This window comes from Bacillus sp. ATD (assembly GCF_050585765.1).
Classification (GTDB): domain Bacteria; phylum Bacillota; class Bacilli; order Bacillales; family Bacillaceae; genus Bacillus; species Bacillus stercoris.
Window position 1 is genome coordinate 172,190 of sequence record NZ_JBOBQH010000005.1, and the last position, 95,332, is coordinate 267,521.

Consider the following 95,332-nt stretch of genomic DNA (forward strand, 5'->3'; position numbering starts at 1 on the left):
CCCATACGGTCGGATTGCGGCGTGACACGAAATGTTTCTTGATAAAAACGCGTTTTTGATTCTTCTGTGAAAAAGGCGAATTGCTTTCCTTCCAGCACCCGAATGACGGGATTCTTCTTCAGCGGCAGAAATCTGCCGCGGCTGACCGACCACTTCGGTGCTGCAAATCCCTGTTTTTCAAGCTGCGGACTTAAACGGGAAAGGATGGTTTGCGAAAGAGCTGACATCTCTCCAATAGACAGTTCATCTTCTTTTTGAAGCGCTCTGCCATGAAGTCCGCCGATGCCTGCTCTGACGTATGTGCTTTTACTTTCCATAACGGCAGGCACATTGATGCCGCCGGCTGCGGCTACATAAGCACGGCTGCCGAGCTTGCAGGGGCCAAAGCTGACCGTGCTGTTTTCCTTGACGAGCACAGGCTTCCATAAAGGCGCTTCCTCGTCATTAATACGCAGCGTGAAATCCGCCCCTGTCACCGCAATCAGCGTCGTTTTTGCAAAATGAAACGACGGACCCGGCCCCATCATTGTTATTTCGAGACCTGCTTCATTTTCGCCGTTTCCGATCAGCAAATTGGCAATGCGCAGCGAAACCGTGTCCATGGCGCCGCTGGCCAGAACGCCGTATTTTTGGTAACCCGTTCTGCCTATATCCTGAACCGTTGTGAGCAGTCCGGGCTTTAATACTTTCATGCTCAATTGGACTCCTCCTTATAGGCGTGATAGTCTTCTTCTGAGATGCGAACGAATTTCACAGTATCTCCCGCCCGCAGCAATGTCGGCGGATTTTCCTGCGGCCGGAAAAGCGACAGCGGCGTTTTTCCGATCAGCTGCCAGCCGCCCGGCGTTGAAATCGGATAAACACCTGTCTGCAATCCCGCAATACCGACCGAACCTGCGGGAATCGACGGTCTTGGCGATGATTTTCGCGGAGCTGCAATGCGTTTTGACATCCCGCCTAGAAAAGGAAAACCAGGCGCGAATCCGAGCATATACACCACATATTCACCGCTTGTATGAATGTCGATCACTTCCTCCGGTGACAGCTGATTGATCTTCGCCACCTCTTCTAAATCAGGGCCGAATTCACCGCCATAGCAGACGGGAATTTCTACAATACGGCGGTTGACCTCATAGTCTTCAGCTATTTCTACCAGCCGCTCTTCGACATCGCGCTTGACCTTCTCAAAAGGTGAGCTTATACCCCGAGGCAAATGCTTGTACACTTCATACATATCATAAAATACGGTTAGACTTGTAAAAGCCGGGATACATTCAATGAATCCCGGAAATGGCTGTTCTTCTATATAAGCGGCCGCGGCATGGACAATGCCGTTGACCTGTTCGTTGATTTCTTCTCCGAATCGGATCATCATTGCAGAATCACCGAGCTGTTCGATTTGATATCGTACAGTCATCTTTCTCACCTCTTTTAATTCTCGTTCATCAGGATGACGAGAGGTTACAGCACCGCAAGCGACTCGTCTCGAATATCTGTGATGAGCATATGCCCCGGCGCATGTGTGATGACCATTTCAGGTTTTACATTCATAGCCACGGCTTGCGGTGTCACTCCGCATGCCCAAAAAACAGGAACCTCGCCTTCACGAATGGAAACGGCATCTCCGAAATCCGGTTTGTCCAGATTGCGAATGCCGATTGCTCCCGGATTGCCGATATGGATCGGCCCTCCGTGCACAGCCGGAAAACGCGAGGTCACTTGCGCGGCACGTACAGCCAGCCGTTCAGGAACCGGTCTCATGCTGACAACCATCCGTCCGTGAAACGCCCCCGCCGGAACACAATCGATATTCGTTTGATACATCGGGACATTTGTCCCCTCATCAATATGCCGGACCGCTATCCCATTGTTGATCAGTGCCTGTTCAAAGGAGAAGCTGCATCCGATCAGAAAGCCGACAAAATCGTCCTCCCAGTATGGCGTAATATCAGATACTTCTTCCGTTAAGATACCGTGCCTGTAAATACGGTATTTCGGAAAGTCCGTTCTGATATCAGCATCCGGCGCAGCCAGAGACGGCACAGGCGAACCCGTTTCAGTCACATCGAGCACAGGGCAGGGCTTTTGATTTCGCTGGCAAAACAGCAGGAAATCAAAAGCAAGGTCTTTCTTCAAAACCACAAGATTCGCTTGGGCATATCCGCCGGACATGCCTGCGGTCGGCCCGTTTATTTTTCCCTCTCGTATCAGGGCACGTACATCTTTTGGCGCCATTTTGTTTAATTGCTCCACTTATATCAGCTCCACAATTGAGGAAGTTGTGTACATAACGTGTAGATTCCCATAACTGCCATTACAATCACTACAAGCGCGCCTGTGCTTGTCAGCCATAGCGGGTGCTTATAATCACCAACAATGTTTTTCTTGTAGGCGGCAACAAGCAGTGTTCCGAGTGCAATCGGCAAAATCAAGCCGTTCAGCGATCCGACAAGGACGAGGATCTTCGCAGGCTGTCCGATTGTGACAAAAGCTAACGTAGAAATCACAATAAATCCGATAATAATGCCGCGTGAATTCTTTTCAATTTTTGGAGAAAAGGTTTTGAAAAACGAAACAGATGTATAAGCTGCTCCAATCACAGATGTAATGGCCGCAGACCACATAATCAATCCGAAAATTTTATAACCGACATTTCCAGCAGCAAGCTTGAAGACTGAAGCCGCAGGGTTGCTTTCATCGATATGCAGGCCTTTTGAAACAACGCCAAGCACCGCAAGGAAAAGAGCGATCCGCATGACAGAGGTAATTAAAATGCCGACAACCGAGCTTTTTGTTACTTGGGGAATGGATTCCTTCCCTTTAATGCCCGCATCCAGCAAACGGTGTCCCCCGGCAAATGTGATATATCCGCCGACAGTTCCGCCCACCAGTGTAACAATAGCAAAAATACTGATGTGTTCAGGGGCAAACGTGTTCGCCACCGCATGTCCGACTGGCGGTGCAGACGTGATTGCGACATACAGCGTTAGGATGATCATGGCAAAGCCCGCGATTTGCGTAAAACGGTCCATCGCTTTTCCCGCTTCTTTAATGACAAAAATCAAAATGGCGATAACAGCGCTGATCAATGCGCCTGTTTCCGGTTTAATGCCGAACAGCACCTGAAGCCCCAGCCCGGCACCTCCGATATTCCCAATATTAAAGGCAAGCCCGCCAAGCACGACGAGAATGGCGATGAAATACCCCAGTCCCGGAAGCACCATATTCGCAATTTCCTGACCGCGTTTTCCAGAAACTGCGATGATGCGCCATACATTGGTTTGGGCAAAAATATCTAAAATAATAGAGATTAAGATGACAAAACCGAAGCTTGCCGCGAGTGTGTTTGTGAAAGTTGCAGTTTGGGTGAGGAAGCCCGGTCCGATTGCTGAGGTTGCCATTAAAAAGGCGGCGCCCATCAGCAATGACCAGCTGCCCGCTTTTTTTCCTGCTGTTTTTTTCTCCTGCTCCATCTATTGTTCCTCCTTTATGTGGACTTCTGTTCTGAAATAGCTGTCACTTCAATTCCTGCCGCCTTAAGCTCTTTTCTGATTTTTCGGGCAAATGTCAGCGCATGGGCTCCATCTCCATGAATGCAGACTGTATCTGCTTTTAATGACACATCATGTCCTTGCTGAGATTTGACCGCCCCTTCTTTCACCATTTTGATGACCTGGGTGACGGCGGCATCATCACTTTCAATGAGTGCGTCCGGCTGGGAGCGCGGTGTCAGCGTGCCGTCCGATTGGTATGTTCTGTCGGCGAACACTTCATTTGCGGTCTGAAGTCCGATCCGTTCTCCCGCTTTTACAAGCTCGCTCTCAGCAAGACCGAAAAGAATCAGGCCGGGATCAACCTTATAGACAGCTTTCGCGATCGCATCCGACAGTTTTTGATCGACTGCCGCCATATTGTATAAAGCGCCATGCGGCTTGACGTGCTGCATGTGAAGTCCCTCTGCTTTTAGAAAGCCAGAGAGCGCGCCAATTTGATAAATGACAAGATCATACGCTTCCTCAGGTGAAATCGCCATATTGCGGCGCCCAAAACCGAGTAAATCCGGCAAGCCCGGATGCGCGCCGATTTTCACGCCTCTTTCTGCTGCAAGTGCGACGGTTTTTCGCATCACACTAGGATCTCCAGCATGAAATCCGCATGCGATATTCGCTGATGTCACATACTCTAAAATATCTTGGTCAAGGCCTATCTTGTAGGCTCCGAAGCTTTCTCCTAAATCACAGTTTAAATCAATTTGAAACACAGAATCCCTCCTGCCAAAGCAAACGATATGCTTTATGTATTTATTGTCCCGAAATCCGGAACGACTATTCCGAATTTTTGAACTTTATTTCATTATAAGTCAAGCATATTAGTTTGTGAAATACTTTTGTCAGAAAACCTACCATGGTCCCAGAAGAAAACCTGCCAAACAAAAAGAGAGTCCATCTTAGGACTCTCTTTTTTATAGTACCCAATGGCGAATCGCCTTAGCGACACCATCCTCAATATTTGTATCCGTGATCCAATCAGCCGTTTCTTTCACGATGTCTTGCGCATTACCCATTGCGACGCCCAGACCCGCTTCTTTAATCATCGCGATGTCATTGAGGCTGTCGCCCATCGCCATCACATTCTCCATCGCAAAGCCGAGTTTTTCCGTAACCTTGGCAAGGGCTGCCGCTTTGTTGATGCCGAGCGCGTTAACTTCAATGTTTGTCGGACTTGAATTTGTGATTTCGAGCTCTTTGTTTTTTCTTAGCTCCTCCAGCACTTCGTTTCGGATGTCGTCATCCTCGATGTCAAAGCCGAATTTGAGCCATTCATGATCCGTAATGTTTTCCGGAAACTCGCCTCTCCATACTTTGTTCACGGTAGAAGCCCAGAAATTGGTGTTGTGTTTATTCCGCAAATCCCACATCATTTGAATATGGTCTGTATGGAGCAGCTTCCGTTCCACCAAATTAAAATTCGAGTCCCAGATTTCGCTGCCGTTTGCCGTGATTAGAAAGGATGACAGCTTCAGCGACTCCGCCAGCTCCCGGCACGTCATCAGCGTCCGGCCCGTGCTGATTACCACATACACACCTTTATCCTCCGCTTCACGAATGGCTTTGCGGTTTTCATCCGAGATCAGCTGCTCGTCGTTCAGCAATGTTCCATCCATATCAATTGCGATCAGCTTGATATCTACATCTTCTCTTTGAACAGACATATATGTACCTCTCTTTATCTTTTTGTTGTGCTTCTCTCTATTCTAATACATTATACCCAGCGGGACAAAAAAGCGATTTCCCATGTTTGAGGTGAACTGATAAGAGGAAAACAAACGGTGAGGTGATCAAACATGAAAGAAAGAAAACAGCAAAACAAACCAAATGAAAATCCCGAGCACAACGACTTAACCGATCCAATTCCTAATGAAGAGCTGAAGGAAAATATGAATGATGAAAAACACAAACGCCAGCAAAGAGATGACTCTCAAAGCGAACGGGATTACGACACAAAATAGAACCCCTCACAAAATGTTGTGAAGGGTTTTTTTCATTTTTCAATATAGATGCCGATTTCAGCTTCAGCAACAGGCTGCTCTCCTACTGACGCCTTGGCATGTCCGAACACAAATCCCCGCCGATTTCGCGTGACTTCAAACGTAAGATCAAGCCGGTCACCAGGCACAGCCGCTCCCAGCTTTTCCGCTTTCTTCACCGAAGACAATAACCCCAAGCTGTTCTCATCTGTAATCCCTGTAAAAGCAGCGGTTTGCGCTAGCGCTTCAATCACAAGTGAAAACGGCATTTCTGTTTGCGTCCCAGTAATAAACCAGTCGTTCTCACTAACCAGCTTATAAGCTGCAGCATGTTTTCCGGGCTCACTTTCTGTCACGCCATCAATAAATAAAAAAGGATAGCGGTGAGGCAAAGATAATGGGTTCATTGTATATCTCCTTTTTTTGACCATTATATATCAGCCTAAAGCGTAACGATAGGATATAATGGAAAAAACACAAAAGGAGGCCGTTATGTCCCCAAAACCGCTTGTCATTCTTGTCCACGAAATATACGGTGTAAACAGCCATATGAAAAAGATGGCCCGGCTGATCAATATGGCTGGATATGATGTGCTGACGCCCAACTTGCTCGGCCAGGATGAAATCTACACACTGCTAGAGGAAAAAACAGCATACGAACAATTTACACAACATGAACGGCTGAAAACGGGAGAAACCATCATCCAGAATGTGATCAGGCAAAACGCCGGACGGCACATCTTTGTGATTGGATTCAGCGTAGGGGCTACCATCGCATGGAAATGCAGCAGTATGCCCGAGGTAAGCGGAGCTGTTTGTTATTACGGTTCCCGGATACGTGATTCTCTTCATCACGTGCCAGCCTGCCCGGTCATATTGTTTTTCCCTTCTTATGAGCCATCGTTTGACGTAGCACTTCTGATCAAAAAACTTCGGGAGAAACAGCATGCCCATCTGAAGATTTATCAATTTGATGCGCTTCACGGCTTCGCCAATCCTGATTCTGTTTATTTCGACAGGGCCCTTTTCTTCAAAACGCTTTCCATCATAAAAAACGGGGCGGAAAAACGTCTCCGCCCTGCTTCATCATCATTTTTTTAAACGTGCACGGCGCTTTTTTATCAGTGCCGTCATTCTTTTTGCCTTGCTTTTATTTTGCCTGTCTCATCTCACCGAATGGATAAAAGACGAGAGATTCAGTACCGATGATATCTTCCTCAGAAGGCATGCCCATTCCATTTCTGCTATCAAGTGAATTGAGACGGTTATCTCCCATTACAAAATATTTACCGGAAGGAACCTCAACTTCGAAGTCGCCCGTTAAGGTTCCACCCGACTCTTCGACCTCTTGTTTCTGTTCCTTTAAGTACGGTTCTTCCACCTTTTTATCATTTATGTATAGCTGATCATTCTTCATTTTGATGCTGTCACCAGGCAAACCGATTAAACGTTTGACAAAAGAGCGGCCGCTCATTTTGTCATGAATGACTATGATGTCGCCTCTATGAAACCCGCCAGTCCATTTGACTGCTTTGTCAACCAGAATTCTTTCTGAATCTTTAAGCGTTGGGGCCATCGATGAACCTTCAACGAGAAAGGGCTTGTAAAACACCAATCTGATCGTAAAAATGAGAGCTGCAATCATAACGATACTGAGTACAACGATCCATTTCATTTTTATTTTTTTCTTTAACGTGATTGTTTTTGCATTCAACTTCCTTCACCCAGTGCTTTCCTAAGAATTCCAAATTATTATACAGCATTTGGATCAGCTTGGTTAGACTTTTGTGGAAATTTTCGTAAGCAAATGGACAGGCCGGGGCAGCCAACTTCCCCGGCCTGTTTCATGAGAGCTTTCTTAAACGCGCACAGATTTCATTAGTGACCTCAGCCGTTGTGCTTTGCCCCCCAATGTCGCGTGTTTTGATGCCGTCGGCAGTTACTTGCTCCATTACATCCAGAATTTTCGCCCCCAGTTCTTCCTCCTCGAAGTGGTCAAGCATCAGCTTCGCTGTCCAAATCTGGCCGATTGGATTGGCAAGGCCCTGTCCGGCAATGTCAGGAGCCGAGCCGTGAACCGGTTCAAACATGGATGGATATTTGCCGGATGGATTGATGTTCGCAGAAGGCGCAATGCCGATGCTTCCCATCAGGCTCGAGCTGATGTCGGTTAAAATATCACCGAACAAGTTACTCGCCACAATAACATCAAACGTTTCCGGACGCGTCACAAAAAAAGCGGCCAGCGCATCAATATGCTGGGATGACGTTTCGATACCCCTATACTCAGCGGCCGTCTGCTGAAAGACTTCATCCCAAAACGGCATCGCGTGATAAATGCCGTTAGACTTTGTCGCACTTGTCACATGGCCGCGCCGTTTTTTCGCCAATTCGAAGGCAAAGCGCATGACACGTTCTGTCGCTTTTCTTGTAAACACGGCATTCTGGATGGCGATTTCATCATCGCCTTTATGAATGCGCCCGCCGACTTCACTGTATTCACCCTCACTGTTCTCGCGAATCACCACGAGGTCAAAATCATTTGGATGCAAAAGCGGCGACGTAATGCCCGCCATTTGTTTGGCTGGCCTCATATTAACGGAAAGCTCAAGCTCCCTCCGTATTTTCAGCAGCAGCCCCCATAACGAAATATGATCGGGAACCAGCTTCGGATTTCCGACGGCTCCCAAGAAAACGGCTTCAAATTGAGTAAGCGTATGTATTCCATCTTCGGGCATCATTTTGCCGTGCTCCAAGTAATAATCACAGCTCCATGGAAAAGCCGTGAATGAGAATGACAAACCCCCGTGCACCTCAGCCGCTGTATGAAGCACTTTTTCAGCAGCCGCTACAACCTCTTTTCCTACTCCGTCTCCCGGTATTGCCGCAATCTCGAATTGTTTCATCGTCATTCTCCTCCCCCTGTTATCGTAAGCGTTTTCTATTATACTAGATAGCGAGATTGTAAAAAAAGCCCGTGACATTGTGTCACGGGTGGTGGTTGGTTATTGATTGAGTTTCTTTAAAACAATGGCGTGCAGCGGTTCATGGGACTGAATGCCGCACACCTCTTGAAGTACGCCGCTGTATCCTTTTTCTTCGATCAGCGCCTGCAGTTCAACCGCTTCAGGGTCACCGGTAAAATCGAAGCGCAGGGCTGCGGCAATTCCTTCCGCCAGTGCGTTCGGCTCTTTTATTTTCTTTGCCGGGCCTACGAGTCTATCATTCTCTCCCAATTTTCTGAGAGGCGATCTCGCTACGCGGGTCACATCGTCCGAAATGAAAGGATTTTCAAAGCGCCCGATGATTTTTTTGATATATTGTTCGTGTTCAGTTTGCTTAAAGCCATACGATTTAACGAGATAGTCACCAGTTTCAAGCAGCGCCGAATGAACGACACGGCGGATTTCCGGATGATCGATTGCTTCTTTGACTGTTTTCAATCCGCGCTGATAGCCGACATACGCTGTCACCGCATGTCCGGTATTAACCGTAAACAGCTTCCGTTCAATGTACGGCGTTAAATCATCAACAAACAGCGCGCCGTTTATGACTGGTGTATTCCCTTTAAAGCCTGATTCATCAATGACCCATTCGAAAAATGGTTCAACCGATACTTTCAGCGGGTCTTCATGATGCTGAATCGGCACGATCCGGTCAACGGCAGAATTCGGGAAACCTACCGTTTCACTGACGGATTCCTGCTCTGCTTCCGTTAAATGGCTGTATATCTCTTTCTTTAAGAAGCTGCTTCCGCCAATCATATTTTCGCACGCAATGATATTCAGTGTGTTGGCAGCGTTTCTCTGTCTTAAACCTTCTGCGATAGATGGAGCAATCAGCTTCAGCACATTCGGGCCGACAGCTGTTGTGATGAGTGAAGCCTCATTAATCAGCCGGTACAGCTCCTCCGGCTGGCTGCCGCTGTTAATCGCGCTGACCGGGCCAATGACCTCTGATGAACGTCCTTCTTCTGCCAGTTCGACTGTGTATTCTTTTTTTTCATTGAGGAGGCTGACCATCGTGTCGTTTACATCCGCAAACACCACATCATAGCCAGAGTGGTGAAGCAGCGCGCCGATAAACCCTCTCCCGATATTCCCCGCACCGAAATGTAAGGCGATCATGTCAGTTCACCTCGTTGAAAATGGCGATCAAATCTTCTTCACTTTTAGCGGAGATCAGGCGTTCAATGTTTTCTTCTTCTGAGCAGATAATGGCGATGTTAGACAAAATATCTAAATGCTCATTATTTTTACCCGCAATGCCGAATACCACTTTTGCCGTGTTGCCTTCTCCGTACTCAACACCGTCTGGAATTTGTATGATTGAGATTCCAGAGTGAAGCACCTCGCTTTTCGCTTCTTCTGTGCCGTGTGGAATGGCAATGAAATTCCCCATAAACGTAGAAGACGTTTCTTCACGTTCAAACATTTTGTTAATGTAATCCTCTGTCACATAGCCGTTGTCAATCAGCGTCTGGCCTGCCAATTTGATGGCCTCTTCTTTTGATGATACCGTTTGATTGAGTTTAATATTTTCCTTTGCGAGTACTTGCATGAGTATCACTCTCTTTCTATAAGATTACTTTTTCAGCTTTTCAATCAGCTCATCGTATTTCGGGCTGTTTAAGAAGTTATCCACTGATATGTGTGTCGCGTTCGGCAGCTTTGCTTTCGCGCGGTCTGTTAAATCTTTGTGGGTGATGACAATATCCGCATCGCTTGGCAGATTGTTAATGGCCGTGTTGGTCACACTGATGTCAAGCTCTGCTTTTTTCACTTTGTTTCTTAAGATGGATGCCCCCATGGCACTTGATCCCATTCCCGCATCACACGCAAAGATAATTTTGTTTACGCTTTCAGGAGACAGCTCAGACGCTTCCTCCGCTTTGGTTTGTTCCGCCTCTAAAGCAGCGGCTGCTTGGCTTTTCTTCCCCTTCATGGACTGCATTTTTTCTGTTGCGGCAGCCAGGTCTTCTTCACTTGCTTTTGAGGATTTCAGGATCACTGCTGATACGATGAACGATACAGCTGCAGCGACCAATACACCCGCCAATACGCCGAAATAGCCTCCTCTTGGCGTCATCGCCATCAATGCAATAATGCTTCCCGGTGACGCCGCTGCAACAAGTCCGGCATTAAAGATCGTGAACGTTAAAAGTCCGCTTGCTCCGCCGGCAATGGCTGCGAGAATCAGGGCCGGTTTCATCAAAATGTACGGGAAATAAATCTCGTGAATCCCGCCGAAGAAATGGATGATCGCCGCACCGGGAGCCGTTGATTTTGAAGATCCCTTGCCGAAGAACATGTACGCCAGCAAAATGCCGAGCCCCGGTCCAGGGTTTGCTTCCACTAAAAACAAAATGGACTTTCCTGTCTGAGATGCTTGCTCGATTCCAATCGGGCTTAAGATTCCATGGTTAATGGCGTTGTTGAGGAACAACACTTTCGCCGGTTCTACAAAAACACTGGCTACCGGCAGTAAATTCGCGTGTACAATGACTTCCACACCAGCCGCCAGCAATTTGTTTAGTGTCAGGACAACCGGGCCGATGGCGTAAAACGCGAGAATCGTTAAAGCCGCGCCGACAATCCCTGCTGTAAAGTTGTTGATCAGCATTTCAAAGCCTTGTCTGACTTTATCCTTGAACAATTTATCAGTTTGTTTAATGAGGTATCCGCCAAGCGGCCCCATAATCATTGCGCCTAGAAACATTGGAATATCTGACCCGACAATCACCCCGATTGCCGCTGTCGCCCCGACGACTCCGCCGCGGTGGTCGTAAATCATTTTTCCGCCTGTATACGCTATCAAAAGCGGCAGTAAATACGTGATCATCGGGCTGACAAGCGTATTCAGCTGTTCATTTGGAAACCATCCTGCCGGAATAAACAACGCGGTAATGATGCCCCACGCGATAAACGCGCCGATGTTCGGCATGATCATTCCGCTCAAATAACTCCCAAAGCGCTGCACTTTCACTTTCATGCCGCCTTGCTGCTGTTCTTGCTGCTGCATATATAAACCCTCCCTGTTTTGTTTGTCGCTATAAGATACAAAGATATGTTTAGAGAATGATGCCTTCCCTTTGACTCTATGTTAAAACGCTTACAGCCCCTATACAATTGAAAGTAAAGAGGACTTTGGCACATGACTGTGACAATTTTTTAAAAATAAAAAGGCTCCTGATATCAGGAGCCTTTTCTCTTTCCTCTATAAATAATGTTGCCGTTTTGAATCACGTACTTTGCAATCATCCGCTCACTCACAATAAAAACGGGATACGCGCATACAAGCGCAAATACAGCCATCGGCACGTGCTGTACAGCTGGCAGCACTGATCCTGCCGCATTGCGGAGGAGCATCAAAAGATAAATAAGCAGCACGATAGCCGCTAATGATACCAGCATAATCGGAGCTGAAACTTTATATTCATAAAGCCGTTCCCGGCAGTGGCCGCAGCGAAATTGACAAGGCACATTTGATGATCTGACCATATCGCCTGTCAAAGGTTTGCCGCAGTTCGGGCATGGTGTTTCTTTCATAGGGTATTCCTCACTTTCTATTCCATCTGTCTATTATACCAGAGTCCCTTCTGTTACGTTTTGTTGCTGTTCAACACATTTTCACATTTTTTATCATCCACTTACTTGTCTCCGTCTCTAAAATCCTCTACGCTTAAATAGATCTTAATGAAGAGGGTGTATGAATGCTTCCGATTAATAGACAGCAACACATACTAAAGTGGCTGAAAGAAGAAGGCTCGCTTAGAATTTCTGACATCAGCGCAAGGTTCGGCGTTTCGGAAATGACGGTATATAGAGATGTCAATCAGCTGGTTCAGTCAAATCAAGTCATCAAAACAGCCGGCGGTATCACGCTTCCCGTCCGAACACCTCAAACAGATCATATGTGCAGCTATTGCTTGAAGCCCGTCAATCAAGCTTATTCGGTTCAGCTGATTACGGTAAACCAAGACATTGAACAGCTATGCTGCGCACATTGTGCATTTTTGCGTTACGCCGATAAAACGGAAGAGGTTTCACACTTGATTTGCAGAGATTTTCTGTTACACACAACCGTCAGTGCCGGTTCGGCTTATTTTGTCGTAAATGCTGAATTAAACCTGCACTGCTGCCAGCCGCAGGCCATTCCGTTTGCGACGCTCGATCATGCCGAACGATTTCAAAAAGGATTCGGCGGCGCCGTCCGCACTTTCGACCAAGCGCTGGAAGACATGCTCAAAGACAGAAAGAAACGCTGCACCTGCACCAAGAAATAACACAACACATACAGCGGAAGGTGGTGTCTGAGTGATGAAGCGAAACAGATGGTGGATCATCCTGCTGCTTTTTCTTGTTTTCCTGCCGAAAACAAGCTTTGCTCACGCCTATATTGTCAAATCCTCACCTGGGGAAAACAGCGAATTAAAAACCGCGCCTGCACAGGTGGAGATTGAATTTAATGAACCTGTTGAAGAAGGGTTTCATTACATTAAAGTCTATAATTCAAACGGCGACCGGGTGGATATGGACAAGACGGAAATCAAAAAAGACAACAATCACATCATGACAGCGAAGCTAAAAAAGAATCTGCCTCATGATGTGTACAGAGCGGAATGGAATGCCGTATCCGCGGACGGGCATCCGGTTTCCGGCGTCATTCCGTTCAGTATCGGGAAAGCGGATGGCGGATTCAGCAGCCAAAAAGCATCCGTTTCAGCGCTGAATCCGGGAACAGCCGCAGATCGCGCGATTCTGTATACAGCCTTATCTCTGTTTATCGGAACGGTTTTCTTCCATCTTTTCTGGTATAAAGGGAAACCAGAACAGCTCGTGAAACGGACGAGACGTATCCTGATCGTCTCGATCGCAGCACTGGGTCTGGCGCTTTTGCTTCAGCTTCCGATTCAAACAAAAGCGAATGCAGGCGGTGGCTGGGGCAGCGCATTCCAGCCGGGCTACATCAGAGAAACACTGTTTGAGACAGCAGGCGGCTCTATTTGGATTATACAGGCCGGACTGTTCGTGCTGCTCGCACTGTCTGTAATCCCTGCTATACGGAAAAACCGCTTTTCATCTTTTGGCTATTGGACTGCGCCGCTTATTTTCTTTTTCGGTCTCCTGCTTGCCAAGGCGTTTACAGGGCATGCGGCTGTCGTTGAAGAAAAAACAGTGGGCATTTTGATGGATTTCCTTCATTTATCTTCCGCTTCCATCTGGGTCGGCGGAATTGCGGCACTCGTTTTGCTGCTCTCAAAAGAATGGAGGCAGCCTGACAAAACGCTCGCATGGGAAACGGTAAGCCGGTTCTCCCCATGGGCACTCACTGCAGTCGGCGTCATTTTGTTTTCAGGCTTGCTCAATGGATTTTTCATCATTCGTTCAATGGATTCACTGTTCCATACAGCGTATGGCCAAGCACTTTTAGTGAAAAGCGGGCTGTTTGTTTTCATGCTGGGTTTAGGCGCGATTCATTTTCTTCTCACCAGAAAGCAGCGCCGCACAGGAATCAGCCGAACGTTGAAAGCGGAGTGGGCAATCGGCATTGCTGTATTGATCACAGCTGCCGTGTTCACAAGCCTGCCAAGCCCGCCTGAGCCGCAGCCGGAACCGTTCTACCAAACCAAAGCGATTGAGAACGGACAAAGCGTTTCACTCAGCATCAGCCCAAACCAGCCAGGGAAAAATGTTTTTGAGCTGCGAGTCACCGACCATAACGGAGATCCGGTGAAAAACATCCAGCAAATCACGTTAACCATTTATAAAACAGGGCTGTCAGGCAGCGAAAACAAAAGCACGTTTCAATTAAAAGAGAAAACAAAAGGCGTCTTCCAGGATGAAAACCTGTCCATTAATGAGAAGGGAAACTGGAAGATCAAAGTCCACGGACTGACCGGTGACTTTAACGAAATCAATATCATGTTTACAAAGACCAATTAAAGGAGTGTTTACGTTGTTGAAAAAAATCGCATTGACACTATGTCCGGCTATTGTCGGCTCTCTCTTATTCTTTACGGCTCCTGCCAGCGCGCACGTTTCTGTAAAACCGGCTGAATCCGCTGCCGGCTCTTGGGAAACATATACAATGAAGGTTCCTTCCGAGAAAAATCTGCCGACAACGAAGGTTGTCCTCAAAATGCCGAAGGATGTTGAATTCCAGCAGTACGAGCCAATTCCAGGCTGGAAGGTTTCCACCCAAAAACATGATGACAAATCAGTGTCCGTGACGTGGGAAGCGACTGGCGGCGGCATTCAGGAAGGTCAGTTCCAGCAGTTTACCTTTGTTGCCAAAAACCCTGACAAAGCGGAGGAAGCCGCTTGGGACGCATATCAATATTATAAGGACGGCAGCATTGTTGAATGGACAGGTGACGAGAATGCCGATACACCTCACTCCATTACAAAGATCACTTCTGCAAAACAAGTGACAGATGAGCACGGCGCCACGAAAACAGAAGATGATTCTGAAAACGCAGGTTCTTCAGCTCTAGACATTACAGCGATTGTGCTGTCCGCGGCTGCCATTATTTTATCTGTAGCAGCGCTTGTTAAGAAAAAACGCGCCTAATAAAAAAAGCGATCCAGATGTCATGTCTGGGTCGCTTTTTATGTTTAACCGCGGCCTGCCTGGAAGGAAGGATATTTTGTCATTCCGCCGTCTGCAAACAGCGTAATGCCTGTGACATAGCTGGCTTCCTTCGAAGCAAGCCACACTGCTACTGCTGCGACTTCCTCCGGTTCGCCGATATATCCCATCGGAATCATGCTTTCTACATCCGCTTTCTGTTTAGGGTCAGCGAATTTTTCAGCATTGATTGGCGTGTTGATCGCACCTGGCCCGATATTGTTGACGCGAATGCCTTTCGGCGCGTACTCCAAAGCCAGCGTTTCAGACATCAGCTTAATTCCGCCTTTACTAGCTGCATAGTGGACAAATAACGGCCACGGAATCATCTCATGCACACTGGACATGTTGATGACATTTCCCTTGATATCGTTTTCCACGAAGTACTTAATCGCTTCACGGCTTCCTAAAAAGGCACCCGTTAAGTTCGTGCCGATGACTTTTTCCCAATCCTTAAGCGGCATTTCGTGAGACGGCACAGGATTTTCAAGACCGGCATTATTAATCATAATATCGAGTGTGCCGAACTCTTTAATTGCCGTTTGCACGATATTTTTTACATCTTCCTCTTTCGTGACATCTCCTTGGACGACAACAGCTTCACCGCCCGCCTTGATGACCTCTTCTTTTACCTCGTTTGGATCCTGTTTATTACTATAATAGTTGATAACCACTTTTGCCTGCTCCTTGCCGAAGCGGATGGCCATTGCCTTTCCTAGCCCTGATGCAGCTCCTGTAATGGCAACGACTTTTCCTTTTAAATCCGGATACATATACATCTTCCTCCATTTGTTATGAATTTGATTTCGCGATTCCCAAGAAGACGGCGGCCGCAATAATCAGGATAATCCCGATTGCAATTGCTATTAGCTGACGTTTCGTTTTCTTTTCACGCAGGATGAAAATACCCCCGAGCGTAGAAATGACAATTCCCATTTGTGAAAGGGAGAAGCTCGTTGCAACGCCAACTCGCGGCTGAGAAATAAACAAAAACATATTTCCGCCTGCCCAGATTAAGCCTGGGAGAATATTTCTGATTGCATACTTGTTAAAGGGTTTGTGTCTATAGGTTAAAACTAACCCCCCGACCACCATGCCAATTGCCTGCGGCAGCAGCGCGGACCAGCCGGACACATTGAACAATCTAGCCACGACTACATAAACCAAATAACCAAGAGTCGAGACGAGGAGAATCAAAATGCCCTTTTTCAAATTGCTTGGCTCGCCTTCTTTTTTATCATTCTTATCTTCCAAGGACGTGAGAATGATTCCCACAATGATAAAGATCAAAGCGAGAACGCCAAGCGTAATCGCAATCGGTGTTGACCATTCGCGGAACACGATCACACCGAACAGCGAGGTGGAAACGAGCTGCATTCCTGTGGAAATCGGCATTGTTTTAGATACGCCCATCAATTGAATGCTTTTCAGCTGGTTGGCCTGTCCAAGTGACCAAAATAAGCCGGATACGATTCCAACAATAAAGATGCGAAGTGACAGAACGGGCTGAACAAAAAAGTAAATAACGATAGAAACAATGAGCGCCCCGATCGTCGTTCCCAGTGTCTGACTGTACGGCCCGCCGCCTAATTTCACATTGAAGAGAACAATGCTCCCCCAAAACAAAGCTGGGAGAAGAGCCAATAATAAATCCATTGTTGGGGAACCTTCTTTCAAAATGTATTTGCTGTTATTTTGGCTGGAATTGTTGTGATTATTCGCCGGAACACAAAAAGAGCTGCCGGAAAATCCGGCAGCTCTCAGGAGCTTGCATTCTTTTACAAACCGATGGACAAATATTTTGTTTCAAGGTACGGCTCGATGCCTTCTGAACCGCCTTCACGGCCGATGCCGCTTTCTTTCATTCCGCCGAATGGCGCTTGAACCGCTGATGGTCCGCCGTCATTCCAGCCGATAATGCCATACTCTAGATTCTCGGAAATATAGATGCCGCGGCGGTAGTTTTCTGTGAAGAAGTAAGCAGCTAAGCCGTACGGTGTATCGTTGGCAAGCTGAATCGCTTCATCAATATCAGAAAACGTGACGATCGGGGCGACTGGGCCGAATGTTTCCTCATGCATGATATTCATGGACGTATCAACATCGGTAAGCACTGTCGGATTCACAAAGTAGCAACCTTTGTCATCGTTTCGGTCATATGTGCCCCCAGCAATCACTTTCGCGCCTTTTTCAACCGCATCATCAATTTGGCTGACGATTTTTTCAAAGCCTCTTTTGTTGATGATCGGGCCGACATTGACGCCTTCCTCAAGTCCATTTCCGACTTTCAGCTTAGACACTTGCTCGCTCAGTTTCGCAGCAAATTCATCTTTGATGGATTCATGAACGATCAGGCGGTTGGCACATACGCATGTTTGCCCGGCGTTCCGGTATTTGGACGCCATCGCCTGTTCAACGGCAAGGTCAATGTCCGCATCTTCATCTACGATCAGCGGGGCGTGTCCGCCGAGTTCCATTGAAACGTGTTTCACAGTGTCCGCGCTGTTTTTCATGAGGATTTTCCCTACTGGTGTTGATCCTGTGAACGTGATTTTGCGGATTTTCGGACTGCTTGTGAACACATTTCCGATTTCTTCTCCATCGCCGATCACAACCTGAAGAACATCCTTCGGAATGCCCGCTTCATATGCGAGGCGCGCCAGTTCATAGGCAGACAGCGGTGTGTCCGGCGCCGGCTTGATGATAAATGTACAGCCCGCAGCAAGAGCAGGCGCCGCTTTGCGTGTAATCATCGCATTCGGAAAATTCCAAGGCGTGATAGCAGCAACGGGACCGACGGGCTGGCGTGTGACCACAATTCGTTTACCCGTTGTCGGAGCGGGGACCGTTCTTCCGTACACACGCTTCGCTTCCTCTGCGAACCATTCGATATAGCCTGCGCCGTATAGTACCTCTCCGACTGCTTCCTGATAGGGTTTTCCGTTTTCCTTTGTAATTAAATCTGCAAGTTCTTCTTTATGTTCAACAATAAGCTCATACCATTTTTTCAAAAGAGACGCTCTTTCGTTCGCTGATGTTTTAGACCACGTTTTAAACGCTTGATGTGAACGTTCAATGGCTTCTTCTACTTCTTTGGCTGATTGCTGAGGGATCGTTTTGATCTCCTCGCCCGTAGCCGGGTTGTAGACCGTTAATTGATTAGGCATATTGAACATTCCTTTCTTTTCATGATTACTTAAAATGATAGCAGACCCAGCCGTTTTCTTTCCAATGATTAAGCTCGCAGGCCCGCCTCCAGGATGCTTAGCCCTTCATTTAAAAGGCTGTCTGAGATGACAAGCGGTGTCAAAAAGCGGATGATATTACCGTTAATTCCCGCTGTCAGCAAAAGTAATCCATTTTGATTCGCATAGGCAGCAATCGCTGCTGTTTTTGCTTTATCAGGCTCACGCGTGTCAGGATCCTTGACGATTTCGATTGCCGCCATCGCCCCGAGTCTGCGGATGTCACCGATAAACGGGAATTCTTGTTTCCACTCATACGCCTTGCCTTCAATGGTTTTGCCAATTTCTTCAGATCGCTCATTCAGCCCTTCTTCTTCAATAATATCCAAGACAGCCAAAGCCGCCGCGCAGCCGAGCGGGCTGCCGGCATACGTGCCCCCTAGCTCGCCTGGCGCTGCCGCATCTAGCATTTCCGCACGGCCAATCACACCGCTTAATGGCAGGCCTGCCGCAAGCGATTTAGACACCGTGATCAGGTCAGGCACTACATCAAAATGCTCAATCGCAAAATAAGTGCCAGTTCTGGAAAAGCCCGTTTGAATTTCATCAGCAACAAAAACAATGCCGTGTTCTTTACAGAATGAAGCAACATGCTGCACAAAGCGTTTTGAAGGAATAATAAATCCGCCTTCTCCCTGCACCGGCTCCATCACGACACACGCTACCGTTTCAGGCGCAACGGAAGCGATAAAGAAATCATTGAACGCTTGGATTATCATGTCGTCATAGCTTTCATCATTCATGCCGGCCGGCTTCTGATAATAGTAAGGGAATGGCGCTTGATAAACCTCTGACGCAAAAGGCCCGAAACCGAATTTATAAGGTTTTACCTTGCTTGTCATGCTCATCGTCATATTCGTACGCCCGTGAAACCCGCGGGTAAACGAGACAACCGCTTGACGTTTTGTATACTTTCTGGCGATTTTCACAGCGTTTTCGACCGCTTCCGCCCCTGAGTTAAGAAAAATCGCTTTTTTCTCGTGGCCGCCCGGTGCAATGCCGCACAGTTTTTCGGCTAATTCGATATAAGACGGATACATCATGACATTGAAGCCTGGATGAATCAGCTCCTCCGCCTGCCTCTTCACAGCCTCAACCACCTTCGGATGAGAATGACCGACGTTTAACGTTCCGATGGCGCCTGCAAAATCAATAAATCTCCGGCCGTCCAGATCATACAGCTCAGCTCCTTCTCCTTTGACCGCCAGACTGCGGTTTCCGTTGCTCACACCTTTTGACACAAATTGATCCCGTTTTTGCTGCCATTGTGCAGTTGTGATGCTTGCTGTTGTTTGACTCATGTGAATATCCCCCTGTCGGTATTTTCTTATCATTCTGACTTCTCTTTGGTATGATGAAAAGTACCAATTATAACTTTTGGATGGTATCAGAAGGAGAATCTGCAAATGGATATCACGATTACACTCGATCGTTCAGAACAAGCTGATTATATCTATCAGCAAATTTATCAAAAGCTGAAAAAAGAAATCCTCAGCCACAATTTGCTGCCACACTCGAAGGTTCCCTCCAAGCGGGAGCTGGCTGTAAATCTGAAGGTCAGCGTAAATTCAGTGAATTCAGCCTATCAGCAGCTGCTGGCTGAGGGGTATTTGTACGCCATTGAGCGAAAGGGTTTTTTCGTGGAGGAGTTAGACATGTTTTCCGCCGAGGAGCATACTCCATATGCACTGCCCGATGACCTGAAAGAGATTCACATTGATCAGAGCGATTGGATTTCGTTTTCACACATGAGCTCCGATACAGACCATTTTCCGATCAAAAGCTGGTTTCGCTGCGAGCAAAAAGCGGCCTCCCGCTCATACCGCACGCTCGGCGAGATGTCGCATCCGCAAGGGATATATGAAGTAAGAGCGGCCATTACCAGGCTCATTTCTCTGACGCGGGGTGTAAAATGCAGGCCGGAACAAATAATCATAGGGGCAGGCACACAGGTGCTCATGCAGCTGTTGACTGAGCTTTTGCCCAAGGAAGCCGTGTATGCGATGGAGGAGCCTGGCTACAGGCGCATGTACCAGCTTTTGAGGAATGCAGGAAAACAAGTAAAAACGATCATGCTGGATGAAAAAGGCATGTCGATTGCTGAAATCACCAGACAGCAGCCTGATGTGCTGGTGACGACCCCGTCGCATCAGTTTCCGTCCGGAACGATTATGCCTGTATCCAGAAGAATTCAGCTGCTGAACTGGGCAGCTGGGAAGCCGCGTCGATACATCATTGAGGACGATTATGATAGTGAATTTACATATGATGTAGACAGTATACCGGCACTGCAAAGCTTAGATCGTTTTCAAAATGTCATCTATATGGGAACGTTTTCGAAGTCCCTTCTCCCCGGCTTGAGGATCAGCTATATGGTGTTGCCGCCTGAGCTGTTGAGGACATACAAACAGCGGGGCTATGATCTGCAGACTTGCTCGTCACTGACGCAGCTCACCCTGCAGGAATTTATCGAGTCTGGTGAATACCAGAAGCATATAAAAAAAATGAAGCAGCATTATAAAGAAAAGAGAGAACGCCTGATCACCGCTTTAGAAGCAGGGTTTAGCGGAGCAGTTACCGTTAAAGGAGCAAATGCGGGGCTGCACTTTGTTACCGAATTTGATACCAGCCGCACCGAACAAGACATCCTCTCACATGCCGCCGGCCTGCAGCTTGAAATATTCGGAATGAGCCGGTTTAACTTGAAGAAAAACCAGCGGCAAACAGGCAGGCCATCACTCATTATCGGCTTTGCCCGGCTGAAGGAAGAGGATATTCAGGAGGGTGTGCAGCGGCTTTTCAAAGCTGTTTACGGACATAAAAAAATCCCCGTTACAGGGGATTGATTCACCAGCGGTCCTGGTCTACATTCAGCACGGCTTCAAGCAGGCCCGGAAATGCCTTTTCAAGGTCTTCAGCGCGAAGCGAGTAATACCGGCGCTTTCCTTCTATCCGAACTTGCGCGATGCCTGATTCTCTCAAAACTTTAAAGTGATGCGACAAAGTCGATTTAGCAACCTGCACATCCGCACAGGTGCTGCACGTTTTTTCTTTCGCTTCAGCTAATTGCTTGACCAGCTCTAAACGAAGCGGATCGCTAAGTGCATGAAGAACCTTTGTCAGCTGCAATGTTTCTGTTTCTGGATGGTTTGGAATGTTCATGACACAAATGTATCACACAACAATTAGAATGACAATTTTACTAATTAAGGGTTTTTCCTTTACCTCATGTAGAATACATGGTACAGTTAGTTCGATGAAATTCGAACAATAAATTCAGCATAACGATGGAGGAGATTAGAATGATCGTATTACAAGCTTACATGAAAGTAAAACCAGAAAAACGCGAGGAATTTTTGAGCGAGGCGCAATCGCTTGTTCAGCATTCAAGAGCTGAGGAAGGCAACGCGCAGTACGACCTATTTGAAAAAGTAGGCGAAGAAAATACATTTGTCATGCTTGAACAATGGAAAGGTGAAGCAGCGATGAAATCCCACAATGAAACTGCACACTTCCAAGGGTTTGTCGCAAAAGCAAAAGAACTGCTGAGCGCTCCTCTTGATGTTGTCCGCACAGAGCTTAGCGAGTAAAGAAAGGGTGTCTCATATGAATGAAGTGATTAAATCATTAACAGACCACCGCTCAATTCGCAGCTACACAGATGAACCTGTAGCTCAAGAGCAATTGGACCAAATCATTGAAGCGGTGCAAGCAGCCCCTTCTTCTATCAACGGGCAGCAAGTGACTGTGATCACAGTGCAGGATAAAGAGCGCAAAAAGAAAATCTCTGAGCTGGCAGGCGGCCAGCCATGGATCGATCAAGCCCCTGTTTTCCTGCTGTTCTGCGCAGATTTCAACCGGGCCAAAATCGCGCTTGAAGATCTGCATGATTTCAAAATGGAAATCACAAATGGATTGGAATCTGTTCTTGTCGGCGCAGTAGACGCTGGTATTGCCCTCGGCACAGCGACAGCAGCCGCTGAGTCACTCGGACTTGGCACAGTTCCGATCGGCGCGGTCCGCGGAAACCCTCAAGAGCTGATCGAACTGCTTGAGCTTCCGAAATACGTGTTCCCTTTATCAGGACTTGTCATTGGGCATCCTGCTGATCGTTCCGCGAAAAAACCGCGCCTTCCGCAGGCAGCAGTCAATCATCAGGAAACTTATTTGAACCAGGATGAGCTGACGTCTCACATTCAGGCATACGACGAACAGATGTCTGAATACATGAATAAACGGACAAACGGAAAAGAAACAAGAAACTGGTCACAGAGCATCGCTTCCTACTATGAACGCCTGTACTATCCGCATATCCGTGAAATGCTTGAAAAACAAGGATTTAAGGTTGAAAAATAAGCCTTCACCCGGCCTGTCGGATTTTCCGGCAGGCCTTTCATTTACCCGGTTAAAATCCATTGACTTCTAATTTGTTTATTTGGTAAAATTTTTTCATTGTTACTCATTGGTTTTCTGTGAACCAATGGGTTTTCTAATGCTCAAGAAAGAAGGAAGCCATGAGATGCTTGATAAAAAAACAGATATCTTGTTAGCCGCGCGAAAGCTTTTTTCGGAAAAGGATTTTACGTCGGTTTCCATGCAGGCGATCGCAGAAGAATGTAAGATGTCAAAAGCTTCGATATATAAGCTGTTTCAATCTAAAGAAGACCTGCTTTTGGAGCTGCTGTCATTTAACCAGAAGCAAATGGTGGCCGCGGCCTCAAGACTTCAGGAAAATACCGCACTTACACCGGAGGAGCGTTTGACGCAAAAGGTCAAAATGGAACTGGAGGGCTTCAGGCGGAATCAGCAGTTTTTCAATATGCTGACCTACGGAAATCCCAAGCTGCATAATGACCGAGTCAAACAACATATCCATCAGACCAGATCGACGATTATCTGCTGGCACCGTGATTCGCTGATCCAGGCGTATGGAGAAACCATTCTCCCGTTTGTGTGGGATTTGGTCATCATTCTTCACGGCATGATGCGTGAGTTTTTAATGCTGATCAAAATTGAGGAAAAACCGCTTGAGCTTGACCCGATCGCAGCGTTTATCATCAGCACCCTCAATCAGATTGTAAAAAACAGGGAAACCCATCAGTCTCTTCTTCCGCCCGAAGCCATCGAGCTTTATATTCATTCGGCATCCTCCTACAAGCCAAAGGATAAGTCAGTCCTATTATCGGAAAGCCTGAAGGAATTACATAAAGGCATCTCTTCCCTGCCTGCCGCAGACTATGACGTAGATGAACTGACATCCGCAGCCGCCATGCTGGAGGAAGAAGCGAAGAAGGAAGAACCCCGCGCTTTTTTACTCAAATCACTGATTGGCTATCTGGAACAAACCGGTGTTTTAACACAGCCCGTTTCCATGTTAAAAACACTGTTAATTACTTAGAGAAAAGAAGGGATATGTATTGGACACAAGTATTGAACCGAAACCTTTTAACCGTTCTGTCATTGTCGGCATTTTGTTAGCCGGAGCGTTTGTGGCGATTTTGAATCAGACATTGTTGATTACCGCCCTCCCCCATATCATGAGGGATTTCAATGTCGATGCCAACCAAGCACAGTGGCTGACCACGTCATTTATGTTAACCAACGGGATCTTAATTCCGATCACTGCGTTTTTAATTGAGAAATTCACAAGCCGGGCGCTGCTCATCACAGCAATGAGCATTTTCACTGCCGGAACGATTGTCGGGGCATTCGCGCCGAACTTCCCGGTTCTGCTGACGGCTCGTATCATTCAAGCGGCCGGAGCCGGCATTATGATGCCGCTCATGCAGACTGTATTCCTGACAATCTTTCCGATTGAAAAGCGCGGCCAGGCTATGGGTATGGTTGGATTGGTCATCTCATTCGCGCCAGCGATCGGACCGACTCTTTCGGGATGGGCTGTCGAAGCTTTCTCTTGGAGATCATTGTTTTATATTATTCTTCCGTTTGCTGTGATTGATTTGATTCTTGCCAGCATCCTGATGAAAAACGTGACGACTTTAAGAAAAACACAGATTGATATTTTATCAGTCATCCTTTCAACATTTGGGTTCGGCGGCCTTCTGTACGGCTTCTCAAGCGTCGGCTCTTACGGCTGGACCAGTTCAACCGTCTTGATTTCACTGCTGGTGGGTTTCATCGCGCTGCTCTTGTTTATCACAAGACAAATGAAGCTTGAAAAACCGATGCTGGAATTCCGCGTCTTCTCGTTTGGCGTCTTCAGCTTAACAACACTGCTGGGAACCCTTGTCTTTGCATTATTGATCGGTACGGAAACCATCCTGCCGCTTTATACACAAAACGTCAGAAACGTCACAGCTTTTGATACAGGGCTTATGCTTCTGCCGGGAGCCGTTGTGATGGGCTTCATGTCGCCGATTATCGGCAGAGTTTTTGACCGTGTCGGCGGAAGAGGGCTGGCGATTGCCGGTTTCTGCATCATCTTCCTGACATCACTGCCGTTTATGCAGCTGACTGATCATACGTCACTCGCTTGGATTGTCGTTTTATACACCGTTCGTCTCTTAGGCACCGCCATGATCATGATGCCGGTGACAACAGCCGGCATCAATGCGCTGCCGCGCCACCTGATTCCGCACGGAACGGCGATGAACAACACGATTCGACAAGTCGGCGGCTCGATCGGAACCGCGCTATTGGTTTCCGTGATGAGCAACCAGGCGGCACATGCAGGCACGACAAATGTAAAGCACGCCGCCCTGCACGGCATGAACGCCGCTTTTATTGTGGCTGCCGTCATAGCACTTGTCGGCTTCCTTCTCTCATTCACACTAAAGAAACCTCAGCGCCCTGCCGAACAGCAGCCGGCACGCTGATCAACAAAAAAAGAGCCCCGCTGATTTAGCGGAGGCTCTTTTTGGTTTTACTTTTCTAAACCGTCTTTCACTTCTTTAATCATTTGCGCCATAGACTCAAGACCGCCTCCTGATAAGTACCAAGTAGCAGAATCAAGGTAGACGACATGATCATTTTTCACTGCGTTTACGTTTTTCACATAATCGTTTTCAACGACTTGTTTTGTAGATGATGTTTCTCCGATCGCTGTACCGCGGTCAATGACAAACAGGTAATCAGGGTTTGTTTTTGAAATGTACTCGTATGAAACGCTTTGTCCGTGAGTAGACGCTTTGATGTTTTTATCAGCCGGTGTCACGCCGAACACGTCATGGATCAGGCCGTATCTTGATTTAGGGCCGAATGCGCTGATCTTCCCGTCGTTCGCCATAATCACTAGACCGTTTTTGTTAAGCTTTTCAGCCGTTTTCTTTACATCTGCGATTGAATCATCGATTTTTGCGAGTTCATCTTTCACTTCGTCTTCTTTATCGAAAATCTTACCGATTGTTTCCGCGTCTGATTTAAATGATTCCATATACTTCGCTGTGTCTACGCCAAGGTAAATCGTCGGCGCAATTTCAGAGAATTCTTTGTAAGACTCAGATTGTCTTCCTGAGATAATGATCAAGTCAGGATCTAAATCTGCCACTTTCTCGAAGTCTGGCTCTTTTAAGCTTCCGACGTCAGCATATTTGTCATCCTTGAATTTGGACAGATATTTAGGAAGGGCTTGTTTCGGCAGGCCCGCTACTTTATCATCAAGTCCTAGTTTATCTAATGTATCTAAGCTTCCAAAGTCAAATACGACAACTTTTTTAGGGTTCTTCGGTACTTTTGTGCCGTTTTTGTCCAGCTGGTGTTTCACCGTGATTTGTTCTTTCTTTGAATCAGAACCTTTGCTGTTTGTGCTTTGGTTTCCGCATGCAGAAATGACAACTGCCGTCACCAAAGCGATGAATAGTAATGCGAACTTTTTCATGCTCTTCACCTCTTCTATATATTAAGAAAAATAGACACCTATTCTTTGATGATCAATCGTCTGAATCGGGATGGTCATATCGTAGATTTCCTCAAGCACAGAGGTTTCTATTATTTCTTCAGGCGGCCCCTCTTTTACGATGCGGCCGTTTTTCAAAGCTACGATATAGTCCGAATAGACAGAAGCAAAATTGATATCGTGAATGACGATGACGATCGTTTTTCCAAGCTCCTTTACCAGCCGTTTCAGCAGTTTCATAATTTCAACTGAATGTTTCATATCCAGATTGTTCAGCGGCTCATCCAGAAAGATATAATCGGTGTCCTGGGCAATGACCATGGCGATAAATGCCCTTTGACATTGTCCGCCGCTTAACTGATCGAGGTATTTGTCCTGAATGTCTTCCAGCTTCATATAGCTGAGCGCCTGGTTGATATGAACCCAGTCTTCCTCAGTCAGCCGGCCCTGTGAGTACGGAAACCTGCCAAAACTGACGAGGTCTTTGATCGTGAGCCTAATATTGATTTGGTTCGCCTGCTTCAAAATGCTCATTTTCTTTGCAAGCTCTTTGCTGTCGCATGATCCAATCTCTTGTCCGTCTATGTAAATCTCGCCGGAATCTTTTTTGATCAGGCGGCTCATGATAGACAGCAGCGTACTTTTGCCGGCGCCGTTAGGACCGATAAACGAGGTGATTTTGCCCTTTTGAATCGTGACTGACGTCTCTTCAAGGACAACTTTCCCGCCATATTGTTTGCTTACATTTTTGACCTCTACCATGATTTATTCTCCTTTAACAGCAAGTAGATAAAATAAATCCCGCCGGCAAAATTAATAATGACGCTCAGCGTCGTTGAGAAGGTAAACACTTTCTCAACCACAAACTGCCCGCCGACCAGCGCAATGATGCTGATGAAAACGGAGCCTGCGATTAAGTATGAATGCTTATAGGTTTTCAGAAATTCTCTCGCCAGGTTGACGACAAGAAGGCCTAAAAACATAATCGGCCCGACTAGCGCTGTTGACACAGAAACCAAAATCGCAACCACGATCAGCATCTGCTTCACCACTTTGTCGTAGTCAATGCCCAAATTTACGGCGTGCTCGCGTCCGAGCGACAGCACATCGAAAAACTTTGTAAAACGCCATACATACGCGCCAGTCAGCAGGAAGATGATGAACGCGAGCCATAACAAATCTGTATTGATGTTGTTAAAGCTGGCAAACATCTTGTCCTGCACCACTTGGAACTCATTTGGATCAATCAGCATCTGCATAAAGGAAGACAGGCTGCTGAACAGCGTGCCAAACACGATACCGATAAGCAGAAGGAAAAAGATATTTCTCCCCTCACCCTTGAACATGATCTGATACAAAACAAGAGAAAACAGTATCATCAGAAGAACAGAGATGATAAAGTTGATGTTTTTATTCATAATGACCATATTCGCAGAACCGAACAGAAAGATAATGCCGGTCTGAATCAGCATGTAGAGAGAATCAAGGCCCAAGATGCCCGGCGTCAGGATGCGGTTGTTCGTAATCGTTTGAAAGATCATGGTCGAAAACGCAATCGCTCCCCCCGTCAGCACAATGGCGGCGACCTTTTTGATTCGTCTCGGCAGGGTGTAATCCCAATTGCCTAAGTCATAAAACAGAAACAAGCCAATACATACAATGGCTAAACCAACGAGCAACGCCATTTTCATCTGGTTACGCATAGGCTTTTCTCCTTAACAGCATAAACAGGAAAATGCCGCTGCCGATGATTCCGACCATCAGGCCAATCGAGATTTCATAAGGGAAGATAATAACTCTGCCCAATATATCGCAAAACAGCACAAAAACCGCTCCCAATAGCGCAGTATGCGGCAGGCTGCTCTTCAGATTGTCTCCTCTGTAAATCGATACAATATTCGGGATGATTAAACCGAGAAACGGCAGCATACCGACAGTCAAAATGACAAGAGACGTGATCAGGGACACGATAATGAGCCCGATGTTCACTACCCGCTTGTATTTTAGGCCGAGATTGACAGAAAAGCTTTCTCCCATACCGGCCAATGTGAATTTATCCGCATACACATAGGCAATGATAACGAGCGGAATACTCAGATAAAGAAGCTCGTATCTCCCTTTCACGACTAAGGAGAAGTCTCCCTGAAGCCATGATGACACGTTCTGGATCAAGTCATATTTATAAGCGATAAAAGTCGCGATTGAACTGACGATATTCCCGAGCATTAAACCGACAAGCGGAATAAAGATGGTGTCGTTAAACTTGATTCTTTCAAGGATTTTCATAAACAGGAAGTTGCCTGCTAGGGCAAAGACAAACGCGACCAGCATTTTGATTAAAGGACTGGCGGATGTAAACAGCAGCAAGGAAATTAAAATGCCGAGCCGAGCCCAATCCATCGTGCCCGCCGTCGTCGGTGACACGAATTTGTTTCTGCTGATCTGCTGCATAATCAAACCGCAGATGCTCATGCTTAAGCCCGCGATGAAAATGCTGATTAATCGCGGCAAACGGCTTGCAAACAGCGTTGACGCCTCTTGTTTGCTTAAATCGAAGAGATCAAGCGGCGACAGATCTTCTACGCCGATAAATACAGATGTGACGGCTAATATGATAAGTAGAATAAATAAATAACGTAGCTTCATGCTGCCTCCTTACATCCTTACAGCAAAAAGAACGTATCTCCTACTCCGCAAGGACTCAAAACAATATGGCCATATAGTAATTGATTATCATTATCATTTACATATTACCATTTTTCTAGTGTTAGTCAATATTCTTTAAAAATATTAACCTGGTCATTTATCAATTTTACTAATCATTTTCCATCCCAAAACGTTAGGCTGTTTACCATATTTATCTTTTGAACGCCTGTTTACGGTCAGCAAACCTGACATCATTCCTCGTGGAAAATACAAATGTTCATTCTGGAGAGAAATTATCCCTTGATTTACAGGACTGAAAGAGAGATAATAAATACTAAATTTGTGTGAAAATTTTAAACATTAGGAGATGTAAACATGAAGGTCGTTAAATTCGGAGGCAGCTCACTTGCTTCAGGCGCCCAGCTTGACAAGGTGTTTCACATCGTTACCTCAGACCCGGCACGGAAAGCTGTAGTCGTTTCAGCTCCGGGAAAACGCTATGCCGAGGATACGAAAGTGACTGATCTCTTAATCGCATGTGCGGAACAATATTTGGCATCAGGCAGTGCACCTGAACTGGCGGAAGCGGTTGTGGAACGGTACGCTCTCATCGCCAATGAGCTTCAGCTGGGGCAAAGCATTATCGATAAAATCAGAGATGATTTGTTTACGCTTTTAGAAGGAGACAAAAGCAATCCCGAGCAATATCTTGACGCAGTTAAGGCCAGCGGGGAGGATAACAACGCCAAGCTGATCGCCGCTTATTTCCGTTATAAAGGCGTCAAAGCGGAATATGTTAACCCGAAGGATGCCGGCCTTTTTGTGACAAATGAACCCGGCAACGCGCAAGTTCTTCCTGAATCCTATCAAAACCTCTATCGTCTTCGGGAACGTGACGGACTCATTATTTTTCCCGGTTTTTTCGGATTCAGCAAGGATGGCGATGTGATCACATTCTCACGGAGCGGTTCTGATATTACCGGTTCAATTCTTGCCAACGGACTTCAAGCTGATTTGTACGAAAACTTTACAGACGTGGACGCTGTGTATTCTGTCAATCCGTCCTTCGTTGAAAATCCAAAGGAAATCAGTGAGCTGACATACAGAGAGATGCGGGAGCTGTCTTACGCCGGTTTTTCAGTGTTTCATGATGAAGCGCTCATTCCGGCATTTAGAGCGGGGATTCCTGTTCAGATCAAAAATACGAACAACCCCTCAGCCGGAGGCACCCGTGTCGTCAGCAAGCGGGATAACACGAACGGGCCTGTCGTCGGCATTGCCAGCGATACCGGTTTTTGCAGCATTTATATCAGCAAGTATTTAATGAACAGAGAAATCGGATTTGGCCGCAAAGCCCTTCAAATCCTGGAGGAGCACGGATTGACGTATGAGCATGTTCCATCGGGAATTGATGACATGACCATCATCTTGCGGGAGGGTCAAATGGATGCCGCCACTGAACGCAGCGTGATCAAACGGATCGAAGAGGATTTGCATGCCGACGAAGTCATTGTCGAGCATCATCTCGCACTGATTATGGTTGTAGGAGAAGCGATGCGCCACAATGTCGGTACAACAGCAAGAGCCGCCAAAGCTTTATCAGAGGCAAAGGTGAATATCGAAATGATCAATCAGGGATCATCTGAAGTGAGCATGATGTTTGGCGTAAAAGAAGCAGAAGAAAGAAAAGCCGTTCAAGCTTTATACCAGGAATTTTTCGCGGGCGTGCTGATCTCTTAATCGTACATAAATAGCGGGCCGCAGCGCCCGCTATTTTTCATATAGCCGAATTGTTCATTTTTTTCTCTTGTCCACTATTATCCCTGCCAAACAGATCGGCTCAGCATATCTTATAGTATCCTTCATAGGGAGGTGAAACCTTATGTCAGGATACTCTACTGGCGGCGGTTACGGCATCAGTTCTTTCGCTTTAATCGTTGTATTGTTCATTCTTTTAATTATCGTAGGGACTGCATTTGTTGGCGGCTACTAAGCTGCTGACCGTCTCTGCGGGGGCGCCGCAAGACTATGTCTTGCGGTGTTTTTTTGAAAAGAAAAACCCCTTCTCACCAAAGAGAAGGGGCTGGTTCTTACGTCATTCCTCTTTCCGTCACATGAAAGTCGAGTGCTTCCGCATGAGCAGAAACGCCAGCCGCTGTAAAAATCGCGGCTGCGGCTAAACAAATAACAAACAACTTAGATTTCAATTTCATACAAACCTTCACTCCTTTGTATTTGTTTTCTTGCCTCTTCAACTTGTAGAAAGTAGGAAGCAGACAGTTTAAACCACTTCTGTTCATAGTAATATTTTGCTACTTCTAGGGCTAAATCCTCTATATCAGCGTACATATTTTTATTTTTTAGGTATTGAAAACATCGTTCGATTCCTTCTTCACTGGGCTGATCCTGATATAGGGATTGCAAAAACTCGAATTTTACGGCATAGTCTGCATCGTCTGTTTCTTTAGCATATTCATAGCCCCGCTTGTGATATTCCGAAGCTTTATCATGTTTTCCCTGTTTATAATAAATCAGGGTGATTAAAAAATAGGCTTGCGGCAAAGAATTGATGATTCTGCTGCTTTCAAACGTGGAGACCGCTTTTTCAAAGTACTCAATGGCAGGGTCAAGAATATCTTGATTGTAATAGCATAATCCGAGATTGTAGTATGCTCTTCCGACCAGCTGGGCTTTTTGTTCCGCTTGGGCCATATTGAGCGCCAATTTGAAATGGCGTGCGGCTTGTTCGAAATTTCTTTCATCCATCAGGTTAACCCCGAACACGAAATGGCATTGAATGATTCTCACATTATAGGTTTCCTGCTCCACGTAAATTTCATAGGCGTTTTTGATATTAATCAATGAAAAATACGTTTGCTTCATATAATAATAAGCTTCCGCGATTTTAAAATAGAATTCAGCCCGTTCAATATGGTCTGCGACAAAGGAAAGCTTTTTCTCCGCCTGTTTATAGTATGTAATGGCAGAAATAAATTCCCGCTTATCAAACTCATACATCCCGCGGAAAAAATTCACGTAATAGTCGAGCAGCCCTTTAAGATCTGCCTGATTGCTGTCAATGTTTCGTGATAATTCAGACAGGCTTGGCTGGTCTTCGATATTTAATTTTTCTAACGGCTCAAGATAATCCAGCATAAGCTGGTGCCGGAATTCCATTAGTGAATAATAAAGCAGCAAGTTGGAATCATGCTGCATGTGTTTCAGTTCCTGCTGGATTTCAGCTTTTAACACTTCGGCATCCGGCACGCTGAATGTCCGGATATATTTGTACCACTCGTTAATTTTTTGACCGACCGCTGAAGAAGGAATTACCCCGCTCTTCATTCCTTCACCCTCTCCCATCAAAAACTGTTTATGTCATATTTTATCATGTTTATAGACTGTCCTAACCCGAAAAACACGCAATCTTTGTTTTCGGGAGCACGCAATAAACCGAAGCGGTGTGCAAAAAAGGCGGCTCATCTGATGATGCTGCCGCCCTGTATGCTATTGCTGCTTTGCCGTTAAGGGAAGGCGGATGATAAATTTTGTGCCTTTCCCTTCTTCACTCTTGATCTCTACTGTGCCCCGATGCATTTCAACGAGCTGCTTGACGATCGAGAGACCGAGTCCGTATTCACCGTATGCCGTGTTCGTTCTTGAAATATCTGCTTTATAGAACCGCTCCCAAATATGCTCAATATCCTCTTTTGAAATGCCGATCCCCGTATCTTCAATTTCAATAATCGTCTCTTTATAACCTTCTATTCCGCGCAGCCAAATGTCACCGTTTTGCGTAAATTGGATGCTGTTTTTCGTAATGTTGACGAGTATTTGAATGAGCCTGTCGTAATCGGCATGAACGATCACGTGATCCTCTACCTGAATCATCAGCCTGTTTTGTTTTTCTTCCGCCTGCTGCTCCAAGTGCTCTTTTACGATTTCAAACACCTCGATCAGCGGAACATCAAGCATGTTCAAGGTAATTTGCTGGGACCTGATTTTTTCATAATCCAGATTTTCTTTTACGAGCCGCAGCATGCGCTTCGTTTCCTCACTGATCAGCGAGAAGCACTTATCCTTCTTATCCTCAGGAATCGTATGGCTGTTCAGCCCTTCAACCAAACCGTTGATAGTCGTTAGCGGAGTTTTTAATTCATGTGACACGTCAGCGATAAACTGCCTTCTCCGCTTCTCAAGGCGATCGATTTCATCCCTCGACTGCTTTAACTTTTTCGCCATAATATTAAAGTCGGACGCCAGTACGCCGATTTCATCCCTGTAGCTGTTTTCCAAGTGGATGTCATAATCGCCGGAAGCCACTTTATCTGTCGCTTCTCTCAGCTTTTGAATCCGTTTGACATGGAATTTGGATAGGAGCCAGCTCACAAGAATCGTAATGACGAGCGTGCTGATTACAGCGTAAAACATATAGAGGTTGACCTGATTGACCATCTGTTCAACACCGCTGATTGGAGAAATCAGCAGAACGGCGCCTTTAAACTCGTTCTGAACAAATATAGGCTGCGCCACAAGAGACACTTCATCATCAAAACGGCCATCGGCCCTGATCATGACAGTCTGCCCTTTTTTCAGCTTGTTCCATTCTGATTTCTTCAGCTGTTCCCTTGGCTGATGATGAAAGCCTTCAGGAAGAAAATAAGGCTGCTGCTTTTCATTGAAGATGATAAACTGAGTCTTTCTTGTGCTTAAAATGTCCTGATAAGGATAGAGCCTGCGCATGTCCACCTGGCCGGCTTGGAATTCATTTGCGATCTGCACCGCATATGACGTCAATTCCTCTACTTTGTTTTGATAGGCAAAATCTTTCACAAAGTGAGAAAATAGCGAAATGATAATGACAAACGCTAAAATCAAAATGCTGATATGGCTCAGAAGCAGCTGGTATAAATATTTAATCTTCATCAAATTTATACCCTACTCCCCACACGGTATATAGGAAAGGCTTGTCCTCGCTGGCAAGCTTTTTCCGCAGCCGTTTGATATGAACGTCAACCGTCCGCTCATCTCCATAAAATTGATAGCCCCATACCTGCTCAAGCAGCTGTTCTCTGGAGAACACCTGACGCGGATTTTGGACAAGGTAGTAAAGCAGATCGAATTCCTTCGGCGTGAGATTTTCTACAGGCTCTCCGTTCAAAAAGACTTCTCTCGTCTTCTTATTAATTGTAAAGCATTCTGATTCGATCATATCTTCATCAACAACCGCTTTGCCTGTCGCCTTGTATCTTCTGATGACGGCTTTGATGCGGGCAACCAATGTCAGCGGGCTGAACGGCTTCGTGACATAATCATCCGCCCCCATCTCAAAACCGATGACCTGATCTGATTCAGTGTCTTTGGCAGTCAGCATGATAATCGGCACCGTGCTTGTCTCTCTTATTTTTCTGCAAATGGTCACGCCGTCCATAGATGGAAGCATGATATCCAAAATGATCAGATCCCAATTTTCTTCCGTAAAACGCTGGTATCCCTCTAATCCGTCATGAACGAATTCCGCTTCAAAACCTTCCTTAAAAAAGAACATCTCCGTCATCGTACAGACACTAACATTATCTTCTATCATTAATATTTTCATTATATCCTCCGGTTGTTTTGATGCTTTTTTCTATAATAGCACCATTTTAAACAGAAGGTTTTGCGTTTCGCAATTGTTAGTTTTTATTTCATCAACTAGAAATAGATTGTTCATATTTTTTTCATACCTTTGGACTACTATTAATTTATCAACAAGCAAGCCCGCCCCAGAGGCGGCCTTATCAATAACAATACCTATACGGAGGAACATAAATGAACTTTATCAAACGGGCCTTTTGGAATATGAAGGCTAAAAAGGGAAAAACGTTATTGCAATTATTTGTGTTTACAGTCATATGTGTCTTTGTTCTATCAGGGCTCACCATCCAGTCGGCAGCACAAAAATCAAGCGAACTGGCCAGACAGGAGCTAGGCGGAAGCGTGACACTACAGGTTGACCGCCAAAAGCAAATGGAAAAACAGCAGGACAGCGGTGAAAAACGCAGCTTCGAATCAACACCGATTAAAGTGTCTGATGCAAATAAGCTTGCAGCACTCGATCATGTGAAAAGCTACAATTACATCACATCAGCTTCAGCCAACGCGGGGAACTTTGATGCGATTGAGAGCTCAAGCTCCAGTTCAAGCGATTCCAGCTTAAGCAGTTCAAACTCAAATGCTAAAAACAGCCAAGGCGGCGGACAAGGCGGACCGCAAATGGTGCAAGCCGATCTTTCGATTGAAGGTGTCATCAGCACAGCATTAGTTGATGATTTCTCTGACGGGGATTCAAAAATCACTGACGGACGCGCGATTACAAAATCAGATGTCGGCAAAAAAGTAACAGTAATCAATGAAACATTAGCGGAAGAAAATGATTTAAGCGTTGGCGATTCGATCACAATTGAATCAGCATCAGATGAGGATACAACAGTAAAGCTGAAGATCGTCGGTATTTATAAAACAACATCTTCAGGCGATGACCAAGCCCAAAATTTCTCTTTCTTAAATCCTTATAACAAGCTTTATACACCTTACACAGCAACAGCGGCGCTGAAAGGCGACGACTATCAAAATACGATTGACTCAGCCGTTTACTATATGGACGATGCGAAAAATATGGATGCTTTCGTAAAAGCAGCGAAGAAAACATCCATTGACTTCGATACGTACACACTGAATACAAACGATCAGTTGTACCAGCAAATGGTCGGCCCGATTGAAAATGTAGCTTCTTTCTCTAAAAACGTGGTGTATCTTGTATCAGTGGCAGGGGCTGTCATTCTTGGCCTGATTGTCATGATGTCGATCAGGGAGCGCAAATACGAAATGGGCGTGTTAATGGCCATCGGTGAAAAACGGTGGAAATTGATTGGACAGTTCTTGACTGAGATTCTGATCGTGGCCGTTATCGCGATCGGCCTTGCATCGGTGACTGGAAATCTCGTCGCAAATCAGCTTGGAAATCAGCTTTTATCCCAGCAGATCAGTTCATCAACCGATTCAACGCAAACTGCAAGCGGGCAAAACGGACAAATGCCTGGCGGCGGTGGCGGCATGGGCGGCGGAATGTTCGGCCACAGTTCATCGAACGCGGACGTTATCGATTCACTGAACGTCGCGGTTTCTATGAACGACATGCTTGTTCTTGGCGGGATCGGCATCCTTATCGCAATCATTGCAACATTGCTGCCGTCCATTTCAGTACTGCGGCTTCATCCGAAAACGATACTGACAAAACAGGAATAGAAAGAGGCGGAACCTATGAGCTTATTAGAATTTCAACAAGTCGGCTACTGGTATAAAGACAAAAGCCAGCCGTTGTTTCAGGATATTAACATCAGCTTTCAAAAAGGAAAATTCTACACCATTGTTGGCACATCAGGGACAGGGAAAACCACTTTCCTGTCTCTGGCAGGCGGACTTGACGCACCAAAAGAAGGAAACATCCTTTACGACGGAAAAGCGGTTTCTAAAATCGGCTTAACCAATTTCAGAAATCAATATGTATCAATTGTTTTTCAGGCGTACAACCTGCTTCCGTATATGACGGCTTTGCAGAACGTCACAACCGCTATGGAAATCACAGGATCTAAAGAAAAGAACAAAGAATCGTATGCGCTTGACATGCTGCAGAAGGTCGGCATCAACGAAAAACAAGCCCGGCAAAAAGTGCTCACACTGAGCGGCGGACAGCAGCAGCGGGTATCAATTACAAGAGCTTTCTGCTGTGACACGGATCTTATCGTAGCCGATGAACCGACTGGAAACCTTGATGAGGACACCTCAAAAGAAATTGTACGTCTCTTTCAGGATCTGGCGCACAAGGAAGATAAATGCGTCATCATGGTGACGCACGATGAGCAAATTGCAAAAGTATCAGATATTAATATCAGACTTTCAAGAGGAAGCTTTACTGTGAAGGAAAACATCGCAGTTGTATAACAAAACGCGCCTCTGCCAGTGCAGACAGGGGCGCACCCTATATCCCCCTTTTATATAGAAGTGAACATAAAAAGAGCGGCGGCTGCATCCCCCCGCTCTTTTTATCATTTTTTCGCTCCTGCCTCTTTTGACTTCTCTCTTCGCTTCTTTTTCCAAACAGCCAGAATAAACAGAAAGAGCGGAAACAATAATTGAAAAGGCAAATGAATATACAGCGGCACCACTTTCAGGCCTTCGTTCAAGTGCTCCGAAAAGTTAGTCGCAATCGTAATAGAGAGGATTAAGATGCCCAATCCCATCGGATAAGCTAATTGGGAGGGATTCTTTTCCTTAAAGAGCGTAGATGTCCCCACCACAGTGGCATATAAGTAGAGACTGACTTTAAAGAAGCCGCCAATGATCAGCGCCAGCATAAAAAAGACATCAAGCCGATCTAAAAATTCTTCGACCTTGATTGTCTGGATCGTGCTTAAAAGCGGAAACTGGGATCTGAGTGTAAGATCAACATCAAGCACGCTGATATTAATCGCCACGGTGAGCGCCACAACCAATCCGCTAATAGCCATGGCGATCATCCCCATTTTTTTCACATTTTTTCTGTCATTCAGGTTAGGGAAAATCATCACAAATAAAACAACTTCACCAAACGGAACGTACATGGTCTGTGTGAAAACAGAGTGAAGGACAGGAGAAATGCCGTTTGCCAAAACCGGCTTTAAATTGTGCGGGTCTATAGTGCCTGAGACAATAATTAGCACGAGGCCGATCGCGCCCAGTAAATACATGGCCCCGAAAAGAAGTTCGGCCGCGCGTGCGAGCACTTCAATTCCTTTTCTTACGGCATATATGCTTACGACCATTAATAAAGCATTTACAATAATGATAGGTGTATCATGATAAGCAAACGTCAGCAGCATTTCTCCAAAGTCACGCAGAACCCTTGCGGCAATATAGGCAAAGTACAAGATATAGAGAAATGAAAACAGCCAGCTCAGCTTGGTTCCGAGCATATCATCCATATATTCTTTCGGCGAAGATTCCGGATAGCATTGATAAATGCCTTGATACAAATAGAAAAGAAACAGTCCGGCCGCACAGCCTAATAGAACTGCTATCCAAGCATCCCTGCCCGCCATCGATCCGGGTGTAATCAATAAGGAGCTGCCCAGTTCAAAAATGATAATCATGACAAACAGCTGCCTTATGCTTATTCTGGCTTTTTCCATCTGTCACTTCCCCTTTCTACAGACCTAATCATCTTTAAACTGGTGTTTGATCGGGTTGTTTCGCAATCCCGTTCTTCTGATATACGTCTCGGCCTTCACGTCGATGGGCAGGTCCGGTAAATACTCTTTGTCCCATGTGTCCTTCATTTTCGCCCACTGCTCCGGATACTTTCTATATATCGTGTCACCAAAACCGATAAAATCTATTTGATTCTTCTTGATCTTTTTCACAGTATGGCTGATTTCCTTTTCCAGCTCTTTGTTGAGCGCTTTTTCAATAGCGGGCAGCACCTTGGGGTCAGACAAGTGGAAAGGGTATTTGACAGCATCTATAATTCCTTCAACCGACACTTTCACATGGATGTACGGACGTCCGTTCCGTATCTCCGGTACCAGCTTCGTATCCTGATGGGTAACCTGCAAGCTGACCGCATCCTTCGTCTTGTCCCAGTCAGCATTAATAAACGTATGCTGGATCTTATTCATCAGCCAGACTGCCCCCACGCTTTCGTCATCTTCAAGCCAATACTTTAAATACCCAGCCTTATCAAAAATCGCCAAACCATCTGCCTGAAGAATGGCTTTCGGGTCAGTCGCCTGCGTGTTTTCCATACTGACTCCTTTTTTATCGTCACCAATCATCATATATCCCGGAATAACCGGTGCCCTAGTGTTGGCGGCAAGTGTTTTTAAAACGTCCTGAATATTGGTTTTGACCACTCGTCCGTATTCCGCCTCGGTGAAATCCAGGGTTTTATTGACTTTATTTGATGGAATTTTATCAATTGGCGTTAAGATTTTCACAATGTTTTCAGCTTTTGTTTTATGAGCAACGACAAATGTTGCCGTTGTCCTGAATTCTGTGTCACGGTCAAGATTATCTAATACAAAATCCAAACCTTCTTCTTTTGCCAGCTTTTCACTGATCACGACTAGATTGGTATGGGCAAAATAAAGCCGCCGTGATACCTTTATGGAGGCTTTCCTGAGTGCTTCCGTCATATTGTTACCTTCAATCGAATAGACAGATACAGGCGGCCTGTCTCCAGCACCGCCTCCCTGAAGGCCGCCGGCAACATTTCCTGGATTGATAATTTGAAGATGCAGCACGTAGTTGCCGTCGTTTGTCCGATCGATGCCAATTGCCGAGATAATCGCAAGATCCGTCAGCTCCCGCTTATCCCAGCAGCCGGGCAGCACAATGACGCTCAAAAGCATGAGAACGGCTAATAGACATTTACGTACCATTCTGATCCCCTTCTTCCAAATCTTTGTTCACCATTCCTCGTGAACCGGCCGGCTCTGGGCGTTGATCTTGCCCCTGCCGCACCTTATCTTTCTTACTGACCGATTCCGGCCTCTTTTCATCGGCCCACCACGGAACCCGGAAAAGCGCGTCCTTTACGCCTTGTGAAGAAAAGGGTGCAAGCGGCGACATATATGGAACGCCAAATGAACGAAGACTGCATAAGTGCACAAACATCATAATGATCCCTAAAATCAGCCCGTAAAAACCCATAACAGCTGAGGCAATAATAAACATAAACCGAATAAGCCGGGCTGAAATCGCCATTGCAAACGCCGGTGTTGCGAAGCTCGCAATCGCGGTGAGTGCCACGATAATCACCATTGCCGGAGAGACGATACCAGCCTGTACGGCAGCCTGGCCGATTACGAGCGCGCCTACGATTGACACTGCCGAGCCGACAACCCGGGGCAGCCTGACTCCCGCTTCCCTCAGAATCTCAAAAGCAACCTCCATCGTCAGCGCCTCCACAACAGCCGGAAACGGGACAATTTCCCGCTGGGCCGCAATGACCACTAACAGCTGAGTCGGTATCATTTCTTGATGAAACGTCGTGGCTGCCACGTATACGGCCGGAGCCACAAGCGAAATGAAAAAGACTAAAACACGAAGAATTCTTATGCTTGTCGCAATGTCAAAACGCGAATAATAATCCTCAACAGACTGAAAAAACTGGACAAATAAGGCCGGGGCTATAAGCACAAACGGTGTTCCGTCCACAATAATCGCGAATCTTCCTTCTAACAGATTACCCGCTACAACATCAGGGCGTTCTGTATGATACATAGTCGGAAACGTCGTAAAGGTTTCATCTTCAATCAGCTGCTCAATATATCCAGATTCCAAAATACTGTCAATATCTATTTTTTCCAGGCGCTGCTTCACTTCCTTCAGCACCTTTTCATCACATATTCCTTGAATGTACATGAGAGCGATATCCGTATTCGTAACAGAACCTTTTTTCATTTTTTCAACCCATAAATTCGGATTTTTAATGTATCGCCGGATCATGGAAATATTGGTTTGCAGAGACTCTGTAAACCCTTGGCGCGGGCCGCGGAATGACACCTGGGTGCTCGGCTCTTGGATGGAGCGCTGCTCTCCCCCTTGAGTGCTGCAAATCAGCGCTTCGGCATAGCCATCGGCAAAAACGAGCGCATTGCCGAGCATTAACTCGGAAAAAAGCTTATCCCAGCTCTTTTCCGCTTTCACCCCGCCCAGTGGGAGCGTTTTTTCAAGAATTTGCTGGATCGCATGAGTATTCTGGATAGACTCATCCTGTACCAATGGATCGATTAACGACTCATGGATCGTGTTATTATCGACCAGCCCAGCAATATAAATAACAGCTAGATGGACACGATCCTGCTCCCCGATTTTAATCTCGCGAATGATAACGTCAGAACTACTTCCGACTTCCTTTTTCGTTTCCGCTATGTTCTTTGCCAAACTAGGAGAAATGAGAACTGGCCTTTCTTTTTCTTGCTGCCGTTCCTGATTCTTTTCTTCTGTATTCCGCTTGTCTTTTGAACCGGTATTGTTCTTTCGCTTAGAAAATAAAGGCATACACAAATACCTTTCCTTGTCGTTTTCTCATATTCTTCCTATTAGAATTAAGATTATGCATAGGTTTAGATGCCGTATAACTTCTCCGCCAACGATAGACACTAAAAGCGGAGGATGATGAAGCATGAAGATATTGGGCGTGACAGGAGTCATATTAATTTGTTTATTAACTATTTCTGTATTGATGGACATGCTTCAAGGGTTCAGTTTAACAAAAGCGATTTATAACAATATGTCCAGCTTTAAGATGACAACGTTTGCGGAATGGGTTGTACTTTTATTTTTTGTGTTAGTCCTTGTGAGGGAAATGTACGTGATCTATAAATCGAAAAAAAAGAACCCCTAGAGGGGGCGCTTTTTTCAGGCGATAATATTGCCGTCTAGTGTATCACTGCTGTGTTTGTTGATGGTCCCTTTATAAATGCGGTTGCCAATGATTTTGGAATTGGTTGAGGTGTTTGTTTGAATAGCTGTCGCAGTGCCTGCGGAGAGGTTATTGATGGTGTTTCCAGAAATGATAGAGCCTGCTGATCCATTGACATAAATCACAATCGGATTCCCGGCTGTTCTGTTGACTGAAATGGTATTATCAAAAATCTCATGCACACCGGTGCTGATATAGATGGTGACCAAAAGCGGAGATCTGTCGAGGTGGTTGCCGATAATTGAGGTTTTTGCACTTGTGGAGCAGTAAATCGGGTAATTTTTAAACTCTTTAAATGTATTGTTTTTGATGATAGCGCCAGCATTATTTGTGACGGAAACAGCATATGATTCCGGGACCGCTTCAAACGTGTCAGGATGCAGTGTATTTCCTTCAATCACCGCATTCCCTTGAGCGATCCAAATGCCCCGGCTGAATTTTCTCAGGAGATTATCTTTAATGATCACGTCGCCTCCGGAGATGTTCACTCCGTCAATGACTTGAATGAGACAGTTATTCAGAAACGCGATGTCATCTGACAGCACTGCGCGAAGACCGATGCTGCGCCTTGTTTCAGACAGTCCGTTTTGAATGTGGTTACCGTCTACCTTTACGTCAGAAGACTGATAAACCAATATCCCTGTGTTTTCAAAGTTGCTGATTTTGTTGTCCGTCACAAGAACGCTCTTTCCCCTGACATCAATTGCAGTTGAAAATCCAGTAATCAGATTGCCAGAGATCACCGCATCACTGGTCTCTTTTCCTTGTGACACACCGAGTCCGGTTATCCCGACTCTTGTCGCAGCCGCCGCGTCTTCAGGGCCTCTCAGAATATTTCCCTTGATCACTGTTTGCGTCCCATATCCGTAGCTGATTGTATTATCTGAGAGATTTCCTTCTATTAAAACGCCATACCCGTTAAAATTGGTCACAGAACTTGAAACGTTTCCAATAAAGTAGTTATTGCGAATTGATACATTAATCGGTTCCTCATAATCAACATCACCTTCGCCATACCCTTCAATGTCAATTCCGTATTTCGGCGCTGTCCCATTCCCCGTTCCGGCATCTTCAATCACGCATTCCTCCACCGTGACCATGTCACATCCGGTAATGGAAATGTTATTTCTCCTCGACCGCCGAACCTCACAGCGGCGGATGATAATTTGCTTTGACGTTCGATAATCTTGATTGGTCTTTAATCCCCTCGGACTGACAATGATCCCATCGCCGGTAAAATCAGAAATTTTCACATGATCAATGACAACATTCGAGCATCCTTCAATACATATGCCAAAGCCCCATTCATGGGTTGACCTGATCCCCGCTGAGGCGTAGATATGCTCATCGCGTTCGCCGATAATTTGTCCCCCGGAAATGGTTATATTCTCTTGCTTGCCTACATAAAATGCGGAATAACCCCAAGAACGATTCGGGATTACTTTCATGATACACTCCGGGTCCATCATAATCTCAAGGTTGCCGGGAACAATGATTCCCGCGTTTCGAAACTTCTGATTAAAATCTCCGCCAAGCGTTCCATCTATTAAATATGTTCCCTTTGGAAACCAGACAGTATGATAGCCTTGAGAAACAGCTGTACTAAGGCACTGATTAATCAGTTCTGTCGAATCCGTTTGACCATCTCCAGGAACACCGAAATCTGCTGCATTTAATATGAATTCAGCCAATTGCGAGCCTCCTTCTCCATGATTACTATCATGTTACTCACAAAGGCCCGGTCTGCTTGTACATTTCTCTAAAATTTTATTAAAAAAATATAAAGGAATAGTTATGTAAGAAAATCTCACGATAAAGAGTATAAAAATTAGGAGAAAATCACTATTTTTAGGCATTTATAATTTTTCCATTATGGAACTATTTGAAATGAGTATAAATTATATTGACACAAGTATTATATAAGAATATGATTTTTATAATACACTTTTTTTAGAAAGGGTTTGGCTGACATGGCTTCGATTGATAACGAAAGTATCATCAAAAGCGTCCCGCAAAAAGGGTTCTTTGGTCACCCGCGAGGACTATTTACACTATTTTTCACCGAATTTTGGGAGCGTTTCTCTTACTATGGAATGAGAGCAATCTTACTTTACTATTTGTATACAGAGACGGTAAACGGCGGGCTTGGTTTTGACAAAGGCACTGCGGTTGCCATTATGTCGATTTACGGCTCACTCGTATACATGTCCACTATTATTGGCGGATGGCTCGCTGATCGGGTATTCGGTACCGCAAACACCGTGTTTTACGGCGGCATATTCATTATGTTCGGCCACATTGCACTCGCCTATCCGGGCAGTTCGATAGCATTCTATATCAGCATGGTGCTTATCATTGTCGGAACAGGCTTATTAAAACCAAACGTTTCAAGCGTGGTTGGGGATCTTTACACGAAAGAAGACCCGCGCCGCGACTCAGGTTTCAGTATTTTCTACATGGGGATTAACCTCGGTGGTTTACTTGCGCCGTTAATTGTCGGAACACTCGGACAGAAGTACAACTATCATCTCGGCTTCGGAGCTGCCGCGGTCGGAATGCTTCTCGGACTTATCGTATTTGCTTTGACAAGAAAGAAAAACCTCGGTCTTGCAGGTTCCAATGTGCCGAATCCGCTGTCTAAAAAATCTGCGATTGGCACCGGAATCGGTGTGATCATTGTGGCGATCGCAGTGATTATCTCCGTACAAACAGGCGTGCTGACGATCAAGCGTTTCATCGACCTAGTAAGTATTCTCGGTATTTTGATTCCTGTTATTTATTTCATCATCATGTTTACTAGCAAAAAAGCGGACAAAACAGAAAAATCCCGTCTTGCCGCTTACGTTCCTTTGTTTATCGGTGCTGTTATGTTCTGGGCCATTCAGGAACAGGGAGCGACCATTCTTGCGGTATATGCTGATGAGCGTATAAGACTTTCATTGGGTGGATTCGAACTTCAGTCATCTTGGTTCCAATCATTAAATCCATTGTTTGTCGTCATATTTGCGCCAATATTCGCATGGCTCTGGATGAAGCTCGGCAAACGCCAGCCGTCTACGCCAGTTAAATTCTCAATCGGAATTATACTTGCCGGATTGTCATTTATCATTATGGTATTCCCGGCTATGCAAGGAAAAGAAGCCCTCGTTAGCCCGCTTTGGCTCGTTCTCAGCTTCCTCCTTGTTGTGCTTGGAGAGCTGTGCCTGTCTCCAGTCGGTTTATCCGTGACAACGAAACTGGCGCCAGCTGCCTTCTCTGCACAGACAATGAGTATGTGGTTTCTGACGAACGCAGCAGCCCAAGCGATCAATGCCCAAGTAGCCGGATTGTTTGATAAAATTCCTGAAACAACGTACTTCGGCACCATCGGTTTGATTTCTATCGTTCTTGGCGGCATTCTCCTGCTGCTCTCGCCGGTGATCAAACGCGCGATGAAAGGGGTCTTATAATCAGAAACAGCCCGCGGATGTTGATCTGCGGGCTGTTTTTTATTGATCAAGCCATTTCCTGAAGCTTTGTTCGAAGGCTTGCGGTTCTTCCAGCATCGGCTGATGGCCGCTCTTTTCAAAAATAACCTTCTCCACATGTGGATATAAATCGTCAACAGTATCCCATAGCGTAACAGGGGCAACCAAATAATCATATCTTCCTAAGCCGATGTACACCGGCACTTGTACATCAGCTAACCGCTGAATGAGATTCAGCCGGGCAAATGTATTCCCCCATAATTCATCCATGATCGGCATATTCGTAAATACGCCATCCCATAAAGCAGCTGCATGCGGCTGCTCTTGATAAAAGCTTTTCGCTTCAGCGCGAATACACATGTGTACGAAGCGTCTTTCAGGATCGTTTTCAATGTCCTGCGGCAAATTCGCGATATCTTTTTCAAAGCGTTTCTTTCTCTCAAGACTGGCTGTTTCCATAAAAAATGATTCACTTTTTCGTTGTCTTTCTTCACTGTTATCAGGCGCAGTATTGAAGAGCGCCACCTTCCGGACATGTTCAGGATATGTCCTGGCATACTCTAAAGCCATAAAAGCATGCCCGGAATGTCCCAGGATGATAACATCCTCAAGCTGAAGAAATGTTCTCATCCTTTCAATATCAGCCAAAACGGCATCAAGCCTCGAATCCTCCTCACGAAGCTCTCGTTTAGGCTTAGCAAATCCCCTATGGTCGACAAAGATCCATTGATATTTCTGTTTGATATCTGAGGAAAAAAGGCGCGGGTAGTAAACCGCACTCCCGATCACAAGGATGGGTGCGCCCTCGCCCTCAATTCGATAAGCTAAATCAAAACCGTCCGAGTGACAGATCCCCGTACGTTCCATTTTTCCGCCCCCTTTGTTTTCATTATATAAAAAAAGCCTGACGCATGGCGTCAGGCTCTCGATATTACCGTTTTACTTCTTCCAGGGTCTTTTTCCATCTGCTCAGCACCTCTTCAGGCCTGTGAAGCTGGATACGGACACCAGAAGTCAAATCAGCGTATTTCGCAATGTCTTCCTTCACTGAAACGACCCGGCAGGAAAAACGGTCTCTATCATATTCGGCATCTTTCAAAGGCGGCAAAGGCGTGCATTCAAGCTTTACATAATAAGCAGCTCCCTTCCACCATGCCATGAACTGTGCTTTTCCTGTGCGAAGGATGTTGGCCGAAGTCATTGTGTTTTTCCACAGAGCGATTCGGATATCAGTTCGGTTCAGCGCGATCATTTCCCCCGCACTGATCATAGCGGCATGCGGCCAGCCATCCTCTGACACTGTTTGCAGAACGAAGGCCTCATGCTGCTTCTCATTTAGGCGGTCCCCGTCAAGCAGTTCAAAAAGACGGTCTGATAGACAGTTCACGCTGATCAAGCCTTTCGTTCCGGCACCGCCGGAACTTCAATGGCTGTTTCTGTTTCCTTCGGATCAATTTTAAACGCCGGATTGTATTTCGCGGGATTTGTAATGCTTTCCGGTTCACAGGATCTCCATGTAAAAAAGCATGTTTGGCACTGATAAACTTCCCATGCGCCTTCTACAGGCGATTTGCTCATGACTTCTCCCTTTTTTGAGTCGCATCGAGGACATGTATGCATTTCGAACATCCTTTCCTTATTTATTCATTAAGTCCATTAGTTTTTGTTCCCATTCTTTCGTTGTAAGCGGAGAATCAAGCGGCTGTGAATAGTGGCCTCTTGTTTCCGGCGCAACCGGTGTAGTCGCGTCAAGAATCATTTTGTGAGTGATTCCTGACGGATTAGATCCCGGATCAAGCGGCAGAACAGATAAGTCCGGAATGATGACCGCATCGTGTTTCGGATGCATTTTGGTCGAAAGCGCCCACATGACCTGCGGCAGGTTGAATGGATCGACATCCTCATCAACAACAATGACCATTTTGCAGTAGCCAAGTCCGTGCGGTGTGGTCAATGCGCGCATGCCGACCGCTTTCGCAAATCCGCCATAACGGGTTTTTGTGGATACAATCGCGATTAAACCGTGTGTGTACATGGCGTTTACTGCCACAATTTCGTTCGGATACGCTTCTTTTAACTGCTGATAAAGCGGCACGCATGTGTTAATGCCGATCATGTAATCGCATTCTGTCCAAGGCATGCCTAAGTATAAATGTTCAAAGATCGGATTGTTTCTGTGATAGACGCGTTTAATTTTAATGATCGGCATGCTGCGTCCGCCGGAATAATGGCCTGTGAATTCACCGAACGGCCCTTCATATTCGCGCTCTCCGGCAATAATCTCACCTTCAAGCACCACTTCAGCGCCCCACGGAACATCAAGATCAGACAGCTTTGATTTGACGATGCGATATGGTTCGCCTTGAATCGCGCCTGCCATTTCGTATTCTGATTGATCATAGAGAAGCGGAGTCGATGCCGCTGTTGTAATAACCGGCTCACAGCCAAGCGCAATCGTGACTGGAAGATTGATGCCGCGTTCTTCAGCTTGGCGCAAATGGATGGCAATATCGTGCTGCGGCACAGGCTGAATGCCGAGGCGGTCTTTTCCTTTGACCTGCATTCTGTAAATGCCGACATTTTGTTTGCCAAAGTTGTCAGGGTCTTCAAGATCACGGGAAATGACACATGCTTTGTCTAAATAGTAGCCTCCATCACCTTGGTTAATTCTGAAAAGAGGCAGTATATCGAACAAATTGATATCTCCTGTGATTTCATTTTCATGAAATGGCGCTGTTACTTCACGTTTGACCGGCATCGGAAACTGGTCATAACGCTTTGCGAATTCAAAAAACTGTTCTTTTACCGGTGTGTCTTTCGGCATACCCAGCATCATTGCATGGTTCGGCCAAGAGCCGATGACATTCATCGCAATTCGCGCGTTATGATAGCCATAAATGTTGTCAAATAAGAGCGCGGGGCTTTTATCGCCAAGGTTGCTGGCTGCGCGTGCGGCGGCCCCTAAATCAGGCTCCGGCTTTACCTCTTCATTCACTGTAAGCAGCTGTCCTTCTTTTTCGAGGGCTGCGAGAAATTCTCTGAAATCTTGATAAGCCATGATCAAGCTCCTCCTTTATGTTTTTCAATCCCATTCCAGCGCTTCGCTTCAGGAAGGCGAATGCCGAATTGGTCCAACGTTCTAAATACAATATGGTCAACCATTTCCTCTAAGCTGGTCGGCTGATTATAAAATGCCGGCATCGGAGGAAGAATGATTGTACCCATTTTCGTAAGCGCTAGCATATTTTCGAGATGTATTTGGTTCAAAGGCGTCTCTCTCGTTAAGAGGACGAGTTTTTTTCTCTCCTTGAGCATGACATCCGCCGCACGTGTCAGCAGATTATCCGCCATTCCGGTGCGAATGCTTGCGAGAGATTTCATGCTGCACGGCGCAACGATCATTCCATCGGTATCAAACGATCCGCTTGAAATGGCCGCCGCCTGGTCCTTATGTGAGTAAGTGTATGTGGCCAGCTGTTCTACTTCTTGTAAGGTATAGCCTGTTTCGTGTTTGATCGTGACGTTCGCCCAAGGAGACACAACGAGATGGGTTTCCACTTCGGCGGCCTTCAGCCACTGCAGCAGCCTGACCCCGAAAATCGCCCCTGTTGCCCCTGTCATTCCGACAACGAGTTTCACTTTGCCCCCTCCTTTACGCTTGAATTCTGCTTTCATTTCAATCATACTCCTGATATATCCATATGAAAAATATCTATAAAATCTATATTTAATACTTAAAAGGTATATTAAGGAGGCGCTTTCTTTTGGACATTCGCCAGCTTCGATACTTCATTACCATTGCCCAAGAACAGAAAATCACGTCCGCAGCCAAAAAGCTTCACATGGCGCAGCCGCCTTTAAGCAGGCAGCTCAAACAGCTGGAGGACGAGCTTGGTGTTGTTCTGTTTGATCGGAACAAGAAAAAACAAATGACGCTTACATATGAAGGAACTGTTTTTCTGAAAAGAGCAAAGGAGATTTTGCATAGGTTTGAGGATGCTGTCATTGAGGTACAGGAGCTGAAGGAGGAGGTAGCCGGCACGCTTGCCGTGGGTTCAACAATTTATTGCGCGGCTCTGATGCTTGAAAAAGTCACACAGATCAAAGAGAGATACCCCCATCTCACCTTTAATATTTGGGAAAATGAGCCTGCGACACTGTTGGAACTGCTGGAAAGCCGGCAAATCGATGCGGCGGTCACGACAACACTGATCAAAAGTGACAGAGTACAATTCAAGCAGCTTGATGACATTCCATGTGTGCTCGTGCTTTCAGATGAAGCCGGATATCCGTGCGGAGACACGATTAAAATGGAGGACATTCCTTCGTTTCCGCTGATACTGCTCCGACCTGTTAACGGAAAAGGCGTTTATAATCAGGTCATGAATGAATTTCATCGTTTGAACCTGAAGCCGAGCATTGTTTGTGAATGCCATGACTCTGCAACTTTGCTCAGCCTCGTGTCATCCGGTTTTGGCGCGTCTATTCTGCCTGTCACAATGATTCCCGTTCATATGCGAAATCACGTTCACATCGTCCATATCGAAAATAATCCCTTCATTATGACGCCGGCTGTCATGTGGAGAACGGACAGTTATTTGCCTAAACCGGCACAGCAATTTTTGGATTTATTTTAAAAGATTTTGTCTTATGAAAACCAAATACTTGACTCATACTAAAAAAAAGTTATCCTTTAGATTTGTAAGCTAATTTTTTATTTCAATAAAATCAACCAGAAAAGTGGGGAATAAGATGAAAAAAGCATTATTGGCTTTATTCATGGTCGTAAGTATTGCAGCTCTTGCAGCTTGCGGAGCAGGAAATGACAATCAGTCAAAAGATAATGCCAAAGATGGCGATCTTTGGGCTTCAATCAAGAAAAAAGGTGTGCTCACAGTCGGAACGGAAGGAACATATGAGCCGTTCACTTACCACGACAAAGACACTGACAAGCTGACTGGCTATGATGTCGAAGTCATCACAGAAGTCGCAAAACGCCTCGGGCTTAAAGTCGATTTTAAAGAAACACAATGGGACAGCATGTTTGCCGGCCTGAATTCCAAACGGTTTGACGTTGTTGCCAACCAAGTCGGAAAAACAGATCGTGAAGACAAATATGATTTCTCAGATAAATACACAACATCAAGAGCCGTTGTCGTGACGAAAAAAGACAACAACGATATTAAGTCTGAAAAAGACGTAAAAGGAAAAACGTCAGCTCAATCACTGACAAGCAACTATAACAAACTAGCTACAAATGCTGGCGCGAAAGTAGAAGGCGTTGAAGGCATGGCGCAGTCCCTTCAAATGATCCAGCAAGGCCGCGTCGATATGACTTACAACGATAAGCTTGCCGTATTGAACTACTTAAAAACATCCGGCAACAAAAACGTGAAGATCGCGTTTGAAACAGGCGATCCGCAGGAAACGTATTTCACGTTCCGTAAAGGAAGCGGCGAGGTTGTTGATCAAGTCAACAAAGCATTAAAAGAAATGAAAGAGGACGGGACTCTTTCTAAAATTTCTAAAAAATGGTTCGGCGAAGATGTTTCTAAATAATCTGCCGGCATTGACGCTTGGCACGGCGATCCCGTGGGATCTGGTGCAGCAGTCATTCTGGCCGATACTTTCAGGGGGAATCTACTATACGATTCCCCTTACGATTCTTTCCTTTATATTTGGAATGATCCTGGCGCTGATTACGGCGCTTGCCAGAATGTCGAAAGTGAGACCTTTGAGATGGGTGTTCAGCGTATACGTATCCGCAATACGCGGCACTCCTCTTCTCGTTCAATTGTTCATCATTTTCTATCTGTTCCCGGCCTTTAACATCACATTAGATCCATTTCCAAGCGCAGTCATCGCCTTTTCATTAAACGTCGGCGCCTATGCATCTGAAATCATCCGGGCATCTATTTTATCCGTGCCGAAAGGGCAATGGGAAGCCGGCTACACAATCGGCATGACACATCAGAAAACGCTGTTCCGCGTCATACTGCCGCAGGCGTTTCGTGTGTCGATCCCGCCATTATCCAATACTTTTATCAGCCTGATTAAAGATACATCCCTCGCCTCTCAAATTCTGGTCGCTGAGCTGTTCAGAAAAGCCCAGGAAATCGGCGCGCGGAATCTTGATCAAATTTTAGTGATCTATATTGAAGCAGCCTTTATTTATTGGATTATCTGCTTCCTGCTTTCACTCGTCCAGCATGTCATCGAACGGCGTCTTGACCGCTACGTGGCCAAATAAGGAGGTTCCGAGTATGCTTACCGTTACAGGATTAAACAAATCATTCGGTGAAAATGAAATTTTAAAAAAGATAGATATGAAGATTGAAAAAGGAAAAGTCATCGCCATACTTGGGCCTTCAGGTTCAGGGAAAACGACGCTGCTCCGCTGCCTGAACGCGCTGGAGATTCCGAATCGCGGAGAGCTTACATTTGATGATTTCTCCATCGATTTCTCCAAAAAGGTGAAACAGGCGGATATCCTAAACCTTCGCCGAAAATCCGGAATGGTGTTTCAGGCGTATCACCTGTTCCCGCACCGCACAGCCCTCGAAAACGTGATGGAAGGCCCTGTTCAGGTGCAAAAACGGAACAAAGAGGAAGTCAGAAAAGAAGCGATCCAGCTGCTTGATAAAGTCGGATTGAAGGACAAAATGGATTTATATCCGTTCCAGCTTTCCGGCGGCCAGCAGCAGCGCGTCGGCATCGCCCGCGCACTGGCGATTCAGCCTGAGCTCATGCTGTTTGACGAACCGACCTCAGCGCTTGATCCGGAGCTCGTCGGAGAGGTGCTGAAGGTTATCAAGGACTTAGCCAATGAAGGCTGGACCATGGTCGTGGTGACCCACGAAATCAAGTTCGCGCAGGAAGTTGCTGATGAAGTCATCTTCATCGACGGCGGTGTAATCGTGGAGCAAGGACCGCCGGAGCAAATTTTCTCCGCCCCAAAAGAAGAACGGACACAACGGTTCTTGAACCGGATTTTGAACCCGCTGTAATAAGAAAAACAGGGCGTCAGCGCCCTGTTTCAGATTATTGACAAAATCCTAAAACGATTTTCGTTTTAGGATTTTGTGATTTTCAGCGTGATTGAAAACCTTTGAAGTCTAGGAAGGGCGAGCATTGGAGCACAGCGAATGTTAAATTCGTGAGCACCGAAGCACAGGCCTGACAACGAATGCAAGGGTTTGCCAACACGCTGAAACAGGGCGCCCGCGGCGGCCCTGTTTTTTTGTTGAGCTCCTTTCGCCTATTCCGCCCTTCTGTCAGATGTGCTACAATGACAATCGACTGATTTTTACGAAAGAAGGGACCTCACGTGAAGCAAGAACTTGTTCTGCGCTGGACATTTTATTTTGCCGGTTTGATCATTTTGGCTTTTGGTGTATCCCTGACGATAGAAGGAAAAGCACTCGGCATTAGTCCGTGGGATGCATTTCATTACAGCCTGTTTCAGCACTTCGGGCTTACCATCGGCCAGTGGTCCATCATTATTGGAGCGCTCATCGTCGGATTAACGTCATTGTTCACGAGGGCTTGGCCAAAAATAGGAGCGATCCTGAATATGGTGCTCATCGGTGTATTTATAGACTTTTTCAATTTTCTTCTGCCTGCTCCCTCGACCTACACGGGCTCCGTCATCGTCTTCTCTCTCGGCGTGGTGCTGATCGGTTACGGCGTCGGTGTTTATGTATCAGCAGGCCTTGGCGCGGGGCCGCGTGATTCACTGATGATGCTGATTACAGAAAAAACCGGCTGGAATGTGCAATGGGTGCGGAACGGCATGGAATTAACTATTTTATTTGCGGCATGGGGCATGGGCGGCCCGATCGGTTTTGGCACCATTTTGACCGCCATCTTCACCGGACTCATTTTGCGCTTTTCATTGCCGCAGTCAATCCAGCTGCTGAATTATGCCGTGGCAAGGCGGACAGCCGCTGTGAAAGCATCTCCGCCTGTACACTAAAACAAAGCCGTTTTGGCTTTGTTTTTTATTTTCTCCTCTATATGAGTCTTGTTGATGTATGATAGGATGGTTTTGACAATCTTTTGCAGACGGAGGACCTAGAATGAAGATTTACGGAATTTATATGGACCGCCCGCTTTCACAGGAAGAGACTGAACGGTTCATGTCTTTCATATCGACTGAAAAACGGGAGAAATGCCGGAGATTTTATCATAAAGAAGATGCACACCGCACCCTGCTGGGAGATGTGCTTGTTCGTTCAGTCATAAGCGGGCAGTATCAGTTGGACAAATCTGATATCCGCTTTAGCACGCAGGAATACGGGAAGCCCTGCATCCCTGATCTTCCTGACGCCCATTTCAACATTTCTCATTCCGGCCGCTGGGTCATTGGTGCGTTTGATTCACAGCCCATCGGCATCGATATTGAAAAAATGAAACCGATCAGCCTTGAGATCGCCAAGCGCTTCTTTTCAAAAACAGAGTACAGCGACCTTTTAGCCAAAAACAAGGACGAGCAAACAGACTATTTTTATCATCTATGGTCAATGAAAGAAAGCTTTATCAAACAGGAGGGCAAGGGGTTATCACTACCGCTTGATTCCTTTTCAGTGCGCCTGCATCAGGACGGAGAAGTATCCATTGAGCTTCCGGACAGCCATTCCCCCTGCTATATCAAAACGTATGATGTCGATCCCGGCTACAAAATGGCTGTATGCGCCGCGCACCCTGATTTCCCTGAGGATATCACAATGGTCTCGTACGAAGCGCTTTTATAAATGGCTCATCAACAGCTTGACACCGCGATCAATATCTTCCGTTTTCACATTGGATATATTGATTTTTAATAGATTTTCTTTTTGATAACCTGATAAATAATGACGGTCTATCGCCTCAAGGTGAACCCCTTGTTTTTTCAGTCTATGAATTACCCTTGAGGCCGGTAGATCCTCAGGAAGCACCAGATGGGTGTGCATACAGGGTGCCTGGCCGCCTGAAAACGTAAAGCGGCCGCTTCCCAGCTGCCTGTGGGTTTGTATGGCTTGATGAAGCCTCAGTGATCGCTCCTTATAGGAATCTCTGATTTTCTCCTTGTGCCTGCCATACATACCGCTTTTCAGATAAATCTCCAATGCCGCTTGAGAAATCATCGAACAGTCGATGTCGTTCAGCTTTTTGTACGCATGAAACGTATCAGTCAGTGCTTCGGGCAAAACAGCCGCCCCCACGCGAAGGCCGGGAAACATCATTTTCGAGAAACTTTTCAAATAAATGACATGTGAGGACAGGTCATATGCGTGCAGCGGATCTGCCTTTTTATTTTCCTCCAAATCACCGAGATAATCATCCTCAACGAGATAGACATCATACGCTTCTGCCAGTCTTACAAGCTCCTGTTTATCACGCTCTGACAAAGAGCAGCCAAGCGGATTATGGAAGCGGGGCATCGTATAAAAAAATTTGATCGATTCTGTTTGAAAAAGCCGCTCAACCTCGGTTAAATTGAGCCCCTCTTCCGTTCGTTTCACTCCGATGGCGGGAATTCCAAGCGTCTCAAGCTGTTCGACCATCAAATGGTAGCCCGGCTGTTCAATGGCGATCTTCTCTTTCCCATTTGGAAACGGCATGGCACAAAGCAAGGATAACGCCTGCTGGACACCTGAAGTAATGAAAATGTGCCGTTCATCCGCAAATACCTGCTGATTGGCCAAGAGCTTTCGGAGTACACGGATGAGTGATGGAAGCCCCTTTGGCGTCCCATAAATAAACAAATCGTTTTTGTATGTATCAATCGCTTTGTTGATGCAGTGCTGAAAATCAAGATACGGAAACACATCAGGATCTGGCGCAGATGTGGCAAAGTCGATGGGGCCAGGCTGCGCGCTTTTTGATTTCCCCGTCTTTTTCACAATATAATAGCCGCTTTTCGGAACGGAATAGATAAGGTGGCGCTTTTCCAGCTCCTGCAGCGCGCGGATCACTGTGCTTTTGCTGACTTGGTGGCGGGCGGACAGCTGACGGATAGATGGAAGCCTGTCTCCTTCTTGATAGGCGGTGCTTTGCATCATCTCCTCTATCCTCGTTAATATACACATGTATTTCTCCATGTCTTCTCCTCCTGCTTTGTACCGGTACAGTTCATTGTTTTTCTCATTGTACCGTGCTGACCGCGGCCATACAATAAAGGGAGCGACCGGCGCTGCAATTCAGGTAAAGGAGCACCTCCCATTATGGTTAAACATCAGCAAGCCTCCGCTTATATAGCGGCTGTTTTATATTCGGTTATTATCGGTTTATCCTTTCTATTCGTAAAAATCGCACTGCAAACAGCAGAGCCGTTTGATATTCTGGCGCACCGGTTCACCATTGCGTTTGCTGCGGCCACTGTACCTGTCTTATTCGGCTGGGTAAAGCTTTCAATCCGCGTAAAGGACGTCATTGCCATTTTGCCGCTCGCCCTGCTGTATCCCGCGCTATTTTTCAGCTTTCAGGCATTCGGCCTTGTGTACTCGTCCTCATCTGAAGCGGGGGTTATTCAGGCAGCCATTCCGATTTTCACGATGGTGTTTGCCGCTTATGTTTTAAAGGAACGCCCGACGTGGATGCAAAAGGGGTTCACGGTTTTATCCGTTGCCGGTGTCATGTTTATTTTTGTGATGAAAGGCGTTGACGTGGAATCAGCCAGCTTAAAAGGGTCTTTGCTGATACTGTTGTCCGCCTTGTCTTCAGCGATGTACAATACCGCTGCCAGAAAAATGACGCAGCGGTTCAAGCTGACCGAGCTTACCTACATCATGTCTGCCATCGGCTTTGTCGTCTTCAACGCCATTGCCCTTGTGCGCCACGGAGCGGCGGGAACTGTCGGCACTTATTTTCAGCCATTCCAGGAGCCCGGCTTCGTTCTCTCTATTTTGTATTTGGGCGTGCTGTCTTCACTTGTCACTTCATTCTTGTCTAACTATACGCTGTCACGGATTGAGGCGTTTAAAATGAGTGCTTTTAATCATGTATCTACTATCGTAACGATGATTGCAGGAGTGGTGATTCTAAACGAAAGCCTTGCCTGGTATCACTTTGCCGGAGCGGTTTGTATTATGATTGGCGTGTTGGGGAGCAATACCAATCTGCAGAAAAAAACAAAGCGCTCTGGTATGCCTGCAAAAAAATGAGAAATTATGCTAGACTGAAAGGAAAAACATGGTTAGAGGTGTAGGTTTACCGTATGATTCAATATGCTAGTGAAAGTATCATTCTTCCAGGAGAAATCACTTTTAAGGATGTAAGAGAAATCTTTTTTTATCAAATCGCAAAAATGTCATGCTTTTACTTTCTGTTGTGTTGCGCCATATTTGCTGCAGTTAACTTCATTAACGGATGGCCCCGTATCGTTTATGGCAGTGACGCGCTTAACTTGTTTATGAACAGTATGTTGATTATCGTGATGTCCGTTCTGTTTACACTGCTGCTTATCCTTCTTCTATATGTGAAGTTTTCCAGAGCATACAAGAAGAACGAACGGATGAAATCTAAAAGAACATATACTGTGAATCAAGAAGGAATCCGTATAAGTTCTAAAAAATATGACCTCATTTTCAATTGGAATGAAATTACAGCTGTTTTCGAATATAAGAATATCTTTCGGATCAATACATCCAGCAGCCAATATATTGCGATACCAAAACATTTTTTTCATTCCGTAGTGGAGATGAACAGATTCAAGGAGATTATCCTTAAAAATACAGAAACAAAAAAACTCAAATTTAAAAAGGATCGGCATTGACAGTGCCGGTCCTTTTATATTGATTGATGGGTTTCTTTTGCCTTTTGTTTATCTAAAAACGGCACAAGCTCTATGACAGCCGATACACCCACAAACACGATACACACAGCAACAATCAGCAGATAATCATGAGTCATGTCAAAAAACAAACCGCCCGTATACACACTGAGAGCCCCGGCAACCTGATGGATAAAGAAATTGATGCCTAACAGCGAACCTATCAATCCTGTTTGATAGCTTTCTGAAATTGACGCCGCGGTCAGCGGGATCACGCCTGTGTAACTGAGTCCAAATAACAGGATAAAGCTAAAGTACCAAAGTTCGCTGTGATGAATTCCGAGAATGGGGATGAGCAGGCAAATCAGGCTGAGCAGCCGAATGAAAAATAAGATGGATAGCATGACGCTTCTGCTGCCGAGGAGATCTGACAGCCAGCCCGCCAATAATCCGCCAATGATAATAAACGCCCCGAACGCGGCCATCATTCCGTTAACATGAGAGACATGCGCATCCTTCAGTATCGGGACGAGGTGAGCATCAATGATTCCCATCGTAAATCCGCAAGTAAACATCCCAAAGTACAGGATATGAATGAGGCGAGACTGCTTCATCACGTTCCAAAATCCTCTCCAGTCATAAGATTTTTTCACTGACTGCACTTGTGCATGTGGCGGGTGCTTCATCCCGAAGGCGAGGAGCGGCAGCAGAACAGCCGCCATGACGATTCCCAAAATGGTATAGGTGTTCTGCCAGCCGGCATGGTACGGAGCCGCTGCCCAAATGGGCGAGAGAAGCAGCAAGCCCGCAGAGTTGGCATTGGTCAAAATAGCAAGTGCCAGACCTTTGTGTGTGTCAAACCAGCGGCTGATGAAATACTGGGTTGTCACGCCGACCGCACAGGAATAGCCGATCCCGCCAAGCACACCGTAAATAGCGGAAAACACATGAACATTTGGTGAATACGGAAGCACCAAAAAGCTAGCGCTGATGCAAACAGCCCCCAGCGCCATAATTTTTCTGACACTGAACCGGTCGATAAAAAAACCGACAAAAAACTGGACGATGCCGGTTGTGATCATAAAAATGCTGACAGAAACCGAGATCAGCGACCTGTCGGCATGGAAGGCATCCGCCATTGGAAGCATAAAAAATTGAAAGGAGTTTCTGAATGAGTTCATTCCGATGGCGAAAACAAACGTAAACAGCAATACAAACCATTTCATCCTGGGAGACGTGCGCATGTTTTGACCTGCCTTTATTTGAGTATTTCGACTATTATACCATGCAAAAATTGTCATTCCACACTAAAAAAGCGGAACAGCCTGAGCTGTCCGCTTTTGATCACGATTGAATGATCGGATGCTGATTCAAGATTGCAAAAATCCGTTCTGCGACTTCTTCCGTTTGTGACAGCAGGAACATGTGGCCGCCGTCAAATTGATGGAATGTGATGTCTTTTGCCCACTTCTTCCAGCCTTCCGCATCTCGAATGCATTTTTTATCATCAAGCCCGTTAAAGACATGAACAGGCGATTGGATCGGGGCCAGATCGTGAAGCACAAATTGTTCAAGCGCCCTGTAGTCCGATCGGAAGGAAGGCAGGAAAAAGGACATGACCTCCTTATTTTCAACAAGCTCTGCGGGCATTCCGCCTAATTTGATAATATGATCAAGGAATTGATCATCAGGCAGATGGGACACTTTCTTCCGCTGAATATGGGGCGGCTGTATCGCAGAAATGATAACGGCCTGTGGAAAGATGCCTTCCCGCTCAAGCTTTTGCGCCAGCCTGAAGGTGATCATGCCGCCCATACTGTGTCCGAACAGCACAAACGGCCGATCAGGGCCCAGGTTCAGTTCTTGCTTGTACAAATCCGTCAGCTCTTCGAGATCCTCAATGGCTGTCGTTTGATTCGTGCCGTGTCCCGGCGGCTCAGCAGCAAGCATCTCACACTCCCCCTGCAAAAAAGCATGGAGAGGGCGAAACGACGCTGAGTAGCCGCCGGCAAACGGAAAACAGATGAGCTGCGTTTTTTCCGACGCATCAAATGATTTGAAGAGTTGGCTCATTGGCTGTCTCCTCCTTTCATCACTTCATTTAAGAAACCGTTACGGTTTGTGTATTAAGAAATTCGAGCAAAATTACGGCATTCCTATCTAGCGTTTCGCCCTGCAGCATTTCTGCGTGTGTTCCGAAGCCTCTTTTCACACGATAAGCACCTGTTGTTGCCTCTTCCCATGATGCAAGCCATTCCGGCATGTCAAAATCAGCGCCAGATGTCAGCAGATCAATATCTGCTTTCACTTGGCCTGTGCTGATCAGGCTGACGTAGTATGAGTAAAAGGCGTGTGTTTTTTGCTTAAGTCCTTGTTTGACGGCTTCGCTGTTGAGTGCTTCATTGTCCCGGTTGACATTCATCAACGCTTCGACATCACTTTCAACCGTGCGTCCGTCCAGATCACTGACACCTTGTTTTTTATAAGAATCCACCATGATGATCCGCTGCACAATACGGCCTTGTTCCTCAAGCTTTTTGGCAGCTTCAAACGCCAGGCTGCATCCTGCTGAATATCCAAACAAAGTCAAAGGCCCTTCCGGCTGAAGCTTCTGGATCAAATCCGTATAGCGGTCAAGGCGATTTTCTTCCTCAATGAAGTCAAAGGCGCACAGCTTGTATGACGGCAAGCGGTTGGCCAGGTTTTGGTACATGAGGCCATAGCCCAAGACTGGAGGAAATGCGAAAATGATCTGTTCCTGATCGGGATTCATTATCGTTACATCCTGCAATCCATCTGAGCCCCCGTTTTTCAAAAACGCTGAAATACCGGCGATTGTCGGCGCTTCAAACAAAACCTTTACCGGAAGATCAATCCCGAGCTCCTTCTTGATGCGGGAGGCGGCGGTCATTGCCTTCAAGGAATGTCCTCCGAGCACAAAGAAATCGTCATGAATGCCGACTTGTTTTCTGCCGAGAACCTCAGACCAGATTTGCGCGATTTTTTCTTCCATCTCGTTTCGCGGCCCGATCCATTCTTCCGCCAGCTGATCCTGATCAGGTTTTGGCAGCAGCCGTTTATTGACTTTCCCGTTTGTCGTTAAAGGAAGCTCATCCAAGAAGGTAAAGGTTTGCGGCACCATGTAAGCAGGAAGCTGTTTTTTCAGGTGCGCCTTTACGCCTTCAGCTGAAAGCTGCGTCCGGGTCACCAGGTAGGCGTTGATTGATGCATCGCCAGACTCAGGGCAGTCCGCAACAACGACCGCATCTTTCACTCCCGGGTATTCCTGCAGCTGCTTTTCAATTTCTTCAAGCTCAATCCGGTGTCCCCGTATTTTGACCTGATCGTCAATACGGCCGGCGTATTCAATCGTTCCATCCGGCAGCCAGCGTGCTAAATCCCCTGTGCGGTAAAGCATTTCTTTCGGCTTAAACGGGTTCTTGATAAACTTTTGCTTCGTGAGGTCAGCACGATTTACATATCCTTTTGACACGCCCATTCCGCTGATGCACAGTTCACCGATCGCCCCGAATGGCTGGAGCTGGCTTTGCTCATTCAGAATATAAATACTGGCATTGCTGATCGGCTTTCCGATCGGCAATGAGGAGATGGAATCCGGTATATCATGCACGACGTGAGCAGTCGCAAACACTGTTCCCTCAGTCGGCCCGTAGCAGTTAATCAGCTTGCCCGGCCCCATGACCCGCAACGCTTTCCTGACGTGAGGCACAGATGCGCGCTCTCCGCCGAATAATACACAGCGAAGCCCCTTCATCCAATCCTCTCCCGCATCTGTGAGAAGATTAAACAGCGCAGTTGTCGCAAACATGACATTGACATTCTCCTGCTTGATCAGATCAGTGAGCCGCTCTGTATCAAGCAGCGTATGTTCATCTGCGATAATGAGCCGTGCCGCATTCAGTATGGAAGCGTAGAAATCAAAGGTAAATGCGTCGAAGGCGTAATTCGAAACAGATAAGAACGTATCTTTTTCAGAAAATGCCATGTAGTCTACATGCTTGACCAAACCTTGAATATTGGCATGAGTGGTCATATTGCCCTTCGGCTTTCCGGTTGTGCCCGACGTGTACATGATATATGCCGGATCATCGGGATCAATCGCGGTGGCAGGATCGCTTTCCTTTTCCTCAAACCGTGTTTGATCATCGATGACGAGCGTTGTGCCTGTATACGGCAGCTGAGCCGCTTGTTCTTTCATCTCCTGATGTGTCAGCAGACAGGCTGCCGCACTGTCAGTCAGCATATACGAGATTCGGTCCTCTGGCAGCTTCGGGTCAACTGGCAGATAAGCCGCTCCCGCCTTTAATACACCGAGAATGCCGATCACCAGTTCAAGTGAGCGCTTCGTGTACAGCGCTACAACGGAGCCTTTGCCCGCACCGTGTTTTTGCAAACGGTGCGCAAGGCGGTTCGCTTCCTGATCTAATTCGCAGTAAGACAGGGTCTGGCCGGAATACGTAAGCGCCGGCGCATTCGGATTGACATTCACCGCTTCCTTAAACCAATCGGTCAGGGGCTTTGTCTCATGAGTTTGAGCCGGCGGATTTAAGCCTGTAAGCAAAAATTCTCTCTCCCTGTCGTCAACGAGGTTGATCGTGCTGACAGGCTGTTCGGGATTCTGGATGAGCTGCTGAATTGCTGTGAGAAGCTGAGATTTCAAGCGCAGGATAAACGCCTCATCAAACACATTCTCATTATAAGCAAGCTTAATCAGCATCTCTTCACCTGGAGAAGCCATTAGGTTGAGATCATAATTCGACTTCTCAAAAACATGAACATCCACCATATCAAAGCCGTTTTCACTGCTTTCTTCATTTTTCGCATCCTGAAGCGGATAGTTCTCAAAAACAATGATGTGGTCAATCAGTTTCGGCTGATCGGCCTGGCTTTGGATGTCATAAAGCGGCACATATTGATGCGGCTCGGACTGCAGCGATTGCTCCTGCAGCTGCTTGAGCAAGCCGGTAAATGTGATATCCTTAGACAGCTTCACACGTCTCGGGACAACGTTGATAAACAGTCCGACCATATGTTCAACGCCTTTAATTTCCGCGGGACGCCCGGAAACGACTGTACCGAACGTTAAATCGCCAGACTGCTGATAGCGGCTGATCAATACGCTCCAGACTGCCTGCAGCGCCGTGCTTAAAGTGGTATGCTGCGATTTTGCAAGCTCGGTAAAGGCCTTTGTTTCCGCCTTCGGCAATGAAAAGAGCAGCTCCTTCGGCTCATAGCCGTCCTTTTGTTTCTTTCTTTGCTCCGCAAACGTCGTTTGTCCCTCAACATCCTCTAAGTACTCGCGCCAGTAATGCAGTGATGCGTGTTTATCTTGCTTTTCAAGCCACTTGATATAGTCTTTATACGGTTTGACTGGCGGCAGGCTGTACGGCTTTTGTTCGCGCAGAGCATTGTATACTTTAAATAGATCCTGCACGACGATGCCGAAGCACCAGCCGTCCAAAATAATGTGGTGGTAGCTCCATACCCATTCAAAGCTTTCTTCAGCTTTTTTGAAAACAGCTGCCCGCATCGGAATATCCCGCGTCAAATCAAAGCCTCTGATCTTATCCTGTTCCTTGTATTCATTGATTTTGGCTGCTTGCTCGCTGTCCGTTACATGTGTCAGATCGATTTCTTCTATATGAAACTGCCGTTTTTTCAATACGACTTGGACAGGCCTTTTTACTTTTTCGTGAATGAACACGGTACGAAATACATCGTACCGGTCCATGATCACATTCATGCTTTCTTCTAGGCATTTGATATTCAAGCTGCCTTTTACTTTCATCGTGATCTGTTCAAGGTAAAAGCTTTGGCCGGGATTCAGGATGGTATGAAACAGCATCCCTTCCTGCATCGGCGATAGGTAATACATATCTTGAACCTGATCCTTGCTAAATTGACTCATATGTTTCGCTCCCGCCTTCTGTAATTCCCTTGCGTTTTATTTTAAATTCTCCTCAAGCATGTCAAAGATATCTCCCATTTCGTCCATTTCAAGGTTTTCGGCGCTGAAGTCGCTTGGCGTGAATTCCTTCTCTTCTTTTTCCGTGCAATGGCGGATCAGCATCAGAAGATTTTCTTTAAACCGTTCCATTCGCTCTTCAATCGTGGCTCTTTCAAACTCCTTCTCATTGTAGGAGCAGGAAAGCACAAACCGGCCGTTTCTGATCATGCCGCTGAAGCTTAAAGCGTACAGCGCCTCTGATTCTCCGCTTACTTGGCGCCCCATATCGAAAGCGGACGGTTCAAAGAAATCGGTTTTGACTTCACTGTCGAATTGGCCCAAATAGTTGAAGCTGATCTCCGGTGTGAAGCCCTTTGTTTCCGATGTTTCTGTGAAATAACGAAGAATGCCGTAGCCAACACCTTTATCCGGAATGCGGCGCAGGTTTTCTTTGACTGTTTTGATCACAGCTGAGGCATCTGCTTCAGACATGTCGAGCACAACTGGGTATTGTGCCGTAAACCAGCCGACCGTTCTGGAGATATTCACATTCGGGATGATGTCCTCCCGGCCGTGTCCCTCAAGGTTAATGCCGATTTTGGCACTGGCTGTCCAGTCTTTCATTGTCAAACCAAGCGCGCTGAGAAGTATATCGTTGATTTCAGTTCCATATGGCTGATGAACATCTGTTAAAAGATGCTTCGTGTCTTCTTCCGTTAATTCACATAGGACGGATGATGTATCCTTGACGATCCGCTGCTCTGTTTCACAATCCTTCGGTAAAGGAGAAACCTGCTCAGCGGCAATTTGCGACCAGTATTCAGCCTGCTGTAAAAGATGCGCTGATTGGCTGAATGCCGCCAGTTCTTCCGCCCAGTCCTTGAAGGAGTTTGTTTTTTGCGGGAAGACAAGGCTCTCTTCTTTCTCAGCCTGCATGTAGCCTGAAGCAAAATCTTCAAGCAAAATCCGCCATGACACACCGTCGACCACGAGATGGTGTACAGCGATGAGCAGGTGATCCCCAGCTTCCGTGCGGTATTGCTCCGCCTTTAGAAGGGGCCCGTTTTGCAGGTCGATACTGCTTTGCAGCCTGTTCGCCAGAATCTTAATCTGGTTTTTCAGCATCTCTTCATCAGAGCCGTATAGATCCACGATTTCGAAGCTGACCTTGCTCTCACCGATCGGTTGATACGCCTGAATGATGTCCCCGTTTTCCTCACGGTAAACCATGCGAAGCGCGTCATGATGCTCGATCAGCGCCTGCAATGTTTTCTCCACACGTTCAGGATCAAAGCCCTTCTTGGCGTGAAGCATCACCGATTGGTTCCAGTGGTGTTGGTTCGTGAAGTTCTTTTCAAAGAACCAGCGCTGGATCGGCGTCAGGATGACTTCGCCCTCCACCGGGCCTTGGTCTGCCTGTTTGCCTTCGGCACGCTCTACGTATTGGGTCAGCTCCTCGATCGTCGGGTGCTGGAAGAGATCTTTCATTTCCAGCTTCCAGCCGTGCTGGTTCAAGCGGCTCGCCATCTGAATTCCTTTGATGGAATCTCCGCCAAGCGAGAAGAAATTATCGGTGACACCGACTTCAGCCATTCCAAGCACGTCCTGCCAGATGCCGGCAAGCAGCTCTTCCATGTCGGTCGTCGGCGCTTTGTATTCTCCGCTTCCCGCTTCGATGTCCGGCTCAGGCAAGGCTTTGCGGTCCACTTTGCCGTTTGCCGTAACCGGAAGCTCGCTCAGCGTCACCCAGAACGCCGGGATCATGTAATCAGGCAGGGTTTCCTTCAGTGCTGATTTCAGTGCTTCTATGTCAGCTGATTCCGGTGTGACATACGCCGCGATCGCTGTATTGCCGCCTTTATCCTTCACGGCTGTCACTGCCGCATCCTGCACCTCAGAAAGCTGCGCGAGCTGGACTTCAATTTCTGAAAGCTCGATTCGGTAGCCGCGGACCTTGACCTGCTGGTCGATCCGGCCGATGTATTCGATGCCGCCGTTCACCCACTTCACCAAATCGCCGGTGCGGTACATGCGTTCACCCGGCACAAACGGATCAGCGACAAACCGCTTCGCGGTTTCGTCTTCTCGATTCAGATAGCCTCGCGCCAGTCCGCGTCCCGCCACGCAAAGCTCTCCGGCTACGCCTTCCGGCTGTACCTGATTGCCCTCGCCAAGAATGTACACTCTCGTATTGGCGATCGCCTGTCCGATGGAAAGCGAGCCTTCCTCCGGATGGATTTCCGTGCTTGTGGCAACGACCGTGTTTTCTGTCGGCCCGTAGTTGTTGACGAGCTTGTACGGCTTTTTCACGGCACGCTTCAGCTTGTCTCCTCCAGTCAAGAGGACGCGAAGTGATGTGTTCTCAAGCTCCATGAACTGTTCCGCCAGCTGTGTCGGCAGGAACGTAATCGTTACGCCGTTCGTTTCGAAATAATCGTTCAGGCGGACAATATCGAGGCGGATCGCTTCATCAATGACGTGAAGCTCAGCGCCAATCGTCCAGGTCGGGAACATCTCCCAAATGGAGGCGTCAAATCCGAAGCCCGCGTACTTCGCACTGCGGTCCTCCGCTGTCATGCTGAACGCATCGTGATGCCAGAAGCACAGGTTCACAAGCGCATGGTGCTCGACCATGACACCCTTCGGCTGTCCGGTCGTTCCAGATGTGTAAATCATGTACGCCAAGTTCTCCGAGGTTACAGCGGTTTCTGGATTTTCCTCGTCGTTTTCATCAAGCGGCAGGCTTAGAATCGTGCGGCTTCCGTCGAGAAGGATGACATCCCCCGTATAGCTGTCCGGCACTGAAATGCCCTCTTGCTTCAAGAGAAGCTTCGCGCCGCTGTCCTGTAAAATATACTCAATCCGCTGATCAGGGTAGTCAGGATCAATCGGCACAAATGCCGCTCCCGCCTTTAAGACGCCGAGCACAGCGGCCGACATTTCAAGCGACGGCTTCGTAAGAACGCCGACGCGGTCATCCGGGCTGATGCCGCAGTCGATCAGAATCCGCGCGAGACGGTTTGCCTTCGCATTCAGCTCGCCGTACGTCCAAGATCGGCCGTTGTATGTGACAGCAGGGCGGTCTTTGTGGCGCTGAACAGTCTCTTCGAATAGCTGATGAACCGTTTTGTCTGTCGGCACAGGCAGCGTTTTGCCCTTCCATGCCTCAAGAAGCGCTTGTTTTTCTGTTTCAGTGACGAGTGACAGGCTGGAAAGCGGCTGGTTCGGGTTTTCCGCAACAGCCTTTAGTAACCTCAGAACGTATTCGCTCCATCTTTCAGCCGTTTCTTTTGTGAACAGATCTGTCGCATATTCGAGCTGCAAGCCAATGCCGTTTTCATCAGTAAACCCGCCCAATGTCAGATCAAACTTAGAGGTTCCCTGATGAGCCTCATAAGGTGAAATGCCCAGATTTGGCAATGTAAGCTGTTCTTTATCGGGGTTTTCTGTCGTCACCATCACATTAAATACTGGATTTCGGCTCATATCCCGAGGGAGATCAAGCTGATTAACCAGATCTTCAAATGGATACTCCTGATGCTCCAGCGCTGACAGGTTCGTCTGCTTCGCTTGCTCCAGAAGCTCCGCAAATGTCTGCTGTTCTTTCGCTTCCATTCTTAAAGCAAGGGTATTGACGAACATTCCCGGCATGTCTTGGACATCGGCATTCGTCCGGCCCGCAGTAACGGAGCCGATGACGATATCCCGCTGTCCGGAAATTTTGCTTAAAAAGACGTGGAAAACCGCGTGAAGCACCATGTGCAAGGTCGCTCCGGTTTCCGCGAGCAGCTTTTCGACCGCCTTTGCCGTCTCACTTCCCGTACGGAAACGAAGCGTATCTCCTTTAAAGCTTTGCACAGGCGGACGGGCGTAATCGAGCGGGAGATCAAGCTCTGGCAGCTCGCCTGAAAGAACCGACAGCCAGTACGCCTCATGCTCCTTCATCCGTTCTTTTTGCTCAGCTTCATGTTGCCAAACGGCGAAATCTTTATAATGAAGCGACGGCTCCGGAAGCTGCTCTCCTTTGTAAAGCAGCGCCAATTCTTTTACAAAGATGCCTCTTGAGACGCCGTCTGCGATGATGTGATGCATATCTAAAAGCAACAAATGTTTCTTCGCTTCTATTCGAAGCAAAGCGGCGCGAATGAGCGGTGCGTCGGTTAAGTCAAATGGCTGGATAAATTCCTTAATCTTTTGGTCCGCTTCGTCTTCTTCCGCTTCAAACAGATGAAGATCAACCTCCGCCTCCTCAATAATGCGCTGAACAGGCTCACCATTAGCTTCCATAAATGACGTCCGCAATGATTCGTGCCGGTTCACAAGCTGATTGAGCGAGTCGCGCAGGCGCGACACATCAAGCTCTCCTTCCATTAAAAGAACAGATGGCATGTTGTAGCTTATCGTCTGGCGGTCAAGCTGATTGAGCACATACATCCGTTTCTGCGCGGATGACAATGGATACATAGCCTGCTTGTCAGCCGGCTTGAGGACTTGATGGCCGCCTGAAACAGCAGATGCCTCCATATAAGCCGCCAGCTGGCGAACAGTCGGCTGCTCGAACAGTGCTTTAAGCGGTACGCTTTTCTCCAATTCTGCCTGAATGTTGGCAATCAGCATCATTCCTTTTAATGAATGGCCGCCTAAATCGAAAAAATTGTCGTCAATGCCGATGGCTTCTATGCCAAGCGTTTTCCGCCATATGCGGCATAAGCTTTCTTCAAGCGCTGTTTCCGGTGCCGCCAAGGCCTTGCCAGAAGATTGTGCCGCATTCGGCTTCGGCAAAGCGTTTCTGTCGGTTTTCCCGTTTGCCGTCAGCGGAATCGCGTCAACCTGCACAAAGAAAGCAGGAATCATATGAGACGGTAGTGTTTGTGAAAGCTGGTTCCGGAGCTCTGCTTTTTCAATGGCTTGATCCGACGTATAATACGCGCAAAGCTCTTGAAGGCCGCCCTCGAAGACCGCCAGCACAACCGCTTCTTGAATTCCGCTGAGGCTGAGCATGACCGTTTCGATTTCTTTCGGCTCAATGCGGTAGCCGCGGATTTTCACCTGATCATCAGCCCGGCCGATAAATTCAAACGTACCGTCAGAAAGTCTCCGTACGACATCTCCGGTTTTGTACATGAGGCTGCCCGGCGAATATGGATTCTCCACAAATCTCTCGGCTGTCAGCTGTGGCCTGTTGAGATATCCTCTCGCAAGCCCCTGTCCCGTAATATAGAGCTGTCCGCTCGCTCCCGGCGGCACAAGCTTCAATGCTTCATTTAAGACAAGCGCGCCGGCATTCGCAATCGGTTTTCCGATTGTCGGGCGTGTCGCAAATGCATCCGGCTCAGACAGACCAATCCGTCCGGCGATGGCGCCGATCGTTGCTTCTGTCGGGCCGTAGTGATTGATAAATTCGGTATGTCCATACACCCTGCGAAAGGCAAGAACATCAGCCGGGATGATTTTTTCTCCTCCCAACACAATTAAACGCAAGGATTCAAAGTTCGCCTCTTTTGCAAAACTGGATGTGTTCACCATTGTATGGAAGAGAGACGGTGTCAGTTTGATATAAGTGATCCCATGCTCCTTGATGTAGTGCGCTATTTCATCCGGCGCCGTATAGGTTTCCTTCTGTACGATATGGAGCTCGCCCCCGCCCAGAAGCACGGGGAACACGCTCGTATAGCCTAGGTCAAATGCGTAAGAGGATAGCAATACAGTCTTATCCTTTTCCGTCAGGCTCGCCTCTTCACTAAACCAAGAGACATAGTTTGTCAGATTGCGATGCTCGATCTGCACGCCCTTCGGCTTTCCGGTCGTACCGGACGTATAAATGACATATGCAAGATTGCGAGACCCTGAAATGGATGCTGGGCGCTCCTTGCTTTCATTTCTCCATTTACCTTCATCAAGGTTGACGATTGTCCCTTCATACTGCCCAATAGCCGTCATGTTTCTTTCATTGACGATCGCAATTTTTGCTCCGCTGTCCTCTAATGAATAACGGATTCGTTCTTCGGGTGTATCAGGATCAATGGGAAGGAAAGCTGCCCCCGCCTTCATGACACCGAGAATGGATACCATCACCTCAGCTGACCGGTCCATAACAATCGCAACGATATCTTCACTTCCTGCCCCTTGGGCACGAAGATGGTGCGCCAGCTGGTTCGCCTGTTCATCAAGCTCGCGATAGGTCAGCAGATTTCCGCCAGCCTTCACCGCAGGATGGTCAGGTGTTTGCTGGGCCTGTTTTTCAAAAAGAGCTGCAAAGGTGGCTTCCGTAATTTGAGTCATATGTCTTTCTTCCAGCAAAGCAGCTGTTTCTGCAGATGAGAGCATATCTACTTCAGACAGCCGAACGTTCGGATTAGCCGCGGCCGCTTTGATGATATTGACAAAGTGGCTGCTCCAGCGGCGGATCGTCTCGTCCTTAAACAGAGCAGTCGCATAGTCAAAGCTTAGGCCGATATCGTCTTCACGCTCGACCGCTTCCAAGGAGAGGTCAAATTTCGCCACATGATGATGCATGGAATACGAGGAAATCTTCAAATCTCCTAATCTTAAAGAAGGAATCTCCATATTCTGCATATTGAACATCACGCTGAACAGCGGACTTCTGCTTGTATCCCTTGTAAGGGGAAGCTTTTCAATCAGCTCCTCAAGCGGATAGCTCTGGTGCTCGAATGCTTGAAGGCTGGCTGTTTTGACCTCCTCAAGGAATTGCGCGAAGGTTTTATCCCCCGCTGGTGCCGTTCTGAGTGCTACCGTGTTGACAAACATCCCCGGCACACCTTGCAGATCAGGATGTGTTCTGCCAGCTGTCGGCGAGCCGACAATGATATCATCCTGCGACGCGTACTTAGAAAGGAGTACATTGAATGCCGCCAGCAAAAACATATACATTGTCGTATCCGTTTCTGCTAAGAATGACTTGATTTGAGCAGTCATCTGTTGATCAAGCCCGAACATCACGCGCTCTCCCGCAAAGCTCCGCTCAGCAGGCCGCTCGAAATCCGCGGGAAGATCCAGTATTGGCAGCTCGCCTTTAAAGACATCAAGCCAGTATGCCTCATCCTTTTGATAATCAGCGTGTTCTTTGTGCCAAACTGCGTAATCTTTATAGTGAATTTGCGGCAGCTCCAGATCCGCGCCTTGATACATTTTGGCAAGATCACCGATCAGAATGCCTGTTGAACTGCCGTCAGTGATAATATGATGCATATCAATGAGCAGCAGGTGGCGATTTTCTTCCAGCTGGACAAGCTTCGAACGGACGAGCGGCGCACGATTTAATTCAAACGGCTGAACGAACGCTCTGATCATTTCCTCCGCGTCCTCTTCCCGTCCCTTGGCAGCCTCCAGCTGGAACGATATGTTTTTATGAACGGTTTGTACAACCTCTCCGTCGATCATGTCAAACGATGTACGAAGGATTTCGTGCCGGTTGATTAATTGCTGCATCGCGTTTTCAAGCCGGTCTTTATCTACTTCTCCCTCCAGCAAAAGTACAGCGGGGACGTTGTAGCTTGTGTTTGCTTGTCCAAGCTGATTGAGGATATACATTCTCCGCTGGGCCGGGGATACAGGATAATGCTGCTGATAAGGTGCTTGCCTGATCGGTTCAAACGTCTGCTCCTCCTTGCTTTCGTTCTCGTCCAAATACAGCGCCAATTCTTGAATGGTCGGCTTTTCAAAAAGCACTTTAATCGGTACTTCCTTATGGAAAAGCTCTTGGATTTTTGCCGTCATCATCATCGCTTTCAAAGAATGGCCGCCGATCATAAAGAAGTTATCGGTAACACCTGCTTTGACACCGAGTATTCCTTCCCAGATCTCCGCTAATTTCTTTTCACTCTCTGTTTCTGGTGCTGCGTATTCCGGCTGCACGGCTTCTGATTGCGGCGCGGGCAGTTCTTTTTTGTTGATTTTCCCGTTCGGCGTGAGCGGCAGACTGTCCATTTGAATCAGGTGGGCAGGGACCATATAGTCAGGCAAAGACTGAGATAGCGTTTTTCTCAGCTCGCTCACAGTAACTTCACGGTCCGCCGTAAAGTACGCGCAAATTTCATTTTCATCCGCTTTGTTTTTGCGGATGATCACCGCAGCCTCTGTCACATGCTCAGCCATGTTCAGTTTTGTTTCAATTTCGCCAAGCTCAATTCGGAAGCCGCGCACCTTCACTTGGTTGTCGATTCTGCCTAAAAATTCGATATTGCCGTCCGGCAGCCATCTTGCCAAGTCGCCAGTACGATAAATCCTTTCACCCGGTCTGAACGGGTCTTCGAGAAATTGCTTCTCCGTCAGCTCAGGGAGATTGACGTACCCCCGCGCTACGCCGATTCCGCCGACGCAAAGCTCGCCGGGCGCGCCGATCGGCTGCAGGCGTGCCTGCTCATCCATGATGTAGGCAGTGGAATTTCCGATCGGCTTCCCGATTGGAATAGAGCCGCCATACTCGCGGTCGATCAGAAAACTTGTTGAAAACGTCGTGTTTTCTGTCGGGCCGTATCCGTTCCACAATGAAAGCGACGGCGATGCCTGTTTAACTTTGGTGACAATATGCGGAACGAGTGCGTCTCCCCCGATGATTAAATGACGCAGTGTGCCGAACATACCCGCATCCTTTGCGGCAAGCTGGTTGAATAAAGGTGATGTCAGCCACATCGTCGAGATTCTTTGCTCACGCAGGAATGCAGCAAATTGTTTCGCATCAAGCAGCGTCTCTTTTTTGACCGGATAAAGCGCTGCGCCATTTAGCAGTGCGCCGAAAACCTCAAACGTTCCAGCATCAAAGCTAACCGCTCCTGTTTGCGCCATACGGTCCTCTTCAGTAACAGGAACGTACCCGGCATTTTTGACGAGGCGCAGAATGCTTTTATGTTCGATCATGACGCCTTTTGGTTTGCCCGTTGAACCGGATGTGTACATGATGTATGCCAAGTCGGACGGGGCGGATGGCAGGTTGAGATTGTCAGCCGCTTCGCTCTCATCCAAGCCTATGTCCAGTGTAAGGACCGGCACCTGAAGCTGATGTGCCTGCTCTGTATAAGAAATTCCGGTCAAGACCATTCGAACGGAGCTGTCCTCTGCCATGAACCGAAGACGGTCCCCAGGAAGCGCTGGATCAAGCGGAACATATGCGGCGCCTGCTTTTAACACAGCCAGCATGCCGACAACGGTTTCTATTGAGCGGTCGTTCATAATCGCGACTGTTTCCCCTTTTTGAAGGCCTTGCTCAATCAGCTTTCTCGCCAGACGATTGGCCGCGGCATTCAGCTCGCGATATGTCAGCTCGGTTCCTTCATATACAACGGCAGTGCTCGCCGGCGTCCGTTTCGCTTGCTCTTCAAACACTTGATGAACAGCCATTCCTTCCGGGAGTTCGGCTTTCGTGCTGTTAAACACCTCGACAATTTGCCGCTGCTCTTCGGCTCCCACAAGCCCGTACTCACGCACAAACGCGGCCGGCTGATCGACAGCTGCTTCCATCATGCGGGTAAGGTGCTCCGCTGTCCGTTCGATAAAAGCGGAATCAAAGGCGGCGCCGTTATATTTGATTTTGACGGTCCACGTTTTGCCCGGATACACAATCAGGTTGAAATCGAAGCTCGTTTGTTCAAATGCGCTTTCTACCTTGATCGAGAACCCGAGACGGTCTTCCATGCTGCCATTTTCAAGCTCTTGATCAAGTGGATAATTTTCAAACGCGACAAGATGGTTTAAGAGATTGCCATCAAGGGCTGAGCGTTTTTGAATCTCATAGAGCGGCACGTAATCGTAACGCTCCGCTTCAACTGCATGCCGCTGAACAGCTGTGAAAATATCAGCGAAAGCAGCATCTCGTTCAACGTTTACCCGCACCGGAATGGTGTTGATAAACAGCCCCGCCATCGTTTCAATCCCGCTGATTTCAGACGGCCGGCCCGAGACGACCGTTCCGAAGACCACATCATCCGTAAAGTTGTATTTGCTGAGAACAATGCCCCAAACGGCCTGAAATAGGTTAGGCCCTGTCACTTGATGGCGGTTTGCGGCTTGCTGAATACGGGCAACCAGTGTTTCGTCCCATGTAAATGAATATTCTTTATTGACGTATTCGTCTTTTTTCACAGGCAGGCGGCCCGGGAGCACACTTGGCTGTTCAAAACCCGCCAAGCGCTCGCTCCAGTAGCTCTCCGCTTCTTCATTATCCTGTTTTCCAAGCCACTTGATGTAATCGGAATAAGGCTTGCCCTGACCGTTTGCCGGTGTCCTGCCTGCTCTGAGCGCTTCATAGTTTTGGAACAGGCTTTTCATGAGGACGCCCATGCTCCAGCCGTCCATCATAATATGATGATTGCTCCAGACGAGATACAGCTGATCTTCATCAAGGCGGAAAACTGCCACCTTGAACAAAATGTCTTTTGCCAGGTTAAAGCCTTGGCGCTGAACGTCTTGTTTGTAACGCTCAATGTGCTCTTTCTGGCGGTTCTCGTCTGCATGACTGATATCCTCATAATGCACCTTTGTTTTGCGTTCCGCTAACACGACCTGACGCGGTTTTTGCAGCTGCTGATGCACAAATACCGTACGGAGAATATCGTATGACCGAATCAGTTCATTGACGCTTTTCTCAAAGATTTCAAGATCAAAAGCGCCGTGAATCCCAAGCTCTAATTGTGTGAAGTACGAGGAAGAATGCGGATCAAGCATCGCATGATACAGCATTCCCTCCTGCATTGGTGTCAGTGCGTACACCTTTTGAATCGATTTTTTGCTCATATGCCACCTCTATTAGAAAATTTCCATTAATTTATCAAGCTCATCCAGCGTCAAATCGTCGTCACCAAGGTCACTCGGGGTCAGTTCCGTACCATCTTGAGATAGGCAATGTTCAATGATTCTGAGTAGATGCGCTTTAAAGCTGTCGCTGAATGACTTTATCGTTTTTTCATGAAATTCAAGAGAATGATAGGCCAGTGACATCGTCAGTTTTCCGTTTTCGATATATCCGACAACATCCAGCGCGTTCGGTTTTTCTGTTTCAGGGCTTAATGACTGTCCTGATGGCAGCTCTGATCTCGTGAACAAGCCTGCATCCGACATGTCATCGAACTGTCCTAAATAGTTAAAGCTGACATCCGGCTGAATCGAGAACGCCACATCTTCTTTATGTTCCGGTGCCGTCAGATAGCGCAGAATGCCGTATCCGACTCCCTTATTCGGCACATGTCTGATATCTTCTTTCATTTGCTTCAGCTGGTAGCCCAGGTCATCCGCATGCTTCATATCAAGCACCATCGGGTACATACTTGTAAACCAGCCGACTGTGCGGGAAATGGTCAGGTCTTCTATGATTTCTTCACGTCCATGCCCCTCTAAATGAACACTTACTTGATCTTGGCCTGTCCACTCCCTCATCGCCAATCCGAATGCCGTCAGCAAAATATCATTCATTTCTGTGTGATATGCCTCATGCACCTTTGTGGTGAGCTGTTCTGTCTCTTCAGCAGTCAGCGAGAATTCAATTGTCTTTGTATGTTTCATTCGCTGATCACCAGATTCGCGGTCTTTCGGAAGCTTTGCAACGACTGCTTGTTCTTCAAGCTGTCTCCAATACTCTTTTTCTTTCAAAAAGGCTTTGGAGTTCGCGAAGTCTTGCAATCTCTCTGCATACTCTGCAAATGAATGTGTTTTCTGCGGGAGAACCGGTTCATTGCCTTGCTCAAGCTGTGTATATACCGCGGCGAAATCCTCCAGTAAAATCCGCCACGACACGCCGTCAACCACTAAGTGGTGAATGGCAAGAAGCAAGTGATCCCCGTCTTCCGCTTGGAACAATCCCGCTTGGAACAATCCGCCTTCCTGCAAGTCGATGCTGCTTTGCAAACGCTCCGCTTCTCTCTCTATACGGTCTTCGTGATCTTTCGCTTGTCCCTCAATCTGGATAACCTCCAATTGAGCGGAAGAGGCTTCAAGTCCTCTGTTGTATTGAACGACATCTTCCTGTCCCTCACGGTAAACCATACGGAGCGCGTCATGATGCTCGATCAGCGCCTGCAATGTTTTCTCCACCCGTTCAGGATCAAAGCCCTTCTTGGCGTGAAGCATCACCGATTGGTTCCAGTGGTGTTGGTTCGTGAAGTTCTTTTCAAAGAACCAGCGCTGGATCGGCGTCAGGATGACTTCGCCCTCCACCGGGCCTTGGTCTGCCTGTTTGCCTTCGGCACGCTCTACGTATTGGGTCAGCTCCTCGATCGTCGGGTGCTGGAAGAGATCTTTCATTTCCAGCTTCCAGCCGTGCTGGTTCAAGCGGCTCGCCATCTGAATTCCTTTGATGGAATCTCCGCCAAGCGAGAAGAAATTATCGGTGACACCGACTTCAGCCATTCCAAGCACGTCCTGCCAGATGCCGGCAAGCAGCTCTTCCATGTCGGTCGTCGGCGCTTTGTATTCTCCGCTTCCCGCTTCGATGTCCGGCTCAGGCAAGGCTTTGCGGTCGACTTTGCCGTTTGCCGTAACCGGAAGCTCGCTCAGCGTCACCCAGAACGCCGGGATCATGTAATCAGGCAGGGTTTCCTTCAGTGCTGATTTCAGTGCTTCTATGTCAGCTGATTCAGGTGTGACATACGCCGCGATCGCTGTATTGCCGCCTTTATCTTTGACAGCTGTCACTGCCGCATCCTGTACGTCAGAATGCTGTGCGAGCTGGACTTCGATTTCTGAAAGCTCGATTCGGTAGCCGCGGACCTTGACCTGCTGGTCGATCCGGCCAATGTATTCGATGCCGCCGTTCACCCACTTCACCAAATCGCCGGTGCGGTACATGCGTTCACCCGGCACAAACGGATCAGCGACAAACCGCTTCGCGGTTTCGTCTTCTCGATTCAGATAGCCGCGTGCCAGTCCGCGTCCCGCCACACAAAGCTCTCCGGCTACGCCTTCCGGCTGCACCTGATTGCCCTCACCAAAAATGTACACTCTCGTATTGGCGATTGCCTGTCCGATGGAAAGCGAGCCTTCCTCCGGATGGATTTCTGTGCTTGTGGCAACGACCGTATTTTCTGTCGGCCCGTAGTTGTTGACGAGCTTGTACGGCTTTTTCACGGCACGCTTCAGCTTGTCTCCTCCAGTCAAGAGGACACGGAGTGATGTGTTCTCAAGCTCCATGAACTGTTCCGCCAGCTGTGTCGGCAGGAACGTGATCGTCACGCCGTTCGTTTCGAAATAATCGTTTAGGCGGACAATATCGAGGCGGATCGCTTCATCAATAACGTGAAGCTCGGCGCCGATCGTCCAAGTCGGGAACATCTCCCAAATGGAAGCGTCAAACCCAAAGCCCGCGTACTTCGCACTGCGGTCCTCCGATGTCATGCCAAACGCGTCTTGGTGCCAGAAGCACAGGTTCACAAGCGCATGGTGCTCGACCATGACACCCTTCGGCTGTCCGGTCGTCCCAGACGTGTAAATCATGTACGCCAAGTTCTCAGCTGTTACAGCGGTTTCTGGATTTTCCTCGTCGTTTTCATCAAGCGGCAGACTTAGAATCGTGCGGCTTCCGTCGAGAAGAATGACATCTCCCGTATAGCTGTCCGGCACTGAAATGCCCTCTTGCTTCAAGAGAAGCTTCGCGCCGCTGTCCTGTAAAATATACTCAATCCGCTGATCCGGGTAGTCAGGATCAATCGGCACAAATGCCGCTCCCGCCTTTAAGACGCCAAGCACCGCGGCCGACATTTCAAGCGACGGCTTCGTGAGAACGCCGACGCGGTCATCCGGGCTGATGCCGCAGTCGATCAGAATCCGCGCGAGACGGTTTGCCTTCGCATTCAGCTCGCCGTACGTCCAAGATCGGCCGTTGTATGTGACAGCCGGGCGGTCTTTGTGGCGCTGGACAGTCTCTTCGAATAGCTGATGAACCGTTTTGTCTGTCGGCACAGGCAGCCCTATGCCTTTCCACGCCTCGAGAAGCGCTTGTTTTTCTGTTTCAGTGACGAGTGACAGGCTGGAAAGCGGCTGGTTCGGGTTGCCGGTAACAGCATCTAAAAGCTGCATCCAGTATTGCTTCCATCGTTCAATCGTTTCCTGCTTAAACAGAGCTGTATTGTATTCGAGTACGAATGTAAGCCCTCCGTCGGTTTCGTCAGCTGTCAGTGTGAGATCAAACTTGGCTGTTTTCCGTTCAAACGGATGTGGCTCAAGCTGAATCCCTTTCATTGTTAAATCCTTTATATTCGCATTTTGCATTGAAAAAACTGCATCGAATAACGGATTTCTGCTTGTGTCACGCTGAACCTGAACATTTCCGATCAAGTCCTCAAGCGGGTAATCCTGCGCATCAAAAGCGCTGAGTGCCGTTTCTTTCACTTCATTAAGATAGTCAGCAAAGGTCTTTTCACCCTTCGGATACGTGCGCAGCGCCAATGTATTGACGAACATTCCGATAACGCGGCTGACGTCCGCTTGAGATCGTCCGGCCACAGGTGAACCGACGATGATATCGTCTTGTCCGCTCAATTTTGATAAAAACGCACTGTATGAAGCCAGCAGCACCATGTAAAGCGTGGAATCCGTTTCTTTTGCAAGCCTGCGCAGAGCATCAGCTTTGCCTGCTTCTAATGAAAATGCAATGCGGTCTCCCTCAAATGTTTGAACGGCAGGCCGGCTGTAGTCAGTCGGAAGCGTCAGTACCGGCAGCGCTCCATCCAGCTCCTTCAGCCAATGTTCCTCTTGCTTCTTGTAAAGCTCAGACTGAATGAACTGTTGCTGCCACACGGCATAATCCTTATATTGAATACGGAGCGGCTCAAGGGTTTCTCCGTCGTACAGCTTTGAAAGCTCCTCAATCAGCACACCGACAGATGCACCATCAGAAATAATATGATGCATATCGAACAGCAGCACATGCTCAGTGTCTGAATGCTTGATAAGCCCTATTCTGAACAGTGGAAGTTGGTCGATTTTGAAAGGCTTAATAAACTCAGAAACGATCCGCTCTGTCTCTTCTTCCGGGGCTTCGAAATAGGCTATCTCGCACTCAGCCTCTTCCCAGATCCGCTGCACCGTTTCTCCATCTTTTATTTCAAACGTGGTTCTCAAGGCTTCATGACGCTGCATTAACTGCTGCATGACGCTGTTAAGCCTTTCAACATCAAGCTCACCTGTCAGGCGCAGAACCGCCGGCATGTTATAGCTCGTTTGCGCGCCTTCAAGCTGCTGAAGGACATACATCCGTTTTTGCGGTGAAGAAACAGGATACGTATCTTGTTTCTTTGCCGGGCTGATGCTGGCGGCTGTCCCTTTTTCAGCAGAAGCAATCACTTGTGCCAAGCCCTCAACCGTCGGTGACTGGAAGAGATTTTTGAGTGACAGCTCAACGCCCAGTTCCTGATGAACCAAGGCAAGCATCTTCATGCCTGCTAATGAGTGTCCGCCAATGTCAAAGAAGTGGTCATAGACGCCGATTCGTTCAGCCTGAAGCACCTGCGCCCAAATGTCTGCGACTTTTTGTTCCGTTTCATTGCGTGGCGCAACATATGAAACACCTCTTGAAACGTTGGCATCAGGAATCGGCAGCGCTCTCCGATCAATTTTTCCGTTCCCAGTCAGCGGCAGCTCGTCCATTTGGATAAACACCGCAGGAACCATATATGCCGGCAAGTCCTTCGCAGCATGCTCTCTCAGCTCCTGTGATGAGATGTCTCCCTCTCCGACATAGTAAGCGCAAAGCAGTTTATCTCCCGCTCCTTGATCAACGGCAAGCACAACACTCTCCTGAACACGATCATGGGTTTGCAGCTGATGTTCGATTTCTCCAAGCTCGATGCGCTGTCCGCGAATCTTCACCTGATGGTCAATTCGCCCGATAAATTCGATGTCGCCATTCGGCAGCCATCTCGCAAGGTCTCCCGTTTTATACATGCGTTCGCCGGATGTAAACGGATGAGGAACAAATTTCTCCTCAGTCAGTTCTGGACGGTTGTAATAGCCTTTCACGAGTCCTTCGCCGCTGACGCAAAGCTCTCCGGCAATCCCGGCAGGCTGCACGTGTCCCGTACGGTCAAGAATGTATACTTCCGTATTGCTAACCGGTTTTCCAATCGGAACAGACAGCGTGTGCTCCTCCAATTCATCAACCGGATGATACGTCGCGAAAACCGTGCTTTCAGACGGCCCATACATGTGAAGGAGCTTGCCCTTTCCAACCGTTTGCAAAGCTTTTCTGACATGCTCAACCGAAGCCCGTTCCCCGCCAAACATAATCTTGCGAAGCGTTGACAAGCATGCCGGATTCAAGTCCACAAGCAAGTGGAACAAAGCGGTTGTAATCATGAGAATGCTGATGTTCTCCCGTTCAATGACGCGGGACAGACGAGCCATGTCCAAAACGGTTTCTTTCGGTATCAGCACCAGCTTGGCTCCGTTTAACAAAGAGCCGAACATATCGAACATAAACGCGTCAAACACGTAATTTGAAAGTCCGAGAATCGTATCCTGTTCTGTAATGCTGAGATAATTCGTTTTCTTCACCGTACGGAGAATATTGGCATGTGTCACGATATTCCCCTTTGGCGTTCCTGTCGTTCCGGAAGTATACGTCAGGTTGGCCATTGCCGCAGAATCAAGAGGCAGTGCGAGATTTCGCGCTTCGTCATGATAGCTTTCTTCCTCATCTGCGAGCACGATAACGCCGCCAAATTCAGCTTCTTCCGCTAAAGCCTTTAATTTCCTCTGTGTGAGAAGCACCTTTGCGCCGCTGTCACGGAAGAAATGCTGCATCCGCTGAATCGGATGTTCCGGATCAATCGGAACATAAGCCGAACCTGATTTTAATACTGCCAAGATCGACACAATCATCTCCATGGACCGCTCACATAAGACAGCCGCAGTTCTGCCTTCGCCAGCTCCAAGAGAAAGAATGCCGCGGGCTAAACGATTGGCCCGTTCATTCAGTTCACGATAAGTGAGTGATTCGCCTTCATATTGAAGCGCAGTGTGGTCTGGCGTATTCGCCGCTTGCTCTTCAAACAGCTGAACAATTGTTTTGTCTTTCGGATAAGGTGTTCTGCCCGGGTTAAACTGCTGAATTTGCAAAGCAGCCTCCTCTTCAGAAAGAAGCTTAAACTCGGAAATCCGCTGTTCCGGCTCAGCCGCAGCATCTTCAAGCAAACGCGCAAAATGCGTAAGCAGCCTGTTTGCCGTGCTTTGTTTAAAGAGCTTCGTGCTGTAATCCAAATCAAGCTCAATGCCTTCATCGGTTTCTCTCGCCTGCACTGTCAAATCAAATTTGGCTATCTTGAAATTGGTCTCATGAACAGACAAGGACAGATCGCCGACAGCCGGAATGCCCTCTGTCGCGTTTTGAAGGCTGAACATCGTGTCAAACAGCGGATGCCTGCTTACATCACGCGGGATGTTCAAATCTTCAACAAGCCACTCAAACGGATAATCCTGATGGGAAAAGGCATCCAGCACGCGTTTGCGGACACGCGAGATCAATTGGGTAAACGTCTCATCCTGCTTGACCTCACTGCGAATCGCAAGCGTATTGACGAACATCCCGACAATGCCCTCTGTATCGGAATGGTTTCTGCCGGCTGACGGCGTCCCGACAATGATGTCATCCTGTCCCGTATACTTTGACAAAAGCGTATAGTAAGCGGAAAGCATCACCATATACAAAGTGGCGCCGTTTTGTTCAGCCAAACGATTGAGGCGATCCTTTACCCCCGCATCCAGCTTGATTGACACCCGATCCCCTTCAAAGCTTTGAACAGGCGGTCTCGGATAATCGGACAGAAGCTGAAGCACCGGGAGCTCGCCTGCAAAGACTTCCTTCCAATAAGCTCGGTCCTTCTTGTACCCTTCAGCAGCCTGCCTGCTTTGCCATACGGCGTAGTCCTTATACTGGAGACGAAGCTCAGGAAGCTGTTCGCCTTTATAAATGCGTGCTAATTCCTCCAATATAATGCCAATGGATACACCGTCAGAAATCAAGTGGTGCATGTCAAACAGCAGCATATGACGGTTCTCTTCAAGCTTCAGCAGACCGATTCTGAACAGCGGAGCTTTCGCCAAATCAAATTTCCGAACGAATGAAGCCATAATTGCCTCATCTGAGCGGCCGCCTCTTTCAATCATCTCAATGTTGAATTCAACGCTGTCGTAAATGTTCTGTCTCGGCGTGCTGTTTTCAAGAACAAATGACGTTCTCAAAGACTCGTGGCGTCGGATTAACCCCTGAAATGCGCGCTCCAGTTTTTGAATATCTAAAGGCCCTTCCAGAATTGCTGCCGCCGGCATGTTGTAGCCGACTCCCGCATCCTCGAACTGGCTGACGATATATGTTCGCTGCTGTGCCAGAGAAAGCGGATAATGCTCCTGTTTTTCAGCAGGTTCAATCACAGAAAATGCCCGGCTTTCTCTGTGATCTGCTTCCTGTGCAAGAGCCGCAATCGTCGGATGCTCAAACAAATATTGAAGCGGAATCTCGACGCCTGTTTCCTTATGAATCTTCGTTAAAAGGGTCATGGCCTTCAATGAATGTCCGCCCGTTTCAAAGAAATTGTCAAAGATCCCCGCCTTCTCAACGTTCAGCACATCCTGCCAAATGGCTGCGATTGCTTTTTCAGTCTCATTTCGCGGCGCTGTATAGGCCGTACCGCTGACAGCCTTCACCTCTAGCGCAAACAGCTTGCGGCGATCGACTTTGCCGCTTGGCGTAAGCGGAATTTCTGTCACGTCTGTAAAGTAAGCCGGCACCATATAGTCAGGAAGCTGTCTGGCCGCCTGCTCCCGCAGGCTGGCAGGTGCAAATTCGCTTCCAGGCTTCTGCACAACATATGCGCAAACCTCAAGATTTCCCTGTTCGTCAGGCCGTGCCAAAACAACGGCTTTTGCAACGTCGGGCGCCTGCTGAATCACAGCTTCAATTTCCCCAAGCTCAATCCGGTATCCGCGGACTTTGACCTGGTCATCCTCTCTGCCTAAATATTCGATTGTTCCATCTGGAAGCCAGCGCACCACATCCCCGGTTCGGTACATGCGCTCGCCCGGCACGAACGGATCTTGTAAAAACTTCTCATCCGTCAATTCAGGCAAATGCAAATAGCCTCGGCCTACACCGTCTCCCGCGATATAAAGCTCGCCAGCCACGCCTTCAGGCTGCAGCCGGCCTTTTTGATCCAAAATATATAAGCGGTTATTTCCCAGCGCTTTCCCGATTGGCACATACGCTGATTGAACGGCACTCTCCGGTATAACCGGATGAACAGAGGCGTCAACACACGTTTCAGTCGGCCCGTACACATTGGTCAAACGCGGTGCCGCGCCTGTTTCTTTAAACAGCTTCATCAGCTTATCCGCAACGACAGAGGATAGGCCTTCTCCGCCAATCAGCATATGCTTCAGCTTAAGTCCGCCAAGATCGCCCGCCGCTATCAGCATTTGCAGATGGGCAGGTGTACCATCCGTCGCCTCAATGCTATTTCTCCGATAATACGCAGCAAGGGCGGCCCCGTTCGTCACTGTTTTCTTCGGTACGATATATAGGGTTTGTCCCAAAAGAAGCGACGCGAAAATCTGCTTCACTGACGCATCAAAGTGGAAAGGCGCAAGCAATGCCATCCGCAGGGTTTGGCAGCCGCTTTGATAAATCGTCTGCTGCAGAGATTCAACCAAGTGATGAACCTGGCGATGCTCGATCATAACGCCTTTCGGATGTCCGGTTGTTCCCGATGTGTAAATAATGTAAGCAAGATTCCGCGCGTTTACATCAGCCTCCGGCATGTCGTCTGCGCCTTCCGCAATCGCCTGATCAAAATCAATCAATTCAGCATCGGACGCAGGAGCTTCAATCTGCGATTCAGTCAGGATGAAGTCCGCCCCGCAATCCTCCAAAATATATTGAATCCGCTCAGCAGGAAAACCGGGATCAATCGGCACATAGGCTCCGCCGGCATTTAAAATCCCCATGATAGATGTAATCATCCGTTCAGAGCGTTCAATCAGTACGGCGACAGGACTATCCGGGCCAACCCCTTTTTGTTTCAGCACATTGGCAATGCGTGCAGATTGCTCATGTAACGCTCGATAAGACAATGTGCGATCTTCAAATACAACTGCTGGGTGATCTAAAAGCAGCTCAGCCTTTTCTTGGAACAGCTCTGGGATCGTCATGTCCTTACGGTAGTTCACAGATTTACCGCCGGCCATCGCAAGCAGCTTCTCTTTCTCCCCTTCAGAAATCAGTGTTAATTCATCAATTGTATGTTCTGGATGCGTTAACGCGTTCTCCAGCATGGTCATCATGCGCTCACAAATCATGTTGATTTCTTCACGTGAAAATAAATCAGTTCGGTAATCAAAATCTATGGTGAGTTTCCCAGTATCCCATCGATCCTTTACATGAATCGAGACATCATTTAATCCGCTGCCGCTGAAAATCGGCTCTGTCAAAAAGGCAAGATCCTCTTCTTTCTGCCACTGCATCACTTGATATTCAAGAGAAACTGTAAACAGCCTGGTCAGAGAGCTCTTTGTTTCACGCAAATCGTTGATCAGGAGATTATACGGATACTTTTGGTGGCGAAGTGTCTTCATGAGATCCTTCATCCGATCTTTGACAAATTCTAAAAACGCTTGCCCGCCGTTAATGTTTGTCCGAAGCGGAACCGTAGAAACAAACATGCCTAGCATTTGCTTCTCTTTCGCATTCGTCCGGTTGCCCATAAAGGTTCCCGTCACAACATCATTCTGGCCGCTGACCCTGTACAAATAGGCGGCAAGCAACGATTGAAACACCGAAAGAACACTGACTTTGTTTGCCTCACAAAACGATAGAATCTGTTGATGAAGCGCTTCAGGCACATCTTTAGAGTACCTCTTAGCATCCAAACTCCCTCCTGCGGAAGCATTCCGTTTCAGGGAAACAAGTTCAGGCACCGATTCAAATTGCTTGTTCCAAAACGCCTTGTCCTTTTCAAACCGCTTCGATTGAGCATAGTCCTGTTCAGATAAAACATGATCGATAAATGAATGCGAGATTCCTTCTTTTGTCTCTGAGCCGCTGGCTAATTCTAAATAAATGTGCATGATCGCATTCCCGAGAATATTCATGGAGATGCCATCAGAAATTACGTGATGAACATTTGCGTAAAACCACACTTCATTTTCCTTTATAGTGAACAAGGAAAAACGGAACAAATCACAATCGTACAGCGGCAAAGGTTTTTTCGTTTCCTCCCGGCTCCATTGTGAAATAGACTCTGTCGCATTCGGATCTCCAGTAGTGTCAGTATGTTTTATATCAACAGGCCGATACTCGCTAATATATTGAACAGGCTCCCCATTTTCATTGAGCCGCAGCCGAAGGCGCATGGACTCATTTCTGCGAATAAACTCTTGAATCGCCTGCCCAACAAGCACATAATCAATCGCATCAGCTGAAACCAGCTTACCAATCCCCGCAAGGTTTGAAATACTCGTGTGAGGATAAAATTTTTCTGTATACCAAATTCGTTTTTGTGCATCCGTTAAAGGATAAAAAGTTATTTCCATATTGTCATACCTCCCCTAGTCTTCATAAGCAGTGAACATGTGCAGCGCATTTTCTCTTTTTTATCCATACCAGCTTTTAATTCTTATGAACTAACAACCGAAATAGCCCAAAGTACTACACTTAAAAAGCAGTGCTTCCAATCTACCGCTATTAAAACAGGCTGCCGTCAGTCAGCATTGCGGGGTTTAACACAAGCGAATAAAGACGCAAGACCCCCCACCCTAATAGGAAACAATTTTGGCTATTTATTCATTGTTTTCAATATTTTTTATCTTGCTACCGTTCACTTTAAATGAAAAAAATGTTTTTATCACCGAAAAATGGGTGAAAAGTTTCATGCGGGATGCCGAAAGATTCCAGTTTATTTACAGGGATATTTTTGCGGGATGCCGCAATTATTTCCACTAAACATTATTTACAGAAAAATAAAAATTTTTAAAACAAACTTCTGCGTTCAATCTTATTTATTGTTGACTGCGATTTACAGTCTTTACATGATATATGTTTACCGCGCAAAAACCGAAAAACAGGCAAAAAAAAGACACCCTTGCGAAGAGCGCCTTACAACGATTCTTTCATGACATTTTTGTCGATATCAAACAATTCCATATAACCTTTCCCCCACTCATACATGGCATCAAGAATAGGCATGAGGCTCTCTCCTTGGGAGGTCAGAGAATATTCAACCCTCGGCGGGACAACCGGATACACTTCCCTGTGAACAATCATATCCTGCTCAAGCTCTCTCAGCTGATTCGCGAGGATCTTCTGCGTAATATCAGGAATCAATGTTTTTAATTCATTGAACCGTTTTGTGCCTTCTTTTCCTAAATGCCACAAAATGAGCATTTTCCACTTACCGCCAATCACTGCAAGCGTTAATTCCTTCTCACAATTAAACCTTTTTCCGTCCATCCGGCTCAAAAGAAATCCCCCCTCAGTAACCTTTTTATATGTTAGATACGTATCGTCACTTACTTACTTTTTTGCAGACTCTTTTTTCATTATACTCACTCATAATACTAAGAGAAAGAAATCTGATTGCCGCTCCACACAGTATCCTCCAAGTAACTTGTTGACTTCAAAGTGCCTACTTCTCATCAAAAGAAGGAACCTATAGAATGAAAAATAATTCGAAAAAGGGAGTGGATCAACAATGGAATTACAGCTTGCATTAGACCTCGTCAACATCCCCGAAGCCATTGAGCTTGTCAAAGAAGTGGAACAATATATCGATGTGGTTGAAATCGGAACACCGGTCGTCATTAATGAAGGCCTAAAAGCCGTTAAAGAAATAAAAGACACATTTCCGCAATTGAAAGTTCTTGCAGACCTGAAAATCATGGATGCCGGGGGCTACGAAATCATGAAAGCGTCGGAAGCGGGCGCTGACATCATCACCGTTTTAGGGGCTACAGACGATGCAACGATTAAAGGCGCAGTAGAAGAAGCCAAAAAACAAAAGAAGAAAATCCTAGTGGACATGATTAACGTGAAAGACATCGAATCCCGCACGAAAGAAATCGACGCACTCGGTGTTGACTACATCTGCGTCCACACTGGTTATGATCTTCAAGCAGAGGGCAAAAACTCTTTCGAAGAATTAACGACAATCAAAAATACCGTAAAAAACGCAAAAACCGCAATCGCGGGCGGCATCAAACTTGATACACTGCCAGAAGTAATCAAACAAAAGCCTGACCTTGTCATTGTTGGGGGCGGAATTACAAGCGCGGCAGACAAAGCCGAAACAGCTTCAAAAATGAAACAGCTGATTGCCCAAGGATAAATCAGATGAAAACGACTGAATACGTAACGGAAATTCTCAATGAGTTACACCGTTCAGCAGCTTATATTTCTGATGAAGAAGCTGACCAGCTTGCCGATCACATTCTTTCGTCTAATCAAATTTTTACTGCGGGTGCGGGGCGGTCTGGCCTGATGGCAAAATCCTTCGCGATGAGATTGATGCACATGGGCTTCAACGCCCATATAGTCGGTGAAATTCTCACTCCGCCGCTCGCCGAAGGTGATCTAGTTATTATCGGCTCAGGCTCAGGCGAGACAAAGAGCTTGATTCATACCGCAGCAAAAGCGAAAAGCTTACACGGAAATGTTGCAGCTTTAACCATCAATCCGCAATCAAGTATCGGAAAACAAGCAGACCTGATCATTAGAATGCCTGGTTCTCCTAAAGACCAGTCAAACGGAAGCTATAAAACCATCCAGCCAATGGGATCATTATTTGAACAAACGTTGCTGCTATTCTACGACGCAGTAATTTTAAAACTCATGGAGAAAAAAGAACTCGATTCTGAAACCATGTTCACCCACCACGCGAACCTTGAATAGCCTTACACAACCGGCCTGAAGATCAGGCCGGTTTTATTTTTTCTAAAATAAAACTTTAAGCCTGAAAATCCGATAAGTAATATGACCTACGAATTGCAAAAGGAGGAATTATGTTGATAAAACGACTTAAGTTGAAGCTAGGAACTAAAATTCTTTTCCTGGTTTTTGTGGTGATTCTTTTATTTTCCGCATCAGTCGGCACGGTGATGCTTAAGGAAATTACAGAAAACATGAAACAAATGGCAACTGAAAAAGCGAAAGGGGATCTCGCTTTAAGCAATGCTTATATTGATGATGTCATTTCAGGGGACTGGCAGGTGAAAAACAATAAGCTCTATAAAGGGCAAACACAAATCAATGGAAATGAAGATATCGTTGATCTGCTTGGCGAAAAAACGGGTGATACCATTACCATTTTCCAAGGCGATACTCGTGTTGCAACCAATGTCATGAAGAATGGAGAAAGAGCTGTTGGCACCCAGGCTTCTTCTGAAGTTACTGACACTGTATTAAAGAACGGAAAACGGTTCTACGGACAAGCAGATGTTGCAGGCTCCTCTTATCAGACGGCATACATGCCGTTAAAAGATCAAAACGGGAACATCATCGGCATGCTTTATACCGGAGCCAATCAAAGCATATTAGCATCACTTACACATTCGCTTTTCACTCAATTCGCTATCGTTCTTGTTATCGTCATTATGGTATCAGTCATCCTTGTCCTGGTTTTCACCAGAAAAATCAACAAGCGGCTGAACGCTTTAAAAAGCGCGTTTGAAAGTGCCGGAAACGGAGACATGACAATAGAGGTGTCAGATAAAACCGGTGACGAGCTCTCAGAACTAAGCGCCTATTATAACAAGATGAGAATGAAGCTGAACGATACCATCCAAACTGTACAACAATCAGCCCTTCAGCTTGCGTCAGCCTCTCAGCAGCTCTCAGCCGGAGCAGAGGAAACAAATCAAGCTTCAGAAAAAATCACAGAAGCTGTACAGCAGATTGCAAATGGAGCCCAAGATCAGATCACCCGAATTGAAAATAGTGAAAGCTCATTAAAACAAGCTTCAGCAGACATCCGGGATATTTCTGCAAATACTGCCGCTATCGCTGACAAAGGGCAGCTCGCTCAATCAAAAGCAGACATTGGACAAAAGGAAATTGCAAATGTACAGGCTCAAATGGACGCGATTCACAATTCAATTCAGAAAAGCGGAGAAATCATACACCAGCTAGACGGCCGCTCTAAACAAATTGAGCAAATTTTATCGGTCATCACCCAAATTGCCGACCAGACAAACCTGCTTGCGCTGAATGCAGCGATCGAAGCTGCCAGAGCCGGTGAACATGGAAAAGGCTTTGCTGTTGTTGCCGATGAGGTACGCAAATTAGCGGAAGAGTCTCAACAGTCTGCGGGACAGATTTCAAAACTGATCAAAGAAATACAAAATGACATGAACCAATCTGCAAGATCTGTTGAGCATGTGAAAACAGAAGCTGCAGAAGGAGTCACCATGATCCAGCGCACCAGAGATGCATTTAAGGAAATTGCAGCTGCAACAGGTGAAATCAGCGCCGAGATTAGTGATTTATCAGCATCTGTAACAAACATTTCAGCCAGTGCACATCAAATAAATGATTCCTTTGCAGCCAATACGGCCGACATTAAAGAATCTACTCAAAATACCCGGCAAGCGGCTGCATTAACAGAGGAGCAATTTGCTGCAATGGAGGAGATTACCGCAGCTTCTGAAACGCTGTCTCAATTAGCTGAGGAGCTTACCGGTATCATAAGCCAATTTAAAATGATTAATCAAGCTGAAAACGGCTGATGACTTACTATCATTATTGTAAATTGGCATTCGTATTTTGCTGAAAACTAATATTTCGACCTGCTAAAATTACGATTTCTGCAATAAACTGAGCAGAAAACCTAAAATTTAAACCTTTACACCACATGCTTTCTGGATTACTCTTGTGTCAGTTTTAAAAGCGGGAGGTGAACATCACGACGGACATCATAAAAACGATACTTCTCGTCATCGTCATCATAGCAGCTGCAGCTGTCGGCCTGATAAAAGGAGACTTTTTCTCAGCTGATCAAAAAACGTCTCAAACGAAAGAATATGACGAAACGATCGCCCTCCCTTCTGACCGTTATCCCGAAACGGCCAAGCATATTAAGGATGCGATAAATGAGGGGCACTCAGAGGTGTGCACGATCGACAGAGACGGAGCTGAGGAACGCCGCGAGCAATCATTAAAGGACGTACCTTCCAAAACGGGGTATGACAGAGATGAATGGCCAATGGCCATGTGCAAAGAAGGCGGTGAGGGAGCTTCTGTAGAATACATTTCTCCCGCTGACAATCGCGGAGCAGGCTCTTGGGTCGGGCATCAGCTTACCGATTATCCAGACGGCACAAAGGTTTTATTCACAATTCAGTAAACAGTACATAGAGGAGGAACAGCACATTGATCAAATCATGGAAGCCGCAAGAACTTTCGATTTCATATCATCAATTTACTGTATTTCAAAAGGATTCTGCACCTCCTGTAATGGATTGGACTGACGAAGCGATTGAAAAAGGTTATACTGCGGCAGACGGGGCCATTTCCTTTGAGGCGCAGCGAAATACAAAGGCCTTTATTCTTTTGCGCCTGAACAGTTCAGAAACAGTAAACGCCTACGAGAAAAAAGTGACTGTTCCTTTTCATCTCACAGAAAACGGAATTCAAATTGAAAGCATCATGTCTAAAAGACTGTCCTTTGATCTCCCCAAAGGAGACTATCAATTGACATGCTGGACTGTGCCGGCTGAAATGTCAGATTTGCACGCTGACACTTATATTATTGATGCTGTTTCTGTGTAATGAAAAACCCCTGAGAGAATAACTCTCAGGGACTCTTTATAAACTTTCTCCGTTCGTCTTGATGACATCTTTATACCAATAAAAGCTTTTTTTCTTCAAGCGTTTTAAATCGTATGTGCTTTCTTCATCACGATTGACGTATACAAATCCGTATCTTTTTTGGTAGCCGTTCAGCCAGCTTAACAGATCAGTAAACGACCAGCTGCAATAGCCGATTAAATCGACACCGTCACTGATGGCTTGTCTGCATTGCTCAAGATGCGAACGCAAATAATCAATTCGATAATCATCCTGTACAGTGCCGTCCTCAACTTTATCAAATTCCCCTAAACCGTTCTCTGTTATAAACACTGGAAGCTGATAGCGGCTTGTAATTCGGCGAAGGCCGATACGCAGCCCAATTGGGTCAATTGTCCAATCCCAGTTGCTCGTTGTCAGGTGAGGATTTTTTTTCGTTTTGAACACTCCCGGTATCCCCGTCTCCTGATTGGTTCCCTTTTGGCCTGTCGTATTCATTTTCCCTTCCGACACACCATCAAGCGGATTTCGTTCGTAGGTGATCGTCTGATAATAATTGACACCTACAAAATCAGGCTTCCCTTTGGCAAGGAGCTCCATATCTCCCGCTTCGATAGTCGGCGCCCATCCCTGTTTTTCCAAGTAACGGAAAGGGATTTGCGGGTAGGTTCCCCAGCAATACATGTCAAGCCACCAATTGTTCATAAATTCTTCTGCGTTTTCAAATGCCAGGATATCCTCTGGATGGCTTGATAAAGGATAAGCCGGAGAATAAGCAAAGCTTGGACCGATTTTGCCTTCAGGCACATAATCTCTAAAGGATTCAATGGCTTTTGCATTAGCCAGAAATGCAATATGGTTTGCTTCATAAAATCGTTTTCTGTCTTTCACTCCAGGCGGATGCATGGCTGTAATAAAGCCGTGATTAAAATTGTAGTTCTGTTCGTTTAACGTAACCCAATATTTCACCCTGTCTCCAAAACGTTTATAAAGAGTAATACAGTAATGATTAAAATCCTCTATGATTTTTCTTGACTCAAACCCGCCGTACTCGTCCATAAGCGCTTGAGGCAAATCCCAGTGATATAAAGTCAAAACCGGCTCGATGTGATGAGAAAGCAATTCATCAATCAGGTTGTCGTAAAACGCTAGACCTGCTTCATTGATCTCCCCTCTTCCTTTTGGAAAAATCCGCGGCCAGCTGACGGAAAATCGATACGCTTTTAATCCCATCTCAGCCATCAGGGCGACATCTTCTTTATATCGGTGATAATGGTCAACCGCAATGTCTCCATTGGTTCCTTTAAACGTTTTGCCCGGTATTTTCGTAAATACATCCCAAACAGAAGGGCCTTTGCCATCTTCATTCCAAGCGCCTTCAATCTGGTACGCTGCAGAAGCAGAGCCCCACAAAAAATGTTTCGGAAAAGATTCTGGATGCTGGTGAATCATAGTGTTTATCACTCCTGAATGATTTGATAAATCTATCATAGGTTATGAAACGCGTTTCAGATCAACTCGATCTTAGTCGCGGAACAGTTCAGCTAATATTTTTTCTCTTTGTCCAAGAAAATATCGTGTTAATTGAACATGTTCTGTATTCTCATATTCAATATGATGTATTCTTCCATCATCAAAGCTTAAAATATTAGCATTGGGATAGCCCAGCAGGATAGGGGAATGAGTCGCAATGATCATTTGTACCTTTCCGCCCTTCACCAAATCATGTATAACTCTCAAAAAAGCTAGCTGCCTAGCTGGAGAAAGTGCTGCTTCTGGCTCATCTAAAAGATAAATCGCTTTCTCTTTAAAACGATGACGGAATAGAGACATAAAGGACTCTCCATGTGATTGTTTGTGTAGCGGTCTCCCTCCATAGGAACGGTAGGGCTGAGGAGCATCTAATTCCATTTCATCCAGATGAAGAGAAAGATGATAAAACGCTTCAGCTCTTAAGAAGAAGCCATTTGTTACCTTTGGAAGCCAAGATAAACGTATGTAATCTCCTAAATGGGAATCTGACTCCTGTAATTCATAGACATTATTTCGGCTTCCACCCGCTGTATTGAATTCACACTTATCTGCTATCGCTTCAAGCAAAGTAGATTTTCCAGACCCATTTTCCCCCACAAAAAAAGTCACTTGGCTAGTAAATAAGATGTCATTTAATTGACTTATAGCCGGGATAGTAAAAGGAAATCTGTCAAAGTCCAAAATCTTATCTCGAAGAAGAGTAACCTTTTTTAAAAACATAGCATCTCCTTTCTATACTCAGTTAAATAATATATTGAGAAAGATCTTCTGCATCCATAAAAACATAGCCCATCCTAGTATTCCAACACATAATGCAAACCAAAACGGCACATGAATTTTCAGCAAAAAAGCCAAAATAGCTAGTAAACAAACTGTAGCTGGGATTCCTGTAAGCACACCAGATGCAAATTGACTTAATTGAGCTGTTTTTTCACCTTGTAACTGCATCCAAAAAAGGCTTAATAAACTGACCAAGGGCAAAGCGGCAATGATCCCTCCATAGGTCGGATGTCTTTTTGATATTTCAGTAACAAAACCGATAATCAACGCAGAGATGATTACTTTACTTAAAACTGCCATTGTTTAGCTTTCCTACTCAATAGTTCAAATGCCTGTTCAACTAATTCCTTTTCTGATGTGCTCATTCGTTCAATTATTTCTTTCAATTTCTCTTTATCTAGCTGTGTATGCTGTTCAAGAACAGCTCTTCCTTCTTGCGTTAAGAAAACGAAAACTTTTCGTTCATCCTGCTGACTTCGCCGTTTAGCTATAAATCCCTTTTGAATCAAACGTTTAATATGCTCAGACGCTGTATTGTGTGAGACAGACAAGTATTCAGCCAAAGCTCCTATTGTTGCCTCACCTTGCTTTTCGATATGTTGCATGATTCGTATTGCCTGGTGAGAAATATTATCCTTATGTTGATAATGTAATAAATAATAAATTTCTGTCCACTGCTGATTAAGTTTTGCTATGAAGTCCGTTTCCATCTTTATACACCTCATTTATATCTTATCATAAGATATAATCAATTTAAACGATGTATTTTTCAGAAAATTCATTTTGCAACTTTTAACAATAAAAAAGCACCCAATTCCCATTGGATGCTTACCGTCTTAATGTCTTTTTTCAAATTTATGCGGATGGGGATGGGGCTTTGGAACAAAGCCGTTTTGTTTCATCATTTCAAAGTGTTTGTCCATGTGATTTTTGATATATTCTCCTCTTTCTTTAGGCAGTACGCCGTATTGTACATACTTTGAGATCACGTCTTTGCGTTTTTTTAGAATCTCTGCTTCCATTCTTTCAATCTCTTTCTTTTGCTGATCTGTCAGTGTGACATTTGCGGGAGGCTGCTGCTGTTTTTCAGCGGCTTCAGCTATACCGGTCAGAGAAATGACAGCCGCGGCAATGAACATTGTGATCACGTTGATGGTTATTCGTTTCATCCAGTTTATTCCTCCAATCCTATTTTTCATATGTTTTGCTGCATTGTATTTTTTATGCATAAATATAAAAAGAACGAATATTATTCGCTCTTTCTAATCTCTTCGTCAGTATAAAGTTCTTCTTCACCAGGTGACGCGTACGTGACATACGTTCCCGCGATTAAATCATGCAGGGTTCGTTTGTCTTCTCGTACGGCAATCAGAATCAGGCTGGCGATCAAGCCAAGTCCGAAGGTTATACCGTAAACAAGGCCGCCAACAATAACTCGTAAAAACATTGTTAACAGGCTGACTTGTGATCCGTCTTTTTTTACGATTCTGATTCCGCAGATTCTTTTTCCAATAAGGTAGCCTCGCCAAAACACCGGCAGCAGCATAGAGTACAGCAGAACAACCAAACTGATGAACATGCTGTCGTTCGGGTCTTTTCCTGTAATCAGCCAATAGATCAGCAAAAGAGGTACCGAGACTATAATGTAATCTAACAATGCAGCTCCAAGTCTGATCCAAAATCCGGCTGGTCTGTAAATATTCATTTGACTCCCCCATTATGGTTTACATGTTTCCATTTTCTTTCTCATCGAATATATCATATGCCTTAGGGGCAGCAGCAAGACTTAATTTATTCTGAAGATCGCTTTCATGCCTCTTGACCATTTCTTACGGTATTGCTCTCTGCTGCACCTTCACTTCACATGCTCCTATCCTTGACACGTCTGGCATTCATCCTTGGACAACTCCTTTTTTCATCACCTCTTCCCTTCATAGCCGCTTTTAAACACCCACCCATGCCTTTTGTATACACAATTCGAACTTTTTGAAAACGTCATCAACATATTGCAACCCCTTATGTTCAATGCTATCTTTTTAGTTGATTAACAGATTGGGGGAAAAATAGGTGAAATCATTCAAGCAATCCAAAGCCGTTATATTCAGTTTCACAATGGCTTTCTTTCTTATATTGGCAGCTTGTTCCGGCAAAAATGAAGCCGATTCCAAGGATACAGGCTGGGAGCAGATTAAGGATAAAGGGAAAATCGTAGTCGCTACATCAGGTACGCTCTATCCTACTTCTTATCACGATACCGACTCTGGCTCCGATAAGCTGACGGGCTACGAAGTTGAAGTCGTTCGCGAAGCGGCAAAACGATTGGGATTGAAGGTTGAGTTCAAGGAGATGGGCATTGACGGGATGCTGACAGCGGTGAACAGCGGACAGGTTGACGCAGCCGCGAATGACATCGATGTGACGAAGGACCGCGAGAAGAAGTTCGCATTTTCTACTCCATATAAATATTCATACGGCACGGCAATCGTCCGTAAAGACGATTTATCAGGGATTAAAACGCTTAAGGATTTGAAAGGGAAGAAAGCGGCTGGCGCTGCTACCACCGTCTACATGGATGTCGCGAGAAAATACGGCGCCAAAGAAGTGATTTATGATAATGCGACGAATGAGCAATATTTAAAAGATGTCGCCAACGGACGCACTGATGTCATTTTAAACGACTATTACCTGCAGACACTCGCGCTCGCAGCATTCCCGGATCTCAACATTACGATCCATCCTGACATCAAGTACATGCCGAACAAACAGGCGCTTGTCATGAAAAAAAGCAATGCGGCACTTCAGAAAAAGATGAACGAAACATTGAAGGAAATGAGCAAGGATGGCACTTTGACAAAGCTGTCGAAGCAATTCTTCAATAAAGCAGATGTATCAAAGAAACTGAATGTCGACGTTCAGGACGTTGATTTGTAATCGGACGCCATGATCAATAGCATTCAGTGGGAATATATTTTCAACACGAAGCTGGCCATTGAATCGTTTCCTTATGTCATAAAAGGCATTGGGTATACACTGCTCATCTCTTTTGTAAGCATGTTTGCGGGAACTGTGATCGGCCTGTTCATATCACTCGCCAGAATGTCTAAGCTTGCTTTGTTAAGATGGCCGGCGAAGCTCTATATCTCATTTATGCGGGGCGTTCCGATTTTGGTGATTTTGTTTATCCTTTATTTTGGGTTTCCATACATCGGCATTGAATTTTCTGCTGTCACGGCTGCTTTAATCGGCTTTAGCCTTAACAGTGCCGCCTACATTGCGGAAATTAACCGTTCAGCCATTTCATCCGTTGATAAAGGACAATGGGAAGCGGCATCCTCGCTGGGCCTTTCCTATTGGCAGACGATGAGGGGCATCATTTTGCCGCAATCGATACGTATTGCGTTGCCTCCGCTTGCCAATGTATTGCTCGACTTAATCAAAGCGTCATCTCTCGCTGCAATGATTACAGTGCCGGAATTGCTCCAGCATGCGAAAATCATCGGAGGCAGAGAGTTTGATTACATGACCATGTATATTCTGACCGCTCTCATTTATTGGGCCATCTGCTCAATTGCCGCAACCTTTCAGAATATCCTTGAGAAAAAATACGCTCATTATGTTTAAACAAACGTTTCATTAAAAAAGCCGCTCCCCCAG

At 46.6% G+C, this 95,332-nt stretch carries 79 protein-coding genes and 1 pseudogene (1 of these 80 only partly in view); 31 read left to right on the forward strand and 49 right to left on the reverse strand.

Annotated elements, in window-relative coordinates:
- The 6 genes from pxpC to ACQXR1_RS13930 form a co-directional block, all read right to left on the reverse strand.
- On the reverse strand, positions 1-692 hold the 5' portion of the coding sequence (gene pxpC, locus ACQXR1_RS13905; RefSeq protein ID WP_326274557.1) for a 5-oxoprolinase subunit PxpC. It extends 316 nt beyond the left edge of the window; 692 of the gene's 1,008 nt are visible here — the first part of the coding sequence; its start codon is at positions 690-692; its stop codon lies beyond the left edge, outside the window.
- A gap of 2 nt (positions 693-694) precedes the next feature.
- Positions 695-1,417 (reverse strand): 5-oxoprolinase subunit PxpB, encoded by a 723-nt coding sequence (gene pxpB, locus ACQXR1_RS13910; RefSeq protein WP_430772330.1) that lies wholly within the window; start codon positions 1,415-1,417, stop codon positions 695-697.
- A 44-nt stretch (positions 1,418-1,461) separates the two neighbouring features.
- The gene (locus ACQXR1_RS13915; RefSeq protein WP_080478305.1) at positions 1,462-2,235 is read right to left on the reverse strand and encodes a putative hydro-lyase; all 774 of its coding nucleotides are present in this window, start codon (positions 2,233-2,235) and stop codon (positions 1,462-1,464) included.
- Between the two features lie 23 nt (positions 2,236-2,258).
- The gene (locus ACQXR1_RS13920) at positions 2,259-3,473 is read right to left on the reverse strand and encodes an NRAMP family divalent metal transporter (protein WP_014662799.1); all 1,215 of its coding nucleotides are present in this window, start codon (positions 3,471-3,473) and stop codon (positions 2,259-2,261) included.
- A 14-nt stretch (positions 3,474-3,487) separates the two neighbouring features.
- Positions 3,488-4,261 carry a 5-oxoprolinase subunit PpxA gene (gene pxpA, locus ACQXR1_RS13925; protein WP_069839876.1) on the reverse strand — a complete coding sequence of 258 codons (774 nt, stop codon included), beginning with the start codon at positions 4,259-4,261 and terminating at the stop codon, positions 3,488-3,490.
- A 201-nt stretch (positions 4,262-4,462) separates the two neighbouring features.
- Complete coding sequence (locus ACQXR1_RS13930) at positions 4,463-5,212, reverse strand: Cof-type HAD-IIB family hydrolase (protein WP_136654851.1); 750 nt, start codon at positions 5,210-5,212, stop codon at positions 4,463-4,465.
- A 132-nt stretch (positions 5,213-5,344) separates the two neighbouring features.
- Between ACQXR1_RS13930 and ACQXR1_RS13935 the strand changes: the two genes are divergently transcribed.
- Positions 5,345-5,509, forward strand: coding sequence for a hypothetical protein (locus ACQXR1_RS13935; RefSeq protein WP_014662796.1), 165 nt, complete (start codon positions 5,345-5,347; stop codon positions 5,507-5,509).
- A gap of 32 nt (positions 5,510-5,541) precedes the next feature.
- On the opposite strand, the gene ACQXR1_RS13940 is transcribed toward ACQXR1_RS13935, so the two are convergent.
- Positions 5,542-5,934, reverse strand: a complete 393-nt coding sequence (locus ACQXR1_RS13940; RefSeq protein ID WP_326246508.1) for a 3-hydroxyacyl-ACP dehydratase FabZ family protein — start codon at positions 5,932-5,934, stop codon at positions 5,542-5,544.
- A gap of 85 nt (positions 5,935-6,019) precedes the next feature.
- Here ACQXR1_RS13940 and ACQXR1_RS13945 point away from each other — a divergent pair, with 85 nt between their 5' ends.
- Positions 6,020-6,628 (forward strand): dienelactone hydrolase family protein, encoded by a 609-nt coding sequence (locus ACQXR1_RS13945; RefSeq protein WP_326246507.1) that lies wholly within the window; start codon positions 6,020-6,022, stop codon positions 6,626-6,628.
- A gap of 49 nt (positions 6,629-6,677) precedes the next feature.
- Here the strand turns inward: ACQXR1_RS13945 and sipU are convergent, their stop codons facing one another.
- The 6 genes from sipU to ACQXR1_RS13975 all read right to left on the reverse strand — a co-directional run bounded on the left by sipU (position 6,678) and on the right by ACQXR1_RS13975 (position 12,075).
- Positions 6,678-7,241, reverse strand: coding sequence for a signal peptidase I sipU (sipU, locus tag ACQXR1_RS13950; RefSeq protein ID WP_326246506.1), 564 nt, complete (start codon positions 7,239-7,241; stop codon positions 6,678-6,680).
- A 130-nt stretch (positions 7,242-7,371) separates the two neighbouring features.
- Positions 7,372-8,439, reverse strand: coding sequence for a tartrate dehydrogenase (locus ACQXR1_RS13955; RefSeq protein WP_326246504.1), 1,068 nt, complete (start codon positions 8,437-8,439; stop codon positions 7,372-7,374).
- A 93-nt stretch (positions 8,440-8,532) separates the two neighbouring features.
- On the reverse strand, positions 8,533-9,654 hold the full coding sequence (locus tag ACQXR1_RS13960) for a mannitol-1-phosphate 5-dehydrogenase (protein WP_014662791.1): 1,122 nt from the start codon (positions 9,652-9,654) through the stop codon (positions 8,533-8,535).
- Position 9,655: 1 nt separating this feature from the next.
- A complete protein-coding gene (locus tag ACQXR1_RS13965) occupies positions 9,656-10,087 on the reverse strand; it encodes a PTS sugar transporter subunit IIA (RefSeq protein ID WP_069839870.1) in 432 nt (143 codons plus the stop codon).
- A gap of 24 nt (positions 10,088-10,111) precedes the next feature.
- Positions 10,112-11,548: a PTS mannitol transporter subunit IICB gene (locus tag ACQXR1_RS13970; RefSeq protein ID WP_040084161.1), complete on the reverse strand. Its 1,437-nt coding sequence runs from the start codon at positions 11,546-11,548 to the stop codon at positions 10,112-10,114.
- A 173-nt stretch (positions 11,549-11,721) separates the two neighbouring features.
- Positions 11,722-12,075, reverse strand: coding sequence for a hypothetical protein (locus ACQXR1_RS13975; protein ID WP_003246726.1), 354 nt, complete (start codon positions 12,073-12,075; stop codon positions 11,722-11,724).
- A gap of 164 nt (positions 12,076-12,239) precedes the next feature.
- Here ACQXR1_RS13975 and ycnK point away from each other — a divergent pair, with 164 nt between their 5' ends.
- The 3 genes from ycnK to ACQXR1_RS13990 are packed head-to-tail and all read left to right on the forward strand — an operon-like array spanning position 12,240 to position 15,100.
- Positions 12,240-12,812: a copper uptake transcriptional regulator YcnK gene (gene ycnK / locus ACQXR1_RS13980; protein ID WP_430772331.1), complete on the forward strand. Its 573-nt coding sequence runs from the start codon at positions 12,240-12,242 to the stop codon at positions 12,810-12,812.
- 34 nt (positions 12,813-12,846) lie between these two features.
- The gene (ycnJ, locus tag ACQXR1_RS13985) at positions 12,847-14,472 is read left to right on the forward strand and encodes a copper transporter YcnJ (RefSeq protein WP_430772362.1); all 1,626 of its coding nucleotides are present in this window, start codon (positions 12,847-12,849) and stop codon (positions 14,470-14,472) included.
- A gap of 13 nt (positions 14,473-14,485) precedes the next feature.
- Positions 14,486-15,100, forward strand: a complete 615-nt coding sequence (locus tag ACQXR1_RS13990; RefSeq protein WP_134976315.1) for a YcnI family copper-binding membrane protein — start codon at positions 14,486-14,488, stop codon at positions 15,098-15,100.
- Between the two features lie 44 nt (positions 15,101-15,144).
- Here the strand turns inward: ACQXR1_RS13990 and gdh are convergent, their stop codons facing one another.
- The 4 genes from gdh to gabT all read right to left on the reverse strand — a co-directional run bounded on the left by gdh (position 15,145) and on the right by gabT (position 19,703).
- Entirely contained in the window at positions 15,145-15,930 is a 786-nt protein-coding gene (gdh, locus tag ACQXR1_RS13995) for a glucose 1-dehydrogenase (protein WP_134976317.1), read from the reverse strand.
- Positions 15,931-15,949: 19 nt separating this feature from the next.
- Positions 15,950-16,813, reverse strand: coding sequence for a glucose uptake protein GlcU (gene glcU, locus ACQXR1_RS14000; protein WP_014662784.1), 864 nt, complete (start codon positions 16,811-16,813; stop codon positions 15,950-15,952).
- Between the two features lie 122 nt (positions 16,814-16,935).
- Positions 16,936-18,324: a succinate-semialdehyde dehydrogenase gene (gene gabD, locus ACQXR1_RS14005; RefSeq protein WP_071581043.1), complete on the reverse strand. Its 1,389-nt coding sequence runs from the start codon at positions 18,322-18,324 to the stop codon at positions 16,936-16,938.
- Between the two features lie 68 nt (positions 18,325-18,392).
- Positions 18,393-19,703 (reverse strand): 4-aminobutyrate--2-oxoglutarate transaminase, encoded by a 1,311-nt coding sequence (gabT, locus tag ACQXR1_RS14010; RefSeq protein WP_430772332.1) that lies wholly within the window; start codon positions 19,701-19,703, stop codon positions 18,393-18,395.
- A gap of 105 nt (positions 19,704-19,808) precedes the next feature.
- Here gabT and gabR point away from each other — a divergent pair, with 105 nt between their 5' ends.
- Complete coding sequence (gene gabR / locus ACQXR1_RS14015; RefSeq protein WP_069839861.1) at positions 19,809-21,248, forward strand: transcriptional regulator GabR; 1,440 nt, start codon at positions 19,809-19,811, stop codon at positions 21,246-21,248.
- A 1-nt stretch (position 21,249) separates the two neighbouring features.
- On the opposite strand, the gene ACQXR1_RS14020 is transcribed toward gabR, so the two are convergent.
- The gene (locus tag ACQXR1_RS14020) at positions 21,250-21,564 is read right to left on the reverse strand and encodes an ArsR/SmtB family transcription factor (protein WP_003234476.1); all 315 of its coding nucleotides are present in this window, start codon (positions 21,562-21,564) and stop codon (positions 21,250-21,252) included.
- 140 nt (positions 21,565-21,704) lie between these two features.
- Here ACQXR1_RS14020 and ACQXR1_RS14025 point away from each other — a divergent pair, with 140 nt between their 5' ends.
- The 4 genes from ACQXR1_RS14025 to ACQXR1_RS14040 all read left to right on the forward strand — a co-directional run bounded on the left by ACQXR1_RS14025 (position 21,705) and on the right by ACQXR1_RS14040 (position 25,238).
- Positions 21,705-21,992 carry a putative quinol monooxygenase gene (locus tag ACQXR1_RS14025; protein WP_014662780.1) on the forward strand — a complete coding sequence of 96 codons (288 nt, stop codon included), beginning with the start codon at positions 21,705-21,707 and terminating at the stop codon, positions 21,990-21,992.
- Between the two features lie 16 nt (positions 21,993-22,008).
- Positions 22,009-22,758, forward strand: a complete 750-nt coding sequence (gene nfsA / locus ACQXR1_RS14030) for an oxygen-insensitive NADPH nitroreductase (protein WP_014662779.1) — start codon at positions 22,009-22,011, stop codon at positions 22,756-22,758.
- A gap of 163 nt (positions 22,759-22,921) precedes the next feature.
- Positions 22,922-23,800, forward strand: a complete 879-nt coding sequence (locus ACQXR1_RS14035) for a TetR/AcrR family transcriptional regulator (protein WP_040084166.1) — start codon at positions 22,922-22,924, stop codon at positions 23,798-23,800.
- Positions 23,801-23,819: 19 nt separating this feature from the next.
- Complete coding sequence (locus ACQXR1_RS14040; protein WP_430772333.1) at positions 23,820-25,238, forward strand: MDR family MFS transporter; 1,419 nt, start codon at positions 23,820-23,822, stop codon at positions 25,236-25,238.
- 47 nt (positions 25,239-25,285) lie between these two features.
- On the opposite strand, the gene yclQ is transcribed toward ACQXR1_RS14040, so the two are convergent.
- Genes yclQ through yclN form a run of 4 tightly spaced genes read right to left on the reverse strand, consistent with a single transcriptional unit; the run spans position 25,286 to position 28,903 of the window.
- On the reverse strand, positions 25,286-26,239 hold the full coding sequence (gene yclQ / locus ACQXR1_RS14045) for a petrobactin ABC transporter substrate-binding protein YclQ (protein ID WP_430772334.1): 954 nt from the start codon (positions 26,237-26,239) through the stop codon (positions 25,286-25,288).
- A gap of 21 nt (positions 26,240-26,260) precedes the next feature.
- Entirely contained in the window at positions 26,261-27,019 is a 759-nt protein-coding gene (gene yclP, locus ACQXR1_RS14050) for a petrobactin ABC transporter ATP-binding protein YclP (protein ID WP_014662775.1), read from the reverse strand.
- Positions 27,013-27,960 (reverse strand): petrobactin ABC transporter permease YclO, encoded by a 948-nt coding sequence (gene yclO, locus ACQXR1_RS14055; RefSeq protein WP_040084169.1) that lies wholly within the window; start codon positions 27,958-27,960, stop codon positions 27,013-27,015. The genes yclP and yclO overlap by 7 nt, the downstream gene beginning before the upstream one ends.
- Entirely contained in the window at positions 27,953-28,903 is a 951-nt protein-coding gene (yclN, locus tag ACQXR1_RS14060) for a petrobactin ABC transporter permease YclN (protein WP_306645527.1), read from the reverse strand. Before yclN ends, yclO begins: the two co-directional genes overlap by 8 nt.
- Positions 28,904-29,278: 375 nt before the next feature.
- Between yclN and ACQXR1_RS14065 the strand changes: the two genes are divergently transcribed.
- Both ACQXR1_RS14065 and ACQXR1_RS14070 read left to right on the forward strand, forming a co-directional pair.
- A complete protein-coding gene (locus tag ACQXR1_RS14065) occupies positions 29,279-30,643 on the forward strand; it encodes an aspartate kinase (RefSeq protein WP_306645528.1) in 1,365 nt (454 codons plus the stop codon).
- Between the two features lie 142 nt (positions 30,644-30,785).
- Positions 30,786-30,896 carry a YjcZ family sporulation protein gene (locus ACQXR1_RS14070; RefSeq protein ID WP_040084173.1) on the forward strand — a complete coding sequence of 37 codons (111 nt, stop codon included), beginning with the start codon at positions 30,786-30,788 and terminating at the stop codon, positions 30,894-30,896.
- A gap of 97 nt (positions 30,897-30,993) precedes the next feature.
- Here ACQXR1_RS14070 and phrC read toward each other — a convergent pair whose 3' ends face one another.
- The 4 genes from phrC to yclJ form a co-directional block, all read right to left on the reverse strand.
- The gene (phrC, locus tag ACQXR1_RS14075; protein ID WP_014662771.1) at positions 30,994-31,116 is read right to left on the reverse strand and encodes a phosphatase RapC inhibitor PhrC; all 123 of its coding nucleotides are present in this window, start codon (positions 31,114-31,116) and stop codon (positions 30,994-30,996) included.
- On the reverse strand, positions 31,100-32,248 hold the full coding sequence (rapC, locus tag ACQXR1_RS14080) for a response regulator aspartate phosphatase RapC (protein ID WP_014662770.1): 1,149 nt from the start codon (positions 32,246-32,248) through the stop codon (positions 31,100-31,102). Before rapC ends, phrC begins: the two co-directional genes overlap by 17 nt.
- A gap of 162 nt (positions 32,249-32,410) precedes the next feature.
- Positions 32,411-33,832 carry a two-component system sensor histidine kinase YclK gene (gene yclK / locus ACQXR1_RS14085; RefSeq protein WP_080478158.1) on the reverse strand — a complete coding sequence of 474 codons (1,422 nt, stop codon included), beginning with the start codon at positions 33,830-33,832 and terminating at the stop codon, positions 32,411-32,413.
- Positions 33,819-34,502, reverse strand: a complete 684-nt coding sequence (gene yclJ, locus ACQXR1_RS14090; protein ID WP_041521471.1) for a two-component system response regulator YclJ — start codon at positions 34,500-34,502, stop codon at positions 33,819-33,821. The genes yclK and yclJ overlap by 14 nt, the downstream gene beginning before the upstream one ends.
- A gap of 212 nt (positions 34,503-34,714) precedes the next feature.
- Between yclJ and ACQXR1_RS14095 the strand changes: the two genes are divergently transcribed.
- Both ACQXR1_RS14095 and ACQXR1_RS14100 read left to right on the forward strand, forming a co-directional pair.
- A complete protein-coding gene (locus ACQXR1_RS14095; protein WP_430772335.1) occupies positions 34,715-36,190 on the forward strand; it encodes an ABC transporter permease in 1,476 nt (491 codons plus the stop codon).
- 15 nt (positions 36,191-36,205) lie between these two features.
- Positions 36,206-36,886, forward strand: coding sequence for an ABC transporter ATP-binding protein (locus ACQXR1_RS14100; protein ID WP_430772336.1), 681 nt, complete (start codon positions 36,206-36,208; stop codon positions 36,884-36,886).
- Between the two features lie 104 nt (positions 36,887-36,990).
- Here the strand turns inward: ACQXR1_RS14100 and gerKB are convergent, their stop codons facing one another.
- The 3 genes from gerKB to gerKA are packed head-to-tail and all read right to left on the reverse strand — an operon-like array spanning position 36,991 to position 40,984.
- A complete protein-coding gene (gene gerKB / locus ACQXR1_RS14105) occupies positions 36,991-38,112 on the reverse strand; it encodes a spore germination protein GerKB (RefSeq protein WP_430772337.1) in 1,122 nt (373 codons plus the stop codon).
- A gap of 24 nt (positions 38,113-38,136) precedes the next feature.
- Positions 38,137-39,360, reverse strand: a complete 1,224-nt coding sequence (gene gerKC, locus ACQXR1_RS14110) for a spore germination protein GerKC (RefSeq protein ID WP_430772338.1) — start codon at positions 39,358-39,360, stop codon at positions 38,137-38,139.
- The gene (gene gerKA, locus ACQXR1_RS14115; RefSeq protein ID WP_430772339.1) at positions 39,350-40,984 is read right to left on the reverse strand and encodes a spore germination protein GerKA; all 1,635 of its coding nucleotides are present in this window, start codon (positions 40,982-40,984) and stop codon (positions 39,350-39,352) included. The genes gerKC and gerKA overlap by 11 nt, the downstream gene beginning before the upstream one ends.
- A 124-nt stretch (positions 40,985-41,108) precedes the next feature.
- Between gerKA and ACQXR1_RS14120 the strand changes: the two genes are divergently transcribed.
- Positions 41,109-41,330: a hypothetical protein gene (locus ACQXR1_RS14120; protein WP_069839847.1), complete on the forward strand. Its 222-nt coding sequence runs from the start codon at positions 41,109-41,111 to the stop codon at positions 41,328-41,330.
- A 14-nt stretch (positions 41,331-41,344) separates the two neighbouring features.
- On the opposite strand, the gene ACQXR1_RS14125 is transcribed toward ACQXR1_RS14120, so the two are convergent.
- Positions 41,345-43,099, reverse strand: coding sequence for a right-handed parallel beta-helix repeat-containing protein (locus ACQXR1_RS14125; RefSeq protein ID WP_430772340.1), 1,755 nt, complete (start codon positions 43,097-43,099; stop codon positions 41,345-41,347).
- Positions 43,100-43,378: 279 nt separating this feature from the next.
- Between ACQXR1_RS14125 and ACQXR1_RS14130 the strand changes: the two genes are divergently transcribed.
- Positions 43,379-44,857: a peptide MFS transporter gene (locus tag ACQXR1_RS14130; protein WP_014662760.1), complete on the forward strand. Its 1,479-nt coding sequence runs from the start codon at positions 43,379-43,381 to the stop codon at positions 44,855-44,857.
- A gap of 39 nt (positions 44,858-44,896) precedes the next feature.
- Here ACQXR1_RS14130 and ACQXR1_RS14135 read toward each other — a convergent pair whose 3' ends face one another.
- The 5 genes from ACQXR1_RS14135 to ACQXR1_RS14155 form a co-directional block, all read right to left on the reverse strand.
- On the reverse strand, positions 44,897-45,742 hold the full coding sequence (locus tag ACQXR1_RS14135; protein WP_430772341.1) for an alpha/beta fold hydrolase: 846 nt from the start codon (positions 45,740-45,742) through the stop codon (positions 44,897-44,899).
- A 64-nt stretch (positions 45,743-45,806) separates the two neighbouring features.
- Entirely contained in the window at positions 45,807-46,271 is a 465-nt protein-coding gene (locus ACQXR1_RS14140; protein WP_430772342.1) for a pyridoxamine 5'-phosphate oxidase family protein, read from the reverse strand.
- The gene (bsdD, locus tag ACQXR1_RS14145; RefSeq protein WP_019257455.1) at positions 46,268-46,495 is read right to left on the reverse strand and encodes a phenolic acid decarboxylase subunit BsdD; all 228 of its coding nucleotides are present in this window, start codon (positions 46,493-46,495) and stop codon (positions 46,268-46,270) included. Before bsdD ends, ACQXR1_RS14140 begins: the two co-directional genes overlap by 4 nt.
- Before the next feature lie 16 nt (positions 46,496-46,511).
- Complete coding sequence (bsdC, locus tag ACQXR1_RS14150) at positions 46,512-47,933, reverse strand: phenolic acid decarboxylase BsdC (RefSeq protein ID WP_430772343.1); 1,422 nt, start codon at positions 47,931-47,933, stop codon at positions 46,512-46,514.
- 2 nt (positions 47,934-47,935) lie between these two features.
- Positions 47,936-48,550: a non-oxidative hydroxyarylic acid decarboxylases subunit B gene (locus ACQXR1_RS14155; RefSeq protein ID WP_050982287.1), complete on the reverse strand. Its 615-nt coding sequence runs from the start codon at positions 48,548-48,550 to the stop codon at positions 47,936-47,938.
- A gap of 89 nt (positions 48,551-48,639) precedes the next feature.
- Here ACQXR1_RS14155 and bsdA point away from each other — a divergent pair, with 89 nt between their 5' ends.
- The 6 genes from bsdA (at position 48,640) to ACQXR1_RS14185 (ending at position 53,628) form a co-directional block, all read left to right on the forward strand.
- Positions 48,640-49,512, forward strand: coding sequence for a transcriptional regulator BsdA (bsdA, locus tag ACQXR1_RS14160; RefSeq protein ID WP_069148943.1), 873 nt, complete (start codon positions 48,640-48,642; stop codon positions 49,510-49,512).
- A 115-nt stretch (positions 49,513-49,627) separates the two neighbouring features.
- Positions 49,628-50,434 carry a cystine ABC transporter substrate-binding lipoprotein TcyA gene (tcyA, locus tag ACQXR1_RS14165; protein WP_430772344.1) on the forward strand — a complete coding sequence of 269 codons (807 nt, stop codon included), beginning with the start codon at positions 49,628-49,630 and terminating at the stop codon, positions 50,432-50,434.
- On the forward strand, positions 50,421-51,125 hold the full coding sequence (gene tcyB, locus ACQXR1_RS14170; RefSeq protein ID WP_014662754.1) for a cystine ABC transporter permease TcyB: 705 nt from the start codon (positions 50,421-50,423) through the stop codon (positions 51,123-51,125). Before tcyA ends, tcyB begins: the two co-directional genes overlap by 14 nt.
- 13 nt (positions 51,126-51,138) lie before the next feature.
- The gene (tcyC, locus tag ACQXR1_RS14175) at positions 51,139-51,882 is read left to right on the forward strand and encodes a cystine ABC transporter ATP-binding protein TcyC (RefSeq protein ID WP_430772345.1); all 744 of its coding nucleotides are present in this window, start codon (positions 51,139-51,141) and stop codon (positions 51,880-51,882) included.
- Between the two features lie 320 nt (positions 51,883-52,202).
- Positions 52,203-52,850, forward strand: coding sequence for a YczE/YyaS/YitT family protein (locus tag ACQXR1_RS14180; RefSeq protein WP_071581065.1), 648 nt, complete (start codon positions 52,203-52,205; stop codon positions 52,848-52,850).
- A gap of 103 nt (positions 52,851-52,953) precedes the next feature.
- The gene (locus ACQXR1_RS14185; protein ID WP_430772346.1) at positions 52,954-53,628 is read left to right on the forward strand and encodes a 4'-phosphopantetheinyl transferase; all 675 of its coding nucleotides are present in this window, start codon (positions 52,954-52,956) and stop codon (positions 53,626-53,628) included.
- Here ACQXR1_RS14185 and ACQXR1_RS14190 read toward each other — a convergent pair.
- Positions 53,623-54,957, reverse strand: coding sequence for a PLP-dependent aminotransferase family protein (locus ACQXR1_RS14190; protein ID WP_430772347.1), 1,335 nt, complete (start codon positions 54,955-54,957; stop codon positions 53,623-53,625). The genes ACQXR1_RS14185 and ACQXR1_RS14190 overlap by 6 nt on opposite strands.
- Before the next feature lie 123 nt (positions 54,958-55,080).
- Between ACQXR1_RS14190 and ACQXR1_RS14195 the strand changes: the two genes are divergently transcribed.
- Complete coding sequence (locus tag ACQXR1_RS14195; RefSeq protein WP_227099551.1) at positions 55,081-56,019, forward strand: DMT family transporter; 939 nt, start codon at positions 55,081-55,083, stop codon at positions 56,017-56,019.
- Positions 56,020-56,072: 53 nt separating this feature from the next.
- Entirely contained in the window at positions 56,073-56,630 is a 558-nt protein-coding gene (locus tag ACQXR1_RS14200; protein WP_430772348.1) for a YcxB family protein, read from the forward strand.
- A gap of 14 nt (positions 56,631-56,644) precedes the next feature.
- On the opposite strand, the gene ACQXR1_RS14205 is transcribed toward ACQXR1_RS14200, so the two are convergent.
- From ACQXR1_RS14205 to hxlR, 6 genes are all read right to left on the reverse strand, one after another.
- Positions 56,645-57,871 carry an MFS transporter gene (locus tag ACQXR1_RS14205; RefSeq protein WP_430772349.1) on the reverse strand — a complete coding sequence of 409 codons (1,227 nt, stop codon included), beginning with the start codon at positions 57,869-57,871 and terminating at the stop codon, positions 56,645-56,647.
- Between the two features lie 100 nt (positions 57,872-57,971).
- Positions 57,972-58,700: a surfactin biosynthesis thioesterase SrfAD gene (gene srfAD, locus ACQXR1_RS14210; protein ID WP_103031546.1), complete on the reverse strand. Its 729-nt coding sequence runs from the start codon at positions 58,698-58,700 to the stop codon at positions 57,972-57,974.
- A 28-nt stretch (positions 58,701-58,728) separates the two neighbouring features.
- Positions 58,729-62,556, reverse strand: a complete 3,828-nt coding sequence (gene srfAC / locus ACQXR1_RS14215; RefSeq protein WP_430772350.1) for a surfactin non-ribosomal peptide synthetase SrfAC — start codon at positions 62,554-62,556, stop codon at positions 58,729-58,731.
- Between the two features lie 36 nt (positions 62,557-62,592).
- Positions 62,593-73,344: a surfactin non-ribosomal peptide synthetase SrfAB gene (gene srfAB / locus ACQXR1_RS14220; protein WP_430772351.1), complete on the reverse strand. Its 10,752-nt coding sequence runs from the start codon at positions 73,342-73,344 to the stop codon at positions 62,593-62,595.
- A gap of 12 nt (positions 73,345-73,356) precedes the next feature.
- Positions 73,357-84,120: a surfactin non-ribosomal peptide synthetase SrfAA gene (srfAA, locus tag ACQXR1_RS14225; RefSeq protein ID WP_430772352.1), complete on the reverse strand. Its 10,764-nt coding sequence runs from the start codon at positions 84,118-84,120 to the stop codon at positions 73,357-73,359.
- Positions 84,121-84,682: 562 nt separating this feature from the next.
- Positions 84,683-85,045, reverse strand: coding sequence for a transcriptional activator HxlR (gene hxlR / locus ACQXR1_RS14230; protein ID WP_014662740.1), 363 nt, complete (start codon positions 85,043-85,045; stop codon positions 84,683-84,685).
- A 232-nt stretch (positions 85,046-85,277) separates the two neighbouring features.
- Between hxlR and hxlA the strand changes: the two genes are divergently transcribed.
- The 5 genes from hxlA to nin all read left to right on the forward strand — a co-directional run bounded on the left by hxlA (position 85,278) and on the right by nin (position 89,347).
- Positions 85,278-85,910, forward strand: a complete 633-nt coding sequence (gene hxlA / locus ACQXR1_RS14235) for a 3-hexulose-6-phosphate synthase (protein WP_306289188.1) — start codon at positions 85,278-85,280, stop codon at positions 85,908-85,910.
- A gap of 5 nt (positions 85,911-85,915) precedes the next feature.
- Positions 85,916-86,473, forward strand: coding sequence for a 6-phospho-3-hexuloisomerase (hxlB, locus tag ACQXR1_RS14240; RefSeq protein ID WP_014662738.1), 558 nt, complete (start codon positions 85,916-85,918; stop codon positions 86,471-86,473).
- A gap of 110 nt (positions 86,474-86,583) precedes the next feature.
- Positions 86,584-88,305: a methyl-accepting chemotaxis protein TlpC gene (gene tlpC, locus ACQXR1_RS14245; protein ID WP_430772353.1), complete on the forward strand. Its 1,722-nt coding sequence runs from the start codon at positions 86,584-86,586 to the stop codon at positions 88,303-88,305.
- 167 nt (positions 88,306-88,472) lie between these two features.
- Positions 88,473-88,922: a DNA-entry nuclease gene (gene nucA, locus ACQXR1_RS14250; RefSeq protein WP_430772354.1), complete on the forward strand. Its 450-nt coding sequence runs from the start codon at positions 88,473-88,475 to the stop codon at positions 88,920-88,922.
- 26 nt (positions 88,923-88,948) lie between these two features.
- Positions 88,949-89,347: a DNA-entry nuclease inhibitor gene (nin, locus tag ACQXR1_RS14255; RefSeq protein WP_095431236.1), complete on the forward strand. Its 399-nt coding sequence runs from the start codon at positions 88,949-88,951 to the stop codon at positions 89,345-89,347.
- Positions 89,348-89,383: 36 nt separating this feature from the next.
- Here nin and bglC read toward each other — a convergent pair whose 3' ends face one another.
- The 7 genes and pseudogenes from bglC to ACQXR1_RS14290 form a co-directional block, all read right to left on the reverse strand.
- The gene (gene bglC / locus ACQXR1_RS14260; RefSeq protein ID WP_430772355.1) at positions 89,384-90,817 is read right to left on the reverse strand and encodes a 6-phospho-beta-glucosidase; all 1,434 of its coding nucleotides are present in this window, start codon (positions 90,815-90,817) and stop codon (positions 89,384-89,386) included.
- Positions 90,818-90,889: 72 nt separating this feature from the next.
- Positions 90,890-91,618 carry an AAA family ATPase gene (locus ACQXR1_RS14265; protein WP_014662733.1) on the reverse strand — a complete coding sequence of 243 codons (729 nt, stop codon included), beginning with the start codon at positions 91,616-91,618 and terminating at the stop codon, positions 90,890-90,892.
- Between the two features lie 18 nt (positions 91,619-91,636).
- Complete coding sequence (locus tag ACQXR1_RS14270; RefSeq protein WP_014662732.1) at positions 91,637-91,978, reverse strand: DUF3147 family protein; 342 nt, start codon at positions 91,976-91,978, stop codon at positions 91,637-91,639.
- Positions 91,966-92,388 carry a MarR family winged helix-turn-helix transcriptional regulator gene (locus ACQXR1_RS14275; protein ID WP_041521243.1) on the reverse strand — a complete coding sequence of 141 codons (423 nt, stop codon included), beginning with the start codon at positions 92,386-92,388 and terminating at the stop codon, positions 91,966-91,968. The genes ACQXR1_RS14270 and ACQXR1_RS14275 overlap by 13 nt, the downstream gene beginning before the upstream one ends.
- A gap of 126 nt (positions 92,389-92,514) precedes the next feature.
- Positions 92,515-92,847, reverse strand: coding sequence for a YckD family protein (locus tag ACQXR1_RS14280; RefSeq protein WP_430772356.1), 333 nt, complete (start codon positions 92,845-92,847; stop codon positions 92,515-92,517).
- 80 nt (positions 92,848-92,927) lie between these two features.
- Positions 92,928-93,383, reverse strand: a complete 456-nt coding sequence (locus ACQXR1_RS14285; RefSeq protein WP_014662729.1) for an RDD family protein — start codon at positions 93,381-93,383, stop codon at positions 92,928-92,930.
- 19 nt (positions 93,384-93,402) lie between these two features.
- Positions 93,403-93,584: pseudogene (locus ACQXR1_RS14290) on the reverse strand (hypothetical protein).
- Between the two features lie 161 nt (positions 93,585-93,745).
- Here ACQXR1_RS14290 and ACQXR1_RS14295 point away from each other — a divergent pair.
- Complete coding sequence (locus ACQXR1_RS14295) at positions 93,746-94,609, forward strand: transporter substrate-binding domain-containing protein (protein WP_040084210.1); 864 nt, start codon at positions 93,746-93,748, stop codon at positions 94,607-94,609.
- Positions 94,610-94,618: 9 nt separating this feature from the next.
- Entirely contained in the window at positions 94,619-95,299 is a 681-nt protein-coding gene (locus ACQXR1_RS14300) for an amino acid ABC transporter permease (protein WP_014662727.1), read from the forward strand.
- Positions 95,300-95,332: the final 33 nt, after the last annotated feature.

What these genes read in the sequence shown, in the direction of transcription:
- pxpB (WP_430772330.1), bottom strand. Translation starts at nt 1,417, where the DNA reads ATGACTGTACGATATCAAATCGAACAGCTCGGTGATTCTGCAATGATG.
- ACQXR1_RS13915 (WP_080478305.1), bottom strand. Translation starts at nt 2,235, where the DNA reads ATGGCGCCAAAAGATGTACGTGCCCTGATACGAGAGGGAAAAATAAAC.
- ACQXR1_RS13920 (WP_014662799.1), bottom strand. Translation starts at nt 3,473, where the DNA reads ATGGAGCAGGAGAAAAAAACAGCAGGAAAAAAAGCGGGCAGCTGGTCA.
- ACQXR1_RS13930 (WP_136654851.1), bottom strand. Translation starts at nt 5,212, where the DNA reads ATGTCTGTTCAAAGAGAAGATGTAGATATCAAGCTGATCGCAATTGAT.
- ACQXR1_RS13935 (WP_014662796.1), top strand. Translation starts at nt 5,345, where the DNA reads ATGAAAGAAAGAAAACAGCAAAACAAACCAAATGAAAATCCCGAGCAC.
- ACQXR1_RS13940 (WP_326246508.1), bottom strand. Translation starts at nt 5,934, where the DNA reads ATGAACCCATTATCTTTGCCTCACCGCTATCCTTTTTTATTTATTGAT.
- ACQXR1_RS13945 (WP_326246507.1), top strand. Translation starts at nt 6,020, where the DNA reads ATGTCCCCAAAACCGCTTGTCATTCTTGTCCACGAAATATACGGTGTA.
- ACQXR1_RS13955 (WP_326246504.1), bottom strand. Translation starts at nt 8,439, where the DNA reads ATGACGATGAAACAATTCGAGATTGCGGCAATACCGGGAGACGGAGTA.
- ACQXR1_RS13960 (WP_014662791.1), bottom strand. Translation starts at nt 9,654, where the DNA reads ATGATCGCCTTACATTTCGGTGCGGGGAATATCGGGAGAGGGTTTATC.
- ACQXR1_RS13965 (WP_069839870.1), bottom strand. Translation starts at nt 10,087, where the DNA reads ATGCAAGTACTCGCAAAGGAAAATATTAAACTCAATCAAACGGTATCA.
- ACQXR1_RS13970 (WP_040084161.1), bottom strand. Translation starts at nt 11,548, where the DNA reads ATGCAGCAGCAAGAACAGCAGCAAGGCGGCATGAAAGTGAAAGTGCAG.
- ACQXR1_RS13975 (WP_003246726.1), bottom strand. Translation starts at nt 12,075, where the DNA reads ATGAAAGAAACACCATGCCCGAACTGCGGCAAACCTTTGACAGGCGAT.
- ycnK (WP_430772331.1), top strand. Translation starts at nt 12,240, where the DNA reads ATGCTTCCGATTAATAGACAGCAACACATACTAAAGTGGCTGAAAGAA.
- ycnJ (WP_430772362.1), top strand. Translation starts at nt 12,847, where the DNA reads ATGAAGCGAAACAGATGGTGGATCATCCTGCTGCTTTTTCTTGTTTTC.
- gdh (WP_134976317.1), bottom strand. Translation starts at nt 15,930, where the DNA reads ATGTATCCGGATTTAAAAGGAAAAGTCGTTGCCATTACAGGAGCTGCA.
- glcU (WP_014662784.1), bottom strand. Translation starts at nt 16,813, where the DNA reads ATGGATTTATTATTGGCTCTTCTCCCAGCTTTGTTTTGGGGGAGCATT.
- gabD (WP_071581043.1), bottom strand. Translation starts at nt 18,324, where the DNA reads ATGCCTAATCAATTAACGGTCTACAACCCGGCTACGGGCGAGGAGATC.
- gabT (WP_430772332.1), bottom strand. Translation starts at nt 19,703, where the DNA reads ATGAGTCAAACAACAGCAAGCATCACAACTGCACAATGGCAGCAAAAA.
- gabR (WP_069839861.1), top strand. Translation starts at nt 19,809, where the DNA reads ATGGATATCACGATTACACTCGATCGTTCAGAACAAGCTGATTATATC.
- ACQXR1_RS14020 (WP_003234476.1), bottom strand. Translation starts at nt 21,564, where the DNA reads ATGAACATTCCAAACCATCCAGAAACAGAAACATTGCAGCTGACAAAG.
- ACQXR1_RS14025 (WP_014662780.1), top strand. Translation starts at nt 21,705, where the DNA reads ATGATCGTATTACAAGCTTACATGAAAGTAAAACCAGAAAAACGCGAG.
- nfsA (WP_014662779.1), top strand. Translation starts at nt 22,009, where the DNA reads ATGAATGAAGTGATTAAATCATTAACAGACCACCGCTCAATTCGCAGC.
- ACQXR1_RS14035 (WP_040084166.1), top strand. Translation starts at nt 22,922, where the DNA reads ATGCTTGATAAAAAAACAGATATCTTGTTAGCCGCGCGAAAGCTTTTT.
- yclQ (WP_430772334.1), bottom strand. Translation starts at nt 26,239, where the DNA reads ATGAAAAAGTTCGCATTACTATTCATCGCTTTGGTGACGGCAGTTGTC.
- yclP (WP_014662775.1), bottom strand. Translation starts at nt 27,019, where the DNA reads ATGGTAGAGGTCAAAAATGTAAGCAAACAATATGGCGGGAAAGTTGTC.
- yclO (WP_040084169.1), bottom strand. Translation starts at nt 27,960, where the DNA reads ATGCGTAACCAGATGAAAATGGCGTTGCTCGTTGGTTTAGCCATTGTA.
- yclN (WP_306645527.1), bottom strand. Translation starts at nt 28,903, where the DNA reads ATGAAGCTACGTTATTTATTTATTCTACTTATCATATTAGCCGTCACA.
- ACQXR1_RS14065 (WP_306645528.1), top strand. Translation starts at nt 29,279, where the DNA reads ATGAAGGTCGTTAAATTCGGAGGCAGCTCACTTGCTTCAGGCGCCCAG.
- ACQXR1_RS14070 (WP_040084173.1), top strand. Translation starts at nt 30,786, where the DNA reads ATGTCAGGATACTCTACTGGCGGCGGTTACGGCATCAGTTCTTTCGCT.
- phrC (WP_014662771.1), bottom strand. Translation starts at nt 31,116, where the DNA reads ATGAAATTGAAATCTAAGTTGTTTGTTATTTGTTTAGCCGCAGCCGCG.
- rapC (WP_014662770.1), bottom strand. Translation starts at nt 32,248, where the DNA reads ATGAAGAGCGGGGTAATTCCTTCTTCAGCGGTCGGTCAAAAAATTAAC.
- yclJ (WP_041521471.1), bottom strand. Translation starts at nt 34,502, where the DNA reads ATGAAAATATTAATGATAGAAGATAATGTTAGTGTCTGTACGATGACG.
- ACQXR1_RS14095 (WP_430772335.1), top strand. Translation starts at nt 34,715, where the DNA reads ATGAACTTTATCAAACGGGCCTTTTGGAATATGAAGGCTAAAAAGGGA.
- ACQXR1_RS14100 (WP_430772336.1), top strand. Translation starts at nt 36,206, where the DNA reads ATGAGCTTATTAGAATTTCAACAAGTCGGCTACTGGTATAAAGACAAA.
- gerKB (WP_430772337.1), bottom strand. Translation starts at nt 38,112, where the DNA reads ATGGAAAAAGCCAGAATAAGCATAAGGCAGCTGTTTGTCATGATTATC.
- gerKC (WP_430772338.1), bottom strand. Translation starts at nt 39,360, where the DNA reads ATGGTACGTAAATGTCTATTAGCCGTTCTCATGCTTTTGAGCGTCATT.
- gerKA (WP_430772339.1), bottom strand. Translation starts at nt 40,984, where the DNA reads ATGCCTTTATTTTCTAAGCGAAAGAACAATACCGGTTCAAAAGACAAG.
- ACQXR1_RS14120 (WP_069839847.1), top strand. Translation starts at nt 41,109, where the DNA reads ATGAAGATATTGGGCGTGACAGGAGTCATATTAATTTGTTTATTAACT.
- ACQXR1_RS14130 (WP_014662760.1), top strand. Translation starts at nt 43,379, where the DNA reads ATGGCTTCGATTGATAACGAAAGTATCATCAAAAGCGTCCCGCAAAAA.
- ACQXR1_RS14135 (WP_430772341.1), bottom strand. Translation starts at nt 45,742, where the DNA reads ATGGAACGTACGGGGATCTGTCACTCGGACGGTTTTGATTTAGCTTAT.
- bsdD (WP_019257455.1), bottom strand. Translation starts at nt 46,495, where the DNA reads ATGCATACATGTCCTCGATGCGACTCAAAAAAGGGAGAAGTCATGAGC.
- bsdC (WP_430772343.1), bottom strand. Translation starts at nt 47,933, where the DNA reads ATGGCTTATCAAGATTTCAGAGAATTTCTCGCAGCCCTCGAAAAAGAA.
- ACQXR1_RS14155 (WP_050982287.1), bottom strand. Translation starts at nt 48,550, where the DNA reads ATGAAAGCAGAATTCAAGCGTAAAGGAGGGGGCAAAGTGAAACTCGTT.
- tcyA (WP_430772344.1), top strand. Translation starts at nt 49,628, where the DNA reads ATGAAAAAAGCATTATTGGCTTTATTCATGGTCGTAAGTATTGCAGCT.
- tcyB (WP_014662754.1), top strand. Translation starts at nt 50,421, where the DNA reads ATGTTTCTAAATAATCTGCCGGCATTGACGCTTGGCACGGCGATCCCG.
- tcyC (WP_430772345.1), top strand. Translation starts at nt 51,139, where the DNA reads ATGCTTACCGTTACAGGATTAAACAAATCATTCGGTGAAAATGAAATT.
- ACQXR1_RS14185 (WP_430772346.1), top strand. Translation starts at nt 52,954, where the DNA reads ATGAAGATTTACGGAATTTATATGGACCGCCCGCTTTCACAGGAAGAG.
- ACQXR1_RS14190 (WP_430772347.1), bottom strand. Translation starts at nt 54,957, where the DNA reads ATGGAGAAATACATGTGTATATTAACGAGGATAGAGGAGATGATGCAA.
- ACQXR1_RS14195 (WP_227099551.1), top strand. Translation starts at nt 55,081, where the DNA reads ATGGTTAAACATCAGCAAGCCTCCGCTTATATAGCGGCTGTTTTATAT.
- ACQXR1_RS14200 (WP_430772348.1), top strand. Translation starts at nt 56,073, where the DNA reads ATGATTCAATATGCTAGTGAAAGTATCATTCTTCCAGGAGAAATCACT.
- ACQXR1_RS14205 (WP_430772349.1), bottom strand. Translation starts at nt 57,871, where the DNA reads ATGCGCACGTCTCCCAGGATGAAATGGTTTGTATTGCTGTTTACGTTT.
- srfAD (WP_103031546.1), bottom strand. Translation starts at nt 58,700, where the DNA reads ATGAGCCAACTCTTCAAATCATTTGATGCGTCGGAAAAAACGCAGCTC.
- srfAC (WP_430772350.1), bottom strand. Translation starts at nt 62,556, where the DNA reads ATGAGTCAATTTAGCAAGGATCAGGTTCAAGATATGTATTACCTATCG.
- srfAB (WP_430772351.1), bottom strand. Translation starts at nt 73,344, where the DNA reads ATGAGCAAAAAATCGATTCAAAAGGTGTACGCACTGACACCAATGCAG.
- srfAA (WP_430772352.1), bottom strand. Translation starts at nt 84,120, where the DNA reads ATGGAAATAACTTTTTATCCTTTAACGGATGCACAAAAACGAATTTGG.
- hxlA (WP_306289188.1), top strand. Translation starts at nt 85,278, where the DNA reads ATGGAATTACAGCTTGCATTAGACCTCGTCAACATCCCCGAAGCCATT.
- hxlB (WP_014662738.1), top strand. Translation starts at nt 85,916, where the DNA reads ATGAAAACGACTGAATACGTAACGGAAATTCTCAATGAGTTACACCGT.
- tlpC (WP_430772353.1), top strand. Translation starts at nt 86,584, where the DNA reads ATGTTGATAAAACGACTTAAGTTGAAGCTAGGAACTAAAATTCTTTTC.
- bglC (WP_430772355.1), bottom strand. Translation starts at nt 90,817, where the DNA reads ATGATTCACCAGCATCCAGAATCTTTTCCGAAACATTTTTTGTGGGGC.
- ACQXR1_RS14265 (WP_014662733.1), bottom strand. Translation starts at nt 91,618, where the DNA reads ATGTTTTTAAAAAAGGTTACTCTTCTTCGAGATAAGATTTTGGACTTT.
- ACQXR1_RS14270 (WP_014662732.1), bottom strand. Translation starts at nt 91,978, where the DNA reads ATGGCAGTTTTAAGTAAAGTAATCATCTCTGCGTTGATTATCGGTTTT.
- ACQXR1_RS14275 (WP_041521243.1), bottom strand. Translation starts at nt 92,388, where the DNA reads ATGGAAACGGACTTCATAGCAAAACTTAATCAGCAGTGGACAGAAATT.
- ACQXR1_RS14280 (WP_430772356.1), bottom strand. Translation starts at nt 92,847, where the DNA reads ATGAAACGAATAACCATCAACGTGATCACAATGTTCATTGCCGCGGCT.
- ACQXR1_RS14285 (WP_014662729.1), bottom strand. Translation starts at nt 93,383, where the DNA reads ATGAATATTTACAGACCAGCCGGATTTTGGATCAGACTTGGAGCTGCA.
- ACQXR1_RS14300 (WP_014662727.1), top strand. Translation starts at nt 94,619, where the DNA reads ATGATCAATAGCATTCAGTGGGAATATATTTTCAACACGAAGCTGGCC.